Source organism: Listeria tempestatis (assembly GCF_963575625.1).
Taxonomy (GTDB): Bacteria; Bacillota; Bacilli; order Lactobacillales; family Listeriaceae; genus Listeria; species Listeria tempestatis.
Window position 1 is genome coordinate 1 of sequence record NZ_CAUYTK010000006.1, and the last position, 115,343, is coordinate 115,343.

102 protein-coding genes and 1 tRNA gene (1 of these 103 running past the window's edge) are annotated in these 115,343 nt (G+C 38.4%); 52 read left to right on the top strand and 51 right to left on the bottom strand.

Annotated features, from left to right (window positions below; translation table 11 throughout):
* Both R8923_RS08895 and R8923_RS08900 read right to left on the bottom strand, forming a co-directional pair.
* The coding region (locus R8923_RS08895; RefSeq protein WP_485872433.1) for an Ig-like domain-containing protein at positions 1 to 3,137 on the bottom strand (3,137 nt) is incomplete at its 3' end.
* Between the two features lie 108 nt (positions 3,138 to 3,245).
* The gene (locus tag R8923_RS08900) at positions 3,246 to 3,917 is read right to left on the bottom strand and encodes a Crp/Fnr family transcriptional regulator (RefSeq protein ID WP_485872434.1); all 672 of its coding nucleotides are present in this window, start codon (positions 3,915 to 3,917) and stop codon (positions 3,246 to 3,248) included.
* A 403-nt stretch (positions 3,918 to 4,320) separates the two neighbouring features.
* Between R8923_RS08900 and R8923_RS08905 the strand changes: the two genes are divergently transcribed.
* A complete protein-coding gene (locus tag R8923_RS08905; RefSeq protein ID WP_485872435.1) occupies positions 4,321 to 5,025 on the top strand; it encodes a Crp/Fnr family transcriptional regulator in 705 nt (234 codons plus the stop codon).
* Positions 5,026 to 5,149: 124 nt separating this feature from the next.
* On the opposite strand, the gene pbpD1 is transcribed toward R8923_RS08905, so the two are convergent.
* The 10 genes from pbpD1 to abc-f form a co-directional block, all read right to left on the bottom strand.
* Positions 5,150 to 6,490, bottom strand: coding sequence for a D-alanyl-D-alanine carboxypeptidase PBPD1 (pbpD1, locus tag R8923_RS08910; RefSeq protein WP_485872436.1), 1,341 nt, complete (start codon positions 6,488 to 6,490; stop codon positions 5,150 to 5,152).
* A gap of 116 nt (positions 6,491 to 6,606) precedes the next feature.
* A complete protein-coding gene (locus R8923_RS08915; protein ID WP_485872437.1) occupies positions 6,607 to 8,295 on the bottom strand; it encodes a CocE/NonD family hydrolase in 1,689 nt (562 codons plus the stop codon).
* 148 nt (positions 8,296 to 8,443) lie between these two features.
* Positions 8,444 to 8,719, bottom strand: a complete 276-nt coding sequence (locus R8923_RS08920; RefSeq protein WP_485872438.1) for a YiaA/YiaB family inner membrane protein — start codon at positions 8,717 to 8,719, stop codon at positions 8,444 to 8,446.
* Between the two features lie 121 nt (positions 8,720 to 8,840).
* Positions 8,841 to 9,968 carry a diguanylate cyclase gene (locus R8923_RS08925; RefSeq protein WP_485872439.1) on the bottom strand — a complete coding sequence of 376 codons (1,128 nt, stop codon included), beginning with the start codon at positions 9,966 to 9,968 and terminating at the stop codon, positions 8,841 to 8,843.
* Between the two features lie 123 nt (positions 9,969 to 10,091).
* On the bottom strand, positions 10,092 to 12,251 hold the full coding sequence (locus R8923_RS08930; RefSeq protein ID WP_485872440.1) for a DNA topoisomerase III: 2,160 nt from the start codon (positions 12,249 to 12,251) through the stop codon (positions 10,092 to 10,094).
* A complete protein-coding gene (gene recQ, locus R8923_RS08935) occupies positions 12,248 to 14,032 on the bottom strand; it encodes a DNA helicase RecQ (RefSeq protein ID WP_485872528.1) in 1,785 nt (594 codons plus the stop codon). Before recQ ends, R8923_RS08930 begins: the two co-directional genes overlap by 4 nt.
* 493 nt (positions 14,033 to 14,525) lie before the next feature.
* Positions 14,526 to 15,674, bottom strand: coding sequence for an ArgE/DapE family deacylase (locus R8923_RS08940; RefSeq protein ID WP_485872441.1), 1,149 nt, complete (start codon positions 15,672 to 15,674; stop codon positions 14,526 to 14,528).
* Between the two features lie 243 nt (positions 15,675 to 15,917).
* Positions 15,918 to 16,454 carry an O-acetyl-ADP-ribose deacetylase gene (locus tag R8923_RS08945; protein ID WP_485872442.1) on the bottom strand — a complete coding sequence of 179 codons (537 nt, stop codon included), beginning with the start codon at positions 16,452 to 16,454 and terminating at the stop codon, positions 15,918 to 15,920.
* A 53-nt stretch (positions 16,455 to 16,507) separates the two neighbouring features.
* Positions 16,508 to 17,191, bottom strand: coding sequence for a Crp/Fnr family transcriptional regulator (locus R8923_RS08950; protein WP_485872443.1), 684 nt, complete (start codon positions 17,189 to 17,191; stop codon positions 16,508 to 16,510).
* Positions 17,192 to 17,327: 136 nt separating this feature from the next.
* The gene (gene abc-f, locus R8923_RS08955; protein ID WP_485872444.1) at positions 17,328 to 18,941 is read right to left on the bottom strand and encodes a ribosomal protection-like ABC-F family protein; all 1,614 of its coding nucleotides are present in this window, start codon (positions 18,939 to 18,941) and stop codon (positions 17,328 to 17,330) included.
* 452 nt (positions 18,942 to 19,393) lie between these two features.
* On the opposite strand from abc-f, the gene R8923_RS08960 reads away from it, so the two are divergent.
* From R8923_RS08960 to R8923_RS08970, 3 genes are read left to right on the top strand one after another with little or no spacing between them, the layout of a single operon-like run.
* Positions 19,394 to 20,848, top strand: coding sequence for a glycoside hydrolase family 1 protein (locus R8923_RS08960; protein WP_485872445.1), 1,455 nt, complete (start codon positions 19,394 to 19,396; stop codon positions 20,846 to 20,848).
* A 54-nt stretch (positions 20,849 to 20,902) separates the two neighbouring features.
* Positions 20,903 to 21,211, top strand: coding sequence for a PTS sugar transporter subunit IIB (locus R8923_RS08965; RefSeq protein ID WP_485872446.1), 309 nt, complete (start codon positions 20,903 to 20,905; stop codon positions 21,209 to 21,211).
* A gap of 21 nt (positions 21,212 to 21,232) precedes the next feature.
* Positions 21,233 to 22,606 carry a PTS sugar transporter subunit IIC gene (locus R8923_RS08970; protein WP_485872447.1) on the top strand — a complete coding sequence of 458 codons (1,374 nt, stop codon included), beginning with the start codon at positions 21,233 to 21,235 and terminating at the stop codon, positions 22,604 to 22,606.
* Positions 22,607 to 22,675: 69 nt separating this feature from the next.
* Here R8923_RS08970 and R8923_RS08975 read toward each other — a convergent pair whose 3' ends face one another.
* From R8923_RS08975 to R8923_RS08990, 4 genes are all read right to left on the bottom strand, one after another.
* Positions 22,676 to 23,404: a MurR/RpiR family transcriptional regulator gene (locus R8923_RS08975; protein ID WP_485872448.1), complete on the bottom strand. Its 729-nt coding sequence runs from the start codon at positions 23,402 to 23,404 to the stop codon at positions 22,676 to 22,678.
* A gap of 85 nt (positions 23,405 to 23,489) precedes the next feature.
* A complete protein-coding gene (locus tag R8923_RS08980) occupies positions 23,490 to 24,146 on the bottom strand; it encodes a DUF1129 domain-containing protein (protein ID WP_485872449.1) in 657 nt (218 codons plus the stop codon).
* Between the two features lie 85 nt (positions 24,147 to 24,231).
* Positions 24,232 to 25,365 carry a hypothetical protein gene (locus R8923_RS08985; protein WP_485872450.1) on the bottom strand — a complete coding sequence of 378 codons (1,134 nt, stop codon included), beginning with the start codon at positions 25,363 to 25,365 and terminating at the stop codon, positions 24,232 to 24,234.
* A gap of 14 nt (positions 25,366 to 25,379) precedes the next feature.
* Positions 25,380 to 26,267, bottom strand: a complete 888-nt coding sequence (locus R8923_RS08990) for an ATP-binding cassette domain-containing protein (RefSeq protein ID WP_485872451.1) — start codon at positions 26,265 to 26,267, stop codon at positions 25,380 to 25,382.
* A gap of 150 nt (positions 26,268 to 26,417) precedes the next feature.
* Here R8923_RS08990 and gshAB point away from each other — a divergent pair, with 150 nt between their 5' ends.
* On the top strand, positions 26,418 to 28,751 hold the full coding sequence (gene gshAB, locus R8923_RS08995) for a bifunctional glutamate--cysteine ligase GshA/glutathione synthetase GshB (protein ID WP_485872452.1): 2,334 nt from the start codon (positions 26,418 to 26,420) through the stop codon (positions 28,749 to 28,751).
* Positions 28,752 to 28,995: 244 nt separating this feature from the next.
* On the opposite strand, the gene ychF is transcribed toward gshAB, so the two are convergent.
* From ychF to mnmE, 10 genes are all read right to left on the bottom strand, one after another.
* Complete coding sequence (gene ychF / locus R8923_RS09000) at positions 28,996 to 30,096, bottom strand: redox-regulated ATPase YchF (RefSeq protein ID WP_485872453.1); 1,101 nt, start codon at positions 30,094 to 30,096, stop codon at positions 28,996 to 28,998.
* Positions 30,097 to 30,219: 123 nt separating this feature from the next.
* On the bottom strand, positions 30,220 to 30,426 hold the full coding sequence (locus R8923_RS09005) for a DUF951 domain-containing protein (RefSeq protein ID WP_485872454.1): 207 nt from the start codon (positions 30,424 to 30,426) through the stop codon (positions 30,220 to 30,222).
* Positions 30,427 to 30,451: 25 nt separating this feature from the next.
* Positions 30,452 to 31,297, bottom strand: coding sequence for a ParB/RepB/Spo0J family partition protein (locus tag R8923_RS09010; RefSeq protein WP_485872455.1), 846 nt, complete (start codon positions 31,295 to 31,297; stop codon positions 30,452 to 30,454).
* Positions 31,290 to 32,051, bottom strand: coding sequence for a ParA family protein (locus tag R8923_RS09015; RefSeq protein WP_485872456.1), 762 nt, complete (start codon positions 32,049 to 32,051; stop codon positions 31,290 to 31,292). The genes R8923_RS09010 and R8923_RS09015 overlap by 8 nt, the downstream gene beginning before the upstream one ends.
* 188 nt (positions 32,052 to 32,239) lie before the next feature.
* A complete protein-coding gene (locus R8923_RS09020) occupies positions 32,240 to 32,977 on the bottom strand; it encodes a helix-turn-helix domain-containing protein (protein ID WP_485872457.1) in 738 nt (245 codons plus the stop codon).
* 97 nt (positions 32,978 to 33,074) lie between these two features.
* Positions 33,075 to 33,380 (bottom strand): hypothetical protein, encoded by a 306-nt coding sequence (locus R8923_RS09025; RefSeq protein WP_485872458.1) that lies wholly within the window; start codon positions 33,378 to 33,380, stop codon positions 33,075 to 33,077.
* A 14-nt stretch (positions 33,381 to 33,394) separates the two neighbouring features.
* Entirely contained in the window at positions 33,395 to 34,249 is an 855-nt protein-coding gene (gene noc / locus R8923_RS09030; protein ID WP_485872459.1) for a nucleoid occlusion protein, read from the bottom strand.
* A gap of 71 nt (positions 34,250 to 34,320) precedes the next feature.
* Positions 34,321 to 35,037, bottom strand: coding sequence for a 16S rRNA (guanine(527)-N(7))-methyltransferase RsmG (gene rsmG, locus R8923_RS09035; RefSeq protein ID WP_485872460.1), 717 nt, complete (start codon positions 35,035 to 35,037; stop codon positions 34,321 to 34,323).
* 131 nt (positions 35,038 to 35,168) lie between these two features.
* Positions 35,169 to 37,055 carry a tRNA uridine-5-carboxymethylaminomethyl(34) synthesis enzyme MnmG gene (gene mnmG, locus R8923_RS09040; RefSeq protein ID WP_485872461.1) on the bottom strand — a complete coding sequence of 629 codons (1,887 nt, stop codon included), beginning with the start codon at positions 37,053 to 37,055 and terminating at the stop codon, positions 35,169 to 35,171.
* 12 nt (positions 37,056 to 37,067) lie between these two features.
* Positions 37,068 to 38,441 (bottom strand): tRNA uridine-5-carboxymethylaminomethyl(34) synthesis GTPase MnmE, encoded by a 1,374-nt coding sequence (mnmE, locus tag R8923_RS09045; protein ID WP_485872462.1) that lies wholly within the window; start codon positions 38,439 to 38,441, stop codon positions 37,068 to 37,070.
* A gap of 282 nt (positions 38,442 to 38,723) precedes the next feature.
* On the opposite strand from mnmE, the gene R8923_RS09050 reads away from it, so the two are divergent.
* Together R8923_RS09050 and R8923_RS09055 are read left to right on the top strand one after the other, a co-directional pair.
* Positions 38,724 to 40,184, top strand: a complete 1,461-nt coding sequence (locus R8923_RS09050) for a T7SS effector LXG polymorphic toxin (protein WP_485872463.1) — start codon at positions 38,724 to 38,726, stop codon at positions 40,182 to 40,184.
* A gap of 22 nt (positions 40,185 to 40,206) precedes the next feature.
* Positions 40,207 to 40,728: a hypothetical protein gene (locus R8923_RS09055; RefSeq protein WP_485872464.1), complete on the top strand. Its 522-nt coding sequence runs from the start codon at positions 40,207 to 40,209 to the stop codon at positions 40,726 to 40,728.
* Positions 40,729 to 40,969: 241 nt separating this feature from the next.
* Here R8923_RS09055 and R8923_RS09060 read toward each other — a convergent pair whose 3' ends face one another.
* From R8923_RS09060 to R8923_RS09075, 4 genes are all read right to left on the bottom strand, one after another.
* Positions 40,970 to 42,211, bottom strand: coding sequence for a DUF1015 domain-containing protein (locus R8923_RS09060; protein WP_485872465.1), 1,242 nt, complete (start codon positions 42,209 to 42,211; stop codon positions 40,970 to 40,972).
* Between the two features lie 69 nt (positions 42,212 to 42,280).
* Entirely contained in the window at positions 42,281 to 43,465 is a 1,185-nt protein-coding gene (locus R8923_RS09065) for a 3-phosphoglycerate dehydrogenase family protein (protein ID WP_485872466.1), read from the bottom strand.
* Positions 43,458 to 44,552, bottom strand: coding sequence for a 3-phosphoserine/phosphohydroxythreonine transaminase (gene serC / locus R8923_RS09070; protein ID WP_485872467.1), 1,095 nt, complete (start codon positions 44,550 to 44,552; stop codon positions 43,458 to 43,460). The genes R8923_RS09065 and serC overlap by 8 nt, the downstream gene beginning before the upstream one ends.
* 270 nt (positions 44,553 to 44,822) lie before the next feature.
* Positions 44,823 to 45,182 carry a hypothetical protein gene (locus tag R8923_RS09075; protein WP_485872468.1) on the bottom strand — a complete coding sequence of 120 codons (360 nt, stop codon included), beginning with the start codon at positions 45,180 to 45,182 and terminating at the stop codon, positions 44,823 to 44,825.
* Positions 45,183 to 45,379: 197 nt separating this feature from the next.
* Between R8923_RS09075 and R8923_RS09080 the strand changes: the two genes are divergently transcribed.
* Positions 45,380 to 45,979 (top strand): nitroreductase family protein, encoded by a 600-nt coding sequence (locus R8923_RS09080; RefSeq protein WP_485872469.1) that lies wholly within the window; start codon positions 45,380 to 45,382, stop codon positions 45,977 to 45,979.
* Positions 45,980 to 46,020: 41 nt separating this feature from the next.
* Here R8923_RS09080 and R8923_RS09085 read toward each other — a convergent pair whose 3' ends face one another.
* Both R8923_RS09085 and R8923_RS09090 read right to left on the bottom strand, forming a co-directional pair.
* On the bottom strand, positions 46,021 to 46,338 hold the full coding sequence (locus tag R8923_RS09085; RefSeq protein ID WP_485872470.1) for a thioredoxin family protein: 318 nt from the start codon (positions 46,336 to 46,338) through the stop codon (positions 46,021 to 46,023).
* A 65-nt stretch (positions 46,339 to 46,403) separates the two neighbouring features.
* Positions 46,404 to 47,753, bottom strand: coding sequence for a hypothetical protein (locus tag R8923_RS09090; protein ID WP_485872471.1), 1,350 nt, complete (start codon positions 47,751 to 47,753; stop codon positions 46,404 to 46,406).
* Between the two features lie 112 nt (positions 47,754 to 47,865).
* Between R8923_RS09090 and R8923_RS09095 the strand changes: the two genes are divergently transcribed.
* Positions 47,866 to 48,249 (top strand): VOC family protein, encoded by a 384-nt coding sequence (locus tag R8923_RS09095; protein ID WP_485872472.1) that lies wholly within the window; start codon positions 47,866 to 47,868, stop codon positions 48,247 to 48,249.
* 189 nt (positions 48,250 to 48,438) lie between these two features.
* Here R8923_RS09095 and R8923_RS09100 read toward each other — a convergent pair whose 3' ends face one another.
* From R8923_RS09100 to R8923_RS09160, 13 genes are all read right to left on the bottom strand, one after another.
* Entirely contained in the window at positions 48,439 to 49,227 is a 789-nt protein-coding gene (locus tag R8923_RS09100) for a class A sortase (RefSeq protein WP_485872473.1), read from the bottom strand.
* A 29-nt stretch (positions 49,228 to 49,256) separates the two neighbouring features.
* The gene (locus R8923_RS09105; RefSeq protein WP_485872474.1) at positions 49,257 to 49,769 is read right to left on the bottom strand and encodes a DUF4352 domain-containing protein; all 513 of its coding nucleotides are present in this window, start codon (positions 49,767 to 49,769) and stop codon (positions 49,257 to 49,259) included.
* Complete coding sequence (locus tag R8923_RS09110; protein ID WP_485872475.1) at positions 49,766 to 49,990, bottom strand: FmdB family zinc ribbon protein; 225 nt, start codon at positions 49,988 to 49,990, stop codon at positions 49,766 to 49,768. Before R8923_RS09110 ends, R8923_RS09105 begins: the two co-directional genes overlap by 4 nt.
* A gap of 59 nt (positions 49,991 to 50,049) precedes the next feature.
* Positions 50,050 to 56,091 (bottom strand): isopeptide-forming domain-containing fimbrial protein, encoded by a 6,042-nt coding sequence (locus tag R8923_RS09115; RefSeq protein ID WP_485872476.1) that lies wholly within the window; start codon positions 56,089 to 56,091, stop codon positions 50,050 to 50,052.
* A 631-nt stretch (positions 56,092 to 56,722) separates the two neighbouring features.
* Positions 56,723 to 57,835, bottom strand: a complete 1,113-nt coding sequence (locus tag R8923_RS09120; protein WP_485872477.1) for a glycerate kinase — start codon at positions 57,833 to 57,835, stop codon at positions 56,723 to 56,725.
* Between the two features lie 11 nt (positions 57,836 to 57,846).
* Positions 57,847 to 59,991, bottom strand: a complete 2,145-nt coding sequence (locus tag R8923_RS09125) for a glycoside hydrolase family 65 protein (RefSeq protein ID WP_485872478.1) — start codon at positions 59,989 to 59,991, stop codon at positions 57,847 to 57,849.
* Positions 59,988 to 61,016: a Gfo/Idh/MocA family protein gene (locus R8923_RS09130; RefSeq protein ID WP_485872479.1), complete on the bottom strand. Its 1,029-nt coding sequence runs from the start codon at positions 61,014 to 61,016 to the stop codon at positions 59,988 to 59,990. Before R8923_RS09130 ends, R8923_RS09125 begins: the two co-directional genes overlap by 4 nt.
* Positions 61,017 to 61,031: 15 nt before the next feature.
* The gene (locus R8923_RS09135; protein ID WP_485872480.1) at positions 61,032 to 61,823 is read right to left on the bottom strand and encodes a sugar phosphate isomerase/epimerase family protein; all 792 of its coding nucleotides are present in this window, start codon (positions 61,821 to 61,823) and stop codon (positions 61,032 to 61,034) included.
* Between the two features lie 12 nt (positions 61,824 to 61,835).
* Positions 61,836 to 62,888, bottom strand: coding sequence for a zinc-dependent alcohol dehydrogenase (locus R8923_RS09140; RefSeq protein WP_485872481.1), 1,053 nt, complete (start codon positions 62,886 to 62,888; stop codon positions 61,836 to 61,838).
* A gap of 97 nt (positions 62,889 to 62,985) precedes the next feature.
* Positions 62,986 to 63,837 (bottom strand): carbohydrate ABC transporter permease, encoded by an 852-nt coding sequence (locus R8923_RS09145; RefSeq protein WP_485872482.1) that lies wholly within the window; start codon positions 63,835 to 63,837, stop codon positions 62,986 to 62,988.
* A complete protein-coding gene (locus R8923_RS09150; RefSeq protein ID WP_485872483.1) occupies positions 63,824 to 64,705 on the bottom strand; it encodes a carbohydrate ABC transporter permease in 882 nt (293 codons plus the stop codon). The genes R8923_RS09145 and R8923_RS09150 overlap by 14 nt, the downstream gene beginning before the upstream one ends.
* 93 nt (positions 64,706 to 64,798) lie before the next feature.
* Positions 64,799 to 66,103: an ABC transporter substrate-binding protein gene (locus R8923_RS09155; protein ID WP_485872484.1), complete on the bottom strand. Its 1,305-nt coding sequence runs from the start codon at positions 66,101 to 66,103 to the stop codon at positions 64,799 to 64,801.
* The gene (locus R8923_RS09160; RefSeq protein ID WP_485872485.1) at positions 66,100 to 67,791 is read right to left on the bottom strand and encodes an alpha-amylase family glycosyl hydrolase; all 1,692 of its coding nucleotides are present in this window, start codon (positions 67,789 to 67,791) and stop codon (positions 66,100 to 66,102) included. The genes R8923_RS09155 and R8923_RS09160 overlap by 4 nt, the downstream gene beginning before the upstream one ends.
* A gap of 209 nt (positions 67,792 to 68,000) precedes the next feature.
* On the opposite strand from R8923_RS09160, the gene R8923_RS09165 reads away from it, so the two are divergent.
* From R8923_RS09165 to R8923_RS09190, 6 genes are all read left to right on the top strand, one after another.
* Entirely contained in the window at positions 68,001 to 69,020 is a 1,020-nt protein-coding gene (locus tag R8923_RS09165; RefSeq protein WP_485872486.1) for a LacI family DNA-binding transcriptional regulator, read from the top strand.
* A gap of 143 nt (positions 69,021 to 69,163) precedes the next feature.
* Positions 69,164 to 69,496: a PadR family transcriptional regulator gene (locus R8923_RS09170; RefSeq protein WP_485872487.1), complete on the top strand. Its 333-nt coding sequence runs from the start codon at positions 69,164 to 69,166 to the stop codon at positions 69,494 to 69,496.
* A complete protein-coding gene (locus tag R8923_RS09175; protein ID WP_485872488.1) occupies positions 69,489 to 70,076 on the top strand; it encodes an HAAS signaling domain-containing protein in 588 nt (195 codons plus the stop codon). Before R8923_RS09170 ends, R8923_RS09175 begins: the two co-directional genes overlap by 8 nt.
* Before the next feature lies 1 nt (position 70,077).
* Entirely contained in the window at positions 70,078 to 71,172 is a 1,095-nt protein-coding gene (locus tag R8923_RS09180) for a DUF4097 family beta strand repeat-containing protein (protein ID WP_485872489.1), read from the top strand.
* A gap of 95 nt (positions 71,173 to 71,267) precedes the next feature.
* Positions 71,268 to 71,340, top strand: a tRNA-Val gene (locus R8923_RS09185).
* 117 nt (positions 71,341 to 71,457) lie between these two features.
* Entirely contained in the window at positions 71,458 to 72,369 is a 912-nt protein-coding gene (locus tag R8923_RS09190; RefSeq protein WP_485872490.1) for a metallophosphoesterase, read from the top strand.
* Between the two features lie 310 nt (positions 72,370 to 72,679).
* Here R8923_RS09190 and jag read toward each other — a convergent pair whose 3' ends face one another.
* The 5 genes from jag to R8923_RS09215 all read right to left on the bottom strand — a co-directional run bounded on the left by jag (position 72,680) and on the right by R8923_RS09215 (position 75,408).
* Positions 72,680 to 73,300, bottom strand: coding sequence for an RNA-binding cell elongation regulator Jag/EloR (gene jag / locus R8923_RS09195; protein ID WP_485872491.1), 621 nt, complete (start codon positions 73,298 to 73,300; stop codon positions 72,680 to 72,682).
* Positions 73,297 to 74,160: a membrane protein insertase YidC gene (gene yidC / locus R8923_RS09200; RefSeq protein WP_485872492.1), complete on the bottom strand. Its 864-nt coding sequence runs from the start codon at positions 74,158 to 74,160 to the stop codon at positions 73,297 to 73,299. Before yidC ends, jag begins: the two co-directional genes overlap by 4 nt.
* 40 nt (positions 74,161 to 74,200) lie before the next feature.
* The gene (rnpA, locus tag R8923_RS09205) at positions 74,201 to 74,563 is read right to left on the bottom strand and encodes a ribonuclease P protein component (RefSeq protein ID WP_485872529.1); all 363 of its coding nucleotides are present in this window, start codon (positions 74,561 to 74,563) and stop codon (positions 74,201 to 74,203) included.
* Positions 74,564 to 74,658: 95 nt separating this feature from the next.
* Positions 74,659 to 74,793 carry a 50S ribosomal protein L34 gene (gene rpmH / locus R8923_RS09210; protein WP_007548627.1) on the bottom strand — a complete coding sequence of 45 codons (135 nt, stop codon included), beginning with the start codon at positions 74,791 to 74,793 and terminating at the stop codon, positions 74,659 to 74,661.
* A 147-nt stretch (positions 74,794 to 74,940) separates the two neighbouring features.
* Complete coding sequence (locus R8923_RS09215; RefSeq protein WP_485872493.1) at positions 74,941 to 75,408, bottom strand: hypothetical protein; 468 nt, start codon at positions 75,406 to 75,408, stop codon at positions 74,941 to 74,943.
* Positions 75,409 to 75,845: 437 nt separating this feature from the next.
* On the opposite strand from R8923_RS09215, the gene dnaA reads away from it, so the two are divergent.
* The 25 genes from dnaA (at position 75,846) to R8923_RS09340 (ending at position 104,541) form a co-directional block, all read left to right on the top strand.
* On the top strand, positions 75,846 to 77,195 hold the full coding sequence (gene dnaA, locus R8923_RS09220) for a chromosomal replication initiator protein DnaA (RefSeq protein WP_485872494.1): 1,350 nt from the start codon (positions 75,846 to 75,848) through the stop codon (positions 77,193 to 77,195).
* A gap of 181 nt (positions 77,196 to 77,376) precedes the next feature.
* Positions 77,377 to 78,522 (top strand): DNA polymerase III subunit beta, encoded by a 1,146-nt coding sequence (gene dnaN, locus R8923_RS09225; RefSeq protein WP_485872495.1) that lies wholly within the window; start codon positions 77,377 to 77,379, stop codon positions 78,520 to 78,522.
* Between the two features lie 52 nt (positions 78,523 to 78,574).
* Positions 78,575 to 79,918 carry an MATE family efflux transporter gene (locus R8923_RS09230; RefSeq protein ID WP_485872496.1) on the top strand — a complete coding sequence of 448 codons (1,344 nt, stop codon included), beginning with the start codon at positions 78,575 to 78,577 and terminating at the stop codon, positions 79,916 to 79,918.
* A gap of 233 nt (positions 79,919 to 80,151) precedes the next feature.
* Positions 80,152 to 80,316, top strand: a complete 165-nt coding sequence (locus tag R8923_RS09235) for an RNA-binding S4 domain-containing protein (protein WP_369821470.1) — start codon at positions 80,152 to 80,154, stop codon at positions 80,314 to 80,316.
* A gap of 12 nt (positions 80,317 to 80,328) precedes the next feature.
* Positions 80,329 to 81,435 carry a DNA replication/repair protein RecF gene (gene recF, locus R8923_RS09240; protein ID WP_485872497.1) on the top strand — a complete coding sequence of 369 codons (1,107 nt, stop codon included), beginning with the start codon at positions 80,329 to 80,331 and terminating at the stop codon, positions 81,433 to 81,435.
* Positions 81,436 to 81,485: 50 nt separating this feature from the next.
* Complete coding sequence (gene gyrB, locus R8923_RS09245) at positions 81,486 to 83,423, top strand: DNA topoisomerase (ATP-hydrolyzing) subunit B (RefSeq protein ID WP_485872498.1); 1,938 nt, start codon at positions 81,486 to 81,488, stop codon at positions 83,421 to 83,423.
* Positions 83,424 to 83,485: 62 nt separating this feature from the next.
* Positions 83,486 to 86,011 carry a DNA gyrase subunit A gene (gyrA, locus tag R8923_RS09250; protein ID WP_485872499.1) on the top strand — a complete coding sequence of 842 codons (2,526 nt, stop codon included), beginning with the start codon at positions 83,486 to 83,488 and terminating at the stop codon, positions 86,009 to 86,011.
* 169 nt (positions 86,012 to 86,180) lie between these two features.
* On the top strand, positions 86,181 to 86,435 hold the full coding sequence (locus R8923_RS09255; RefSeq protein ID WP_485872500.1) for a hypothetical protein: 255 nt from the start codon (positions 86,181 to 86,183) through the stop codon (positions 86,433 to 86,435).
* Complete coding sequence (locus tag R8923_RS09260; RefSeq protein ID WP_485872501.1) at positions 86,432 to 87,784, top strand: tripartite tricarboxylate transporter permease; 1,353 nt, start codon at positions 86,432 to 86,434, stop codon at positions 87,782 to 87,784. Before R8923_RS09255 ends, R8923_RS09260 begins: the two co-directional genes overlap by 4 nt.
* A gap of 21 nt (positions 87,785 to 87,805) precedes the next feature.
* Positions 87,806 to 88,774, top strand: coding sequence for a mevalonate kinase (mvk, locus tag R8923_RS09265; RefSeq protein ID WP_485872502.1), 969 nt, complete (start codon positions 87,806 to 87,808; stop codon positions 88,772 to 88,774).
* Entirely contained in the window at positions 88,731 to 89,699 is a 969-nt protein-coding gene (gene mvaD, locus R8923_RS09270) for a diphosphomevalonate decarboxylase (RefSeq protein WP_485872503.1), read from the top strand. The genes mvk and mvaD overlap by 44 nt, the downstream gene beginning before the upstream one ends.
* Complete coding sequence (locus R8923_RS09275; protein ID WP_485872504.1) at positions 89,692 to 90,765, top strand: phosphomevalonate kinase; 1,074 nt, start codon at positions 89,692 to 89,694, stop codon at positions 90,763 to 90,765. Before mvaD ends, R8923_RS09275 begins: the two co-directional genes overlap by 8 nt.
* A gap of 269 nt (positions 90,766 to 91,034) precedes the next feature.
* The gene (gene qoxA / locus R8923_RS09280; protein ID WP_485872505.1) at positions 91,035 to 92,138 is read left to right on the top strand and encodes a cytochrome aa3 quinol oxidase subunit II; all 1,104 of its coding nucleotides are present in this window, start codon (positions 91,035 to 91,037) and stop codon (positions 92,136 to 92,138) included.
* Positions 92,139 to 92,156: 18 nt separating this feature from the next.
* On the top strand, positions 92,157 to 94,136 hold the full coding sequence (qoxB, locus tag R8923_RS09285; protein ID WP_485872506.1) for a cytochrome aa3 quinol oxidase subunit I: 1,980 nt from the start codon (positions 92,157 to 92,159) through the stop codon (positions 94,134 to 94,136).
* Positions 94,124 to 94,735, top strand: a complete 612-nt coding sequence (gene qoxC / locus R8923_RS09290; RefSeq protein ID WP_485872507.1) for a cytochrome aa3 quinol oxidase subunit III — start codon at positions 94,124 to 94,126, stop codon at positions 94,733 to 94,735. The genes qoxB and qoxC overlap by 13 nt, the downstream gene beginning before the upstream one ends.
* Position 94,736: 1 nt before the next feature.
* Positions 94,737 to 95,069 carry a cytochrome aa3 quinol oxidase subunit IV gene (qoxD, locus tag R8923_RS09295; protein WP_088810124.1) on the top strand — a complete coding sequence of 111 codons (333 nt, stop codon included), beginning with the start codon at positions 94,737 to 94,739 and terminating at the stop codon, positions 95,067 to 95,069.
* Between the two features lie 231 nt (positions 95,070 to 95,300).
* A complete protein-coding gene (locus tag R8923_RS09300) occupies positions 95,301 to 96,092 on the top strand; it encodes a hypothetical protein (RefSeq protein WP_485872508.1) in 792 nt (263 codons plus the stop codon).
* A gap of 243 nt (positions 96,093 to 96,335) precedes the next feature.
* Complete coding sequence (locus R8923_RS09305; RefSeq protein ID WP_485872509.1) at positions 96,336 to 97,235, top strand: tyrosine-protein phosphatase; 900 nt, start codon at positions 96,336 to 96,338, stop codon at positions 97,233 to 97,235.
* Positions 97,236 to 97,329: 94 nt separating this feature from the next.
* The gene (locus R8923_RS09310; RefSeq protein WP_485872510.1) at positions 97,330 to 97,656 is read left to right on the top strand and encodes a hypothetical protein; all 327 of its coding nucleotides are present in this window, start codon (positions 97,330 to 97,332) and stop codon (positions 97,654 to 97,656) included.
* A gap of 129 nt (positions 97,657 to 97,785) precedes the next feature.
* Positions 97,786 to 99,219, top strand: a complete 1,434-nt coding sequence (locus tag R8923_RS09315; protein WP_485872511.1) for a 6-phospho-beta-glucosidase — start codon at positions 97,786 to 97,788, stop codon at positions 99,217 to 99,219.
* 240 nt (positions 99,220 to 99,459) lie between these two features.
* Positions 99,460 to 101,367, top strand: coding sequence for a beta-glucoside-specific PTS transporter subunit IIABC (locus R8923_RS09320; protein ID WP_485872512.1), 1,908 nt, complete (start codon positions 99,460 to 99,462; stop codon positions 101,365 to 101,367).
* A 40-nt stretch (positions 101,368 to 101,407) separates the two neighbouring features.
* The gene (locus R8923_RS09325; RefSeq protein WP_485872513.1) at positions 101,408 to 102,211 is read left to right on the top strand and encodes a histidine phosphatase family protein; all 804 of its coding nucleotides are present in this window, start codon (positions 101,408 to 101,410) and stop codon (positions 102,209 to 102,211) included.
* Between the two features lie 83 nt (positions 102,212 to 102,294).
* Entirely contained in the window at positions 102,295 to 103,134 is an 840-nt protein-coding gene (locus R8923_RS09330) for an LD-carboxypeptidase (RefSeq protein WP_485872514.1), read from the top strand.
* Between the two features lie 70 nt (positions 103,135 to 103,204).
* Positions 103,205 to 103,540, top strand: coding sequence for a DUF4064 domain-containing protein (locus tag R8923_RS09335; RefSeq protein WP_485872515.1), 336 nt, complete (start codon positions 103,205 to 103,207; stop codon positions 103,538 to 103,540).
* A gap of 341 nt (positions 103,541 to 103,881) precedes the next feature.
* The gene (locus tag R8923_RS09340) at positions 103,882 to 104,541 is read left to right on the top strand and encodes a DedA family protein (RefSeq protein ID WP_485872530.1); all 660 of its coding nucleotides are present in this window, start codon (positions 103,882 to 103,884) and stop codon (positions 104,539 to 104,541) included.
* 59 nt (positions 104,542 to 104,600) lie between these two features.
* On the opposite strand, the gene R8923_RS09345 is transcribed toward R8923_RS09340, so the two are convergent.
* The gene (locus R8923_RS09345) at positions 104,601 to 105,116 is read right to left on the bottom strand and encodes a hypothetical protein (RefSeq protein WP_485872516.1); all 516 of its coding nucleotides are present in this window, start codon (positions 105,114 to 105,116) and stop codon (positions 104,601 to 104,603) included.
* A gap of 228 nt (positions 105,117 to 105,344) precedes the next feature.
* On the opposite strand from R8923_RS09345, the gene arcA reads away from it, so the two are divergent.
* The 12 genes from arcA to R8923_RS09405 form a co-directional block, all read left to right on the top strand.
* Complete coding sequence (arcA, locus tag R8923_RS09350; protein WP_485872531.1) at positions 105,345 to 106,562, top strand: arginine deiminase; 1,218 nt, start codon at positions 105,345 to 105,347, stop codon at positions 106,560 to 106,562.
* A gap of 166 nt (positions 106,563 to 106,728) precedes the next feature.
* A complete protein-coding gene (gene rpsF, locus R8923_RS09355) occupies positions 106,729 to 107,022 on the top strand; it encodes a 30S ribosomal protein S6 (RefSeq protein ID WP_007474150.1) in 294 nt (97 codons plus the stop codon).
* A gap of 51 nt (positions 107,023 to 107,073) precedes the next feature.
* Positions 107,074 to 107,598: a single-stranded DNA-binding protein gene (gene ssb, locus R8923_RS09360; protein WP_485872517.1), complete on the top strand. Its 525-nt coding sequence runs from the start codon at positions 107,074 to 107,076 to the stop codon at positions 107,596 to 107,598.
* Between the two features lie 54 nt (positions 107,599 to 107,652).
* Entirely contained in the window at positions 107,653 to 107,892 is a 240-nt protein-coding gene (gene rpsR, locus R8923_RS09365; protein WP_007474152.1) for a 30S ribosomal protein S18, read from the top strand.
* Positions 107,893 to 108,143: 251 nt separating this feature from the next.
* Positions 108,144 to 108,758: an accessory gene regulator ArgB-like protein gene (locus R8923_RS09370; RefSeq protein ID WP_485872518.1), complete on the top strand. Its 615-nt coding sequence runs from the start codon at positions 108,144 to 108,146 to the stop codon at positions 108,756 to 108,758.
* Entirely contained in the window at positions 108,742 to 108,894 is a 153-nt protein-coding gene (locus R8923_RS09375; protein ID WP_485872519.1) for an AgrD family cyclic lactone autoinducer peptide, read from the top strand. The genes R8923_RS09370 and R8923_RS09375 overlap by 17 nt, the downstream gene beginning before the upstream one ends.
* An 83-nt stretch (positions 108,895 to 108,977) precedes the next feature.
* A complete protein-coding gene (locus R8923_RS09380; protein ID WP_485872520.1) occupies positions 108,978 to 110,285 on the top strand; it encodes a sensor histidine kinase in 1,308 nt (435 codons plus the stop codon).
* A gap of 15 nt (positions 110,286 to 110,300) precedes the next feature.
* Positions 110,301 to 111,029, top strand: a complete 729-nt coding sequence (locus R8923_RS09385) for a LytR/AlgR family response regulator transcription factor (protein WP_485872521.1) — start codon at positions 110,301 to 110,303, stop codon at positions 111,027 to 111,029.
* 131 nt (positions 111,030 to 111,160) lie between these two features.
* Positions 111,161 to 113,134 carry a DHH family phosphoesterase gene (locus R8923_RS09390; RefSeq protein WP_485872522.1) on the top strand — a complete coding sequence of 658 codons (1,974 nt, stop codon included), beginning with the start codon at positions 111,161 to 111,163 and terminating at the stop codon, positions 113,132 to 113,134.
* A 1-nt stretch (position 113,135) separates the two neighbouring features.
* Complete coding sequence (gene rplI, locus R8923_RS09395; RefSeq protein ID WP_485872523.1) at positions 113,136 to 113,582, top strand: 50S ribosomal protein L9; 447 nt, start codon at positions 113,136 to 113,138, stop codon at positions 113,580 to 113,582.
* 35 nt (positions 113,583 to 113,617) lie between these two features.
* Positions 113,618 to 114,964, top strand: coding sequence for a replicative DNA helicase (dnaB, locus tag R8923_RS09400; RefSeq protein ID WP_485872524.1), 1,347 nt, complete (start codon positions 113,618 to 113,620; stop codon positions 114,962 to 114,964).
* A 78-nt stretch (positions 114,965 to 115,042) separates the two neighbouring features.
* Positions 115,043 to 115,343, top strand: the 5' portion of a protein-coding gene (locus tag R8923_RS09405; RefSeq protein ID WP_485872525.1) for a universal stress protein. It continues 152 nt past the right edge of the window; 301 of the gene's 453 nt are visible here — the first part of the coding sequence; it begins with the start codon at positions 115,043 to 115,045; its stop codon lies off the right edge, out of view.

Genomic DNA, 115,343 nt, shown 5'->3' on the forward strand with positions numbered 1-115,343 from the left:
TTCCCACTAGCATCTAATCCTTCAATTTTAAAAGTACCTAATTCTGAAATCTTGTCATAAGCATAGAACGAATAGGTGCCTGTTGCAGGATTAATCGCACCGCCTGTATATACATTGCCATTAATCGTCACTCGGAAAGATTTCACGTCTCCAGTGTAAGTTCCTATAATGTTTTTATCTTTTCCTAGTGTGAAATCAGTAGTTGTGATTGTTCCAGTTCCTGGAGGATTTGGCGTATTGTTTGCAACAATCGAGCCTATTTTAGTATCCAGTACTTTCCCACTAGCATCTAATCCTTCAATTTTAAAAGTACCTAATTCTGAAATCTTGTCATAAGCATAGAACGAATAGGTACCTGTTGCAGGATTAATCGTACCACCTTTATATACATTGCCATTAATCGTCACTCGGAAAGATTTCACATCTCCAGTGTAAGTTCCTATAATGTTTTTATCTTTTCCTAGTGTGAAATCAGTAGTTGTAATCGTTCCACTAGTCGCAACGGCTGTAGCTACAGCTGTAGCTGCTGGACTTGGTTTCCCATTAGCTCCAGTTTGTGTCGCTGTATACATATCTCCTGCTTTAGCCGGGTCTACGTTAAAGGTAGCTTTACCTGTTGCGTCCGCTATTTTCGCTGTTTTTTGTCCATCTGGTGTCGTTAATGTGATGGTAGCTCCTGGTACACCTGTTACGGTTACTTTTGTATCGCCTGCTTCAACAGGGGAGATAACAGGTTTTGCCAAGGTTGTATCTTGAACCGTTACTGTAGCTACTGGGCTCACATTACCATTTGTTTTGCTCGTTTGTGTAACCTCAATCACTTTTCCACTTGGTTGTTTCGGAATTGAAATATTGAAGTTACCTGATGCATCTGCTGTGCCTGTATAGGTTGCGCCATCAATTTTAACTGTTACCGTGTTACCAGGAACAGCTTTACCAGTAATTGAAGTATCCGTATCTTTTACAGTATTTGGTGTTGGGGCATCTGGTGTTGAAGTATCCACTACCGTATAAGTTGCCGCTGGACTTGGTTTGCCATTTGCACCTGTTTGTGTAGCGCTGTACACATCATCGATTTTAGCAGGGTCTACTGTAAAGATAGCTTTTCCAGTCGCATCTGCTAGTTTAGAACTGCTTTGTCCGTCTGGTGTCGTTAATGTAATGGAAGCTCCTGGTACACCTGTTACGGTTACTTTTGTATCGCCTGCTTCAACAGGAGAGATAACAGGTTTTGCCAAAGTTGTATCTTGAACCGTTACTGTAGCTACTGGGCTTACATTACCGTTTGTTTGGCTCGTTTGTGTAACCTCAATCACTTTTCCACTTGGTTGCTTCGGAATTAAAATATAGAAGTTACCTGATGCATCTGTTGTACCTGTGTAGCTCACGCCGTCAATTTTAACTGTTACCGTATTACCAGGAACAGCCTTACCAGTAATTGAAGTATCTGTATCTTTTACAGTATTTGGTGTCGGGGCAGCCGGTGTTGAAGTATCGACTACTGTATACGTTGCCGCTGGACTTGGCTTGCCATTTGCACCTGTTTGTGTCGCTGTATACACATCATTGATTTTGGCAGGGTCTACTGTAAAGACAGCTTTTCCAGTCGCATCTGCTAGTTTAGAACCGCTTTGTCCGTCTGGTGTTGTTAATGTGATGGTAGCTCCTGGTGCACCTGTTACGGTTACTGTTGTATCACCCGCTTCAACAGGAGAGATGACAGGTTTTGCCAAAGTTGTATCTTGAACCGTTACAGTCGCTGCTGGGCTTTTATTTCCATTATTTGGATTTACTTGATACACATCAATAATAGTTCCAGCTGCTTGTTTAGGAATTGTAATGGTATAATTCCCATTGGCATCTACCGTACCAGAATAAGTTGTGCCTCCAAGTGTGAATTCAATTTTATTTCCTGGAACTCCTTTTCCAGAAATGGTTGTATCTAGGTCAGTAACCGGGTTCACTATTGGTCTGCTTGGCGTAGTATTATCTTTTACTTTTGTGCTAGCCGCAGATGATTGGGTACCAATTGTCGCTGTCGCGGTAAGTGTATCATTATATTTTTGTGGTGTAATAGTGAAGTTGTAAGCACCAGTTGCACTTGCTTTTCCAGAAGCAATCGTAGTTCCTGCACTGTTTTTCACAACAACATTAGAGTTAGGTTCAGCTGTACCACTAACAACTGTGCTAGTCGTGTATACATCTGTTATAGTTGTCGGTTGCAACGGAGCTTGTGTAACCGTTGTGGTAGCAGATAATCCAGTTGCATTATCAGTTGCTTTGACAATAGTTCCACTTGTTTGTGCAGGGATACTAATATTGTAAACTCCACTTGAATTTGCTGTACCTGTTCCAAGTTTAGTGCTACCAGCATAAATATCTACGCTCGCATTAGGCGTTGCTGTACCAGTTGCTGTTGTGCTTTTCGTATTTAAAGGGTTAATCGTTATGCCAACCGCATCGATATCAACCAAGCTTAAATTAGAGAAACGAACAGTTCCTGAATTTGCTGTTCTAAAAGCGTTAAGATCAACTGTAGTCTGCGTGGTTTGCGCTGTAAAACTCAATGTATACGCTCCAAAAGTAGAAGACCATCCTGCGCCAGATGATGCAAGAGGAGATTCTGTCGCTAGGCTCGTACCTTTAAAAATCATTACGTTATATAACCCATTTGACATATTAGTTGTTGTATATTTGAATTCATAACGATGTCCTGGAATAGTAGTAACTGTTTGTACCACTGATCCTGCTGGTCCATTATCCATGGTTCTATTCAACCAAACATCGATAGAACCGTTGTTATTCGGTTTAACCGCCATAGAATTTTCTTTATATCCATTGATATAGTACCATTGATCAGCTGTGCTGTAGTCATATGTTCTACTCGTGTTGATACCCACATAGGCATCCGTATAAATTCTATAATCCCAGTTTCCAATTCCATTAAACTCTGGATTCTTTAATAGATTTGTTGAGGTTGCTCCTAATAAAGAACTGTTTAAACTTGTTTTTTGAGCATCGCCCTCCGCAGCTTTTGCGGTTAAAACATTAAATGGCATACTCGTTGCAAATGTCGAAGCAATGACAGTTGCTGTAATAGCACCAATCGCTACCCTTTTAAATTTTGATTTTGTCACAATTGTATCTCCTTTTAATTTAATTTGATAAGCTAGAAATTCCTAGAATAGATTTTAAAATTTCATTTCTAAGGAGGCTCTAGACGGCTCTTTAGGCTTATCATTCATTTACCCCCTTTCATCAGAAATTGCAATTCCAAATGAGCCCTTCCTTTTTTTATGAATTAAAAATTCTTCATGCTTTAGCTCCCTACAAATTTTTTTAAAAGTAACATAACTAATGCCCATGTAATTTATTAAAAGGCCATGGTTAAGTGCTTTAGGTAAAAAAACGTAGTCTTCTGAAGTATATTTAATTTCAGTCGCCAAACTTCTGAGCATGGCTTCTACTCTATGTTTAGCTTTTTTTTGATAAAAATGAAGGTGTTCAACTATTATTTTTTCAATATTCCGATTAATGAGATACAAAAACATCCATCCTTCTTGCAAGCTCATTAGTGCTTCAATGACTTTATTTTTATTAAATTCGATGACATTTACCTTTCCAACGGAAGTAAACGTAAAAGAAGTAGTGTCTTGAAATACAATATTTTCTAATCCAATAAAATGACCTGGGCCCAAAAAAAATAAAATTTGTTCTTCGCTAGTAACCGAAACCAAACCATCTTTTATAAAATAAATTTTTTCATCGCTTTTATCTGAAACTAAAATTTGACGATTAGCAAACTCGACTGCTTCACTTTTGATAAACGAGTCTTTAATTAAAAATTCTAAAAGAGCTGTTTCATTAAAAAGTTGAGTCACTTCCTCTTTGGAATATAAATTTGCAAGTATATCCATGTTTTCCTCCTTTCCGTAACTTCTGTACCCATTTTAGAGTTATTCTCTCTATTTTGAAAGATAGGTTACAGATATGATTTTAAAAAATATATTGTTTTTCATGAACATTTTGTTACGTTTTAGAATAATACCTAGTTTACCACTAAAAAATAGCGTTCATATTTAGCTTAATTTCAAAATTAGCGCTAAATATATCGTTTTTTTTATTTTTGAAAGTAATTTAAAAAATAAAGCGCTTAAATAGCTAAATGTGAACATTTTATGAAAGTTTCAAAATGCCGCTTTGTCATAATTAAGATATATTTTTAGAATTAAAACATCCGTTTACTACCAAATTTGAAAGATTACGCCACTCTATATTAGGGTAAATAAACTTAGATGAGTCATTAAAGGAGGAGCAATTATGTATTCAAAAAATTTTCTAAACGACTTCAGTAATTTTGAATATACTATGAACTTATTAAAGCGTCATAAATTATTTAGCCAAAAATGTCACCAGATAGAGCTTTTGGAAGGTCGACAGATTGAATTTGATATATATACACCTAAACTATATTTTATTCAAGAAGGGTATACAAAATTAGCTATACAATATGGTGGTGTTCCTGTTTTCATATTTTTATCTAAGCGGGGAGAATTCCCCTTCTTACGAGTTAGAAAAGAGGTAATGACAGATACAAAGTTTACACTCCAAGCATTATCCAAATGTATTCTATGGGAAATTGACCGCGAATTCTTTTACAAAGTTATTCAAATCGAAGACCCTAGAAATATTATTTTAATGAACTACCAAAACCGCGTTGCCAGAACATCTATCTTACAAATTATCATGAATTCTCTTTCCGCACATCAAAGAATCTATTATATGTTGCGTTTTTTAGGAGAAAAATTTGGTATTCAGCAGGAAAATGGAGAAATTGAATTACCTGGATTTCTAACATATGAAAAATTAGGAGAGTTAACAGCCGCATCTAATTCCAGCGTTTCAGGAGTGCTAACTGAATTAGTTAAAAAGGATATTATATCTGTTAAAAGAAAACGATGGGTTTTAAAAAAGCCAACTGCTCTTGTGACCGACATACCTTATGGCTTCTCTCTTTTAGTTTAAATGTATGATATTTATTTCCAACCGAATGATAGATTACATTTTTTATGAGTATTGTCTTTAAATAAAAAATAGACCGTAAGCAAAAGTAAATAAATACTTTGTTTACGGTCTTTATACTATATTTTTAGTTAAACCAACCTTTAACTCCGTCGCTCACATACGTTCCTACACCTTGGAAGAAGTCGCCAACTGAACGCATGCTTTGCGTGAACCAGCCTGCTTCTTCTACGCTTGTGGCTGTTACGACTGGTATTGTTAGGGCTTTGTTTCCATCAACATAGCCTAGGCTATCACCGTTTTTGAGAGCAATTGACATTGTCCCTACGTCTGCTCCTTTTTTGACAGGAGCATCAATCGACTTTTCTTTGAGAATCGTTTTGGTGTCTAATTTGACGTCGGGAATAGAAACGGGCACGACTAGCTTGGCCTCCGTTCCGGTTACAAGTCCAACTGTATCTTCCTTACCTTTAGACACGGGAATAGTTTTAGGATCCTTTACTTTGGTTCCAGCTTTTTGCACTTCTTGTACTTTAAAATTGTTGAATGCGTAGTCGAGCATTTTGTTTGTTTCGTCAAAGCGTGCGCTATTATGTTGGCCCGCCCCGTTTCCACCGTTTGCGTGAAGGACTACGGTAATGACGCGCATATCATTTTGGACGGCTGTAGCGGTTAAGCACATGCCTGCGTAATCAGTTGTCCCTGTTTTAAGGCCGTCAACACCTGCACGACCATAAATTAGGCCTGGTAAAAGCCAGTTCCAGTTTGTCATCGCAATACGGTCGGAAGTCCCTGGGCGGAAATCCTTTTTCGTAATGCTTGCGGTTTTTAGGACTTCTGGATAATCTTCGACGAGATGCTTCGCGAGTTTCGCCATACCACGCGCGGTCATCTGATTTTCATCTTTGTTTGTTCCAACTTGTTCCATACCTTTTAAATCTTCATTGTTTAAACCAGTGGAATTAACGAACTTGTGCTCGCCAAGTTTTAATTCATTCGCTTTTTTGTTCATCATATCAACAAACTTACCTTCGGAACCGGCGATTTTTTCAGAGAGTGCAATAGCCGCACCGTTTGCGGAATAGATGGCCATCGCTTCATATAATTCTTGGACGGTGTACTCTTCACCTAGACGGAGGGGTACGTTTGAAAGAGATGTATCTTGCGAAATTTTATGTGCATATTCAGAAATCGTAACTTTATCGTCCCATTTTAATTTTCCATCATGGATTTGTTCAAGGAGAATGTATTCATCCACCATTTTCGTCATGGACGCAATTCCTAGTAATTTATCGGCATCTTTCGAATATAAAATTTTTCCCGTGCTTTCCTCAATCGCAATTGCTGCACTTGCATTTACGTTTGGGGCATCTGCCGCCTGCACTAAATTTGGACTCATAAATAATCCACTAATGGCTACTGTTCCAGCCATTAAAATTGCGCCCAGTTTTTTTGTAAAATTCTTCACTCTACCTTCTCCTTTATAAAACCACTGGTAAGCACCAGTTTTTTCTAAAATTAAAAACATACCATTTTATTTTATCATGAATCCCCCGTAGCGTACACCAACTATAGACTTATCTATTATTTTATTATCGGCAAAATGACACAGGACGGATGTTTGGCATCGTGAAAAATAATTTGATTGGCAGAAGTGCTTGTCACTGTATCAATAAAGCTAGCGCCTGTGTTCGGGTTTGGATCAAAACGCGGGAAGTTGCTTGAAGATATCTCAAGACGAATCTGGTGTCCTGGAAGAAATACATTACTAACCGCCCATAAATCAATTGTATATTTTAAAATATGGTGCTGGACATCCTCCTCATAGACGCTAGACGCACGAATAATTCCATCTGCCAAATTGAACGCCGTTCCGTCCGGTGCAACATCCACCAGTTTGGCTGTAAAATCTGTATTCACTGCATCCGTTTTCGCATATAATTCCACAACAATCGGCCCCGTCACTTCGAGCGCCTCTTCCATAGGGCTTGACGTATAACACAAAATATCCCGGCGCTCTTCAAGCGCTGACTGATCTTTTGGCCCGTCAACCTGAAGCCCTTTGTGGAGCGTACCGCCGCCATTTGATGGCACTGGATTTTCAGGATTATACGTATAAAAATCTTGCGTTTTATCCTCCACTGGCAACCGAATAGAAAGCCTGCCGTCACCATTTCGCGTGTTTGCCGACCCGCCGCTTGTCAAATAAAACGGCGTAAAATGTGTATTCTCAAGCGGCCAATTTTTTGCAGACCGCCATTCATTCGCCCCCATCGCAAAATATTCAACCGCAGGACGCGGCGACTCATTTTCACCCTTCAAATGATGATCAAACCATGCTAGATGTAATTTATGCATACTTGGTCCGCTAAATTTATTTGCTGCCGACCCAAAATCCCGATTTCCAATATACTGTGTGAAATTTGCATGCGTCCACGGCCCAATAATCAGTTTATCTCCCAAACCACGTTCATGCCCGTTTTTAAAATTTGCAATGGTTTTATCTAAAAAGCAGTCGTACCAACCTGCAATATGTAGCCCCGGTACATTGACACGTGCATAATGATCGCGTACCGTAATTTCGTTCCAGTGCGTATCATCTGCGCGAAGCGAGAGCAATTCCGAAAAATAATTCATCGCTCCTGTTTGAACAATCGGCGGCCACTTTTTATAAGGCTTAAAATGGTACCAAGAATTAATATTGTCTAAATTACACATTACTTCTTTCAAAAGTTCAGTTTGTTTTGGTGATTTTCCTCGCACAATCATATTCGGCAGCATTGACTCTAAATTCCATGTTTCCCACATACCAAGTTCAAGCGTCCCGTTATGGTCATTAAATACATCCGTCATACTATTTTGTGCCATGACTGGTGCGATAGCCTTTAGCTCAGGGGCTCCGCTAATCGCAGCAAGCATTTGCGTGTAACCATAATAAGAAAGACCGAACATGCCCACTTCGCCGTTTGCATATGGTAGGCTTGCCGCCCACTTAATCGTATCAAACCCGTCTGAAACCTCAGCAACATAAGGTACAAATTTCCCCCCAGAAGAATAGCGACCACGCACATCCTGCACAATGACAACATAGCCCGCCTCCGCCAAAATTTCTGCTCGCATAAAGTTCAATCCGTATTCCTTGCTGTAAGGCAGCCTAGTAAGTAAAACTGGATAAACCCCTTCTTCTGGGCGGTAAATATCTGCCATAAGTGTAACCCCGTCACGCGTTTCCATAGCAACATTTCGTTCTAAAACAATCCGTTTTGATTCCATTTTAAAACCACCTCTCCTTCTTATTTTTTCGTAAATTGGAAAAGAAGTCAAAAAAGAGGCTTTTAGTTTGCTAAAAACCCCTGTAAAAACATTGTAATTTTAAAAAAACAAATTGGAGGCTGAAAACTTTCCAATTTGTTTTTACATTTTAAACGGTTTCTTGTTCTTTTCGTTCAGATGCTTGATCAATGGCGCGGAACATTTGGTTGTAACGTTCCTCGTCCTCTTGATTATCACGTACTACTTTCGCTACTGTGAAAGCAGAAGAAATAAGTCCTACAGCTCCCATTAGATAATACCCTTTTACCATCAACGGCTCTTTTAGTGTCACTAAACCGATTATCATGAGTGCCAAAAATGTCACAAAAGACCCCCATGCTAACAAGACAAAAGCCGGTGAATTTCGATAAGCTTTTCTTTTCATATCTCTATTCTCCTTTTTTATAAATTCCCTTCTACAACACTATAACACAGAAACCACTGTATATATGTGACAACTTTTCTACATTTTTAGGCATAAAGACACGGATTACCTTGCAAAATATTTAATCAGCAATAAATGTCTTTGTTTCTTCACTTTCATATACAACCACTTTGTTCCGTCCAGTATGTTTGGCATCATAAAGCGCTTTGTCAGCGTATTGGTAGAGCTTGTTTAGTTGCTTTCTGCTTTTTCCGCCTGTTGCGATACCGATAGAGATAGTTGTTTGAATAATTTCACTTGAGCTAAGCGTTATTGGATGTTCTTGGATAGCCAACCGAATTTCTTCACCAACTTGGCGAGCTACTTCACTAGGCGCATTGGGTAGTAGGTAGCAAAACTCTTCGCCGCCAACCCGAAAGAGATTACTAGGCTCTTCTACCTTTACTTTCATCGTCTGCGCAATAGATTGGAGTACGCGGTCACCTGATGCGTGCCCATACGTATCGTTTACTTTCTTAAAAAAATCAATATCCATAATAAAAATTGCGAGCGTCTCAACTTTTGGATTTTTCGCGAGTTCTTTTGTGCGGTTGCTAAATGCCCGAACATTATAGAGTCCGGTCAAAAAATCACGATACGCATACTCAACTTCTTCGCGAAGCAGGCGACGCGTTGTTAGCATATCATTGATAAGGAACTTGATGCTAAAGAGTGCAACGAAGGAAACGACAAAAATACTCCCCCCGATTAAAAATACAAATGACTGAAATCCGTAATAAAGGAAAAGTGTGGTGGTGTAAATTGTTACGCCTATCGTATTTAAAATTAAAAATGATTGAATTTGATGCCACTTACTTTTTCTAAGTTTTACAGCTATAAAAATAAGTGGGAGTGCAACGACTATTGTGCAAAAAACGCCAAATAACGATGCTTCGTTTAGTCCGCCTCCAATAAAAATTCGGATACCACAAGCGACAAGCGCGGTTAGAAGCGCTGGCGAAGCACCGACATAGTAAGCAAGTAACATAAAAACAATAAAGCGTAAATCCACTTGAATCCCACTTGGCAACTTAACGGCAAAAAACATCAGCGCAAAATTTGTAATAGAAGCAACTAGAACGATATAGCCTCGCGTCTTCCAAGTCAGACTCAGTTTTTTTTCGTTTGGGATTACTTTATTGATAATATAACAACCCGTAATTACAATAAAAACATTGGTCAGTGACGCCATCACAATTTCAATTAACATACTTTTTCCTTCCCATAATGGATTTCTACTTTTATTTTACCAATTCGTTATTTTTTTGTAAAATTTATCACAAATAAATCTAAAGAAATAAGAGAGAATGTTTCACATGAAACATTCTCTCTCTTATTTATCCAATTTTAGTTTAGCTAAAGCTTCAGCCATCGGATTATTAAATGGTTCGTCATCTTGTTTATTTTGTTGTTTCATATACTTTGCTACATCTTTTTTAGAAACATTTTTATTTTTCTCTTTGCCACGACGATCATTGAATGCGCTTAGTTTCTCGCGATATCCACAGGTACCACAAACAAAAATTTGTTTATCTCCTTGCCCTTTTAATTCAAGTTTTTTATGACAATTTGGGCAGCGGGCATTAGTCGCACGCGACAGTGATTCGCGGTGCCCGCATTCTCGGTCTTGGCATACTAGCATGGTGCCACGCTTACCTTTAACCTTCAGCATTAACTTGCCGCAGTCTGGACATTTTTGTGATGTGACATTATCGTGCTTAAACTTGCGGTCGTTTTGCTTGATTTCCAAAACAGCTTTCTTAGCGTAGTCACGCATTTCACTTGTGAATTTTTGTTCATTCAATTTTCCAGATGCAATTTGCGATAGCTTTTGCTCCCAAATAGCCGTTAATTCTGGAGATTTTAAATCAGACGGAACTAAGTCCAATAATTGGCGTCCTTTTGATGTAATTTGAATTTCTTTTCCATGTTTTTCCAAAGAGAAGCTGTTGAAAAGTTTTTCGATAATATCTGCACGTGTTGCTACTGTGCCAAGTCCGCCTGTTTCACCGAGTGTTTTTGCTAAACTCTTGTCGGAAGTCGCCATATATTTACTTGGGTTTTCCATTGCTGAAAGTAGTGTCGCTTCATTGAATCTTGCTGGTGGTTTGGTTTTTCCAGAACGAATTTGAACTTGTCTGACAGAGATTTTGTCACCGACTTTCATTTTTGTTACTGTGTCCGCCTCGTCATGACGTCCAGCTACCGCTTTCCAACCAAGTGACTTCACTACTTTTCCTTTTAAAGAAAAAGCAACTTTTTCTATTTCCGCTTCGACACTCGTTTCCTCATATACATAAGGTTCAGAAAGCACTGCTAGAAAGCGTGTGACGACAAGGTCATAAATTTTTCGTTCTTTATCCGATAAATCGCCAAGTGACACGGTTTCCTCAGTTGGAATAATTGCGTGGTGATCACTAACTTTGCGGTTATCAACAAAAGACTTATTCGCTTTTATGCCTTTCCCGATAATGCTTCGGGCAAATTTCGCATATTCGCCCACCCCACAACCTTCAAGGCGCTCTTTTAAAGTAGGAACGATATCATCCGAAAGATAGCGCGAATCTGTACGTGGGTAGGTCAACACTTTATGACGCTCATATAAATTTTGCATTAAATTTAGCGTTTCTTTCGCTGAGAAATCATAGCGCTGGTTCGCGTCGCGTTGAAGTTCAGTTAAATCATACAATCCAGGTGAAAAGCTTTTTTTCTCTTTCACTTCAACACTTGTCACATTTAAGTCAGCACCACGTAAATTTTTTAAAAGCGTTTCGACTCGCTCCTTATCAAAAACTTGTCCCTCTTTCCAAGCAAAAGTACCATTTTCCGTGACAGCTTCAAGCGTATAATGCTCCCTCGGCTTAAATTTTTGAATTTCTTCCTCGCGAGCTGCAATCATGGCAAGCGTCGGCGTTTGAACCCGCCCACAAGAAAGTTGTGCATTAAATTTTGTTGTCAAAGCTCGTGTTGCATTAATCCCAACAACCCAGTCCGCAACCGAACGAGCAACTGCTGAGTGGTAAAGATTTTCATAGTTTTTTCCAGGCTTTAAATTTTTAAAGCCTGCTCGGATTGCCTTATCTGTCACAGATGAAATCCACAAGCGCTTAACGGGTTTACGAACTTTCGCATAATCAAGCACCCACCTGGCAACAAGTTCGCCCTCGCGCCCCGCATCAGTCGCAATCACAACCTCCGAGACATCCTTTCTAAGCAAAAGTTTCTTCACCGTCTCATATTGCCGACGAGTCTCCTTAATCGGCACTAACTTCATTTTTTCGGGTAAAATGGGGAGATCTGCCATATCCCAGCTCTTAAATTTTGCGTCATACATCTCAGGATCTGCCAGCGTAATGAGATGCCCAAGAGCCCACGTCACAATATACTTATCGCCTTCCAAAAAACCGCTCTTACTATTTCCACGCGCATGTAAAACGCGTCCAATATCCTTACCAACAGAGGGCTTTTCAGCAAGCACTACCGTTTTTGTCATTCTACATTCACTCCATTTTGTTCATTTTGTAAAAGTGTTAAAAATTCAAAGCCGTATTTTTCCATCTTAACCGCCCCAACACCTTTAATTTTCAACATGTCCGCTTCATTTTGCGGTAAAAATTGGCACATCTCACGTAGCGTTTCATCAGAAAAAATGATATACGGTGGCACCTTATCGCGCACAGCAAGCTCTCGCCTTCTCTCGCGCAACGACTCAAATAACGTCTCATCCACATCGAGAATAACACGCGTCGCCTGTTTGGCCTCTTTTCGCATAACAATTAGTTCCGATTTCAATACCCGAATGGCTTTTTCCGTCAAATAAAGTGATGGAAATTGTCCATCAGCCGGCTGCAAATATTTTTCCGCCGTTAAATAGTCGATGAGTTGCAAAACATCTTTTTGTGACATGCCCTTCATTAAGCCATGCGTACTAAGCTTGTCAAAATGCCATTGCTTCACTTTTTGGTCTTTCGAGCCAGTTAAAACTTTAGCTACGAGTACTTTTCCAAAGCGCTCACCCATACGTTTCACACAAGAAAATACTTGTTGCGCTTGAACCGTAATATCTTTTTCCTCACGAGTATCCAAACAATTACTACATTTCCCGCAGTTTTCCTCGTCCTCACCGAAGTACTGAACGATATATTTTTGCAAACAAATCTCTGTATACCCGTACCCCGACATTTGCCGCAGCTTGCGATATTCATTTTCCTTTCGCTCATCTTTGAGCTCTGACTGTTCAATCAAAAACTGCTGAATATGCGTATCTTGCGGCGAAAAAAGCAAAATGCAGTCACTTGGCACTCCGTCGCGTCCCGCACGCCCTGCTTCTTGATAGTAGGCCTCCATGTTGCGCGGAATGTTATAATGCAAAACAAAGCGTACATTCGATTTATTAATCCCCATGCCAAATGCATTTGTTGCTACAATCACTCTTTTTTCGTCAAAAAGGAAAGCATTTTGTGTCTCATCACGCTCCAAATCACTCATGCCCCCGTGATACATCCCAGACGAAACGCCATTTTTATTTAAAAAACCTGCAATTCGTTCAACTTCTTTGCGTGTGGCAGCATACACAATGCCCGATTCACTACGATTTTCTGCCAAATAATCTAACAAATATTTATCCTTATCTTGGCCTTTTACGACTTGAAAAGCTAAATTGTCCCTAGAAAACCCTGTTTTGATCACATTTCCATTTTGAATGCCGAGCAAATTGCAAATATCCTCAGAAACGTCTGGCGTTGCGGTAGCTGTCAAAGCGATAATGAGTGGTCTTTCGTTCATATCATTTAAATAGTCACACAATTTTAAATAGCTTGGCCTAAAATCATGTCCCCACTGTGAGATACAGTGTGCCTCATCAATTGCAAAAAGGGAAATCTCCATTTCATTTAAAAGATTTTGAAATTGTGGTGTATCTAATCGCTCAGGTGCAATATAAAGCATTTTAAGGTTTCCAGTCCGTGCCAAGTTTAACCTTTCATTTACTTCCCGAACAGATAATGTACTATTTATAAACGTCGCCGAGATCCCCGCCGCACGGAGCGCATCGACCTGATCTTTCATTAGGGAGATAAGCGGTGACACAACAATTGTTAGCCCATCAAACACTAGTGCTGGAATTTGATAGCATAGTGACTTTCCGCCTCCTGTTGGCATAATCGCAAGTGTATCTTGCCGATTTAAAAGCTGTTCAATCGCTTCTTTTTGTCCCGAGCGAAATGACGTATAGCCAAAGCTCTTTTGTAAAACTTCTTCTGCCTGTTTGAGCAACACATACGCCTCCTTTTTCGTATCTAGTCTATTTAAAAGTGTAACATAAAATAGGCAAAATGGATAATCGCGAAAAAGTTATAAAACCTTGTTTTGACCTGTAAAAAGGCATGAAAAAACCAACGTGGAAAAAGGGAGGAAACCACGTTGGTCAAAAAAGGGAGTTTTGGGATTTTCATTTAAAAGGGGAAAAATGAAAATGTTTTGTTGTTAGCTTATGACTATATATTACCGAGTCTTCCCTAAATTCTGCTGTGAAAAAAATGAAAATTCATTAAGAAAATGAACTTTTAAATATATTTTCGGTTTTTAATAAGGCATGAAAAAACCAGTGTGGAAAAGGGAGGAACCACACTGGTCAAAAAAGGGAGTTTTGGGATTTTCATTTAAAAGGGGAAAATGAAAATGTTTTGTTGTTAGCTTATGACTATATATTACCGAGTCTTCCCTAAATTCTACTGTGAAAAAAATGAAAATTTACTAAGAAAATGATTTATTTCTTTTCATTCAAAAAGCGAATCGCGATTTGTTTATATACATCAATCATTTCTAGGTAGTTGGCGATACTAACATATTCGTTCACTTGGTGCGGCGTATCATTACCCGGTCCAAAAATAATCGTTGAAAATTCTTTTTTTGATTTTGTAAATTCTGCTGCATCTGTTGTCCCTGAAACTCCAAGAAGTGGCATTTCTTCTCCAATAAGTTCTTTGGCCACGTTTTGAGCGATTTTAACAAGTTTAGAGTCCGCCTCACTAAACACTGGTTGCTTATCATAATCCCAAGTTAGCTCTAAATGAACTTGCTCTTGCGCGTTTAACTGCTCCAAGATTTCAGCAAACCTTTGTTTCACTTCTTCATTGTTCACTTCTGGAATTGTTCGAATATTCCCTTGCATATAGGCTTTCTCAGGAATGCTGTTTACTTGATTTCCACCTTCAATGATGGTGACATTATGAATGAATTTTCCTAAAATGGTATTTTCCTTTTGTATTGTTTGAACATAACTTTCTAGTGCATTATAACAAAGTCTTAAATTATCAATTGCATTAATCCCAAGTTCAGGCATCGAACTATGGGCATTCTTTCCAAAAGAGGTAATCGTGTAATTCATCGATCCCTTGTGCGCATAGACAATATTATGCCCGCTCGGTTCTCCGATAATTAGACCATCTAAATTATCGGCATATCCTTCCTCAGTTAACTGTTTAGCACCTAACTCTCCTACTTCCTCACCGACAGTTGCAAGTAACTTAATTTCTCCATCCAAAGAAATATTTTCTTCCTCAAGTTCAATCATTGCGATAATAAGAGCCGCTAGCCCGGATTTCATATCCGTTGCTCCGCGACCATATAAATTTCCGTCCCGTTCAGTTCCTTCAAATGGAGGTGTGTCCCAATCTGCTAAATTTCCGGCATCAACTACATCCATATGTCCTGAAAACCCCAAAACACGACCATTTGGGTCCCCAATTTGACTAATTAAGTTTGCCCGTTTTTCAGCAAACATTAGTTTTTGAGATGGAATGTTATGACGCTCTAAAACTTTAGCTAAATAATCCGCTACTGCTTCTTCATTTCCATTTGTTGAATCAATTCCTACAATGTCTTTCAAAATTTGTATTTTCTCTTGTCGTTCCATGATTCTTCCTTCTTTCATTCAAATTTATTCTCACTTCTAAGTATTCCCTAAATCAATCATTTTATGCACAAAAAAACCAACGTGGAGAAAGGGAGGAAACCACGTTGGTCAAAAAAGGGAGTTTTGGGATTTTCATTTTGGGGAAATGAAAATGTTTTGTTGTTAGCTTATGACTATATATTAACCATGTTTCCCTAAAATTTACTGTGAATAATATGAAGGTTTCCTAAGAATTTCACTTTTTTATTTTAATAAACCTTTTTCTCGTAACTTCACATCATATAATTGATAATTTTCCACATCAAAACATACAAAACAAATTTCCTCTAAGGAAGTTTCTGGCTCTGCAGATAACCATTCGGAAACTGTTTCTATAGCAACCTCAGCCGCTAGTTCCTTTGGAAATTGATAAATACCCGTTGAAATATTAGGAAATGCAATACTTTTTAGCTCCTTATAAGCTGCAAGGTCAAGCGATTTCCAGTAGCAAGAAGCGAGTAAATTGGGTTCGCGCTTATCCCCACCTTGCCAAATTGGTCCGACTGTATGAATAACATATTTTGCCGGCAATTGGAATCCTTCGGTGATAACGGCCTCACCAGTTGCAGAGCTTCCAATTTTTTGCACAATCTTTTTACAAGCCAAAAGCAATTCGGGACCAGCTGCTTGGTGTATGGCACCATCTACACCGCCACCGCCAAGGAGTGTTTTGTTTGCGGCATTTACGATCGCATCGGTCGTCTGTTTTGTAATATCACCTTGTACTAAACGTATCTTCATAGAAAAGCACCTCCTCCCTCTATTTTAAATCATAGAAGGAAAAAGTGCATTTTTTAAAGACGATGAATATCTTTTATGACCCACGGCTTTGGTCTGACATGTAAAATATCCTCTTGTACAAGTCGTGCAAGTGTTAGCGCAACAAATTCACGCGTCGCCGTTGAATACTTGGCTAAAATCGGCTGAGTAATTTCTGAGGGCAAGATAAATTGACCTTGTTCATCTTCTCTACCAAGTTCTAGTCCAATTTGAGCAATACAAGCTCGAATTCTTTCTTCCTTAGATAGCGTATTTTTAACTAAATGCTCCATCGTCATTTGCAAAAATCGTTCCGTCTGATTGGAAAAAAAGCTCAAATCTAAACCTGTGCGTGTTAAAATACGATTTAAAAAAGAACGACTAATTTCCCAACATGCCCCGTTTGTCAAAGACTTAATATCTACACGGATAGTTGGATTAAATTGTACAAGTGCCTCTGGAACAAAAAAAGCACTATCAGTTAAAAATTTTAAAGTTAACTCTTGTCGCGATTTCTCTTCAAAGCTAAGGTTTAACATCATTGTTCCAGCAACTAGAAAATATACTTTTTCTTCTAAGTTTGATTCAGCAAAAATAGTTTGATTCTTCTTAAAAAGAATCATTTTAGCATGTTTATTAAAGTCCTTTTCACGCTTGCAAAAGGTTAATATTTCATCTTCTGAAATCTGAGTGGCTTGATTCTCTCTAGTATACATCATAAAAAACTCCTCTTTGTAGTTTCTTTCAACTAAAATCATAATCCACTTCTGCCAATTTTGTTAAACTTTTTTTTGCAAAATTAACTTATAAATTAACGATTTTCACAAAAAAGTCACAAAAAACAGCTTATTTTTGTTATAATATAACTTTTTCTATAAATCTTGAAAAACTTCCTTCATAGCTGTTTAATATTTTATTATGCAAGTAAAGTGTCCGCGAACAAGTTTCATCAATAAAATAACGATCATGTGATATGACAATTAATGTCCCTTTAAATTGCCGAATCGCTTCTTCAAGCACCTCACGCGAAACTATATCCAAATGATTGGTTGGTTCATCTAAAATAAGCGTATTGACTGGTTGATTAATAAACTTGGCTAATCGAAGACGCATGCGCTCGCCCCCGCTTAGTTGTTCAACTCTTTGAAAAACCATCTCCTGATAGAACATAAAACTCGCCAGCATATTTCGTGCTTCACCTTCTGGCACATGTACATCTTTGCGGAAAGCTTCAAGCACAGTCTCATCACCAGAAATTTCAGCCATTTGTTGCGACAAATAAGCGATTTTTACGTTGCTTCCAACTTTTACAGACCCCCTACTTGGTAGCTCCTCGCCTAAAATCATGCGAAGAAGCGTCGACTTCCCAACACCATTATCACCAATAATTGCAACACGTTCTCCCTCACGAATATGCAAATTAACATTTTCAAACAAAACCTTATCATGAAACGATTTCGTCACCTCGTCAAACAAGACAACATCTTCCCCGCTTCGCTTTGCCTCCTCAAACTGCAACTGCATTTCTTTTTGACTTAAAACAGGACGTTTTAGTCTCTCCATTCGCTCAAGCGCTCGTTCCATACTTTTGGCTCGCCTAAAGAAGCTATCATTTGGCGGATTGGCTTGTATCGCCCATTCTCTAAGCTGCTTAATCGCCTGTTTCATTTTCTTAATCTTTTTCTGTTGGTCTTTATACGCTTGAAACTCTCTTAAAATCCGCTCTTCACGTTCCTTTAAATAACCTGAAAAATTGGTGTGGTACGTGATTAATTCTTGATTTTCTAGTTCAATCATTTTTGAAACAATTTCATCTAAAAAATATCGGTCATGAGATACAACTAAAATCGCGCCTTTATAGCGCTGTAGATATTGTGTCAACCACATCACTGCTTTTAAATCCAAGTGATTGGTTGGTTCATCTAGTAAAATTAAATCGTTTTTTTGTAATAAAAGAACGCCTAATGCCGTTTTGGTTTTTTCACCTCCGCTTAAATCTTTGAATTTTTTAGTTTGTAAAGAAGCGATGCCTAGACCATTCATTACCTTTGCAATTTCGGATTCAATTTCATACCCCCCTTGTTCGGCAAATGCTGCAAGCAAAGCCCCATATCGGTCCATTATTTTAGCCGATGTATCCGTTGCCATTTGGTTTTCCAGATATGCCATTTGAGAACTCATTTCAAGCAAATCAGAAAAGCTACTTTTTAAAACATCATAAACTGTAGCATCATCTTGTTTCTCTTGAAATTGATGAAGCATTCCTATTTGCAATCCTTTCTTTCGCGTCACATCCCCACGGTTAACATTCTCTATACCCGCAATAATTTTCAATATAGTACTTTTCCCTTCCCCATTTCGTCCAATGAGGCCAACATGTTCGCCTTCCATGATTTGCATAGAAATATTCGTTAAAATATTATCTCCTGCAAAGCTCTTACTTACTTGATTTAAATCAATAATTTTCATATTTGTTCCTCCTTCATACACTTAAAAGAGGCATGAATGTTTCACGTGAAACATTTTTATACGCAAAAAAAAGCACCAGACAAGCGCCTGGTGCTTTCCCATTTATTCAAAACGAGATCCATGCTTCTCTTCAAATTCCATCTATGCATTTACTAAAAATTGGGCAGACTTGTCCCCAGTAAACGCGAAAATGGAAAAAAGCGCACGAACAATATATAAAAACTCAACTAAACTTGCTTGTGCCTTTGAAAGAAACATTAATCTCACCTCACTTTAACTTTATTTCCTAAAGAATAACTTAGTCTAAGTCAATTGTCAATGAAACACTTTGTTTCACCACTGAAAATTTTACCAGTTGAGTGAAACAATGACCAGAAAAGCTTGAAAGTATTTACGTTTTGAAATTAATCGCTTACATTGAATATAACAAGTTTAATGATGGAGGTTTCAATATGGAGCATAAAAAGCTAAAACCCTTTCCAGAAGATTTCTTATGGGGGTCTGCAGCAGCAGCCTATCAAGTTGAAGGGGCTTGGGATACGGACGGGAAAGGACCATCCGTATGGGATAAATTTGTAAGAATACCTGGTAAAACGTACAAAGGAACAAATGGAGATGTCGCTGTTGATCATTATCATCGTTACAAAGAAGATGTTAAATTGATGGCAGAACAAGGTCTTCAGGCATATCGTTTCTCAGTAGCTTGGAGCCGCGTTATTCCCCGTGGCAATGGTGCGGTAAATGAAGCAGGCTTGCAGTTTTATGACCACCTCATTGATGAGCTCATTTCTTACGGGATAGAGCCTGTTGTAACACTCTATCATTGGGATATTCCGCAAGGCATACAAGATGAATACGGCGGTTTTGAATCTCGGCGTATTATTCAAGACTTTACTGATTATGCGGAAGTGCTGTTTAAACGCTTCGGGGACCGGGTGAAGCACTGGGTGACGTTAAATGAACAAAATGTATTTATTACGCATGGTTATCAATTGGAGTATCACCCACCTGGGGTTTCGGACTTAAAACGCATGTATGAAGCAAATCATATCGCAAACTTGGCGAACGCCTCCGCGATTAATAAGTACCGCGAACTTGGTCTAGACGGGAAAATTGGACCTAGTTTCGCTTATGGTCCAAGCTATTCAATTGACGCCAATCCAAAAAATGTTTTAGCAGCTCTCGATAACGAAGAGCTAAATGCATATTTCTGGATGGATGTTTATACATTTGGTGAATATCCTATTGCCGCTTGGAACTGGCTCGTTGAAAATGATCTTGCACCTACTATTCACCCTGGCGATATGGAGCTTTTAAAACGCGGTCGTCCAGACTTTATGGGTGTTAACTACTACCGCACGATGACCAATGCTTTCAACCCAAGAGACGGGGTTGGGGCTGGGAAAATGAATACGACTGGTAAAAAAGGGACTACGGAGGAAAGCGGAATCCCGGGGGTTTCAAAACATGTGAACAATCCGTATTTGGAAAAGACAAATTGGGACTGGGATATTGATCCGACTGGGCTCCGAATTGGGCTTAGGCGTATCACAAGCCGCTACCGCTTGCCAATTATGATTACGGAAAATGGACTCGGTGAATACGATTCTCTTACTGAAAATAAGGAAATCCATGACGACTATCGCATTGATTATATTCGTAGTCATGTATATGCCATTCAGGAAGCTATTACTGATGGCGTCGAAATGATTGGTTACTGTACATGGAGCTTTACAGATTTACTTAGCTGGCTAAATGGCTATCAAAAACGCTATGGTTTTGTGTATGTGGACCGCGATGAAACAAATGAAAAAGAGCTCGCGCGTTACAAAAAGGATAGTTATTTTTGGTATAAAAGGACGATTCAAGAAAACGGACGAAATATTGAACGCGAAATGAAGAATTAAGTGTTATTAACTCCGCCCTCTTCGCTTGGGCGGAGAAAAAATAGGAGGTTTAAAATGAAACAAATTTTACTTGTCTGTGCGGCAGGAATGTCCACAAGTCTACTTGTCGAGAAAATGAAAGCGCACGCAAAGGAAATTGGGGAGGAAGTTGCAATTGAAGCACTTTCGATTTCTGAGGCAAGCAATAAGATAAATGATGTCGATATTGTCATGCTCGGTCCTCAAGTTCGCTATCAGGAGAAACAAATAAAAGAAATGGCTGCTGGGCGCATACCTGTAACCGTTATTGATATGCTAGATTATGGTAAAATGAACGGTGCTGCGGTCTTAACGAAGGCGCTTGCTGCAATTCAAAAGAATTAAAAAAAATGGGAGGTTTTTTAAATGAGTATGATGACTAAATTTGAACATGGTATGGAGCGTTTTTTGGTTCCCGTTGCAAACAAGTTAAATTCGCAACGTCATATTGCAGCCATTCGTGATGCTTTTATTTTAGTTTTTCCTTTAATTATGGCTGGTTCCATCATTATTCTACTTAACTTTGCAGTTTTATCTCCAGATGGGTTCATCGCTAAAATTTTATTTCTTGGAAAGATTTTTCCCAATTTAGCGGAGGCGCAAGCTATTTTTGCTCCGATTTTGCAGGGCTCCACCAATATAATGGCCATTTTGATTGTTTTTTTAGTGGCACGAAACTTGGCGATTTTCTTTAAGCAGGATGAGCTTTTATGTGGTCTTACTGCTATTGGGGCTTTTTTCATCATCTACACACCGTATACGTTGGTTGAGGAACAAGCTTACTTAACAATCAAATTTTTAGGTGCTCAGGGGCTTTTTGTTGCCTTAATCGTTGGTCTTATTACGGGGGAAGTTTTCAGTCGTTTGGCACGTAACGAGCGATTAGCTATTAAAATGCCGCCACAAGTGCCACCAGCGGTTTCTCGCTCTTTTAGAGTACTTGTACCTGTTATTATTGTTATGATTCTTTTTTCTGTATTAAATTACCTCATTTCATTGATTGCTCCAGCGGGACTTCATGATTTGGTGTACAAAGTAATCCAGTCCCCTCTTAAGGATATGGGGACAAACGTCTACTCCGTCCTAATTCTTGGTTTTATTTCAAACTTACTTTGGATTCTTGGTATTCATGGTCCAAATACGGTAGCTGCGATTCGTGACACTATTTTTACTGAGCCTAATCTTGCAAACTTATCTTATGTTTCTGAACATGGATCGGCTTGGGGGGCTCCGTATCCAGCAACTTGGGCTGGCTTAAACGATGCTTTCTCAAACTACGGTGGTTCTGGAATGACTCTTGGGCTTTTGATTGCTATCTTTATCGCTTCTCGCCGAGCTGATCATCGCGATATTGCCAAACTTTCCATTGCACCAGGGCTATTCAATATTAACGAACCTGTTATTTTTGGTTTACCTATTGTATTAAATCCGATTATGTTCATTCCATTCATTGTCGTACCAGCAGTTACTACACTAGTTGGCTATTTCTTTGTTGCAACGAAAATTATTCCGCCGATTGCCTATCAGGTACCTTGGACTACTCCAGGTCCACTAATTCCATTCCTTGGAACGGGTGGAAATTGGCTAGCACTACTTGTTGGCCTGCTCTGTCTAGCCATTGCGACCGTCATTTACTTGCCATTTGTTATTATTTCGAATAAAGTAGCAGCTTCTGATGCCGCGATGGACGCTAAAGCAACAGAATCGGCTGAAAAAACAAAGCCAGAGATCGCAAATTGATCGCTAAACTTGTATAAAAAGACGTAACACTAAAAAATCAGACTGCTAACAAACAGCAGTCTGATTTTTTTATGCGTGTTCTCGATTATATGTACGTTTCGCCATTGATTCTAACAAAAACAACACTGGAATTTGAGTTGTAATATTCGTTCGATCGACCATTTCCGGTGTCACAAAGTAAGGGATATTTACATCCGAAAGTCCTGCTAGTGTGTTCTTTGTTGTATTCGTAATGCTAATAATTTTACTGCCGTATTCACGCATATTCTGTGCTTGCAAAAGAACTTGGTCTGTTTCACCAGAAACCGATAAAATAATCATAACCGCATTCTCAAATTGTTCCCCGGGGTTCGGATAAAACGGGTCTTTAATATAAAAAGTCCTTTTTTTCAAGTTGGAGAAATAGCGAGAACCATATTCCGCGAGAATTCCTGATGTTCCTATGCCAAAAAATACAACTAGGCTAGCTTGCTGAATCATATGAACAGCAGCATCCAATTGCTTGTCATAGTCTCGATTCAATGTTCGTTCAAAAAATTCTTCCAAAATCTCAACTGTATCTGCTGTCTTTCGTTTACTATTCAACTTAGCTTCTTGTTTTAATTGAACTTTAAACTCTGAAAAACCATCAAATCCAAGCTTGCGTGTAAAACGAACAATGGAAGCTGGTGAAACGTGTGTTGCTTCTGAAAGTTCTCTTACTCGCATAAACATAACTTTATCCCGGTTTTCCATAATAAAACGGTATAAATGTTGTTCTGTTTCTGTAAACTGCTTAATGATTTCATAGGAAAACATCTTATCTCCCCCTTAATCGACAATAATTATTTCCCGGGAAATAATTATAGAAAGCAGGCTGAAATCAACCTGCTTAGCTTGTACTTTATAATGATGGAATGTTTTTCTTTCTCTTAATGTACCATCTAAGTGCTAAAATAGCAGCGCCTGCGATGACCATAACAGTTGGATCTAGCGCGACGTTAATTGCTGGCGGAACTGTAATTTGAACAATCGTCATAATAAACATCCAAAGTGCGATAACTAGGACGGCCATTAATATGTAGCGAAGTGTCCCGCCCTTTCTTCCTGCACGCATTTCCGTTGCATAACGACGCAAGATAATCATGGCAAAACCACCAATGATACCCGTTATAAGTAAAACGGCTAATCCTAAAGTTTGGCCTTGGAAGAAAGCACTTAATCCAGAAATAAGCATCATTGCTCCTAGAACGAGAAGTCCCCCGTCCAAGCCAAGCCACCATTTACTTGTATTCGGCGCCTCTTCAGCACGTGCTGCTTTAACCGTCAAAGAAGTGACATATTCTGTAGGTGTTAAATCAAACAATTTGCGGGCGGTTACACCTTGTTTTTGTTCCGCTAAAATTTTTTCTGTCATTTCGATAAGGATGCTCTCTTGTTGCGCTTCTGGATAGTCTGTTTGACGTAAATGTTTTTCAACTTCCTGTACATATTGCAAGTTCTTTTTTGTGAGCTTTTCTTTTTGCTCGGCTAAAGAAATGTTTGTCGTTTCAGTAGTCACTAAATTAATTCCTCCTAATTTCAAGCTGTTTTCTTTTCCTACAAACTCTATTATACCTAAACTTTTTCTAAAACGCGATATTATTTCAACTTGATTTTGCCATTTGAAAATAAGCATTGTAGCGCCGAACAATAAAGATTGCCATGAAAAATGCGATGAAAAGAACGATAATCGCAATACTGAAATAAAGAGACAAGGAGATGCCGCTTTCTGTATTGCCATCAACAGCATTGGCAACAAATAGACCCGAACTTAGCGCAAAAAAGAAATAGACGAGCCATTTCACCCAGCCAAACGCAAATAATTGCCCATTGCGCTCTAATTTTTGCTTATTAAATAGCCAAATAGCAAATATAATGAAGGCAATGATGAGTGCGAAAAAGAACCAAAGAGGCCCAGTTGATTTTAACTGCGTATCAAATGGGGAAAAAATTTTCAAATAATCCTCATGTAAAATGAGCGATGACATATTTAAGTCGCCCGCATTCCGATGTAAAATCATATAAACTTTATCTAGGCTGGAAACAAGTAAGACTGGGAAAAGAAGCGCCCCAACGCCAATTAAAACGCTCGCGACAGGCGAAGCTATACATAAGCCGATAATGACGGCTACGAGAAAGATTAAAATAAAACATAGGTAGGCTCCCAAAATGTCGTAAAATAATTTCGTTTTTTCCCAGTCAAGATACTCGGCCGGTATTTTAACTTGAAAGTAAAGTATTCCCGCTCCCAGAGAACCAAGAAGCCCTACCGTAATCGCGCTGATTCCAAGTAATATTTTTACTGATATAACATGTCCTCTTTTGTAAGGTAGCATGGCGGTAAAGCGATTTTTTCGTGTAAAGCGCTCAAAGGCAACAATGAACAAACCTAGAGCAAAAACAGCGATTTTAATAATGTCGAAAAAAATCGATCCTGTAAAAGATATGTAATAAGGGCTTATATCTTCATATTTCGAATTAACTAGCTCTGGAAATAGTGGGTTTAAATAAACAATTGTTAAATTTGTTTTTATTTCTTCTTTAGAAAGCTGCAAATCAGGATCACTTTCCTGTTCCTTTTGAAAGCTCTCAGAATGATAGTAATCACGCGTATCAGCCCACGTATTCGCATCTGTCATCATTCCACCAAAAATTCCGATAAAAAACACTGCGACAAGAAGGCACAAAATCCATCTAGCACTTTGCCACTCCTTGTACCATAATCCCTTTGAAAACATATTTTTCCCCCTCCTCATAACTCTAAGTATGAAATCTTTTCTTCTGCTAAATAAAAGGTAAAAATGTCCTCCATCGTCATGGTCATTTCCTCCAGTAAAAGGACTTGTTCTCGTTTTAATTGCTCTAAAAAACCCTCTTTATCTTGTGTGACGTAAATCGTATAAATTCGTCCATTCCGGTAAAGCAGTTTTGCTTCCCGCTTCACAAAATCTGGTACTCCTTTTGTCTTGAATGCGACTTGAACTTTCATTGTCTGCTGTCTAAATTCTTCCAAATATAAATCAAGCTCAAGCGATGCCCCTTTTAATAGTAAAACGCGGTCAGCAATTTCATCTAGCTCGTCTAGGCGATGCGAAGCGACCATGACACTCGTATTCTTCTCCTTTGCCTGTTCTAAAATAAAATTCAAAATTTCGCGTTTAATCATCACATCAAGCCCTTCCATCGGCTCATCTAAAAGTAAATATTTCACATTCAAGGAAAACGCTAAAATCATAAAAAATAATGCTTTTCTACCTTTTGAAAAAGAAATGATTTTTGTGTCCATCTTCATATCAAATCGTTCCATTAATTCTTGAAAATAAAATTCATCGAAGTCTGTATAAATGGCGCGATATAACTTCACAATCGTCTTTACATTATGAGAATTAAAATAATTCATACTATCTTCTAAAAAGAAAATTTCTCGCTTTAAGGCTGGTTTATTTAAAATGTTTTCACCAGCAATTGTGACTTTCCCTTCATCTGGCAAAAAAATTCCAACTATCGTACTAAATAACGTAGTTTTCCCAACACCATTTCGTCCGATAAGCGCTGTAATTTCACCTGGCTTTAGTTCAAAAGAAATATTTTGTAATACAATGTTGTCATCAATAACTTTTTTGATGTTCTCTACGCGCATGTCATCCCATTCCTCCCCCAAATATACTCACCCAATTATTATACATGAAATTAGTACAACTATTAAAGTATTTCACAAACCAATTGTTATACTATTCACTCGCTTTGTTGTAATATTGAGTATGAAAATAAACGCGCCTGAGGTGAAAGCATGATTAATTTAGATTCAGAATATATTTCTTTTATTAAAAAAAATCCTCGTTTAGTTAAACAACTTTTTTCGGGACATTTTGGATTGGAGAAGGAAAACTTACGCGTGACGCCTAGCGGGCATCTAGCGCTAACAAACCACCCTCCCGTTTTTGGACCAAAAGAAGAGAATCCATATATTAAAACCGATTTTTCAGAAAGCCAGGTTGAGATGATTACGCCTGTCTGTGATTCAGTGGATGATGTGTACAATGCGATTACAAATTTGCATAATATTGTTTCACTCGAGCTCTCTGAAAATGAACAACTTTGGCCAAGCAGCAACCCTGCCCTTATTCCGCCTGAGGAAGACATTCCAATTGCCGAGTATCAGACGGAAAATCACCCAAATCGCCTTTACCGCGAGCATTTAGCGGTGGAATATGGTAAGAAAATCCAGCTCTTATCTGGCATTCATTACAATTTTTCATTTTCAGATGAGCTTTTAAAAGAGCTTTTTCAAGCGTTTCGCGAGGAAAATGAGACGCTCCAAGCATTTAAAAATCGGATTTATTTAAAAGTGGCCAAATATTTTATGAAAAATCGCTGGTTGTTAATATATTTAACGGGCGGCGGCCCTGCCTATATGGACGGCTTTACAACGGCTTCTAATGCGGAAAAAACTGCGGATAATGCGTGGATTATAAAAGACGGCATCTCCTTACGAAACAGCTCTATTGGCTATAAAAACAAGGAATCCTTGCATGTCGATTACGACTCTTTTGACGGGTATATTTCCTCTATCGCTCGCCACATTGAAAATGGTCAAATTAATAGTATGCGTGAATTTTACAACCCCATTCGGTTAAAAAATAGTCATACCGACCAAACGCTTGAAAGTCTGGCTGAACAGGGTGTGGAATATATTGAAATCCGTGCAATCGATTTAAATCCACTTGAAAAAAATGGGATTTCTAAAGAAACATTACATTTTATTCATCTCTTTTTAATTACTGGCTTGCTTTCTGAAAATAATCGGCTTTGTCCAGACAATCAACAAGTATCTGATGAAAACGAAGAGAAGATAGCACTTTCTGGTCTTTCTAGGCCACCCATCATGGATTGTAACCATAAGGAAATCCCGTTTTCAGAAGCAGGTCTTCTTGAATTGAACAAAATGTCGGCTTTTCTCTCTGAGCTAATACCTAATAATAAAGAGCTTGAAAATGTGATTTTACTTCAGAAAGAACGCTTAATGGATCCTTCAAAAACGATTGCCGCTCAAATCATAGCAAAGATTAAAGAATTTGGTTTCTTAAACTTCCACTTAGATGTCGCTAAGGAATCACTGAAAGAAGCAGATGCGGAAGCTTACCGTTTTATTGGTGCGGAAGATATGGAGCTTTCAACGCAAATTTTATGGAAGTCTGCTTGGAAAAAAGGCGTAAAGGTCGATGTTTTAGACCGGTCGGAAAACTTTTTACGTTTGTCGCTTGGTGGTAAGAGTGAAATTGTAAAGCAAGCAACTAAAACGTCTAAAGATAATTATGTGACGGTACTTGTGATGGAAAATAAAGTGGTCACAAAACGTATTTTGGCTGAAAATAACATTCACGTTCCTTTTGGAGAAAATCATACGAAGCTAGAAGAGGCTCTTCTTAGCTATTCAAATTTCGAAGGAAAACAAATTGTGATTAAGCCTAAATCGACGAACTACGGTGTAGGCATCAGCATTTTTAAAAATTTTTTCACAAAAGAAGCGTTTGAAGAAGCTATTAAAATTGCATTCAGTCACGACTCTGCGATTATGATTGAGGAATTCATTCCGGGTGATGAATATCGTTTCCTTGTAATGGGTGACGAGGTTGTTGCTGTGCTCAAACGTATTCCAGCCAATGTGGTTGGTGACGGAATCCACTCGGTTCGTGAACTTGTGGTAGAAAAAAATACTGATCCTCTTCGTGGAACTGATCATTTAAAACCGCTTGAAAAAATTCAACAGGGACCTGAGGAAACGTTAATGCTTTCACAACAACAATTAACTTGGGAGGATATCCCAAACTTGAATCAGACTGTCTATCTCCGTGAAAACTCAAATATTAGTACTGGCGGAGATAGTATTAATGTGACCGACGAGATGGATTCTTACTATAAAGATTTAGCTGTTCGTGCAACAAAAGTTGTTGATGCAAGCATTTGCGGCGTTGATATAATCGTACCACCTAACCCAACTAATTATCAAAATGCGGCCATTATTGAACTAAATTTCAATCCTGCCACCCATATGCATGCATTTCCGTTTAAAGGCGAACGAGTCGCGACTGGTGATAAAATTATTGATTATCTGTTTAAATGAAAAAAGCTCCCTGTGATGGGGAGCTTTTTCATTGTGATAAGATATTTTGGTGGTTAAAATTGGTATTTCATACTTTTGAGAGAAGTTCTGGGATACTTTTCATTTATTTAACATATTAAGACCGTGAAGTGAAAAGCTTTTACGGTCTTTTGCTTACCTAGCAAGTCCCCATAGAAAAACACACCTTTCTCCATTCGAAAAGTGTGTTTTTTTAGTTAAAGAAATTTGTTTCACGTGAAACATTTTATACATTAAATCGGAAATGAACGACATCCCCATCTTGCATGAGGTATTCTTTTCCTTCTAAACGAACCTTTCCAGCTTCTTTAGCTGCTTGCTCTGAGCCAAACTCGAGGAGCGCGTCGTACGCAACTACTTCAGCACGAATAAAGCCACGTTCAAAATCCGTATGAATAATCCCCGCACATTGCGGTGCCTTCATCCCTTTTCGGAAAGTCCATGCGCGTACTTCTTGCACGCCAGCAGTGAAATACGTTGCTAAACCTAGCAATGAATATGCAGAGCGGATCAATTTGTCAAGGCCAGATTCCGCAATACCAAGCGCTTCTAAAAACTCACGCTTATCTTCGTCTTCAAGCTCCGCAATTTCTTCTTCTGCGCGTGCACATACTGCAATAACCTCTGAACCTTCGCTAGCCGCGAATTCCTGAACTTTTTGTACATAAGGATTACTAGACGGATCAGCCACATCTTCTTCACTTACATTCGCAACATAAAGAACTGGTTTTTTTGTTAAAAGGAAAAGATTCTTGACGATTTTGTCTTCCTCTTCATTGAACTCAATTGCACGTGCTGGTTTATCGTTCTCAAAAGCATCTTTCAGCTTAGAAAGCACGTTAAATTCAGCGACAGCGTCTTTATCTTTTTGTTTTGCAAGTTTTTCCACCCGACCGATTCGTTTATCAACCGTTTCAAGATCTGCAAGAATTAACTCTAAATTGATTGTTGAAATATCGTCTAATGGGTCAACTCGGCCTTCAACGTGCGTAATATTTTCATCCTCAAAACAACGTGTCACATGACAAATTGCATCCACTTGTCGAATGTGAGATAAAAATTTATTTCCAAGGCCCTCACCTTTACTTGCCCCTTTTACAATACCTGCAATATCTGTAAATTCAAAAGTAGTAGGCACCGTTTTTTTAGGTTTGACAAGTTCAGTCAATTTATTTAAACGTTCATCAGGAACTTCTACAATTCCTACATTTGGATCAATTGTTGCGAAAGGATAATTGGCTGCTTCCGCCCCAGCTTTCGTAATTGCGTTAAAAAGTGTTGACTTCCCAACATTTGGAAGACCAACAATACCAGCTGTTAATGCCATATTTAAATTACTCCTTTATTAGTTATTGACGTTCAAAACAGTTTACTCCCGTTTGTTTTCACTAAGAAACATTATAAAGGTTTTTCATCTAAAAAACCAGCCCCTCAAAAAAAGAACCTAAACTTAAAGCTTAGATTCCTCTGCTTTTCTTATTATTCTTTTCACTTTACGTTCAAACTCTCTTCGCGGCAACATTACGCTATGTCCGCAACCTTCACATTTTATTCGAATATCCATTCCCATTCGAATAACTTGAAATTGATTTACCCCACAAGGGTGAGGCTTCTTCATTTCAACAATATCATTTAAATCAAAATTTAATCTATCCAAATCCGCTCACCCTTCCAAGAATTTTTTAATCTAAATCTACATCTAAAATATCCAAAATCCGATTTAAATCATCGTCCGACAAAAACTCAATTTCAATCTTTCCTTTTCTATCTCGGCGCTTAATATTAACCGCTGTCCCAAATTTACTACGCAATTGATCTTCACTTTCACGAATATATGCTGGAATCTTCTTAGGTTTCGCTGTTTCACGTGAAACATTTTCGTTCGTTTCAGTTACTAGCTTCTCCAATTGTCTGACAGTCAAGCCGTCCTTCACCGTCTTCTTGGCCAGTGGCAAAATATTTTTTTTCGCTTTTAAGCCTAGTAGCGCCCGACTATGACCAACTGATAAGGAGTCATCTCGTAACATATCTTGAACTTCATTTGGTAAAGTTAATAACCGAATAATATTGGCGATATATGGACGACTTTTCCCAACACGCTCCGCTAATTTCGCCTGTGTTAGCTTTAAATTTTCCATTAAGAATGCATAGGATTCTGCTTCTTCTAATGGCGATAAATCTTCACGTTGCAAATTTTCTATAACGGAAAGTTCCATTAGTTCAACGTCACTAAGTTGGCGAACAACAGCTGGTATTTCAGCTATTCCGGCTGCTTTAGAGGCTCTGAAACGTCGTTCACCTACTACAATTTGATATTTATCATCAACTTGTCTTAAAATAATTGGTTGCAAAACACCATGCATTTTAATTGAGTCTCGCAGCTCATTAATAGCTTTCTTGTCAAAATGCTTTCGCGGTTGAAATGGATTTGCTTCGATTTTCTCAATTGCGACAAAAACAACTGTCTCTTCATTCGTGTCCACTGTATTAAAAAGTGCATTTATACCTTTACCAAGGCCTTTAGCCATGCGAAATCACTTCCTTCGCTAGTTCTAAATAAACTTCCGCCCCTTTTGATTTTGCATCATAAAGAAGAATCGGTTTTCCGTGGCTTGGTGCCTCACTAAGACGGATATTTCTCGGAATGATTATATCAAATACTTTATTTTGGAAATATTTTTTAACTTCCTCAATAACTTGAATACCTAAGTTGGTTCGTGCATCTAACATTGTTAGAAGTACACCTTCAATTTGCAAATCTGCATTTAAATGCTTCTGCACAATTCGAATTGTGTTTAACAACTGACTGAGTCCTTCAAGCGCATAATATTCACATTGAACCGGAATAAGTACCGAATCCGATGCGGTAAGTGCATTTAAAGTTAGTAGCCCTAACGAAGGTGGGCAATCAATAATAATGTAATCATACTCGTCTTTCAGCGTATCAATCGCTTTTTTTAGACGAATTTCCCTAGAGATAGCTGGTACCAATTCCACTTCTGCCCCAGCAAGTTGAATAGTAGCTGGAACAACATCTAGATTATCCAAATCCGTCTTCTGTCTAACCTCTTGAATTGGAACATCATCAACAAGAACATTATAAACACAATTTGTAATCTCGCCTTTATTAATGCCCACTCCACTTGAAGCATTCCCTTGCGGATCAATGTCCACAAGCAATACCTTCTTCCCTAAGAAAGCCAGGCTTGAACTCAAATTAACTGAAGATGTAGTCTTTCCTACACCACCCTTTTGATTCGCTAATGCAATAACTTTGGTCACTTTTTTCTCACCAACCCTTATCTACTTGCTGAAATATATATCTTCTTTTCTATTTTACCAAAACTTTTTGATTTCGTCCTATATTTCTTCAAAAAAATGTTTCACGTGAAACATTTTAATTAGATTTCATTCATTTGTTACACATAAAAAAACGCCAAAAACGGCGTCTTTAAAAGGTTTTCGAGCAATTATTTCGCTGAGATTTCATTTAAATTAAATGTTGCTTTAACTTCAAGCACTTGCCAAGCTTTTTGATACATACGCAAAGTCAAATCAGGGTCACCTGCTTCAATGCGCTCAATAATTGTTGGCGATAAGCCGGATTTTAGAGCCAAATCAAGTTGTGACCATTTTTTCGCAATTCGTTTTGCGAAAACAAATTGACCTATTCTTGCAGAAAAACTATCTAAATAATGAACGATTCCCTCATTTTTATAGGCAAGATCTTTTAATGTACTAAAGTCATAGTCACTCATACCAATGCTTAACTCAGCTTTTACGCGACTTAGGAAAATACGTTTGGCTTCCTCGCGGTAAGAACCCATTTTATCTGTAAATGGATTTTTATCCTTGAAATAGCCTTTAGCAAAACAGTAGTAGGTTTCAGATTCTGAGAAAGCAGTAAAATAAATAAGGCGGCAATTTTTATCTTTAAAATGAATTTTCATTTCTTGAATTGGTTGATCAATGGACGTTTCAATACGCGTGCTCTGCAAGGAATATGCTTGACTTTTCCCTATTGTAAGATGGATATCAGGCAAAATTTGCTTGCCAGAGCTCATTTTTCTTGTTTCCGCTTGTTCTAATTGTAATAACCCTTGAAGAAGTAATGTAGCCATTAGTGGTTCTTCAAGAATTAAATTTTGTACAAAATCATATGCTTGAAATTCACCTTGTTCATCTTTTACAAAAACAATTTTAGCCATACACCTGCGCGGTTAACCCGCTCCCTCCTTTATCTCTTATCTGTTTTCTTTTTTCTATACCCTAAAAATTGAAAAACAATCTCTAGTAAAACTGCTTCTAGTTATTTGCCGCATCAAACTTTTTCGCTTTTTTATACCAGCCATAGATGCTACGCACTAAGAGAATAATATAGACGAATGCAACAATGTACATTAAATAACCTAACCCCATATTTAAAAATGCTCTTGCCGTGCTTATTTCAGACGCCGCACGACTCGTCATCATCGGGTACATGAAGAAAATAACAATGCGTTGCGGCTGCAAACTTAAAATAGCTGTCGTAATTGAAGATACAAATGATGGTAGAATCATTGCAGCACAGCTGATTCCAATGATGTGCCAAATAATATTAACAATTTTCATTTCAGATTCCTCCCTTATGATTTGTTTTTTGGAATCTGAATCGTAATCTCAAAAAATTCCTCGGATTCCTGCTCTTTGACCTCTAAATCTAAACCACTTTTTTGAACGAGTTGAACAGACTCTTTAATCGTGTTAAGCGCAATTCGGACATCCTTACTGACAGCCCGAATTTGTGGTTTTTTAGACTTAGGTGCTTCTTCTTTTTTTGTTAAAATTTCTTGAATAAGTTGGTCGGTTTGTTTCACATTAAAATTTTGCTTGATAATTTCGTTTAAAACCAGTATTTGTTGCGCCTCTGTTTCAAGAGCGAGAAGCGCACGCGCATGCCTCTCAGAAATATCTTTCGCCAAAACCGCGTCCTGAACTTCCTTTGGCAACTTCAAAAGTCGGAGTTTATTCGCAATTGCTGATTGACTCTTTCCGACTTGCCTTGCTAAATCACCTTGCGTCACACTTTGCATATCAAGGAGTGCATCATATGCTTTTGCTTCCTCAATTGGCGTTAACTGCTCGCGTTGCAAGTTTTCAATTAAAGCAATAGCTGCTGTATCATCATCATTAAACTCTTGAATAATGGCAGGAATTTTTTCTAAATTTAAATGGCGTGCCGCGCGATACCGTCTTTCCCCGGCTATAATTTCATAGCCACCTTCTCTTGTTTCGCGCACAACAATGGGTTGAATCAAACCATGAATTTGAATGGTTTCTGCCAGTTCTTCAATTTTGTCTTGGTTAAACACCGTTCGCGGTTGAAATTGGTTAGGCAAAATTGAATCAAGTGGCAATTCTTCAACACGTTTTTGCAAACTCATTTCTTCGGCTTCGTTGTTCTCATTTTTATCCTTTTTTCCAAATAGTGAAAAAGCCATGCAGTTTCGTCCTTTCCAAGCTTCGTTCGCTCATTTTAAATCCTACTTCTATTTTAGCAGAATGAAAAACATTACTCAATTGGTTGTTTATTTGGCGTTCCAGCCTTACGCGGATACTTATTTGGCGTTTCTTTTGCTTTTTCAATGACGTATATATTTCGTTCGCTGCTCTCGACAGGAAGTAAAAACGCAAAATGATTCGTCACTTTTCCCCCAAAAAGAGAAATAGCCTTAGCCGCTATTTCAAGTTCCTGCTCCGCCTGCTGTGCCTTCATTGCAAGGAAAATCCCGCCTTTTTTCACAAGTGGAATGCATAATTCTGATAGCACACTCATTCTGGCAACAGCACGTGCGGTTACAAGGTCAAACTGCGCCCGGTGTTCCTTATTCTGGCCAAATATTTCCGCACGATCATGATAAAAATTCACATTTTCAAGTTGCATTTGTTCCGCCAAATGGGTCAAAAATGTAATTCGTTTAGCTAGAGAATCAACAATGCTAACTTCAAGATGCGGGAAGCAAATTTTAATTGGAATGCTCGGAAAACCTGCACCCGCCCCCACGTCACAGACAGACTTAATTTTTGTAAAGTCTACAAAAAAAGCAGCCGAAATCGAATCATAAAAATGTTTCAAATATACCTCTTGTTTTTCGGTTATCGCCGTCAAATTCATCTTCTCATTCCATTCAACTAGCGTTTTATAATAACAATCAAATTGATTCATTTGGTTTTCATTTAAAAGAATACCTTTTTCAGCAAGAGCGGCTTTAAATTGTTCTGGATTCATTTTCTTCCCCTTTTCCAATCATTTTCCATTTTATTTTATCATAACTCGAGCAGAGATGTTATACTATTCCAGACAAAAAAGCATTTAGATAGGAGACCGTTTAACTGGTACCTATCTAAATGCTCTCTTCTTTATTTCAGCTTCGCGATTTTCCCTTGCTCGATATACACGAGTAAAATGGAAATGTCCGCTGGGTTAACTCCACTAATACGGCTAGCTTGTGCAATGGAAAGCGGGCGAATTTTTTTGAGCTTTTCGACCGCTTCTGTAGCAAGTCCAAAAATAGCATCGTAGTCAATGTTTTCAGGGATTTTTTTATCTTCCATACGCTTCATTTTTTCAACTTGTTGATAGGACTTTTCAATGTAACCTTCATATTTAATTTGAATCTCCACTTGTTCTGCAACGTCCGCAGAGAGAATTGTTTCACGTGGAACAATTTGTATGATTTTTTCATAAGTTAGTTCTGGGCGACGTAAGAAATCTGCGGCTAAAATACCATCTTTAAGCTCAGCGCTTCCTAAATTGCGTAGCATCGTTTGAACTTCCTCAGTCGGCTTAATTCGCGTTTTTTGAAGACGTTTGATTTCCGCTTCAATTTCGGCTTTCTTTTCTAGGAAACGAGCGTAGCGGTCATCTGAAATCAAACCAATTTCATGTCCGATTTCCGTTAGGCGCAAATCCGCATTATCATGGCGCAGCAGTAAACGGTATTCTGCGCGAGAGGTCAATAGACGGTACGGTTCCTCCGTCCCTTTTGTAACTAAATCATCAATTAAAACACCAATATACGCCTCGTCACGCCCTAAAATAATGGCATCTTTGCCTTGGACCTTGCGGCAAGCATTAATCCCCGCCATCAAACCTTGACCAGCCGCTTCCTCATAACCACTTGTGCCGTTCAATTGACCAGCTGTAAACAAGCCTGGAATTAGTTTCGTTTCAAGCGATGGCCAGAGCTGATCTGGCATCACCGCATCATATTCAATCGCATAGCCAACACGCATCATTTCAACGTTTTCAAGCCCAGGAATCGTGCGTAGCATCTTTTCTTGCACATCTTCAGGCAAACTCGTTGAAAGCCCTTGGACGTAAACTTCTTCAGTGTTGCGTCCTTCTGGTTCAAGAAAGATTTGATGGCGCGGCTTATCACTAAAACGCACAATTTTATCTTCAATGGACGGGCAATAACGCGCACCCGTTCCTTTTTTTGTGGCTGTAAACATTGGCGAGCGACTTAAATTTTCATTAATAATGCTATGTGTCTCTTCATTCGTGTACGTGAGCCAACACGGCAATTGGTCTAGCACCATATTAGTTGTTTCAAAGCTAAATGAACGCGGGTTTTCGCCTCCTGGTTGAATTTCTGCTTGTGAATAATCGATGGAACTCGATTTTACGCGCGGTGGCGTACCAGTTTTAAAACGTCTTAAAACAAAACCCAACTCCTCCAAGTGTTCGGATAGTTTGACGGACGGTTGTTGGTTGTTTGGACCACTTGAATATCTTAGTTCGCCAACAATTATTTCACCGCGCGAAAAAGTACCCGTCGTCAAAATGACAGCATCAGCCGTATATTTCGCTCCGCCATTTGTAATGACTCCTTTGCAAACCCCGTCTTCGATTACTAGGCGGTCAACGAGACCTTGCTTTAACGTAATATTAGCCTCTTTTTCAATTGTGTGTTTCATTTCATGCTGGTAATCCCATTTATCCGATTGTGCACGTAGCGCGCGCACTGCTGGACCTTTTCCAGTATTTAGCATACGCATTTGCACATAAGTTTTATCTGTGTTGCGTCCCATCTCACCGCCGAGCGCATCGATTTCACGCACGACAACACCTTTTGCGGGTCCGCCAACAGATGGATTACAAGGCATGAAAGCCACCATATCCAAATTAATTGTGAGCATAAGCGTTTTAGCACCCATTCGACCGCTAGCTAACCCCGCTTCAACACCAGCATGCCCAGCTCCAACGACAATAACGTCATATTCTCCTGCATCATAAACTTGCATCTATTCCACTCCTTATTTTCCAAGGCAAAATTGATTAAATAATTGATCTAGTAATTCGTCCTGTACCGAGTCACCTGTAATTTCGCCTAGTAAGTCCCAGGCGCGAGTCATGTCAATTTGTACGATGTCGACTGGCATGCCAGTTTCAACGCCTAAAATGACATCGTCTAGGGCGTCTAGCGCTTGATGTAGCAACGCAATATGGCGCACGTTTGATACATACGTTGCATCTCCAGCGTCAATTTCACCAGTGAAAAATAGTGTTTGGATGGCTTCTTCAAGCTCACCCATACCACCATCTGTTAACATCGATGTTTGAACGACTGGTTGCCCATCTGCTAGACGCGTAACGTCAGTTAAATCAATCTTACATTCTAAATCCGTCTTATTTAACACGACGACAAAACGGGTTCCACGTGCGGCTTCAAAAAGCGCCTCATCTTCTTTTGTTAGCGGTTCATTTTGGTTCAAAACGAGTAGCAGAAAATCAGCTTCTGCGAGAGCTTTTCGTGATCGTTCTACCCCAATTTTTTCTACAATATCTTCGGTTTCGCGAATACCAGCCGTATCAATTAGGCGAAGCGGCACACCACGTACGTTTACATACTCTTCAATGATGTCACGCGTCGTTCCCGCGATGTCCGTGACAATCGCCTTCTCTTCCTGAATGAGCTGATTTAAAAGCGATGATTTCCCCACATTCGGTCGGCCGATGATGGCCGTCGCAAGTCCCTCGCGTAGAATTTTCCCCTGACTAGCAGTTTGAAGCAACTGATTCACCGATGCTTTCACGACCTGCGTCTTCTCAAGTAGCATTTTCATGGTCATTTCTTCCACATCATCGTATTCCGGGTAGTCAATGTTCACTTCAACCTGTGCTAGTGCATCTAAAATTTCCTGTCTAAGACTCCGGATTAAGCGTGACAAATTGCCACCCATTTGCTTAAGCGCAACGCCCATCGCTCTATCCGTCTTCGCTCGAATCAAGTCCATCACGGCTTCCGCTTGCGATAAATCAATTCTTCCGTTTAAAAAAGCGCGTTTTGTGAACTCTCCTGGTTCAGCTAGCCGAGCGCCACTTCTTAGTAGAAGCTGCAACACCTGGTTCACAGATACAATGCCACCATGGCAATTGATTTCCACAACATCCTCACGTGTAAACGTCCGTGGTGCGCGCATGACCGAGACCATCACTTCCTCAATTGTTTCACCGTCTTCTTTTATATGACCATAATGAATGGTATGACTTTCTGCTTCAATTAGCCGTTTTTTGGCATAAAAAATACGATCCGCTACTGGAATCGCCTCATCACCGCTTAATCGAATAATTGCAATGGCACCTTCGCCTGGCGGTGTTGAGATCGCAGCAATAGTATCAAAATCCATTCTACCCCACCTTTCTCCGTAAAAACGAATAAATTTAGTTTGAATAAATTTTTATTTGCACTCAACAGTTCGCTCTGCTTTCACCAAAGCTTGCTATTCACAAGTTATAAAATTTAATATCTACTATTTTAACTTATCCACGTGTGTTTAACAACCGTTTTTTTAATCTTAGTATGTTTTTGATGCGTGAAGGTCAAAAAAATTCACAAAGTAGTCACAATTTTAAAATCGTTTGAATGGTATATTGATATTATAGATAAACAGTTAGAAGGGATGGGGATAATGAGTCGAATTGCGAGTTTCGAAGTACAACACTTTTTAGATACGCTCCGAACTTCCAATGCGGAGGCGCGTGCATGGCTGAAGGCGTTCCAAAAGGCGGTTATCGCCTATACGAAGGAAACGCGTGTTTCGGGGAAAGCGGTCGAGGCGTCGAAAGCATATTTTGAAGCGAGTTATGTGCCACTGGTGGACACCATCCTGCAAGCGATGGAGATGAGTGAAAATTTACTCGCGCAGTACATACAAGATTTTTATAGCCAAGTCGATAACACGCCAGATGCCTATATTGATGCCGAGCTTTTGCAGGATGTGATGGCGGACGTGCGGCGACTGAAGCGGGAAAAAGAACGAATCGCACAATCGATGGGCGGTGGCATGGGAACAACCTTACAAGGTCAGCAACAAGCCTATTCGATGCGGCTTTATGAAGTGATGGAGGAAGAAAAAATACTCGAGAAATACATCGCCTTTGAACAAAGCCATACGCATTTTTTCGCCCCGTTGCGTGAGCTTGTGTGCGCTGTGCAACGGGCGATGGATGCGCTCCAAAATCAAGTGCACTTTAACGCAGAAACAGGCATGTACGGTGTCGCGAAAACCTTTATGCCGGCGATGCAGCGCTTGCAGCAGTCGCTGAATGAAGCGCGCGGGATAGATCCAAAACGCGAAGCTCAGTTGGAAGGCTATCTCTTATTCAAGGTACCTTATACCGATTCAAACGGAAAAGAACAAGCGATGTGGATTTTGGAGAAAGACGGCGTCCGTGTCCCGAACCGTGAACTTGAAGCCTATTTAAAACGAACAGGCGACTACCAAGACAAGGCTAAATATACTATACTAACATTAGACGAGCTAAACGAAAAAATCATGAAATCGTGGCAAAATAAGACGTATTACATGGACGGAAAAGTATATTCAGGCGCGGCAGGGAGCATTTTGAAAGCTTCAGCTTATGTGGAAGACTGGGAAGGCCAACTGTCTGACGCAGGCGTGATGGATGCGCTCACAGGTGTAGGTTTAAGTTTGGCGGCAATTAGTGGGAGTATGGTGTATAAGGGAGGTAGTGCAGCAAATGTTCCAAATCCAAATGTTGGAGTGGTTCAATCAAGAATTAACGTTTCAAATGGGCAAACTCGATTTACTCCGCTTAGAAAATCAGGAGAACCTGTTTCTGCTGGGTTCGATCATGTTTTTGAAGGTCATTTTGATAGACCTTTAGCAAATAGTCGATCTATTTTTTCTACTTCTGCTGATAATTTGAAACAGATTTTGCAATCGCAAAACGTTGTAAAATCAACTGTTATGGAAATACATGGTGGACAATATAAAAGAATTGTTGATACAGGAGAGGTCATTGGAAATACTGCTTTAAAACATGGCGGGAGTCCAACTAGTTGGATTGAGATATATACTGATAAAGCAGGAAATTTAATTACCACATATCCAATTCCTAAACCTTAAAATTGTGAGGAGGAAATTTGAAATGACAAAAAATATATTAGATAGAGAGCTAGTCAAAGAATTTCGCGAAATTTCTAGATGTGACAGTAATTTAGAAAGCTATGAGGATTACTATCAAGCTTATGTAATGTTTATAAGTGAACATAGAGATTATTTCACAGATTCAATTTTAGAAAAATGGGGGTTAGATGTTTTAATTTCTATTGATACTAAAGAATATATTGTTCCAACTCCAGATTTGTCTTTGGATATGGAAAAGGCTAGATTAAGTAAAGGTGAATATAAAAACATTGATACATTGGCAATGTCAATTCGAGATACTCTATGGGATATGGTCACCATATATTCTGGTAAAGATTGTCCTATAACACCAAATGATGAATTAAGATATATAAAAGTCGTTTATACAGATAAGCCAAATGAGATTCTTTTAGAATGCACAGGATGTGGTTGGACAGAAGATACTGAGGGAAAAGAATATACAGGAGATTTCGGAAAAGTATTTCCTGTAAAAGAAAAAGAAATTCGAAAATATATTAAATAAAATAAGGCTCTCCATCATAAGCCTCGTAATCAAGTTGCCAATAACTAACAAAAGCTGGCTGTATTTGTTGTACGGTTATCCAGATAGAACATGCGAAGTTATTGAAGAGTCTAACATAAATAAAAAATAAGCATAAATCTTGTAAAATCCATTTTTTAAGATGGCGTGATTACTGGATTCATGCTTTTTTATTTTTCCTCTTGTAGGACAAAATCTAATTATGTCCCAAGTCTATCTTACCTTATTCACTTTCTAGTTCATGAACAAACAAGCCACTTAATAATTTTGGTTCAAACCATGTTGATTTTGGCGGCATAATTTCATTTGCGTCTGCCACACTTAATAGGTCGTTCATTGTTGGCGGATACATGGCGAAAGCTATGGAAAACTCGCCGCTATCGACGCGCTTTTCTAGCTCAGAAAGCCCGCGTATGCCGCCCACAAAATCGATGCGGTCGTCACGTCTAATATCGCGGATGTCGAAAATGGGTGTAAGCACTTCATTTTGCAATAGTGAAACATCAAGTCGTCCGATTACATCATTTGGAATGCGGGTTTTTTTGACTGTCAAGCCGTACCAATTGCCGTCCATGTAGAGCCCTATTTGGTTCGGCGCGCTTGGTTTAAACGGCGTCGCTTGCTTTTCCGTGATGTCAAAACGCGAATTTAGTTGGGTAAAGAAATCAGTTGGGATGGGCACACGTAAAACGCGATTATAATCAAGGATTTCGAGTTCTTCAGCTGGGAACAAAACGGATAAGAAGAAATTGAATTCTGCGTCTGGACCTTCATTTGGGTGCGCCTCCCTCCGCTTTAATCCTACTTTAACAGCTGATTCCGTACGATGATGCCCGTCCGCTATGTAAAGCGCTGGAACGGACGAAAAAGCCGCTGAAAGACGCGTTACAATATCAGCATCTTCAATATGCCAAACTTTGTGCGTAACATCATGAAAGCTTGAAAAATCATAAATAGGCGCGTTTTGAGCCTTAAATTGCTGGACTACCAAATTAATTTCCGATTTACCGCGGTAAGTCAAAAAAATGGGACTCGTATTTGCATCACAAGTGTCAACGTGACGAATACGGTCGAGCTCCTTTTCCTCCCGTGTGAACTCATGTTTTTTAATCTTCCCAGAAATGTAATCATCTATCGCAGTCGTAGCCACAATCCCCGTCTGCGTGCGGCCACCCATCTCCAAATCATAAATATAAAAACCCGAATGAACATCTTTTTTCAACCACTCTTTTTGTAAAAACGCTCGTAAATTTTCTTTTGCCTTTGAGTAAACTAAGTCATCATACGGCGATAATGATTTCTCAAGATCAATTTCCGCTTTATCAATATGTAAAAATGAATATTCATTCGCATCGCCTAGCTCCCTTGCTTCCACACTGCTCAAAACATCATACGGCAAGGACGCTATTTTATTCACCAGTTTTCCATTCGGTCTTACTGCCTGAAATGGCCGTACATTCACCATAATTTTTCCTCCTAAATTTGAAGAGCCTCAAGAAATTCCTTAAGGCTCCATTATTTCCCGGGAAATAATTTATACCGTAACACCTAAAGGTTCGATAATTCGTACGCGTAAAATACCGCCAACACCCTCTAACTCGCGCTTAATCGCCTCTAAACTGTTAGAATCATTTTGGTCCATATCGACTAGCGTATACGCATAATCACCGCGGCTACGGTTCGTTAAATCCATAATATTCATCGCATGATTGGCAACAATTGTTGTGACTTGCCCAACCATATTCGGGATATTACGGTGACACACACCAATTCGCGGATGCCCATTATACGGCATATCCACTGACGGATAGTTCACCGAATTTTTAATGCTTCCCGTTTCTAAAAAATATTGCAATTCGCGAGATGCCATAAGCGCACAATTGGTTTCTGCTTCCTCTGTTGAAGCTCCGAGGTGCGGCAAAACGCGGACTTTTTCTGTCTGAAGCAGTTTTTTAGTCGCAAAGTCCGTTATATACATGCGCAATTGATTAGCCTCTAGCGCTTCACAAATTGCGTCTTGTTGCACGAGTTCCCCACGAGAGAAATTAAGCAACACGGCATTTTGTTTTAACAAAAGTAAGGTTTCTGCATTGAACATTTCGCGCGTGTTGTCACGCAGTGGAACATGAACTGTAATATAATCGCATGTTGCCAAAACTTCCTCAAGCGTAATGGCACGTTTGACGTCTTTTGAAATCTTCCATGCCGTGTCAACCGAAACATACGGGTCAAAACCAACAACTTCCATGCCGAGTGCCACCGCATCATTTGCAACGAGTGCACCAATCGCGCCAAGTCCGATAATACCTAATTTTTTCCCATAAAGCTCTGTTCCCGCAAAAGCTTTTTTGCCAGCCTCTACTTTCGTTTCCACATCATCATCATCGATTCCTTGAACCCAAGTGTTGCCTTCAATAATCGGCCGAGCTGCCATAAATAAACTCGCAAGAACGAGCTCCTTCACTGCATTCGCATTGGCACCAGGCGTGTTAAACACAACGATGCCACGCTCTGAACACACGTCAAGCGGAATGTTATTCACACCAGCACCAGCTCGCGCAATCGCTTTTAATGATTCTGGAAAATCGTAGTCATGCAAACCATAACTTCTAAGTAAAATACCATCAGGGGACGCATTCGCATCAAGCACATATTTCTCTAAATCAAAAGTTCTTAACCCCTCATCGGCAATCGCATTTAACGTTTCAATATTAAACATGAACCTTTCCCCCTTCATGGCTATGCGCAAAATCCTTCATAAAAGCGATGAGCGCCTCCACACCTTCAATCGGAAACGCATTATACACGCTCGCCCGCATCCCACCAACCGAACGATGCCCTTTCAAATTCACAAAACCTTTTTTTAGAGCCTCTTGAATAAACGCTTGATCCAGTTTTGCGTCACCGGTCGTAAAAGGAATATTTGTTAGCGACCGAACAGACGGCTCAACAGGCGAGCTGAATAGATTTGATTCATCGATATACGAATAAAGCAGACCAGCTTTTCGGCGATTCAAAGCCTCCATGCTACTCACACCACCCTGCGCCTTAATCCATTCGAAGACAAGCTTCGCCACATATATCGCAAACGTAGGCGGCGTATTATGCATGGAACCATCATCTGCCATAACCTGATAATCAAGCATAGAAGACAAGTTCTCCGCCCCCCCAATTAAATCCTCGCGAACAATGACAATCGTAAGCCCAGCCGGACCAATATTTTTTTGCGCGCCTGCATAAATAAGTCCAAAATCACGCACATCATAGTGGCTTGCTAAAATATTAGATGACATATCGGCAACTAACGGCACATCGCCCGTCTTAGGCACATCAAATATGGCTGTCCCTTCAATCGTATTGTTTGCTGTAATATGCAAATAAGCTGCATCTTTAGACGGTGCAGGAATATTTGGGATATAGCTGAAATTTCTATCTTCAGATGATGCAATAACAGAAGTCGTAACATTTGGCAGCTTTTTAGCCTCTAAAATTGCCTTTTTTGACCAACTTCCTGTATTCACAAATTCTATTTTTTTGCCTTGCGCTAAATTTAAGGGAACCATCGCAAATTGTAAACTTGCGCCACCTTGCAAAAAAAGCACTTTATAATTGTCTGGAATATCCATTAGCTCACGAAGCAACTGTTCGGCTGAATCAATAATTTCTTGAAAAAGCGCGGATCTATGACTTAGCTCCATGACAGACATACCAGACCCCTTATACGACAACAATTCTTCCTGAACTTGCTTTAGTACTGGAACGGGCAAAGTTGCCGGTCCCGCTGAAAAATTATAGACACGTTCCACTCATCATCTCTCCTGTTCACAATCATTTTACTAAAAACGAATCACCAGTATTTCTTCTCAAAAGGTTACCAATCATTTGCGCCAACCGGTGAGACATGAGCCTATTTGTTTTTTTGACAGAACACCTACTTTCAAAATTGTGAAGTTAGCCACAATTTTTTAAATTGCTTAAAAAAACTGTCTTTTTATACTTTTGTATATTATAGCAGAAGCTCTGCCGAATTTAAACAAAAAAATAGCAAACGCCCAAGATGGTCGCTTGCTATTTTTCTACATTAATTCAATATTCACTATATCGCTAAATTGAACGGCATAAATAGTTCCTAGAACATCTTTTAGTAGAATCTCCTGCGTTACATCATCTAATTCAAGAGGTACAAGCTCTAACGTACGCATCCAACCCAAACCCCGAAAAGCTTCTGGGTCTTCAAATGGAGCCAAATTTAAATGGGCTACGTCAGCCTCTTCAAAATATTGTAAACGCACCAGCCATTCTCGTTTTATGGCATCTTGAAGTGTAATAAGAAAACTAACTTGTTCTACAACATCACACACCGGGCGCATCTTTAGAGATGCTAGACTGGCATCAAATTCAATTTCTTTTAGTGGCAAAGCATAAACCATCATCATCACCTCTTCCTATTCTTATTATACGAACAAACGTTCCTTTTTGCAAGTTTTTTGTTCTTTATTTAAAAATTTTTTTATCTAGAACCACAACATAGATAGCGTTTACATAAATTTTTCTTGAAATTTTATAGTTGAAATTAAAAATATAGTTGCTATACTTATGTAAGTAGATAACATTTAAAAAGGAGTTTTAATCAATGACAAATACATTTTTAGATTCAATTAAAGTTCGCCGTTCCATTTATGCTTTAGACAAAAACGTTTCTTTATCACAAAACGAAATCGAGGACATTATTAAGGAAGCCATTAAATTAAGTCCTTCTTCTTTTAACTCCCAAAGCTCTCGTGCCGTTATTCTTTTTGGAGAAAGCCATGATAAGCTTTGGAATATGACAGAGGAGACGCTTCGCGGCATCGTTCCTGCTGAAAGCTTTGCATCCACTGAAGAAAAAATCGCTTCTTTCCGCGCTGGCTACGGCACCGTTTTATTTTTCGAAGATACAGAAGTTATCGAAGGCTTACAAGAAAACTTCGCTTTATACGCAGACAACTTCCCAATCTGGTCAGAACAATCCACTGGCATCGCCCAACACTCTGTATGGGTAGCACTTGCAAACGCCGGAATTGGTGCATCGCTTCAACATTACAACCCACTAATTGATGATGCTGTGCAAGCTGAGTTTAACCTTCCCGCAAGTTGGAACTTGCGTGCGCAAATGCCATTTGGTAACATCGTCGCAGAAGCAGGCGAAAAAGAATTCATCGATGACGAAAAACGTTTCCGTACATTTAAATAAAAAAATGAAGCCACACGTCGCTTTTAATGACATGTGGCTTTTTAAATGAAACTTTTGACACGATTACGAAGTTCCTCACAACTTACAATTCCCGCAATACTCCCTTTTATTTCACCATTCACAATTACGATGGAATTCGGAATTCCTTTCACTTGAAATCGTTCCGCAAGAGCTCTTTCTTTATCTATATTCACTTTTACAACTTGAATAAATTCGCCTTCCATCTCAGAAAACAGATCAAGCGTTGGCCAAAAACATCGGCACGGTGCGCACCATTCCGCCCAAAAATTCAACAATATTCTCGGATGATTGGAAATTAATTCGTCAAGCTCACCTTGTTTCGCGTGTATAATTGCCATTTCCCTCACCTCTCGTTCAGATTATGCCAAAGTCCATTATGCGTCAAGCAAACGAGCTTAGGTGTTTACTTTTTAACACTTTTTACATATTTTTTTACCCCAATAAACCAGTACAAAATAATCACAAGCGCAATGCTACTAGCAGCAAAAAGCAAATCTGGGAGAAAAACACTCTTAAAATCTCCTTTACCGCCAAGCGCGTAGACAACATTTGTAATAGTCAATTCTTGAGAAAAAAGACTGCCAAAAAAGAGCAAGAACACGAGTATAATTTGATGCGCGATGCTACCTAATTTATTCCAGCGATTTCGGAGCAATAAGCTCGCATCTTTCATCGCATCTGCCGAATAATCATACGCTTGCCGATTTAAAAACCGCCCTGTCATCGAAGAAAACATGCCGATAATAAAAACGCCAATTGAAATCGTCCACGGAAAAACCATACAAACCACTCCAATTGTTACACCTACCCCGTAAAGTTCCAAAATCGGACGCGTCTTCCAAAACTTCTTACACAATGGCTCAAAAAGCAATGAAAAAATAATTCCAAAGAAATACACTAAATAAATTCTATATAGCATATAATTAAAATTTTGTTCCGCCAAGGAGTAAAACGTTCCGTATAAAAGCGCGAAACTAACCGCCATTCCTTGTCCAATTGAAAAATAGTGAACTAGTATGGGTAATTTTAAAACCGGACGAAAGCGGATGAGCGTCACTACTAAGATAATGATTCCGGATATGCAACTAAAAACGGCAAGGGTTACTAGGCTCGCTAAATCTGTTGTTCGTACACCTTTTATAATAAAAATAATTACCGAAAATACTAGAAAAACTATAAAAGGGCGTATTAAAAAGTTCGTTTTTTCAATTCGTCCTACTTCGTAATTTGGCAATTTATAAACAAAATAGAAAGTCACCGCTAAAAGTAAGGCATAAAATAAGAACGCCATCCACGGAAAAGTAAACTGCACCAGGAAAATTGCGGTACAAGTTGCGACAAGGAGAACAGAAAGCGCAGCTAAGTAGTTTTTATTACTCATTTTTCTCCCATAAAAAAAGCGCTCATGGTATTGTAACGTAATGTAAAGCGGCAAAATCATACTGCTTGAAATGCCGATAAAAATCGCGCCGATTTCGATCCAAAGTGTTGAAAATGGTGCAAGCGCAGCAATTAAAGAACCAAACATGCCAATACATAGGAGTAACAATAAATGGTGTTTGGTGTTCATTCTTCTCCCAAATGCGTTAAATAAAAATGTCCCTGTGTAATTAAACACATAAAAAATAATGAGCGCGGCATAGCCATTTAGCCAGCCCTCATATTCATTCCCGACTAAAATAAATAGTAAATACGGTAAAAATGGCGCTGCATTCACAACGGCATACATATAAAATTTCCCTTTAGGGTTCATCCATTATAACCTCCCTATTTCTTTTCCATCATACACTTTTTCTAGCAACTTTTCACACAATATTTGTCATGTTATAATGCAAAAAAAGACGTTTTTAAAAGGAGGCATTCCATTGAAAGAAATAAACTCGTTCTTGATGTTTCAAAACAAAGCCGCTGAGCAAGCTATACAACTTTATTTAGAGACTTTTCGCGGGGCAGAGGTGGTTTTCATAAACAAACACCCGAATGAAGATGATGGCATTATGCTTGGAAAAATCAAAATCCATAATTTAGAAATTTTCATAAGCGATAGTAGCATTAAACACGATTTCGATTTCACCCCATCTACTTCTTTTTTCATTAACTGTGAAAATTTGGAAGAGCTTGAATCCTATCTTGCCCTACTTTCTGCAGATGGTAAAGTCCTAATGCCACTAAACAACTACGGATTCAGCCAAAAATTCGCGTGGGTAGCAGACCGCTTCGGCATTTCATGGCAACTAAATCTACCGTAATGTTTCACGTGAAACAATTTAAAAAACATTCTCACAGCGGATTTAGTTCTATAAGCAATACGATTATGTCTTTATCTGTCCGTCCCTATCATTTAGTTTCAGCACACAACTTCTGTTTGCTTTCTAAACAACGAAAAAAGGAGCCTCATATATTAGAGACTCCTTTTAATTATTTAATCTATACCTAGGTTATTTCTTCTCTGGTCTTCTCCACATAATTACAAGTAGAAGCCCAAGAATAAAAATGACGCTTGCTCCAATAATGATGTTCCAAAAATTAAATGTCGGTATTGTTTTCGTTGAGAAAGCCACTTCATTTTTATTTATTTGATTTAATGGGACTTTTTGTTCTAATTCTGCCGTTACAATTTGCCGATTTGTTGTTGCTGTTGGTTTGTCACAAGTAATAAGTGTGAGCGTAGGCTTTTCTGTTTGTTTTAGTACACTCGTATTAGTTTCTGGAACTATTTTTACATTTGTAATCTTGTAGCTGTATTGAAATGTTCCATCTTGGAGATAAACTTTTTCGCCTTTTTTGGCATCCATAAGAGGACCAAAGAAAGCATTTTCTCGGTGAATATGATGTGCAGCTAAAACATAGTTTCCCGCACCCATTTCCCGGTCGCTAGTAACAGGTGCTGCGCCAACATATAAATTTTCATTTGTCATTTCTTGCAGTATAGGTAGCTGAACATTGAGAGATGGTATGCTAATTCCGCCAACAATTTCCTTTGAATAGTCATGCATCACTGATTTTGGTATATCTTTTACGGATGGCGGCTGTATAGTTATAAGGGTGTTGCTCTCAGGCGTTGCTGAATTTGCTTTTTCTTCATTTTCTATAAGTTCTCGACTTGTATACTGTGTTACATCATATTTAGTCGTCTGGTAAGTTAGGTATTCATTTTTTAGAAAAGGCATGCTAAAAAGAAGGATGCCAAGCCATATTAATAAATAACAAGTAATTCGGAATTTCATAACTTAGTGACTCCCTTATTTAAAACAGATTAATTCTGTATTTTTATCGTTTTTTGTTGAGCTGTTTTTGTACTTGAAATAACAAGTTCTAGACTGTCCGCCTTTACTGCTTTTTCGGGCATTTCAAAAACTAATTGTCCTTCCTTACTTTCTCCCTTAGCTAGAGTACTTAAGAAAAAGACATCTTTCATTTTCCCGTTTTTATTTAAACTATTTGAAATCGTTGCACTTTCGGATAAAGGGTATTCTATTTTTGTGTTTGTATCTTTTATTTTAAATTTCAATAGGCTAGCAGATTGCTCTTTATTAGATTGATTGGTCATCTTAGTATCTAGGATGAGGAATGTTTCGTTTGTTTTCTTTTTCCAATCAGAAGTTCCAACTTGGTCTGAAGTTTTTTGACTTAATACTTGAACTTTCATATTGTCTACAACGGCACTCGTAGCTTCTTCTTTAAAGTTAAATGCCCAGTATCCTCCAAATCCAATTAAACCTACCATAACAATGACAAAGAATAAATACCATTTATTACGCTTCTTCATTTTTGAATCTCTACTTTCTTTTTAAAATTACGCTGAAAAGTTGTCCGACATTTTGGACAGCTTACTTTTTGCATTTTTTGCTGAATTGGAAAATGATAACCACACTTCTTACAATGGAAACTTATCTCTTTATTTTTCAAATGGGCCAGGATAATCGCTTCTTGTTCCTTCAGTGACTTCTTTTGAATCTTTGGATATGTTTCAGGTTCATTATTTTTCAAATTCTGACTTCCTTTCAAAAAATAGCTAGGCAAGAACATCTTGCCTAGCTATCGTTGTGTTAAGCGTTGTTACGTCTTCTGCGGGCCACGAGTGTTAGTGTACCTAATAGCACAAGTGCGCCGGCAAGCATCCAAATCATGTTATCCGTATCACCTGTGTGAGGTAAATGACCTGTTGGATAATCAAGTGGTGGTGTTACTGTTGGTTTTTCCGAATAGATCGTTTTAGCTGTGTCACCAAATGTAAGGCTCGCTCTATTTGGAATACCACCATTTTTAACGAATGGCGCTAATTCTGCGTTTGTTGCACTAGCTTTGATTTTAGTTGTAATTGTCATCGTGTACGTATGACCTGCTAAATAACTAAAATCGCCATCTTGTTTCGCTAAATCAAACGAAATGTTGTTACCATCAATATTTACTTGACCATTAGCTGTTACATCATTTCCGTTTTCATCTACGACTGTTACATTTTGAATGTCTAATAAATCATTAATGCTGTCTGTAATGTTTGCTTGTGTCCATGATGCTGTTGTGTTTCCAAAGCTTGCTTTCACATGCCAGTCAAAGCTGTCATCGCGGTTCGCTAAGTCTACATGTTGTTTATTTTCCACATCTTTATGAATGACAGGTTCCTCTGGTGGAGGCGTCACAGTTGGAATTTCAGAGTGAATCACATCTCCTGCATTACCGAAGTGTAAATCCGCTTGGTTTGGAATTCCTCCTGATGCGATATATGGTGCTAATTCTTCGTCTGTCGCAGTATCTTTGATTTTAGTTGTAATCGTCATCGTGTACGTATGACCTGCTAAATACGTGAAAGCATCATCTTGTTTCGCTAAATCAAACGAAATGTTGTTGCCATCAATATTTACTTGACCATTAGCTGTTACATCATTTCCGTTTTCATCTACGACTGTTACATTTTGAATGTCTAGTAAGTCATTGATTGTATCCGTAATACTTGCCTGTGTCCATGATGTTGTTGTGTTTCCAAATTTTGTTTGGACATGCCAGTCAAAGCTGTCATCGCGGTTCGTTAAGTCTACATGTTGCGTGTTCTCCACATCTTTATGAATGACAGGTTCCTCTGGTGGAGGCGTCACAGTTGGAATTTCAGAGTGAATCACATCTCCTGCATTACCGAAATGTAGATCCGCTTGGTTTGGAATTCCTCCCGATGCGATATATGGTGCTAATTCTTCGTCTGTCACAGTATCTTTGATTTTAGTTGTAATCGTCATCGTGTACGTATGACCTGCTAAATACGTGAAGTCACCATTTTTCATTGCTAAATCAAACGAAATGTTGTTGCCATCAATGTTTACTTGACCATTAGCTGTTACATCATTTCCGTTTTCATCTACGACTGTTACATTTTGAATGTCTAGTAAGTCATTGATTGTATCGGTAATACTTGCTTGTGTCCATGTTGTTGTTGTATTTCCAAACTCTGCGTTTACATGCCAGTCAAAGCTGTCATCACGGTTTGTTAAGTCTACATGTTGTTTATTTTCCACATCTTTATGAATGACAGGTTCCTCTGGTGGAGGCGTTACAGTTGGAATTTCAGAGTGAATCACATCTCCCGCATTACCGAAGTGTAGATCCGCTTGGTTTGGAATTCCTCCCGATGCGATATATGGTGCTAATTCTTCGTCTGTCACAGTATCTTTGATTTTAGTTGTAATTGTCATCGTGTACGTATGACCTGCTAAATACGTGAAGTCACCATTTTTCATTGCCAAGTCAAACGAAATGTTGTTGCCGTCAATGTTTACTTGACCATTAGCTGTTACATCATTTCCGTTTTCATCTACGACTGTTACATTTTGAATGTCTAGTAAGTCATTGATTGTATCGGTAATACTTGCTTGTGTCCATGTTGTTGTTGTATTTCCAAACTCTGCGTTTACATGCCAGTCAAAGCTGTCATCGCGGTTTGTTAAGTCTACATGTTGCGTATTCTCCACATCTTTATGAATCACTGGTTCCTCTGGTGGAGGCGTTACAGTTGGAATTTCAGAGTGAATCACATCTCCTGCATTACCGAAGTGTAGATCCGCTTGGTTTGGAATTCCTCCTGATGCGATATATGGTGCTAATTCTTCGTCTGTCGCAGTATCTTTGATTTTAGTTGTAATCGTCATCGTGTACGTATGACCTGCTAAATACGTGAAGTCACCATTTTTCATTGCCAAGTCAAACGAAATGTTGTTGCCATCAATGTTTACTTGACCATTAGCTGTTACATCATTTCCGTTTTCATCTACGACTGTTACATTTTGAATGTCTAGTAAGTCATTGATTGTATCGGTAATACTTGCTTCTGTCCATGATGTTGTTGTGTTTCCAAATTCTGCGTTCACATGCCAGTCAAAGCTGTCATTACGGTTTGTTAAGTCTACATGTTGTGTATTCTCCACATCTTTATGAATGACAGGTTCCTCTGGTGGAGGCGTCACAGTTGGAATTTCAGAGTGGATTACTTCTCCTGCATTACCGAAGTGTAGATCCGCTTGGTTTGGAATTCCTCCTGATGCGATATATGGTGCTAATTCTTCGTCTGTCGCAGTATCTTTGATTTTGGTTGTAATTGTCATCGTGTACGTATGATAAGCTAAATAATTAAAATTACCATCTTGTTCAGCTAAGTCAAACGAAATGTTGTTGCCGTCAATGTTTACTTGACCATTGGCTGTCACATCATTTCCGTTTTCATCTACGACTGTTACATTTTGAATGTCTAGTAAGTCATTGATTGTATCGGTAATACTTGCTTCTGTCCATGTTGTTGTTGTGTTTCCAAACTCTGCATTCACATGCCAATCAAAGCTGTCATTACGGTTTGTTAAGTCTACATGTTGTGTGTTCTCCACATCTTTATGAATGACAGGTTCTTCTGGCGCATCATTCACCACGACACCAACACGTTCAGGCTCAACGGCTTGTAAATTGTTGGAAGCAAAAGCAAATGAATTCCATGCTGCACGAGTTTGTTCATCAATTGTTGGATTTGTTAAATTGGCATCTAGTTCCGTTGGTGCTTGCATAGAGAAGTTTAACATGATGTTGTCACCAGTGTTGAAACTTGCATTATCAAGTAAAGTAATCTTAAAGCTGTGAATTTGACTCCAGTCCATTACAGATGTTGCATCCATCCAATTTGGTTCTTGTGCATCTGCTGGGTTAGTAATTGGTGTTGTTGTTTCTGGATATAGAACGTTTTGTGTTAAATCATCTCTAGTTGGGTTAGTAGCTGTACTATACGTGATAGCTACTTTTCCAGCCCATGCATCTGGGACTGTAATAGGACCCGTCATAATCGGTGTGAACTGACTTCCTCGTTGCGTATTATCTGTGATGCCTAGATCACCAACAGAAGGAAGTACATCCATTAATACCATCTGGTTAATTTGGGTTTCTCCGTCATTTGTAAGATTAAGTTGATAATCGATTGTTCCACCTAATGAAGTATGACCAAATTTAGAAAACTCCGTATCTTGGTCGCCTTTAACAAGTTTAGAAGTCGTAATCTTATCTTCACGAAGAATATAGTATTTATTACCTGAAACTACTAAGTTTTCATCTACGTTGCCATTACCATTAATATCATTTGTATCTTGTTCTTTAACAGAATTAGTAATTGCATCTCCAGTTTGTGTTGGAACATCAAAATTAGCGTCTCCAACCGAACCATAGACCATTGGTGTTAAAGTAGATGGTGCATCTTCGGCAATATTAACAGCGAAGAAATAAGAAATGGATTTTCCAGGATATAAACTATCTTCATTCCATTTAACGTGAATTAGTTGTTGCCCCGTTCCATTGTAGTTGGAATCAACTATTTTAATAGTTCCCTCTTCGTTATTTCCATCAGTGGTAGCTGATCCCCACGCAAGCTGATCAGCCATTTGATACATAGGATTCGCTTCATCCACGGTAACCCCTTTTGGAAGCAACAACATCTCTTCTAATGGACTTCCTGCTTTTTCTACAGAAGAAGTGTCATTAGCTAATTGACCTTGAACAAAATTTCTTCCTGGTTGAACAATCCCGTTTTCTTGATTTACTATTTTGATAGAGCTACTAAGAATCGGAATCGAACCTGCTGGTTTTGGAACAATGGTTGCCGTTCTCTCGCCTGTCAGCGTCGAACTATCATTCATATCAGCATCATTATTCCAAGAAACTTGATTTCCTTCTGCATTGTAACCTGTCACATCATAAGAAACCGTGTTAGTAACTCCACCAGTGTATCCAGGTGTCACACTATAATACATATAAATCCAATTATTATATCCTGCTGGTCGATATTGATAGGAATACCGAATCTTACTAACATGCGTCCCATCAGCAATTCCATAATCATGTAATTTATATGTTCCTGGTCCAACACCTTGTGCTAGTAATTGTTCTTGCCCATTAATCGTGACATAGATATCCACTTTCGATTCTTTTGAAGGGTCAACAGAAACCGCATCAGGGGGAGCAAAATCCGGGTCATAATCACTTGGATTAATCACGAACTCACTTAAATTTAATGCATTATCAATATTATAATTCACTTCGTATTTATCATAATCCATTGTAGGACTATTTGTTAAATAGTTTGTTAAAGCAAGAGAAAATCCTAAACGAGCACTATCATATACACTTGGATTAGGATTCGCACTATCCCCACCAACATCACCTTGCCCATTTTTAGGACCATAATGCACTGGAGAAATAAGCGTTCCAGACGGCGCTGGAACATCCCCGCCCGATGGACCTGCATACGTTTTAGCTGATGCATCCTTAGTAATCTCTTGATTGCTATAATCAACAGCCGAAACTGTTACGGCATTTGTATATGATGTTACTTCTGTGATTCCAGCATCATATGTTGTGCGGACTTCAATCGTTTTATTAAACAATGAATCCCCACTTGCTACTGCTTTTTGTGCATCAATTGTAGGTGCATCAAATTCCCATGTTACCGTACGTGCTGCGCTATCATAGACTCCGCCCGAATCATCGCTAACATATGTTAGACCCGCTGGAATCGTATCTACTACTTTAATTTTACTTCCTTCTTTAAAGTAGAGTAGACCAGTGTCTTTAGCATCTGCATTGACATTGATAGACCAAACACCTGTATCTCCATCTACTGCCGGATCGCTACTTACGGTACCATTTTTCAATGTTTCTTTGTATTGTTTCGAAATCGAAACGCTCGAAGAAGCTTTTACAGTAACAGTGGCATCATCTGTTGCATTCCCAGTAAAATTGTCAGCTGTAAAGCTAGCATTTGCAACAAACTGGGTTCCATCTGCTGTAACACCATTTTCAGCATGCACTTTGATAAGCACTTGCTCTGCCTGCCCAGCGCTTAATGTATCAAAATGATACGTTAAACGATGCGCATTAGCATCATAACTTGGAACAACGTTGAAAATTGCTAATTCATTTAAATCTTGTGTAAATGAACCATTTGCAGGAAGATCTACATAAATATTTGCATTTTGATACGTTGTTTGGCTTCCTGTTACTTTGAAGTTTAGAGCAAAAACAGCGTCTTGCCCTGCTTGAACGGAAGCGTTCACTGGTGCAATATCAATATCAGCATTGACCGTACCAGATTGAAGTGAAGGCGTTCCTAACGGATTTTCTGCAGTAATTAGCAATGTATTTGAAGTGTGTTCCACCCCGTCTACTGTTGTTTTACCGATAAGACCATAATTGCCCGCTTTTTCAGCCTTCAATGTTAAATCAGCGGCGTTATCTTTTTTATCCTCATTCCAAGTAATCGTGATTTCTGATTTATCTTGGTTAAAAGTTGCAGTTTTAATGTTGGCTTTTAAGTTGTTGTCGGCAACTTTATCAAAGGAAATATTATTTGGGATTGCAATTGTTGCTGTATCACCACTTGTTTGGGAAATATGAACATCAAAACTAGAGCCCGTTTTAACGTTTTGATTTTCCGCTGATAAATTAAGCACTTGATCTTCTGTACCTGAGTTAGTGTTTGTTGCAGCTAAACTAACAATAGGAGATACAAGCGTTTGAATGATCAACAGCAAAATTGCAATGCCAGCAAATCCTTTTTTGAAATTGGGCATCTTTCTTCCCTTCCTTTGTAATCTATTAATTTGATAAACATCCTTTCTCTTACGAAATGTGGTTGCATAATATCGTATGCCATTTGATTTTAGCATTACTAACTTCAAAACCTATGCGTAATTTATACATTAAAAGTTTTTTATTGTGACTATTTTTAAAACATTAGCCACCCTCCGTTATCACCACCTTAAAACAACTCTTTAACAAACGTTTTTTATTGTCACCACATGATTAACTAAATAACTTTTCCAGGATTAAAATAAAACCACGGACAACGCAAAAAATTACAGGAAATATTTGGCTTTATTTATACCGCTGAAAAGAAAATCGTTATAAAGTTTTAAATGCAATAAAAATACTTAAACTTTCGTTTCAATCATGCCCTATCATATTATCATTGATAGCTTTGAAACGTTTGTGTATTTTACGCATTTCAAATCTTGTTTGTGGCAATTCTTTAAACATTAATCAGAAAGCAAATTCTTTAGAGTTCTACCTTATACCCAACTTCTGCATCTTGATAAACAAAAATAAGCATAAAACTAGCAACCACCACTCTCAAAATGGTTTTATTACTAGATTTATGCTTTTAAATATACTTATTTTGAAATGACCTCAAAAAGTCAACTTTTAGAAGCCGCCTCTCACTAGCGCTGCCACATTCCGCGCTGTTCGTTCAATATTTTTCGCCGCGTCACGCAATATCTCGGAAAGCGGAGCTACGTGACCAATGGAAGGGAAAATAGCTGTGATTCCTTTTGAATAAAGCTCCGCCACGTCTTCCGTCACACTGCCGCAAATCGCGATGACGGGCACGTTTTTGGGGGCGCATTTTGCTACACCTAGCGGCGCTTTTCCTTGCGCGGTTTGACCGTCCATGCGCCCCTCGCCAACAATGATAATATCAGCGTCTTGGCAGACTTCTTCCATCCTCAAACGGGCTAAGACAAATTCAATTCCGCCGTTTAGTTCCGCAGAAAGAAATGTTTTAAGACCAGCACCCATTCCGCCACCCGCACCAGTACCTGGTTCAGTTGGAACGCGTCCAAAATGACGGGAGTAAAAATCGGCCATTGCGGCATCAACACGAGCAATTTCAGCTTGCGGTAAACCTTTTTGTGGCCCAAAAATGGCTGTCGCACCGTTCTCCCCACAAAGCGGGCTAGCGACATCACTTATGACGCGAATTTTAACGTTTCTAAGTGCCTCCAGAACGTCTGAGGCATCCAATTGTGTGATGAGCGGTAAATTTTCGCCAATTGGCTCCACCTCGTTTCCTGCGGTGTCTAGAAAGCGATAGCCCACACCTGCCGCCATTCCAATTCCACCATCATTTGAGGCGCTGCCGCCAACGCCGATTAAAATTTCTGTGGCGCCTAAATTTGCCACATGACAAATGAGTTCCCCGACGCCAACTGTGCTGATTTTTAGGGGGTTTCGCTTTTCAAGCGGGATTAAATCGAGCCCGCAAACTTCGGCCATTTCAATGAATGCAGTTTGCTCTTTCATAGCGTACGACACGCTCCGTTTTCCTCCCAAAGGACCTGTCACTTCGAGTGTGTGCACCTCCGCCTGATACGCGTCAGAAAGCACCGCAAGCGTCCCCTCGCCCCCGTCAGCTACCGGGAGCAAAACATATTCTGCGTGCGGAAAAATTTGCGCAAAACCTTTATGAATGCTTGTAGCAACTTCTTTCGCGGACAAACTTTCTTTAAATGAATCGGGCGCAATCACTACTTTCATGGCGCTACCTCCTAAAATTTTATCGTTATAGCTTGTTTTAATACATAGGTTTTGTCTAAAACGGAAAGCTGCATCGGCTCATCCGTTTGTTTTTCAATACGAAGCTCGCTTTTCGTTAGCGTAAAAGCCAATTGCTCCCCTAAATAACAAAACGGAAAACGCAGTTCATGCCAACTATCTGGTAAATTCGGATTAACCGTTAGAATACCGTCTCGAATTTGAATCCCCGAAAACCCGTGAAGCACCATGAGCCAAATGGCACCTAGTGAAGCTGCGTGAATCCCATCATCTGATGAGTGCGGATTATCGCCAAAATCAATTAGACAGGCTTCTTTGAAAAAGCGATAACTAAGATCACGGTCAGAGCACCAATTAGCTACGATGGCATGAATGGCTTTACTAAGCGATGAATCATGGATCGTTCGCGCCTCATAAAACGCTAAATTTTTTGCCATAACACTTTTTGAAAACAGTGTTGGGAATAAATAGAGTAGCATGACGACATCGGCTTGTTTTAGAATTTGCATTTCGTTGACTTCTGAACGTGCGTAGTCTAGCAAAATGCTTTGGCTACCTTGTTCCTTCTTATATTTTTCCAAAGAAATAGCGGGTTTTTGTAAAAATGTATCGTCTTGAGGGATGATACCTTCCGCGTTCGGTTTTGGTAAATAAAGCTCTTTTAAGAAGTTTTCCGCCTGTGTTTTAAATGCGTTGTTCCATTTGACAGCTTGCTTGACGTTAAAGTGCGCCATGTAGTTTGTGTAAGCATTATTATCAACATGTTCTGTGTATTCATCTGGACCAATGACGTCAGGGATCACAAGTTTTCCTTCTTCTTTTTTCGCGCGACTTAACCAAAATTCTGCTGTTTCAAGAAGCAGCTCAGCGCCGTAATCTCGCATGAATGTATCGTCTTTTGTCGCCTCATAATATGCCACCACCGCAAACGCAATATCCGCTACAATATGGTGCTCCGCAAGTGCTGAGGCAACCTTCTGCCGTTTCCCCGTTTGAATATTAATCGCCGCAAAAAGAGGCGTCTCCTCATCTCCACTAAAAGCACTTTCCCACGGGAATAAAGCTCCTTTGTAGCCGTTCTTACGCGCCTTTTCACGCGCTTTTTCAAGTCGGTGATAGCGGTAAAGCAGTAGGCTTTTGGCTTCATTTGGATTTTTATGTAGCACAAACGGTAAAATGAAAATTTCTGTATCCCAAAAAACATGTCCCTTGTAGCCCTCTCCGGTCAGCCCTTTCGCGCCGACACTAAGAGGCACCTCACCATCTGGCGTCATAATTTCAAGATGGTACAGCGCAAATGAAACAAGCTTCTCGTCAAGCTCATCATCCGCTTGAATATGAATACCCGCGCCTTGCCAGAATTCCTTCCACTTTAGCGCTGACTCCGCCAAGCAAGCATCATAATTTTCGGTAGGAACAGCATCTACACTCATTTTAACGTTTGTAAAAATATGTGTCATTTTTTGAAGCGTTATCATTTTGTTTTTGACAGCTTGGTATGTTACTTTACCCGTTAATTGGCGATTTTTCGCAAAAAAAACAGCTTTTTCAGAAAGCGTTGAAATCATCGTAATGTTTGCTTGGCTTTCTGTTGTTTCATACGAAGCATACATGCGCGTCTCCCCAGAAACACGAAGTTCTCGCTCGATTAATTGTTGTGTGCCAAAATTCGTTTGCTGGCCATCAATTCCTGTTTCAATTGTAATTAAGGCATCGCTAGAAAGGGCTGTAATCGCAATACGACTTGCAACGAGCGTCTTATTTTGTTTGGATGCAAAACGGCGAAATTCCAATTGGTAGGACTTGTTTTTCGGACTGCACCATTCAAGGCGGCGAACAAGTTCTCCTGTTGCAAAATCTAAGAATAGTTCAAATTGAACGAGCTTTCCTTGCTGCATGGAGAAGACTTCACCGTCTAGCGTAATTTTAAACCGCATCACATCTGGCAAGTTGACCAATTCGGCGCTAGCGCCCCCAGCGGGCTTATTATAGATGCCAGCTACATACATGCCACGTACTTGTTCAAAATAGTCTTCTTCAAACGTACCGCGCACGCCTAGGTTTCCATTTCCAACTGTAAAAAGAGTGCCATATTTATTTAAATTTTCCATTTTAAACTCGCGTTCTATCCATCTCATAAATATACACACTCTTCCTTCTCACTAGACTCATAAAGTGCGGCAACAAGACGCTGGATGACATATCCTTGTTCGCCGGAAGCGACTTCTCCCGTCCCTGTAAGAACTTTTTCAACAAAAGCCGACATGCTAGCTGGATGGCTATCTTTTGAAATAAAATTAGGTTCGCGGAGCATTTCTAGTTTGCCGTCCGTATCGGTGTAAATTTCCGCTGGGTAGAGCGTTCCGCCCGCCTGATCCCCGAAAAATGCTACATCAAAAATTCGATCTTCCTTCATATGCAGAGCAAATGACGTTTCAATCTCCAACACGCTCCCGTTATTAAACTCAATCCACCCGATTAAAGCATCTTCTACTGTGAATTTTTCTGGGTCCCAACTACCAAACGTGCCCATCCGTTTTTTCGTTCCAATTTTTTGGAAACTTTTCGCCATAACACGCTTTACTTCCGGGAAATCAAGCACATACATCGCCGTATCAAGCATGTGAATACCAATATCAATAAGCGGACCTCCGCCCTGAATTTCCTTATTCGTAAACGTTCCCCAACCCGGCACGCCAGAACGCCGAAGCGCCCTAGCACGCGTAATATAAATATCGCCAAAAAGCTTTCTCTCTTGTTTTAAAAACCGCGCTTCATCTGAGAAACGGTGATGAAAATCATATGCGAGTACGAGCCCTCTTGATGCGGCTTCCTCTGCCATTTCCTTCGCCTCTTCAGGCGTCATTGCAGGCGGCTTTTCGCACATGACGTGCGCACCGTTTTGAAGTGCTAACATCACATTTTCAAAATGGAAACGATTTGGCGTACATATGCTAACAATATCCACTTTTTCATTTAAAAACAGCGATTTAGCATCCGAATATGCTGCTAAAAAACCGTTTTGCTCTGCAAATTCCTCTGCACGCTTTAAATTCGGATCACAAACAGCCGCAAGAACAAGTTCTGGTCGTGTCTTATAATAATCTGCATGAACCGTTTCTGCTACTTGCCCAGCCCCAATTATCGCCACTCTTTTTTTCATTTCATTAACTCCTAACTACAAACAACTTTTAATGTGAGCAAGCGCATCTTTATATGCCTGCTCTGGATTTTCACTGCGAATGCGACATTCAAAGGTCATATACCCGTCGTAGCCGAGTTCTTTTAACGTATCAAAATGTTTTTTGAAATCAAGCGCCCCGCTACCCGGTTGGTACCGATGATTATCGGCAAGATGAATGTGTTTAACATCTTTTTGATGCACTGTTAACGCCTCGGAAATACCATCTTCTTCAATATTCATATGGTAAAAATCGGCGATGATTTTCACATTTTTTAGCTCATTTTTATCAATATAGTTTTGCGCATCTTGAAGTGTATTAATCATATGATCCTGATAGCGATTAAGCGGCTCAAGGAAGACGGTTGTACCTGTTTCCCCTGCTACCTTATCAAGCTCAATTAAAGAGGCGCTAACCGCCGCAAAATCGCCCTCAGTCGAACGAGGGGACGTCATTGGTGGGAGGCGATATGTGAACATGCCCCAGGCTGCCGGTACAACAATTCCCTTCCCGCCAACCTCTTTTAAAGCGTGCAAAATAGTTTTAATCTCCTCTAAACCACGCAAGCGTCTTTCTTCGATGAAATCGCCAATCCAGCCATCATAACCGCCACAAGCGGTTGAAACAGGCAGTCCCGTCGTTTTGATAGCGGCTTTTATTTCTTCAAGGTTTTGAACAAGTAGATTGCCATCAATCTCAAAGCCATCGAAGCCTAAATCTTTCACATATTGAAATTTTTCTTGAATATTTTCTGGAAAAAATGCTTGGTTTTGTGTTCCTATTTTCATCCTAATCTCTCCTTAAAAATTAATACCCATTTTGATGCTTTCGTCTGGATGCTGGTCGACATATTTCATGAAACCTTCTGCGCTTTCTTTAAACGGAATGACGGGATCAATAATATCCTCACAGTCCAAATAACCATTCATTAGTAGCTCAAAGCAGGTGTCTTCAATTCGTTTTCTATCCCAGCGCGGATAATCTGGATTTGGCTCACTTGCCGCACGAGAAAAGACAATTTTCGCATTGTTAAAATGTGCCTCACGTCCTAAATTAAAGCCTTCTGGAAATGGTTTGGCGAAAGCCACATAAGAGATTATCCCACCATATGCAATGCCGCGTAATGCGCTTTGTAGCGCCGCTACGTTCCCACTTGTTTCGATAATAGAGTCGGCACCCAATTTGTTTGTCACTTTTTTAATTTCTAAGCCAACATCAACTTTTGTAGGGTCAAAAGTGAAATCCGCACCATGTTTTTTAGCAATTTCAAGGCGATGCCCAATTGGGTCCACTCCGATAACAATGCTTGCCCCCGCTTTTTTGGCAAGTTGAATGGCAATTTGTCCGATGGCGCCTAGACCGACAACGACAACAAAATCACCAGCGCGAACATGTGCGTCGCGAACGCCGCTCATTGCAAATTGGGCAGGATCATAGCAAACCGCATTTTTGTAGCTACCACCAGCTGGAATTTTACGCAACTTGTAATTGTTTACGCCTTTTGCAATGACGGTTTCTCGAATTTGTCCGTAAGTAAGTACTTTATCACCCACGGCATATTCGGTCACAGTTTCCCCAATTTCAATAATTTCACCACAAATCATGTTGCCAAGTGGCAGGTCACCAAATTCAATACCACGTTTTGCCCCCGCATCTCGTTTCACAAACATATTCCATTCTGGTGAAAATTCTTCATCGATAAACGGGCTAATTCCTCTAAAATCAACCACTTCTGTACCGTGTTTTGGCGAAGCGAATTCTACCTTAATTTTTACTTCATCCTTTTGAACCTTTTCTTCCTCATATTCAACAAGCGCCGCTACACGCGGTTTAGTTGCAACTAATTTTTTCATTATAAACTTCCTTTCCAATCAAATTCAAAAACGTACATGATGAACTAACAAACGGCGGGACATCACAGAATTCCAAGCCGTTTGTTGCTCATTTAACTTATCCTTTAACGCCGCCGTCTGTTAGATTTCCTTTAATAAATCGTTCAGATAGTGCGTACATAATCACAACCGGAAGCGCTGTAATAAGTGACGCTGCCATCATTCGACCCCAAATATAATCAGGTGTACTAAATAGTGTGTTTAACCCAATTGGGAGTGTGAATTTTTCAGAACTCGATAGGAAAATCGAGGCGAATAAATAGTCATTCCAAGCGACCATGAAGCAGTATACAAACACCGAAATAATACCAGAAACTGCAAGCGGAATAATAATTCGCAAAATGATTTGGAATCGGTTTAAACCGTCCATCATTGCAGCTTCTTCAATATCGTCTGGTATGGTATCAAAATAGCTTTTTAGCATAAATACTGCTGTCGGCAAGGTTTGCACGACCATTGTAATGATTAGCGACGTTTCAGTATCATACAAGCCTAAACTTGAAATAATTTTAAACAAAGGAACGATTAACAAAATTCCTGAAAACATATATACGGTATAAAAGCTTGCGTTTATAGTGATGCGTCCTTTAAACCGCAGTTTGGATAATGCATACGCGCCTAATATCCCAAGAGCCACAGCAACTGCCGCTGCAACTACCGACACGACAAAACTATTTTTGAAATAGGTTAGAAACGGGAAAATATCTGGGTTAAAAATATCAATGTAATGTTGCCACGTGAAGTCTCGTGGGAAAATGGTTGGACTCGTTGAAATGGCTTCTTTCGTGCCTTTAAACGACGTCATGAGCATAATGAAAAATGGGAAAAGAGAAACTATTAAAAAGGCAATCATGGTGATATAAAATGCAATTTTTTTCGTACGTTTTGCTTTTTTGCTACTTACCGCCATTTAAATCCACCCGCTTTCTCGTAAAGATAATGACCACAAAGATAATAACAAAGAGAATCACGGAAATGGCCGCCGCTTTTCCTAAATCATTGAAGGCAAATGCCGTTTTATACAAGTACACCCCTAAAATATTCACTTTATTCGTTAGAAGATATACATCGGTAAACATATAGAACATCCAAATGGCACGGAGTGTTACAACTGTTGCTAAAACTGGCATTATTGCTGGTAAGGTAACAATTTTAAACTTTTGCCAGAAATTTGCTCCGTCCATATCCGCCGCTTCATAAAGTGAATTATCAATCGTTTGTAAAATAGCAAGAAACGAAATAAAAGCGTACGGAAAATAGCGCCAAATCGCGAATAGCACGACTAGAAAGAAACTCGAAACGGGATTGTCAAACCAGAGCGGTGCCGAATCAAAAATGTGCAGTAAATCAACTGTAAAATAATTGACAATACCATATCCATTGTTGAACATGTATTTCCATGCAAAAATGAGTGAAATCGACGGCGTCACGTATGACAAAATGATGAGTGACCGAGCTGTTTTTCTAAATTTAAACTCACGATTGAAGAAAATTGCAACAGCAAGGCCGAGTACCGTACTTCCTGCCACAACTAAAACCGTATAGCCTACTGTTAGACCTAGTGATTTATAAAACTCTGGGTCCTTTAAAATATCCAAATAATTGGTCAAACCGATAAATGTTGACTTCAAATTCGGATTTAGCGGCATATCAAGAAAACTAATATGAATGTTTGAAAGCATCGGATAAAGCACGAGCGCTGCAAGCAAAACAAAACTTGGCGCAAGTAAAATCATCGCGAGCTTAAAGTCGGATCGTTTATAAATTTTTGTCTTCATAATTCCCTCCTACCGAATAAACGGTTTACGCTTATTCTTGAAGCAGAACGGCACTCTTGGTCAAAATTTCAACCAAAAGAGTGCCCTCCTTTTTTACTTCCCTGATGCATCTGATTCTGCTTTAGCTTGCGCCTCTTTTAAATCTTTCGATGGATCGCCACCGCCAACGGTTACATTGTTTACCATTTGAGCGATGATTCCTGAGCTTGTAATATCTCCCATCTTCGTGAAGTTTTTGCCGTCAACAAGTCCGAAAACTTGAATTTCGTCAAACGAAGCCGCAATTTCATTCGAAAGGTCACCAAATGCTTGAACCACTTCATTATTCTTATACGCATCTTCTTCTAAAACTGCCTTATTAACCGGTTGCGCACCGCCCGGGGACATTAGAACCCAAGATGCCATATTTTTTGGTTTTGATAAGAATTCAACAAACGTACTTGCTGCTTCTTTTTGTGCCTCATCAAGTCCCGCCGAGATCGTCAAACCAGAAACGGTCCCGTAAACAGCTTTTTCTTTTTGTTCTGGAATTGCAAAACCGATGTTCTTTGCATCGCCATCTTCAAACACAGCGGGCAGAATATAAGTTGAGTAAATCGCCATTGGCGCCGTTTTATTCATAAAAGCATCTTTAATTTCTGTAACATCGTTCGAGCCTGGCATCGTGTACTTCGAAAGTTCTTTGTAGTACGAGAGTGCCTCATTCATTGGCTTCGTATCAATAGTAATATCGCCATCAGTATTTAAAACATTAGCTTTATTTGAAAGGGCAAACTGAGAGAAGGCTTGCTCACTCATTGTGCTTTCTGCTGTTGGCATTGCAATTCCGTACTTTTTGTTTTTAGCATCTGTAAAATGTTCAGCAATTTTTAAAACATCATCCCAGCTTTTTGGTTCTTCAAAACCAGCATCACTTAGCGCCTTTTTATCGTACCAAATACCTTGTACCCAGCCACTAATTGGTGCAGCAATATAACTTTTACCGTCTTCGGAGCGAACTAAATTGCGCGCACCCTCGTAGTAATTGTCTTCTCCAACTGTTTCCATCACATTTTTAACGGCATCTTGATCAATTAATTTATCTTTATCCATTACTTTTGCAAAATCTTGACTCACTTCCATAACAGCTGGAAGTTTCCCAGAACGTGCGAGCGTCACAACTTTTGTGTTATATGCATCTTCCTCAACTGGAATTTGCTTCACTTTAATGTTCTTATGTTCTTTTTCAAAATCAGCAATTAACTTGTTGATGACATCTAAACGGTCCTTCTCTACCGAAGAATGCATAAATTCAATTGTAACTTTTTCATCACTCGCTTTAGACCCACCTCCGCAGGCTGTAAGTAATGCACCGAAAACTAATACCACAATAAGTAAAACTAAGCTTTTTCTTTTCATAATTTTTCCTCCTTATTTGGTTTCAACCAGTAAAATGCATATGGTTCTAATTCTAAGGTACCGCTCCCATGGTATGATTGACCCGAAATAATATCGGTGTAACTACCTTCTTCTAAATGAAAATGTACCGTTTTATTTGCTAAATTATGAACTACTATCATTTCATCCGTTTTGTTCACACGTTTTAAAGCAAATAATTCCTCTCCACCGTCTAAAACTTCCATCGCAACATCTGGGTGGAATAAAGATTCATTTTTACGTAGCGCAACGAGTTTTGTTAATGCATCATAAGTTTTATGACGCAAACTTTCAGAATCCTCAAGGTGAGACGTAATTTCATCGTACTCATATTTTTTACGGTTAATCGAACGGTTATGTTTTGTTTTCTTCACACCATCGTAATCATTCCGACTACCAAGCACGCTTTGCACATAAATTGCTGGCACGCCTGGAATTGTAAGCAAAATACTATGCGCCACTAAAAAGCGTTTCAAACGCAAATCGTCCGCATCACTTGCATGATTTAGCGCATCCATATACGTCACATTTACCTCATATGGACTTTTTGATCCATCTGGATTTTCTTTATATGAAACAAGCGCACCCTCATCTTCAAGTAATTTCACAAGCCCCAAAATCTCCTCTTCCGGAACAATACCGCGAATCGGATTTAAACCAATCCCATCATGTGAAGCAAGAAAATTAAAGTACGTCGTTTGTTTAAACGGCGTTTTTAGCTCGCTTGCCCACGCCGAAAGCACCGACGCCTTCCCGCTTTTAACCGCATGGAGCACCAGTGGCGGTAGCGGAAATTGATAAACCATTTGGGCTTCATCATTATTTCCAAAATAACTAATGTTATCACGATGAGGCACGTTTGTTTCTGTAATTAGCACCGTACCAGGTTTTGCCGTATCCGCAATCAAACGGAATAATTTAATGATTTCATGCGTCTTCGGTAAATGAATGGAAGTCGTACCAGGCTCTTTCCACATGAAACCAACCGCATCAAGACGCACATAAGACGCACCTTCCTCCAAGTAAGACAGCAAAACGTCCACCATTTTATATAGCACTTCAGGATTTTCAAAGTTCAAATCAATTTGGTCATCACTAAATGTGGTCCAAATATTCACTTTAGACCCATCTTTTTTCAAAAAAGGTGTTAAAAGTGGAGTTGCTCTCGGCCGAGTCACCTGACTTAAATCTGTATCCGCTGGTAAATCAACAAAGAACGCCTCATACTCCGGATTTCCCGCCAAATACTCCTTAAACCAATTGCTTTCCCGAGAAATATGGTTACAAACAAAGTCGAACATAAGTCGCGTTTCGTCAGCAAGCGCCTGAATTTCCCGCCATTCTCCAAGTTCAGGATTCACCTTTTTATAATCAATAACCGAAAAACCATCATCTGAAGAATAAGGATAAAATGGCAAAATATGCACCAGTTCAAACGAATTTTTCAAATATTTATCAAAAAACGTTTTAAATGTCGAAAGCTTCGCCTCACTCTCCTTGAAAATTTGATCCCCATATGTAATTAAAACAACATCCTTTTCATCCCACTCCGCCTTACTATGAAGCGCTTTCTTTTTCGTTTCTAAAACGCGTGCTTCAATTCTATCCGCAAGCTCTGGGACAACATCAGCATCATAAATTCGCGCTAAAACTTCTTGTAATTCTTTCATGATTACCTCCTTTTTGTGGTACCGCTCCCATAAATTGAATTATAAAATAGAAAGCGCTTTCTGTCAATTCATTTTTGAAATTTTTTACGAAAAGCATTGATATATAATAGTTTGCTTTGCTATGTTGGACAATTCCATTAAAATTGAGTAAGATACATTTAGATGCTTTTTTCATAAAACCGATACCATAAAAAGAAAGGAAGATGGAATTGGCTGCCACGATATACGATATTGCCAAACATGCCGGTGTATCGAAATCAACGGTTTCACGTGTACTCAATAAACAAACGAATATTTCCGAAGAATCGCGTAAAAAAGTGCTTCGTGCCATAAAAGAATTAGATTATCAGCCGAGCAAACTCGCACGTGCACTGACTTCCTCAGGTTTTGACGCAATCATGGTCATTTCAAATCGTTCTACAAAAACAACTTCAGGAAATCCATATTTTTCAGAAATTATTCATTCGATTTCGGTAGAAGCAGAACGGGAAAATTTTGATTTAATTTTGCAAACAGCTAAAAATAGTGACGACGAGCTCCAAAAATGCCTTGCAAAAATCCAAGAAAAGATGATAAAAGGCATTATCATGCTCAGCTCTCCTGCAGATGAAACTTTTTTTGATAAAATCGATGCGTATAATATCCCAATTGTTGTTACTGGAAAAGTTGAAGGCGCTTACCGAAATATTTACTCCGTTGATACTGACAATTTTGGCGACAGCTACGCGCTAACTAAATTTCTTATTCAAAACGGGCATAAAAAAATTGCCTGTATTCATGCCCCTCTCGACTACCATGTTTCCGTTGATCGCCTAGCGGGCTTTAGAAATTGCCTGTTCGACCATCAACTAGATATTCGTACAAGCTGGATTATTGATAGTGGCTACCAAATTGAAGATAGCTATAAAGCCGCCGTGCAATTAATGTCTGGTGACGATAAACCAACCGCCGTTTTTGCAACCGATGATATTAAAGTCATGAGTATTTATAAAATGGCCGCCGACCACGGTTACAAAATTCCAGAAGATTTATCCGTCATCGGCTACAATGATAAAGTTGCGTCAACTTTTTTGTCCCCCCCACTAACATCCATTGATATTCCTATCAATCGTCTGGGACAAAGTGCAACCAAACTTCTCTTTCAAATTTTAAAAGGAGAACAAAACATTCCAAAAGAAACCATCATTTCCACCAATATGATTGTAAGAGACTCCATTAAAAAAATTTAACATCCACTGAACAAAGTTTTTGCTTTGTTCTTTTTATTTTTTTAGTACCTTGCATTGAACAGTAGTTAGTGTTATACTATACTTGAGTAGTGAATAATAATCAGTACTAAAAAAATAATATAGTGCAGAATGGAGGACTTTTAATGGAAGTCAATCCGCAGTTTAAGAAAGGCGTTTTAGAACTTTGTTGTCTCTATTTGATTCGTTCTAAGGACAGATATGGCTACGAGCTCGCACAGCAAGTTTCTATCTATATTGAAGTCGCAGAAGGCGCCATTTATCCAGTATTAAGACGACTTGTAAAAGATGAATATTGCACCACCTATTTAAAGGAGTCTACTGAGGGACCCTCACGAAAATATTATCAATTAACATTAAAGGGTGAAATTTACTTGAATGAATTAATTTTTGAATGGAGCAATTTTACAGAAAGCGTTACAAAATTAATGGAAAAGGAGGGAGTACGTGGTGAATAAAGAACTTTTTTTAACCGAACTAGAAGAGCGCCTAGCCTCGCTTAATCCTGCAGATCGAAAAGAGTTGCTCGAAGACTACCGCGAGCACTTTAGAAGCGGCGAAGCAGAAGGCAAAAGTGAAGAAGAAATCGTACTAAGCCTCGGCACACCTAAATCAATCGCTGAGGACATCTTCACACAGCGCGAAGAATTACTTCAAGACCCTATGACTCCGCCAGAAACATACTATGTTCCAAGAAGACCGACCACAAAAGAACGAACACCAGGCTTAAGAGTCATTTTACTCATTGGACTTATCTTCCTAGATCTACTTCTTTTAATTCCAATCGGCTTTGCGCTTTGGAGTTTGGTTATTTCACTTTGGGTTTTAGTTGGGACACTCGTTTTGACACCCGTCTTATTACTCATCTCCCTCATGTTTGGTCAAACACTTGAAATGTACCAAGGTTTTGCAAGTGTTGCAATGACTGGGCTTGGATTGATGTTACTACCCGTCATTCTTTGGTTTACAAATTTAATTAAAAAACTGACGATTCTAGTCATTTCGTGGCACACTTACACGCTGAAAGGAGGACGTTAAAATGAAAAATAGAAAATGGACTTGGCGTGTCTTCTTTGCCGGCTTAGCATTACTCATCATCGGCGGAATTGGTTTTGCCTTCACATTTAAAAGCGGCAACATGGTCGAAAGAGGCGAAGCTTATAATAAAACGTTCACATTAGCAGATACCGAAATTGAGAATATTACGCTTAATACAACACACGATAGCGCCATTACCTTTAAGGAAAGTCAAAACGGCAAAAACTATGTTGAGGTTTCAGGTCACTATACAAAAAGTGAAATTAATCAAATTAAAACAGCCAAGGTACAAAATGACGGCACAACACTTAACCTTGAAATTAAAAACAAAGAGCCGTTTGTTGATTTCATGCGGATAAATCTTTCCGGCAAACAAGAAATTACAATTTATTTAAACAAAGAAAAAGCACTTAATGAACTTGTTGTTCAAGGAAATTCATCGGATACAATTGTTTCAGATGGAAACGCACAAACAATTAAAACGAGTGCTTCCTCTGGTGAAATTCAAGTTAACCGCACAAACGCTGATAAAATCAGCGTATATAATGAATCTGGCGACGTCCACTTGGCCGACCTCACTGGCAACACGAATGTAGTAGCCTCTTCTGGTGAAATTGAAGCTGTTCGAATTGATGGAGATTTGGCAGTTGAAACGACTTCAGGCGATATTGATGTAGAAAATATGACGAGCGGTGAAATTAAACTTGTAAGCAATTCAGGTGAAATTTCCGCTGATGACCTTAGCGCTAAACAAATTACACTTGAAACAGATTCTGGGGATATTGAAGGAAGTCTATTAGATGGAAAAGTTCATTCAAGCACCTCTTCTGGTACAATTGAACTTGACGGACTTGCCGCAAGCACTTCAGCTAAATCAAGTTCTGGCGATATTGAAATGACGTTCAACCAGGAACCAAAATCAGTTCATGTAACGTCCAATTCGGGCGAAGTTAATGTGACTTTACCGACAGGAACTAAGGCAATTTATAATGTAAGTTCTAAGTCCGGAGATGTTAAAATGCCAAACAACTCTAAAAATGCTTCGACTGAAATAAATGCGAATACTTCTTCTGGTGACATTAAAATAAGCAATTAAATTTAGAAAGCCAACACTTTGTTTTAAACAAAATAAAGGTGTTGGCTTTTATGTTATTGACTTCTTCTATTAAAATCCGTATTATTATTTTATACGGTCCTGTAGCTCAGTTGGGAGAGTATCACCTTGACATGGTGGGGGTCGCTGGTTCGAGACCAGTCGGGACCATTTTTAAGTCCATTTTCTAACACGGAAAATGGGCTTTTATAATTACCTCCCCCTCTTTTAAGTGCTATGCTAAAAAAATAATGATTGTTTCACGTGAAACATTAAGGACGGGTTATTATGGAAATGAAAACATCAATTCATACTTTTTTTCTTTTAGTAGGTTTAAATCGCTTAGAGAAAGAAAAGTTTTTAGAGAAAACTATTTTGCCACAGTTGATTTTGTGTGAGGATACGCCTCCTAAATTTGTGCATTTGGAACAAAACGCGGCTAATTTTGACCAAAAGTTGTTAGAAGCGATTCAATATCCAGCAAATACAGAGTATGTTTTTATTAGCACACCGCACTTGGCGGATGAATTTTTAGATTATTTGAAGCGACATGCACTGAAGAATCAATATTCCATCGAGATTTTTAATTTTGGAGATTCAAAATCATCATTTCACCATTTCAGTGACGCAAAGATTCATCATGTGAATTATGACAAGAATATAATGATTTCAAGCAATTATGCAGCATATGAGTCCTGTCAGCTGCCCAAAAATAAAACGTATCATATCATTGGGGATACGCATGAATGTGTTTCGGAATTAAAAATTATGCTTGAAGATTTTGGATTTCAGTTTGATACATTTGGTAAAGCTATAGCTTTACCGCCCGATGATCAGGCGTTTGTTTTTCTAGGAGATTTTGTTGATAAAGGCAAACAAACACGCCAAATGGTCGAATTTCTATTTAAAAATCAAAACTTTTTTTATTTCGTTCTCGGAAATCATGAAAGTTTTGTCTACAAATATATTCGCGGGGAAATTAAAGGAGCCAATCAAACTATTGTAGACACTTATTTTGATTCAATTCCCATTTTAAAGGCTGATACAAAATTACTTGCAAAATTTAATACACTTGTAGAAAATGCCAAACCATTTTACGAATTAAAAGGGCATTTTATTGCCACACACGCACCTTGTAAAAATAAGTATTTGGGAAAATGGACGATAAGTCGCGGCGTAAAATGCGAAATTTCCATTTAAATCGCGACATGCCCATCCAAAATCAGCTGCTATTTTTGAAAAAAGAAGCTTCTAAAGACCTCCCATTTCATTTTTTCGGGCATGTTGCTTCCACAAATGCGTTTCAAATCCATAATAAAGTGCATCTCGATACTGGTTGTGTTCATGCAAATTTACTTACGGCCGCAATTACTGACGGCACTACCGTACAAATAAAGTCCATCCCCTCACACCATGAAACAACTTTAGATAAAAAACTTCCATATTTATTCTAAATAAAAAAAGACTGATGACAAATAATCATCAGTCTTTTAGCATGAAAAGTCATCTTTTAAGCTTTTGCAGGTTTAATTACAATATAGCGGTATGGGTCGCGCCCTTCCGAATGCGTTTCAATTTTTGTATTTTCACTTAAAATGGCATGGATGATTTTACGCTCGAACGAAGGCATTGGTTCCAAATGTACCGCACGCCGCGTTCTAATTGCCTTATCACCCATCTTTTTAGCAAGTCCAGAAAGTGTTTCATAACGTCTTTCACGATAATCGCCAACATTCACGATAATATTTTTAAATTGTTCGGTCTGTTTATTAGCAATTAGTTGTGTTAAGTATTGAAGCGAGTTTAAAGTTTGACCATGTTTTCCAATTAAAACGCCTAGGTTTTCTCCAGAAATTTGGATTTTAATATCTTTTCCTTCTTCTTCAACGTCAATTGAGATTTTTGCACCCATTTTTTCAGCAATATCCAAAATATAGTCGGTCGCAATTTGCGTGCCGTTTTCTTTTTCAATTACTTTAACCATAGCTAGACGTGAACCTAATCCGAAAATACCTTTTTTTCCTTCGTCCATGATTTCGACTTCAACTTGGTTTCTTTCAAGTTTGAGTTCTTTAAGTGCATTTTGAACAGCTTCTTCTACAGTTTGTCCTTGCGCAGTGATATCTCTCACTTTCTTTTCTTACCTCCTTTTTTAGAAGCTTTCATGTTTGCAGCTTTCTTTTGAAGTCTTGCTTCTTCTGCTTCTGCCGCTTCACGTGCTTCTAACTCACGTTTGTTTTTAAAAGGATTATTGATTAAAAGTGTTTGGAATACGGTGAATACGTTACCGATAATCCAGTAAAGAGCTAGTGCTGATGGTAACGTGATCCCCATGAATAAAATCATAACTGGCATAATATATACAATCATCGCCATTGATTTATTTTGTTGTGTTTGTCCCATCATTGAAATTTTAGATGATGCAAACGTTGTTAGAGCCGCAATAATTGGCAAAATGTAATAAGGATCAGGGTTTCCAAGTGTCATCCATAAGAACGTATCTGTTTTAATCTCAGCAGTTCGACTGATTGCTTGATAAAATCCAATTAAAATTGGCATTTGAATTAAGAGTGGCAAACAACCCATCATTGGATTGATGTTATGCTCTTGGTATAAACGCATAGTTTCTTGTTGTAGTTTTTGTTTTGTTTCATTGTCTTTTGATGCATATTTTGCTTGAAGTTCTTTTAATTTTGGTTGAACATTCATCATTTCTTTTTGACTCTTAATTTGTTTAATCATTAGTGGCATAATGAGCAAACGAATTAAAATTGTAACTACGATAATTCCCATTGCATAATTGCCACCAAATAAATCTGCAAACCAAGTAATCACCCAAGATAGTGGAAAAACGATATAATGACTCCAAAATCCAGTAGAGTCTTTTGTAATTGGGTCAGTTGAATACCCACACCCCGAAAGAACTGCCATAAGTAAGACTACTAAACTTGTGATAAACAGTTTTTTCTTTAGGTTTCTTTTCTTTTTCAAAAAGTATTACCTCCCATTCCGCCTTTTTTAAAATTTCCACTCATTTTGAATAGTTTGTTTTAGAACGTTTCATCACCTTAGCAATTTTTAAAACATGTTCTAAGCTACCCTTTACTTCGTGAAAATCCATGTTGGCCGCCGGTTTTCTGGCGATAATAATATAATCATTTTGCGAATCAATTTCGTTTTCAAATTCATGAAAAGCTTGTCGTATGTAACGTTTAATACGGTTTCGACAGACAGCATTTCCAATTTTTTTACTAACAGATAAACCAATTCGAAAATGTTGTAAATCTTCTCTCTTTAATTTATACACGACAAATTGCCGGTTAGCAAATGACTTTCCTTTCTTAAAAACAAGCTGGAAATCATCATTTTTTTTGATGCGATATTCTTTTTTCATACTGACTCCTTTTGGAATACCCGGAAAAATACTTTTTGTGATTTGTTTGATCATCAAACCTTCCAATAAAAAAACCACTGAGCCTTTTCAGTGGTCTACGCAGATAAAACTTTTCTTCCTTTACGACGACGTGCTGCTAAAACTCTACGTCCATTTTTAGAACTCATACGTGTACGGAAACCATGTACTTTTTTTCTTTTACGTTTACTTGGTTGATATGTTCTTTTCATTTTGTTACACCTCCCATAAATGGGTCCAATCGAATTAAATCTATTAGACAGTCTTAAATATTGTACGTAAATTAACTTTATTTGTCAATAGAGCTAGATAAACTCCGCACATAATCATACCATATTTTAAGCATCAAAAAAACCCCTTTACTGTGATAAATTCAGATATTTTTTTCTTTCTGTTTTAAAATAGGGAATTTTTCGTTCGGAGACTTCCTTTAAATATTGAAGAAACTCACCAATTTTTTCATATTCAAGTGGACATTCAAAATATAAATTTTTTTGAATCAAATAATTATCCATATAATAACTAGACTCATTAAATTTCAATAAATCTTCTATAAAATGAATAACTTTCGCAAATTTTGGCATCTCCTCAACTTCTTCTATATCTGTAAAATGGAAAAAAAGAACGTAGATGTGATTCTTTTTAAGACTTTCTTCAAATATTTTTGGTTCAATACTACTTTTATAAAAAACAGTAAAATCTTTTAACACAGCTGGTCCCCTTTTATCATAAATGACGAGGTATCCAAATGCCTCTTCTCTATTATTTTGTTCAGCAACTCGGTAAAATTCTAAATCTTTACTATTGATTAATCTCTGAAAATGCATGCTTGAACACAACCTTTTTGTCATTTTTACACTGTACTACCATTCTACCATAGCTCCATAATTTTTGTTTAGTAAGTGGATAAACTTACACTTTCTTTTAAAATTATCCACATATTATGATTTTGATTGTGGATAATTTGAATTGATTTCAAATTTTATTCAGATGCCTATTCACAAGTTATACACAATAACACATACTGTGGACAACTTTTTTTCACAGGTGTATAAGTTTGGGGACAAAATTTGAAAGTCCTTGCTATTCAAGCATTTTTTTGATAATATATCAGGTGTTGAAATATAAAATAATTGGGGAAAACTAAACTTATCCACAGTATTGTTTTACGTTGTGGATATTTTTTAAACAGTCCCGGGATATCTTTATCCACTGTTTTTTTAACTTGTGGATAAATAACTAAAAATGAAGAGGGGGGAGTTTTTTGCAACCTATTGAAGATATTTGGTCTGATGTGCTACAAATCGTCCAAAAAAATATGAGTAAGCCAAGTTATGATACATGGATGAAATCGACAACTGCACATTCATTAGAAGATAATACCTTCATCATTTCAGCTCCTAATAATTTTGTACGGGATTGGCTAGAAAAAAGTTATACACAATTTATCGCAAATATTTTGCAAGAAGTAACTGGAACATTATTCGAAGTTCGTTTTATCGATGGTGAACAGGATGAAAACTTTGATTATAAGCCCATTCAACCTAATCAAATTATGTTAGACGAAAATGATCCAGATAATGCCAAACATATGCTAAATCCTAGATATGTTTTTGACACGTTTGTTATCGGCTCTGGAAATCGATTTGCTCATGCCGCTTCACTTGCTGTGGCTGAAGCACCAGCAAAAGCCTATAATCCGTTATTTATTTATGGAGGCGTGGGGCTTGGGAAAACGCATTTAATGCACGCAGTAGGTCATTATGTGCAACAACATAAAGAAAATGCCAAAGTTATGTATTTATCGAGTGAAAAATTTACAAATGAGTTTATTAGCTCTATTCGAGACAATAAAACCGAAGAATTTCGAACAAAATATCGTAATGTTGATGTTTTATTGATTGATGATATTCAATTTTTAGCTGGTAAAGAAGGAACACAAGAAGAGTTTTTCCATACTTTCAACACACTTTATGATGAGCAAAAACAAATTATTATTTCGAGTGACCGACCTCCAAAGGAAATTCCAACGTTAGAAGATAGGCTTCGTTCTCGCTTTGAATGGGGGCTTATAACTGATATAACTCCGCCAGACCTTGAAACACGGATTGCCATTTTAAGGAAAAAAGCCAAAGCAGACGGTCTTGATATACCAAATGAGGTTATGCTTTATATTGCCAATCAAATTGATTCCAATATTCGAGAGCTTGAAGGGGCACTCATTCGTGTTGTCGCCTACTCCTCTTTAGTCAATAAAGATATTACAGCTGGTCTTGCTGCGGAAGCTTTAAAAGACATTATTCCGAACTCAAAATCGACCGTTATAACGATTAGTAGTATTCAAGAGGTTGTTGGTGAGTATTTTCATGTGAAACTAGAAGATTTTAAAGCAAAAAAACGGACGAAAAGTATTGCTTTTCCTAGACAAATTGCCATGTATTTATCTCGTGAACTTACAGATGCCTCTCTTCCAAAGATTGGTGATGAATTTGGTGGACGTGATCATACGACTGTCATTCATGCTCACGAAAAAATTACACAGCTCTTAAAAAGTGATACTACTTTAAAAAATGATATCGCTGAAATTGAAAAAAACTTGCGTAAAAATGTTTAATTGGATTGTGGACATGTGGAAAACTAATACCGACTTATACACAACTTATTAACATGTGGAAAACTTTTCACACGAAGTCATTTTCTCACTTATCCACAAATCCACAGTGCCTATTACTATTACTACGATTTTTTATTAATTAATTAAAAGGTTTTACAAAAAATGATAATGGGGGATTTTTATGAAATTTGTTATTCAACGTGACCGCCTAGTTCTTGCTGTAAATGAAGTCACACGTGCTATCTCATCCCGAACAACAATTCCAATTTTGACAGGGATAAAAATGATGGTGAATGATGAAGGTGTTACTTTAACAGGTAGCGATTCTGATATTTCAATCGAGGCATTTATCCCATTAATTGAAAATGATGAAGTCGTTGTTGAAGTTGAATCATTCGGAGGAATTGTTTTACAATCTAAATATTTTGGAGATATTGTTCGTCGTTTACCTGATGAAAATGTTGAAATAGAAGTGACAACAAATAATCAAACGACAATTCGTTCTGGACAAGCATTTTTCACCTTAAATGGACTAGATGTTTATGAGTATCCTAAGTTACCAGAAGTTTCAGATGGTAAAAAAATTAGGATTCCAATTAATGTACTTAAAAATATTATTCGTCAAACGGTTTTTGCAGTTTCTGCAATTGAAGTTCGACCTGTACTTACGGGTGTCAATTGGATTATTAAAAACAATATGTTAACGGCTGTTGCAACGGATAGCCACCGACTTGCGTTACGCGAAATTCCACTTGAAGCTGAAATAAACGAAGAATACAACATTGTTATTCCAGGAAAAAGTTTAGCTGAATTAAATAAAATTTTAGACGATGCAACAGAATCTATTGAAATGGTTCTTGCAAACAATCAAATTCTATTTAAATTAAAAGATTTACTTTTCTATTCACGCCTTTTAGAAGGTAGTTATCCAGATACATCACGCTTAATTCCAACTGATACAAAATCAGAGTTAGTTATTAATGCAAAAGCATTCTTGCAAGCAATTGACCGAGCATCTTTACTTGCACGCGAAAATCGAAATAATGTTATTAAACTAACGACACTTGAAAATGGACAAGTAGAAATATCTTCTAATTCTCCGGAAGTCGGAAATGTTTCTGAAAAATTATTTAGCCAAAGCTTCACAGGTGAAGACTTGAAAATTTCGTTTAATGGAAAATATATGATGGATGCGCTTCGTGCTTTTGAAGGTGACGATATTCAAATTTCCTTCGCTGGAACAATGCGACCATTTGTTCTTCGTCCTCGCGATGCAGAAAATCCAAATGAAATTTTGCAATTAATTACACCTGTTCGTACGTATTAATTGAGAGCCCGCCTAACTCGGTGGGTTTTCTTTTTAATGAGGTGCTTACGTTTTGATGAAAGATATGACAAAAGGAAATCCAACAAAATTAATTTTTTATTTTGCTATGCCAATGCTACTTGGTAATTTAGTTCAGCAACTTTATATTATGATTGATGCTGTAATTGTAGGGAAATTTGTTAGCGTTGACGCCCTCGCAGCAGTTGGTGCAACTGGCGCTATCAATTTTTTTATGATTTCCCTTATTATTGGTTTAATGAGTGGGATTGCTGTAGTTGTTGCACAATATTTTGGATTTCAAGATTACAATAAATTAAAAGATGTGATTGCAACGGCTTCTATTGCTGTCATTTGGGCAGGAATTTTTTTCACTATAATTGGAGTGCTCCTTGCAAAACCGTTACTACTTCTACTGCGTACCCCAGAAAATATACTAAATGATGCTAATATTTTTCTAACAACACTCTTCATCGGCATTTTGCCAATGAGTTTGTATAACGGGGTTTCGTCAATTTTACGGGCGCTTGGAAATTCCATTACTCCCCTACTCTTTCTTATTTTTTCCTCACTCATGAATATCTTTCTCGACTTTGTTTTTGTTGTCTGGATGGATTACGGAGTGCAAGGTGCAGCGTGGGCTACTGTTTTATCACAAGTTATCGCAGCAGTACTTTGCGTATATTACGCTTATAAACATGTGCCATATATGCGCATTCAGCGAGATCGTTTTAAAATACATAAACCACTTTTGCGGGAAATGATTCGTATAGGTTTACCTTCAGGGCTTCAAGGGGCTTTCATCTCCATCGGAAATATGGCAATTCAAAGTCTAATAAACGGCTTTGGAGCGACTGTTGTTGCCGCCTACACTGCTGCCAGCCGAATTGACTCCCTCACCTACCAACCAGGAATTGCGTTCGGCGCAGCCTCCTCCACATTTGCTGCACAAAACGTTGGAGCCGGCAAATTAGACCGCGTGAAAAAAGGTTTTTGGTCGGGTATTAAAGTTGTCACTATAACAAGTTTAGCTATCACACTCATTGTGCAGCTTTTCGCAAAACAGTTTTTACTTCTTTTTGTAGACGGAAAAGAAAAAGAAGTGATTGAGATTGGTATGGGATATTTACTAATCGTGTCCTTATTTTATGTTGTTGTGGGGATATTATTTGTTGTACGCGAAACGCTTCGTGGTACTGGTGATGCACTTGTACCACTAATGATGGGCATTTTCGAACTTGTATCAAGACTAATCATCGGCTTTGCCCTTTCTAAAGTTATGGGATATGAAGGTTTATGGTGGGCGACTCCAGTTGCGTGGGTCACTGCAACAACACTTGGACTTTGGCGTTATAAGTCAGGTGCTTGGCAAAAAAAGGCTGTGATTCGAAAAAAATAGAAAAACTAAAAAAAACGTCACAGAAGGCGTTTTTTTTAGTTTTTAAGAAAATAATATCCCCCCACTAGAAATAATAAAAAAAGCTATAATTGTGTTATATGAAAATAAACTTTGTAATTATGGCTAAAGTTTAGTAAAATAGAAAGGTAGAGATAAAAAAGATTGGGTGTGAAAATTTGGCTAATATAATAACAATCGATCGTGAATTTGTGACACTCGGGCAGCTACTACAAATGCTTGATGTTGTAAGTACAGGTGGTATGGCAAAAGCTTTTTTAAGTGAACATCCGATTTATATCAATGGTGAGCAGGATAATAGACGTGGCAGAAAGCTTAGAAATGGCGATGTTGTACTTATTCCGGGAACTGGAAAAGTAAAAATTGAACAGGCGCTGTAATGGTGTGAAAAGATGCATTTAGAAAATATAGTCTTACGAAATTTTCGAAATTATGATGAGCTAATGCTTGATTTTGATTCATCTGTCAATGTTTTTCTTGGCGAAAATGCACAAGGAAAAACAAATTTACTTGAAGCCATTTTAATTTTAGCCCTAGCAAAATCGCATCGAACAACGAATGATAAAGATTTTATTAAATGGGATTCTGATGCGGCAAAAATTGAAGGTCGAATCATGAAGCATGGTCAAAGCGTGCCTCTTGAACTTACTATTTCTCAAAAAGGAAAGAAAGCAAAAGTTAATCATTTGGAACAAAAAAAATTGAGCCAATATGTAGGCAATTTAAACGTGGTCATGTTTGCGCCCGAAGATTTATCGCTTGTAAAAGGTGCACCAGGCGTTAGACGTCGATTTTTAAATATGGAAATTGGTCAGATGCAGCCTGTTTATTTGCACGATTTAAGTGTGTATCAGCGAATTTTACAGCAACGTAACCAATTTTTAAAACTCGCCCAAATGAAGAAAAAATACGATGCTGTCATGCTAGATATTTTAACGGAGCAATTTGCAGAAGTGGCAGTTCGCCTGACTGAACGGCGTGATGCGTTTATTCAAAAACTAGAAAGTTATGCCGCACCCATTCATCATGATATTTCTAGGGGAATTGAAACGCTTAAAATCAGTTATGAACCTTCAGTGTCGCTTGTTGAAAATGGAGATTCCATCTCAGCTTTACTCGAAAAAATGAAAACGATTCGGCAGAGAGAAATCGACCGAGGTGTAACGCTTATTGGACCACATCGGGATGATTCTCTATTTTATGTTAATGGGCAAAATGTTCAAGTTTTTGGTTCCCAGGGACAGCAAAGAACGACAGCGTTATCTATTAAACTTGCTGAAATTGATTTAATTCATGAAGAAACAAACGAGTATCCTTTGCTTTTACTAGATGATGTTTTGAGTGAACTTGATGATTTTAGACAATCTCACTTATTAAATGCGATTGCTGGTAAGGTTCAAACTTTTGTTACAACAACTAGTGTTAGTGGGATTAATCATGAAACACTCACGAAAGCAACAACATATATGGTTGAAAATGGGCACATTAAAAAATCCTGATTAGTAGGTTGATATAATTTTAGAAATAAAGAAAGTGCGGTGGAACTTAAATGTCAGAAGAAAATATTTCAAATGTACAAGAAAATGCATCTGATTATAGCGATGATCAAATTCAAGTATTAGAAGGCTTAGAGGCAGTTCGAAAACGTCCAGGTATGTATATTGGTTCAACAAGTCAACGCGGTTTACATCATCTTGTTTGGGAGATTGTTGATAATTCAATTGATGAGGCTCTTGCTGGATTTTGTACAGAAATTGAAGTCACGATTGAAAGCGATAATAGTATTACGGTAAAAGATAATGGTCGTGGTATGCCAACTGGTATTAATGAAAAAGTCGGCCGTCCTACTGTAGAAGTCATTTTCACTGTTCTTCATGCGGGAGGTAAATTTGGCGGTGGTGGATATAAAGTTTCTGGTGGTTTACATGGTGTTGGTGCATCTGTTGTAAATGCCCTATCCACAAGCTTAGAAGTTTTCGTTCATCGTGACGGTAAAAAATTCTATCAACGTTTTGAACGCGGTAATGTTGCAATGGATATGGAAAATCAGGGGGAAACAGATTATCGTGGAACAATTGTTCATTTCACGCCTGATCCTGAAATTTTCACTGAAACAGTAGAGTTTGATTATGAAACACTGCGTACACGTATACGTGAATTAGCCTTTTTAAATCGAGGTTTGAAAATCTCAATTGAAGATAAACGTTCAGAACATGAAATAAAAAATGAATATCATTATGAAGGCGGAATTAAATCCTATGTAGAGCATTTAAATCGTGCAAAAGAAGTTATCCATGAAGAACCTATTTACATTGAAGGTGAACGTGATGGCATTATGGTTGAAGTTTCCATGCAGTACAATACAGGCTTCTCAAGCTCGATTATTTCATTTGCAAACAATATTCATACCTACGAAGGTGGAACGCACGAATCCGGCTTTAAAACCGCATTAACACGTGTTATTAATGATTATGCAAGACGAAATAAATTGTTTAAAGAGAGCGACGAAAACCTGTCTGGTGAGGATGTCCGCGAGGGTCTTACTGCAATTATTTCCGTTAAACACCCAGATCCACAATTTGAAGGACAAACGAAAACCAAATTAGGTAATTCAGAAGCACGTTCGATTACTGATAAATTATTTTCGGAAGCACTTAATAAATTTATGATGGAAAACCCTGATGTAAGTAAGAAAATGGTTGAAAAAGGTGTTATGGCCGCTCGGGCTCGCCTTGCTGCTAAACGCGCACGTGAAGTAGCACGCAAGAAAAGTGGGCTTGAAATTTCAAGTTTACCAGGTAAACTTGCGGATTGTTCTTCTAGAAACCCTGAAATTAGCGAACTTTATATCGTTGAGGGTGATTCTGCTGGTGGCTCAGCAAAACAAGGTCGCGACCGATTATTCCAAGCTATTCTACCAATTCGTGGAAAAATCTTAAACGTTGAAAAAGCGCGTTTAGATAAAATTTTAGCTAACGAGGAAATTAGAACAATTTTTACAGCAATGGGAACTGGTTTTGGTGGAGATTTTGATGTATCCAAATCGAGATATCACAAACTTATTATTATGACCGATGCCGATGTGGATGGTGCACACATTCGTACCCTTCTGCTTACACTGTTCTATCGTTATATGCGCCCGCTTGTTGATGCTGGTTACATTTATATCGCTCAACCCCCTCTTTTCCAAATAAAGCACGGTAAACAAGTGGAATATGTTTATTCTGATAAACAACTAGAAGACTACTTGGCTGATTTAGATGGCGAAAAATATAGCATTCAACGTTATAAAGGTCTTGGAGAAATGAATCCTGAACAATTATGGGAAACAACGATGAATCCAGAAAACCGGACGTTATTACAAGTAAGTATTAACGATGCGATCGATGCAGATGAAACGTTTGAAATGTTGATGGGTGATCGTGTTGAGCCAAGACGTAAATTTATTGAAGAGAATGCACAATACGTTAAAAATCTAGATATTTAAATTATTTCCCGGGAAATAATTTAAAATGAGCTTGATAAACGGAAAGGGAGGTTTCGCTTAAAATGGCAGAAACACCGAATCAAAGAATAACTGAAGTGAATCTAAATAAAGAAATGCGAACATCGTTTCTCGACTATGCGATGAGTGTTATTGTGGCACGTGCACTTCCTGATGTTCGTGACGGATTGAAACCCGTTCATCGTCGTATTTTATATGCGATGAATGATTTAGGAATGACTTCTGACAAAGCATATAAAAAATCGGCGCGTATCGTCGGTGAAGTAATTGGTAAGTACCATCCACACGGTGATACAGCTGTGTATTTTACAATGGTTCGTATGGCACAAGATTTTAGTTATCGTAACATGCTTGTAGATGGGCATGGAAACTTTGGATCTGTCGATGGTGATATGGCAGCAGCAATGCGTTATACAGAAGCTAGAATGTCTAAAATTTCAATGGAATTATTAAGAGATATTAATAAAGACACAATTGACTATGTTGATAATTATGATGGTTCGGAAAAGGAACCGGTTATTTTGCCGGCTCGTTTCCCTAACTTACTTGTGAATGGTTCTTCTGGTATTGCAGTTGGGATGGCTACAAATATTCCAACCCATCATCTTGGCGAAGTTATTGATGGTGTATTAGCGCTTAGTCATGATCCAGAAATAACAATTCGTGATTTAATGGAACATATTCCAGGGCCTGACTTCCCTACTGCTGGTATGATTATGGGGCGCAGTGGCATTCGTCGTGCTTATGAAACTGGTCGTGGTTCTATCACTGTTCGTGCCCGCGTTGATATTGAAACAAAAACGAATGGAAAAGAAACCATTGTTATTACTGAACTTCCGTATCAAGTAAATAAAGCTCGCTTAATTGAACGGATTGCAGAATTAGCACGCGAAAAGAAAATTGACGGGATTACAGATTTAAATGATGAGTCTGACCGTTCTGGTATGCGCATTGTGATTGAAGTTCGTCGCGATATTAGCGCAAGTGTTATTGTTAATAATCTATATAAGATGACGGCTTTACAAACAACATTTGGTATCAATATGTTAGCCCTTGTTGATAATCATCCTAAAGTTTTAAACTTAAAAGAAATTTTATATTACTATTTAGAACATCAAAAAGTTGTTATTCGCCGTCGCACGGAATTTGAACTCCGTAAAGCAGAAGCACGTGCCCACATTTTAGAAGGTTTGCGAATTGCGCTTGATAATATTGATGCAGTTATTCAGCTCATTCGTAGTTCTAAAACGACTGAAGCGGCAAAAGAAGGTTTGATGACGCAATTTAGCCTTTCAGATAAACAAGCACAAGCCATTTTAGATATGCGTTTACAACGTTTGACTGGTTTAGAACGCGAAAAAATTGAAGAAGAATATCAAAATTTAATTGCTCTAATTACAGATTTAAAAGCGATTTTAGCGGATGAAGAACGTATTTTAGAAATTATTCGTGAGGAATTAGAAGAAATTAAATTGAAATATGCGGATAAACGTCGTACGGAAATTCTAACGGGTGACTTAGTTAGCATTGAAGATGAGGATTTAATCCCAGAGGAAGAAGTTGCTGTGACACTAACAAAACGCGGTTATATTAAGCGTCTACCGCTTTCTACGTATCGCAGTCAACGTCGTGGTGGTCGTGGTGTCCAAGGAATGTCTACACACGAAGATGATTTTGTAGAACATCTTGTGGCAACGAGCACGCATGATACGTTACTTTTCTTTACAAACACAGGGAAAGTTTACCGGGCGAAAGGTTATGAAATTCCAGAATATGGTCGTACAGCAAAAGGTATTCCAATTATCAACTTACTTGGAATTGAAAGCCAAGAGCAAGTAAATGCAGTTATTAATTTAAGTGAGTTTACAGATGATAGCTATTTGTTCTTTACAACAAAACACGGTGTAGTAAAACGAACAACACTTTCGCAATTTGCTAAAATTCGTCAAAGTGGTCTTCGTGCAGTTGAGCTTCGTGAAAATGATGAACTTATTTCTGTTCAAATGACAAATGGTCAAAAAAATATGATTATCGCAACAAAAGATGGTCAATCAATTTATTTCCCAGAAAATAACATTCGTGTAATGGGCCGTACTGCTGCCGGAGTTCGTGGCATTCGTCTTCGTTCTGGTGATGAAGTTATTGGTATGGAAATTTTAGAAGATGATGAAAAAGTTCTTGTTGTCACAGAAAATGGTTACGGGAAGCAAACAGCAGCGGAACAATACCCACTACGTAATCGCGGTGGTATGGGTGTTAAAACGGTTTCTATCACTGAGAAAAATGGTCGATTAGTAGCGATGAAAACTGTAACAGGTGAAGAAGATATTATGCTTATGACCGTAAGCGGCGTATTGATTCGTTTCGAAGTTGATACCGTTTCTCAAACAGGACGGAGTGCTATGGGGGTTAAATTAATTCGTTTAGATGAGGACGAAAAAGTTGCCACAGTTGCAAAAGTTCCAAAAGAAGATGAAACTGAGGAAGAATTAGATGAGGACGACTCGCAAGTTTTAAAAACAGAAGTCCCAGATGAAAGTTTTGAAGAAGGTCCAAGCGATGACTTATAAAAAAGCTGATATGTTCTTAATTGTCTAGCGTAAGTTTATAGTTTTTTTTAAGCTAAGTTCCAAGTAAGTTCAACTTACTTGGAACTTTTTTTGTACAGATATTGAAAAAAAATTAATAAATGCTTATGATATTCAAGTAGAAAATTTATTTGGAAAGCAGGAAAAAAATATGCCGAAAAAGAAAGATGAAGCTCAAAATATTGAAATTTGGGCGGATCTTGTTCATATAAAAGATTTAGTATTAGCGACATTCATTTGTGTTGTTTTGACAATGGGCGGTTATTTTATTGCGCCTAATGAAGCACCACTACCCCTATTTTTCGGCCTAGGAGGAGCGATTGTAGGTTTTGTTATTTCGAGTTTGATTATTAAACCGAAGCGTACGCTGAAAGAAGTCGATGAAACGGAGGATGATGAAAAATGACCATTCAACTAGTCGTCGAAATGATTTTAGCGTCTATTTTAGCAGCTGGTATTTATACGATTATTGGTATCGCACCTGGAACTGACGAAACTGCTGTTTTAGCACCAGTTACACTTGCACTCGTTCTTTTAGGCGTTTCGCCGATGGTTGTGCTTGCTTTTTTTGTTTCAGCAGTTGTCACACTCAATTTGACCGATGCGGTTCCTGTAGCTGTTGCAGGGACTCCAGGCGGCGTAATGGCTTCTCCCATGGTTTCGTACGGTTTGACGCTTAAAAAAGCAGGACAATCTGTCGTAGGGATTCGTAAAATGGCTTCTGGCGCCGCTATTGGAACAATTATTGCGGTTCCTGTTAGCTTAGGTTTAGCCACACTACTCGCCCCACTTTCCGAAGTTATTACCAAATACGCCGCACCCGTCTTTTTTGTCGGAGCAATTTTCTTAGCACTTATGAGTAAAAATAAAATACTCTCGATTTTGGCTATCTTACCCTTCGGTTTATTAATTGAAGGACTACGCTATTTGTACTGGGGAATTGGTGCCATTCCAGAAGAAAAAACCGTTACAATTTCTTTCTTCCTCGGAATTACCATTGGTCCAATGATTTTCAGTATCATTTCGTTACTTAATAAAGAATATCGCGATTCCCTTCCCAAGCATTCAAAACGGGAAATTACGATTGCAAATGTGGAAAAGCAAAAAGGTTTTCCCAACCCGTTTAAAGTTCTAACAAAACAAGAATCATGGGCAACAATTGGGACGTCGCTTGCTGGGTGCTTTACGTTTTTCATGAGTCCTGTCGGGATGACCGTTTTATTCGGAGAAGGTGTTGTAAGTCGCGTAAAAGACCCAATTAAAAAAGCTAAAATTGCGTTAGCAAGCATGGAAGGTTTGGCGCATTCCACCTATTTGGCTGGTCTTTTGATTCCATTAATTGCGCTCGGAGTACCATTATCTCCAGTTGCGATTGGACCAGCAAACCCATTGTTTAATGCACCACCTGTCTTTACATTAGATCATAATATGTATCATATTTTGTCAATGTCAGAATTTACAATTGCGACGATTATCGGTTCTGTAGTAGGACTTGGACTAACATATTATGTTATCATGAAGTATTCCCAACAAATTTGTCGTTTTGTATTTAAATACATTCCACACGAAGCTATTTTAGGACTATTTATTGCGCTTGTGATGATGTTAAGTTATATGGACGGCGGTTTTATTAATATGGCGGGAGTTTTACTTGTAGCAATTGTATCAGGAGCGTTAAGCCGACTTGGTATTAATTTTGGTGTGCTCTTTATGACACTTTATGCAGCACCATGGATTGTTACAACGTTATTTTAATGTAGGAAGGAATGGAGCCGATTGGCGACTGAAAGTGCTACAGCAAAATTAATTTTATGTGGTGAACATGCTGTTGTTTACGGGGAACCAGCAATTTCAATTCCCTTCACGCAAGCTGTCATTCAAACCGAAGTAATAAAAACTGAAGAAGAGACTAAATTTTCATCTGCTTTTTACACAGGTGATTTAAAAAATATGCCTGATTTTTTAGAGGGAATTAAACAAATGGTAGTTACGATTTTAAAAAAATTAGAGGCTACCCCTGTTTTAATTCGTGTTTTAAGTGAAGTGCCAATTGGTCGCGGACTCGGCTCTAGTGCTGCAGTATCGACTAGTATCGCGCGCGCATTATATGCCTATTTCGGAAAAAAAATCTCTGATAGCGAATTGCTTCAGCTTGTCAATCAATCAGAAAAAATTGCCCATGGTAATCCGAGTGGTGTGGACGCGGTCACAGTCGTAACAGGTAAGCCAATTTGGTTTGAAAAAAATAAGACACTGGAGCCACTTCATTTTAAAAAGAAAATTCATTTAGTAGTCGCAGATACTGGTATTCCAAGTGAAACGCGCTCTGCTGTAAGTGATGTAGGCCAATTATTACAAGAAAATCCAAAAAAATATCGTTCATTTATTTCTAAACTTGGTAATATTTCCCGGGAAATAAGAGAACAACTTGAAAATAATCCTGATTTGAAAATCATTGGAGCGGAGATGAACAAGGCGCAAAACTTACTAGAGCAGCTGACAGTGAGTGATTCGAGTCTGGAAAAATTAATCCGTGTCGCCCTAAAAAACGGAGCTTTAGGCGCGAAACTAACGGGCGGTGGTCGCGGTGGCTGCATGATTTCTTTAGTTACAGATGCTAAGCAGGCAAAAAAAGTGGAACAAGCCCTGAAAAATGCAGGGGCAGCACAAGTTTGGATTTTTACGATTGGAGAAGGTAGTCATGAAAGCAACAGCGATAGCTCACACGAATATAGCGCTCATTAAATATTGGGGTAAACGCGATGAAAAACTGATTTTACCCGCAAATAGTAGCTTATCGATTACTTTGGATAAATTTTATACCGAGACGACAGTGGAATGGATGGAAGACGCAAAAAACGATTCATTTAGCTTAAACGGTCAAGTCAAACAAGACGCAAAAGTGGAGCAATTTTTAAATGTACTTCGTGCTGAATTTGATGTGCCTTACTTTGCGAAAATTGATTCGGTTAATCATGTTCCAACCGCCGCAGGACTCGCCTCATCCGCATCTGCATTTGCCGCACTTGCTGTAGCAAGTTCAAAAGCACTTGGTCGTCAAGATGACATGGCAAATTTATCTCGGCTTGCTAGGCGTGGTTCAGGTTCAGCGAGTCGCTCACTGTTCGGTGGTCTTGCAATTTGGCAAAAAGGTACGCGTTCTGATGGCCGCGATTCATTCGCAGTCCCGTTCCGTAGCGGCTTAACTAAAAAAATCGCTGTTGTGGTGGCCGTTGTATCTGATGAGGAAAAAGCTATTTCAAGTCGCGACGGAATGAAATCCACCGTTTTAACCTCACCATTTTTTAAAGAGTGGGTTCAGACGGCGGAAGAAGATTTACGCAACATTAAAAACGCGTTTTTATCCGAAAATTTTGTAGAAGTTGGCGAAACGCTCGAGCACAATGCTATGAAAATGCATGCAACAACTTTAGGTGCCAAGCCACCTTTTACGTATTTCAGTCCTGTTTCGATTTCCGTTATGGAGGAAGTTCGAAAACTCCGTGCTGATGGCATCCCAGCTTACTTTACAATGGATGCTGGACCAAATGTAAAAGTAATTTGTTTGCAAGAAAATGAAAACTTGGTGGCAGAGCGAGTGCAAAAATTCGTTAAGGATGTTCATATTTGTCATGCTGGTGAAGGAGCAAAGGTGATTCAAGTTGACTAAAATTCAAGTGAAAATTCCAGGTAAACTTTATATTGCGGGTGAATATGCAGTTGTAGAATCAGGTCACACCGCAGTTTTAACGGCAGTTGATAAATATATCACGCTAACCATTAAAGATGCCACAAAAAATCAACTGATTATTCCGCACTACAACGATGCAGTTTCGTGGCCACTCGGCGGAGAACTTAGGGCAGAAGGCGATCATTTTGCATTTACTGCACTGGCGATTAATACGGCTACGGCCTATTTAAAAATCAGAAAAATTGCTCTTTCGCCGATTAAAATTACAATTGAAACGGAACTTGTCAGTGATGACGGCATTAAATTCGGTTTAGGTTCCAGTGCTGCTGTTACAACGGCGATAATAACTGCCTTGATGGAAAAATTTGCGCCTGAAACAGAAATGTTAACCAAGTTTAAAATGGCTGCCTTATCTCACCTTGTTGTTCAAGGAAACGGTTCTTGTGGTGACATTGCATCGTGTTTATACGGCGGATTAATTGCGTATACAACTTTTGATCAGGAGTGGGTCAAAATGCATTTACCGTACAAATCACTTGCTTGGTTTTTGGCTAATCCGTGGCCGAAATTAAAAATTGAAAGACTCCCTAACTTTGAAATGCCATTTTTGGTAGGTTGGACGGGCAACCCCGTTAGCACTGGCCGTTTAGTTGCGGAAATCCAACTTTTCAAAGAAGAGCAACCCGAAAAATATGCTAATTTTCTAATTCAATCCGAAAAAGTGGTTCAAAAATTTTTAGTAGGTACCAAAGAACAAAATGAGAAAATAATGTTTCTTGCCCTTAAGGAAAATCGCGAAATTTTGCAGCAACTTGGTAATAATGCGGGTGTGAGTATTGAAACAAAATTACTTTCTGAGCTTGCTGATGTTGCGGAAAGTTTTTCGGGAGTGGGAAAATCTTCTGGTTCTGGTGGTGGTGATTGCGGGATTGCGTTAATTTCGAGTCAAGAATTAGCAGCTAAAGTGGCTTTAAAATGGACAAAAATAGGTATAAAGCCTCTGCCATTCCAAGTCGGTGAAGTTCAAGTTAAAAATATGGAGTAAGTAGACTTGTTTTAGGGAATAACCTATTAACAAGTCTTTTTTTTGTAGTTTGTGAAAAAAATCATATGCCAAGTTTTTGAACAATCTAGAAAAATCAGCTATAATGTAAAGCGGGTATGGATTTATTGTTTTTTAATTGCTTTAAAAGTTTGTGATAAATTTCGAATGTGAAACTTAAAAAGGGATTTGAAAACAAGTTTTTAGAAGTTGTATTTTTGCGCAAAAATACACATAAACCACACACATCAAATAGAAAAGAGGGGATTCGGGTGTCGAAGCTACTAAAATCATTCCTACTAACCACGATAGTTGCCACTGTTGGCATATTAGGCGGTTGTGGTGATTTAACAGTACTAGATCCAAAAGGGCCTGTAGCAAAAGGTCAAAGCGATTTGATTTTGTATTCTATTATTTTTATGCTTGTTATCGTTTTGACAATTTTTGTGTTGTTTACGATTATTCTTTTCAAATATCGTGAACGCAAAAACCCAAAAAATTATGAACCGGATATGCACGGGAGCAAAAAACTGGAAATTTTATGGACGTTAATCCCAGTTGTGATTGTTATTGCGCTTGCTATTCCGACTGTAAAAACAATTTATGCTGGTGAAGAAGCACCAAAAGTTACTTCTCATAAAGACCCTGTTGTCATTTATGCAACGAGTGTTAATTGGAAATGGCTATTTAGTTACCCAGATGAAAGTATTGAAACTGTAAACTATGTACATATTCCAACTGATCGTCCGGTTTTATTTAAACTGACGTCTGTTGATACGATGACGAGTTTCTGGGTGCCGCAACTTGGTGGTCAGAAGTACGCAATGACAGGGATGACGATGAATCTTTATCTGCAAGCGGATGAAGCAGGAACATTTAAAGGGCGAAATTCTAACTTTAATGGTGAAGGATTCCATGAGCAACGATTTAATGTTATTGCTCAATCAGAGGAAGACTTTGCAGCTTGGGCTAAAGAAGCTAAAAAATCACCAAAGTTAACACAAGATATTTATGATAAACTTCTTATTCCAGGCGGTTCAAAAGAAAAAACTTTCTCTGGAACACATTACGATTTTGTTGATCCAGCGGCAGATCCAGAATACGTTTTTTATGCGTATAAACGTTATGGTTTTGAGCTAACAAATCCGCATAATCCAAATGTAAAAGTAACGGTTTCAGATACGCCACTATTACCGGCGCGTCCTGTAACGATTACAAATCCTCAATTTGAACGGCACAATATGGAACCGATGATTATTAAAAATGGTTCAGGTTATCATAAAGATAAGCATTATGATGACGAAATGAAGAAAATGGAAGACGATATTCAAACAAATGAATTTAATAAAAAAGAATCGGATGACGCGGGCGAATAAAAAAGGGGGCTTTTGAACATGGAATGGAATGAGTTTATCATCACTGGCGACCCTCTGATTTTAGGTGCACAGGTTTCAATTGCACTCGTCAGCATCGGGATTGTCGTGTTACTTACGTATACAAAAAAATGGAAATGGCTCTTTAAAGAGTGGATTTCATCGGTAGATCATAAACGAATCGGAATTATGTATCTACTAGCAGCTGTTTTAATGTTTTTCCGGGGCGGTGTCGATGCGCTTATGATGCGTACGCAACTTGCCTTACCAGGTATGGAATTTTTAGATGCGCAGCACTATAATGAAGTTTTCACAACGCACGGAACAATCATGATTTTATTCATGGCGATGCCGTTCGTTATTGGGCTTATGAATATTGCAGTGCCACTTCAAATTGGCGCACGCGATGTGGCCTTTCCGTTCTTAAACAATTTGAGTTTTTGGACGTTCTTTATGGGGGCAATGCTTTTCAATTTATCTTTCGTTATTGGTGGCTCACCAGACGCTGGTTGGACAAACTATGCGCCGCTTGCTGAAGAATTTAGTGCCGGTTACGGGATTAATTTCTATTTACTCGGGGTACAAATCGCGGGTATTGGTACGCTAATGACAGGGATTAATTTCTTTGTCACAATTATGCGAATGCGAACAAAAGGCATGACGCTAATGAAAATGCCAATGTTCACTTGGACAATTTTAATCACAAGTTTGATTATTATCTTTGCTTTCCCTGTTTTAACGGTGGCTTTAGCACTAATGTCCTTTGACCGTCTATTTGGCACAGCCTTTTTCACACTGGCGAACGGCGGACTTCCAATGATGTGGGCGAACTTGTTCTGGGTTTGGGGACATCCAGAAGTTTATATCGTAATTTTGCCAGCCTTCGGAATATTTTCAGAAGTTATTTCAACATTTTCTCGCAAAAAACTATTTGGTTACCCAGCAATGGTTGCGGCAGTTGTTGTTATATCCGTATTAAGTTTTCTCGTTTGGGTCCATCACTTCTTTACAATGGGATCAGGCGCACTCGTTAACTCGTTCTTCTCGATTACAACGATGATGATTGCCATTCCAACGGGGATTAAAATCTTTAACTGGCTCTTTACGATGTATAAAGGTCAAATTCGTTTTGACACGCCAATGCTTTGGTCGCTCGCGTTTATTCCAAACTTTGTTATTGGAGGCGTAACTGGGGTTATGCTCGCGATGGCAGCGGCCGATTATCAATATCACAATACGTATTTCCTAGTTTCTCACTTCCACTATGTACTAATCGCGGGTACGGTATTCTCTTGTTTTGCTGGTTTGATTTATTGGTATCCAAAAATGGTCGGGTACAGACTAAACGAGAAAATCGGGAAATGGTTCTTCTGGGTTTTCGTAGTAGGATTTAACGTTTGTTTCTTCCCACAATATTTCTTAGGTCTTGACGGTATGCCGCGTCGTCTTTACACGTATGTGCAAGGTGACGGCTGGACGACTTTAAACTTTATTTCCACAATCGGGGCATTCCTAATGGGGGCTGCGTTTCTTATCCTTTGCTGGAATATTGTTTATAGCTACAAACACTCTAAGCGTGAAGTTACTGGTGATCCGTGGGACGCTCGTACTCTTGAATGGGCGACAAGCTCTTCAGTTCCACCAAAATACAATTTCGCGATTTTACCAGAATGGAATGATTTAGACGATTTCTACAACATGAAGCAAAAAGGAAAATCATACTTAGATGATAAAAATTATAAGCCAATTCATATGCCAAGTAATACAATGCTAGGCTTTATCATGTCCGTCTTCTTCTTTATAGCGGCATTCGGTCTCGTATTTTACTGGTACTGGATAGGAATTCTCGGTGGCTTAGGAGTTCTCGGTTGTATGGTTTATCGCTCGTTCCAAAAAGACGACGGCTATCATGTTGAAGTAGATGAAATTATAGCAACGGAAGAACATAATGCGCGCGAACGTGAAACGGGCATAAAGGAGGGTAACCCATGGAATCTGTAAAAACGAATTCTTCGCTTCCATTAGAATATCAATCGGAGCAAGGTAGACTGAACATTTTAGGTTTCTGGATTTTCCTTGGTGCCGAAATTGCACTTTTTGCAACGCTCTTTGCAACTTACTTTGTTATGATGAAAGCGGGATCTAATGCCGGACATCCACCGTCCGAAATGTTTGAGCTACACCTTGTTTTAATCATGACATTCTTGCTTCTTACAAGTAGTTTTACGTGTGGTCTTGCAATTGGCGAGATGCGTAAAGGTAATACGAAGATGTTGATGGTCTACTCGATTATTACACTTCTTCTTGGTGCTGGCTTTGTCGGCTTTGAAATTTACGAGTTTGCGCATTATGTGATGGAAGGTGTGACAATGAAAGTCGGCTCTTACTGGTCTGCTTTCTTCGTCCTACTTGGTACTCACGGACTTCACGTAACAATTGGTTTATTTTGGATTTCCTTTATTTTAATTCAAATAAAAATGCGCGGTTTGACGCCACGTGCAGCATCAAAAGTGTTTATTTCAAGCCTTTATTGGCATTTCCTTGATGTTGTCTGGATTTTCATCTTCACGGGTGTCTACTTGTTAGGGATGGTGAACTAAAATGGCGGAAAATAAAAATACAAATAGCGCACATGTGGAAACGGGAGTTCCGTGGAAACATATCATTGGCTTTATTTTATCCATTGTTCTTACGCTTGTAGCGGTTTGGGTAGCACTTTACTCGACACTTGACTACAGCGTAAAAGTGGTTATCATCTTTATCTTTGCCTTTATCCAAGCAGCGTTGCAACTCCTCATGTTCATGCATATGACAGAAGGACGCGACGGCAAAATTCAAGTCGGCAACATCCTCTTTGCGGCTTTCATTGCAATTGTTGTTGTCTTAGGCTCCTATTGGGTCATGGAAATTGGCCATATGAATCATTTAATGTGAAAAATAAAGAACCATATATTCCAAATTTTAAATTGGAAAAATATGGTTCTTTTTTTGTTGGAAAAATTAATATTGTTAAATTAAAAATGATTTTTACTTAGTTAAAAACGTTTACAAATGATATAAAAACTACTTTTTTTCTATAAAAATGAAAATTTGTCGAAATTGACAAAAAATTACCAAAATGATATAATTTCATTGTGAAAACACTAACAATATGGAGATGACAGAATGAAAAAGACACAGCTCAAAATAATTGTTTTTATGGGATTAATTTTGGTATATTCTTTATCTGTACCTAATAATGCTTCAGCAGAGAAAACTACAGAAAAATATGAAATTAATACTGTTTCAGAATTAAAATCTCAAATTAAAGATTTTAAAGATGATGGGTCTTTGTTGAATGAAGAAAAACGAGAAGAAATAATAGAAAATACAAAACCAGAGATACTAGAAGAATATACTGAGGATTTATCTGAAAAAGTAAATGAAGCCACAAATGAATTATCAAGTAGCACTCAATTAGAAGTTGATATAAGTGATAATGAAGTATATAAAAATCATGATATGAAAATACTTGATGATGGTACAATAGTTGAAGCAATTACAGTAGATTCACCTGTATTGGAAAAACGTCCTTTACTGAAAGCAACTCAAAATTATGGTTCCAGAAGTTATTCGGTTAAAACTAGAGTTTACCATGTTTTATATCCTGATGGTTGGACGGGATTAGTAACGTATTATAATGTTGGAAAAAGCGGGTTGACAGCTACTAGTACATCAGCAGCAGGAACATTATCTTTTTTTCCATTACAAATTTCAAAAACAACAAAAATTACAGATAGAAGGGCTGAAAAAGTAGGGACAGATATTAATGGACAAGGAGATTATATGTTGACTTATATTGGTTATAAAGGTATTGGTTTAATGACTAAGGAGCGAGTTATAGTTAGTACTGTTAAACTAACAAAATTAACAAGTAAGACTGCTACAGTTAGCACATCTTATTCTCAAAGGGAGTGATATTATGCATGACATAACAGCTTATATTCCTATTACAATGGTAGTCACAACAGTCATTATTATCATAGGATTAGTGTGGTTCATAAGAAAAAATAGCAAGCGATAAAAGCCTGGAAAATTTTTCAGGCTTTTTACTTTTTCTCACAACATATAAAATTTATATTCATTAACACGAACTTTACCCCTCCTTTATCAAAGCCTAAAAAAAGCACTTTATAATAGGCGTAAGGAGGAGATTTACATATGAAAAAATGGATGAAAGTGACTGGGATTTCAGTTGTTTCAGCAAGTCTACTGCTCGCAGGATGTCAGGCGGAGGAAAATGCAAAAGCGGATAGTAAAAACGCAATTTTGGAGGAAAAAGTAGTACCCGGTAAGCAAATTGCACTAGAAGGCGCTATTAATGTGCGTGACCTCGGGGGATACAAGACGGAGGACGGAAAAACCATAAAACCACACCGCCTTATTCGTTCAGCAGAACTTTATACCGTGACCGGAAATGATATTGATAAGCTGAAAAAAACGTACGACTTAAAACAAATTGTTGATTTTAGAACAAATAGTGAAGTAGAGAAAAAGCCAGATCCGCCCATTCAAAACGTGAAAAATACACACGATTCTGTCATGAAAGATAACGGTGCATCTACAAGCACGGAAGACTTAATTAAAAGCCTAAGCACGATGGACAATCCAGAAAGCTTTTTAATCGAGGCAAATAAAAGTTTTGTAACAGACGAAAATTCGCGGAAAGCGTATAAACAATTCTTTGATATTTTGCTCGAAAATGAAAAAGGCGCCGTTTTGTGGCACTGTACCGCTGGAAAAGACAGAGCAGGATTTGGAACCGCACTCGTTTTATCCGCCCTCGGTGTCCCGGAAGATACGGTGATGGATGACTACCTATTATCCAACAAATATCGTGCGGACGAAAATGAAAAAGCCGTTCAAGCTGTCCTTACAGAAACTAAAAACCAGCAAGCCGCAAACGGAATGAAGGCCGTCATGGAAGTACGCGAAAGCTACTTAAACGCTGCGTTTGATGAAATCGACAAAACCTACGGCTCCGTGGACGCGTTTTTAAAAGATGGCCTCGGGCTAACTAAAGAAGACATCACAAAATTGAAAAGTATGTATCTTAATTAAGATAATAATGCCGATTTACAAATTTAGTTATACATGGTAAAATCCTAAAAAGTCTGAATTATTTTGCAGGTGTAGGAGGTGTGACATTAGGTAGATGATTGAAATAACCTATTTTTGTCTTATGAATGAATCAAATGAAAATGTTGAAGTAATGAAAAGTTTCATGAATACAGATTTTCAAGAAATGTATTTGAATTTTCATGGAAAGAAAGTACATATGAAACTATGTGCTATGGAAGATTCTATCGAGCCTTTTGTAGAAAATAAAAATGTATTTACCGAATTGAAATTGCATGGCATTAAAAGCTTACCCATACTAATGATTAACAATGAACTTGTTGCTAAAGAACATGTAGATTTAGTAAAAATATTGCCAAAGTATCTAGAAATGGGATTATCCATACAATATGAGGAAGAATAAAATAAGGCTACCACACAATTACGTGGTAGTCTTTTATCCGTAAAAAATTTTTTATAAAAAAAGCTTGCTCTGTAATGCATTACATATTTTATAGTGAAGATGCAAATGAATTTTGAGAGGAGCTTCAACATGACAAATTTTAAATTTCCAGATAACTTTTTATGGGGCGGGGCAGTTGCTGCGAATCAATGTGAAGGCGCTTACTTAGAAGACGGGAAAGGATTATCGCTTGTCGATTTACTTCCTTCCGTTGAAGAAGGTCGTTGGGACGCGCTTGTTGACCCACAAAAAACACTCGCTACAAAGTACAATTATTATCCGAGCCATGAATCAATTGATTTTTATCATCGCTACAAAGAAGATATTAAATTATTTGCAGAAATGGGCTTTAAATGTTTCCGACTTTCCATTAGCTGGCCGAGAATTTTCCCAAACGGGGACGAAACAGTGCCAAATGAAAAAGGACTCGAATTTTATGATAAAGTTTTCGCCGAGTGTCATAAATACGGCATCGAACCAGTTGTGACAATTAATCACTTTGACACGCCAGTTGGTCTTATGAAAGACTATAACGGCTGGGCAAACCGCAAAACAATCGATTTCTATTTGAATTTCTGTGAAACGATTTTCAAACGCTATAAAGATCAAGTGAAATATTGGATGACGTTTAATGAAATCAATATGATTCTGCACATTCCAATGTTTGGCGGCGGTATGGATATTACAAATGTTGAAAACCCTGAAGAAGTGAAATATCAAGCGATTCATCACCAACTTGTTGCTTCTGCTATGGCAACAAAATTGGGTCACGAAATTAATCCTGAAAACATGATTGGCTGTATGCTTGCAGCAGGTACGACTTACCCGAACACACCAAATCCAAACGATATTTGGAAAGCAATGGAAGCTGACCGTGAAGGCTACTTCTTTGTTGACGTGCAGGCACGTGGCTATTATCCGAGCTACAGCAAGCGATTATTTAAAGAAAAAAATATTCAGTTGAAAATGGAAGATGGCGATTTGGAAGTAATGCGCGACCATACAGTTGACTACGTGGCGTTTAGCTACTACTCTTCTCGCCTAACAAGCGCTGACCCAGAAGTAAATAAGGAAACTGAAGGCAACGTATTTGCTACACTCAAAAACCCGTATTTGAAAGCAAGTGAATGGGGCTGGCAAATTGATCCGCTAGGACTTCGCATTACCATGAACGCAATTTATGACCGCTATCAAAAACCATTATTCATTGTTGAAAATGGCCTCGGGGCTGTCGATAAAGTGGAAGCGGATGGTTCAATTAATGACGATTATCGGATTGATTATTTGCGTGAGCATGTACGTGAAATGGGTGAAGCGATGGAAGACGGCGTAGAACTTCTCGGTTATACACCTTGGGGTTGCATCGACTTAGTGAGTGCAGGTTCTGGCGAAATGAAAAAACGCTACGGCTTCATTTACGTTGACCGCGACAATGAAGGAAAAGGAACTTTAAATCGCTCGAAGAAAAAATCTTTTGATTGGTATAAAAAAGTGATTGAAACAAACGGAACTGATTTAGCATAAATCTATTTTTGACAGGGCCTAACGCGTTTTGTGAAGCTCTGTCAAAAATTTTTTAAAAAAAGTATTGCAAACGCTTTCTGGATATGCTATATTTAACTCATCACAAAGGATTGTTACCAATTTATGGGCAAAACCTAAGCTGATTTGTAGGATACGTGTAAACATTGCACAAAATCCTCGAATGAGTTTAGGTTTTTCTTTTTGCCCAAAATCAATTTTAAGAAAGAAGGGGTCTCGGCTATGAAATATGAACAGTTAGCCAAAGATATTCTCGAAAATGTCGGGGGTACAGAAAATATTAATAGCGTATTCCATTGTATTACGCGTCTAAGATTTAAATTGAAAGATGAGAAAATTGCCAATACTGACAAAATTAAATCATTAGATGGTGTCGTTTCCGTTATTCAAAGTGGTGGACAATATCAAGTGGTTATCGGAAACCACGTACCAGATGTTTATAAAGCAGTACTTGAAGTTGGTGGTATTAACCCAGAAGGAACTGGTGATGCTGATTCTGGTGGCGGAGGTAATGTTTTTAACCGCTTCATTGATATGATTTCTGGAGTGTTTACACCTGTTCTAGGCGTATTAGCTGCAACAGGTATGATTAAAGGTTTTGCCGCTGCATTTCTAGCGTTCGGCTGGTTAACGGCTGATTCTGGAACATATCAAATTTTATACGCTATTGGAGATTGTCTATTCTACTTCTTCCCAATCTTCCTTGGTTACACAGCTAGTAAGAAGTTTGGCGGGAATATATTCATCGGTATGGCCATTGGGGCATCCCTTGTTTATCCAACGCTTACGGGTATTTTAGCTGGAAAGCCAGAGTATGTGTTATTTGCGGGAACAATTTTTGAGTCCCCTATTCATGTAACATTCTTAGGTATCCCAGTTATCTTGATGAGTTATGCATCGTCTGTTATTCCAATTATTATCGCGACATGGTTCGCTTCCAAAGTTGAAAAGGTAGCGAAGAAAATTATTCCAGATGTTATTAAAACTTTCATCGTCCCATTTGTTACCCTACTAATTGTTGTCCCACTTACATTCATGGTAATCGGACCAGTTGCTACATGGGCAGGTCAATTGCTAGGTGCAGGTACAATTTGGGTTTATGACTTAAGTCCAGTAGTTGCAGGACTTATCCTAGGCGGTTTCTGGCAAGTGTTTGTTATTTTTGGACTTCACTGGGGTCTTATTCCAATCGCAATCAACAACTTAACGCAATTACATTATGATCCAATTTTAGCAATGTCATTTGGCGCTTCTTTCGCTCAAATTGGTGCCGTACTTGCGGTTATGCTTAAAACTAAAAATCAAAAACTTAAATCACTAAGTGTACCAGCGTTCATTTCAGGAATTTTCGGTGTAACAGAGCCTGCAATTTACGGGGTTACACTTCCGCTTAAAAAACCTTTCATCATGAGCTGTATCGGTGGTGCCGTTGCTGGTGGAATTATCGGCTTTGCTGAAGTTAAAACATACATTATGGGTGGACTTGGAATTTTCGGATTCCCGAACTTTATTAAACCAGGATCCCCAGTTGATAGCACAATGCTTGCTGTAGTTATTGCAGTTGTTGTCGCGTTTATTTTAGGATTTATCCTCACATATGTATTTGGTTTCAAAGATCCTGCAAATGCAGAAGCAACAACTGAAAATGCTTCACGTGAAACAGAAACATTGATTGAACGTGAAGTTCTAGCTAGTCCAATTGAAGGCGATGTTATTACGCTTGCTGAAGTTAAAGATGAAGCATTCTCATCAGGTGCACTTGGAAAAGGCGCAGCAGTTATTCCTATAGAAGGTAAATTATATGCACCTGCCAGTGGAACAATCACAACCATTTTCCCTACCGGTCATGCAGTTGGAATCACAACAGATGATGGCGGTGAAGTATTAATTCATGTTGGTATGGATACAGTACAACTAAATGGTAAACATTTTACAACACATGTAAAACAAGGTGATCGAGTTGAAAAAGGTCAACTTCTAACAGAATTTGATATTGCTGAAATTGTAGCAGAAGGCTATGATATTACAACACCTATTATTATTACAAATTCAGACAAATATTTAGACATTCTTGTTGTCGATGATAAAACAGTCAAAGTGGGAGATCGTTTAATTACTTTAGTTATCTAAAACTTGCTATTTAATCCAAAACAAAAGGGAGTAATGTGGAATGAAAAAGCATATTTGGAAACTGTTGTTAGTAGTTTTAACTGTATTTTTGCTCGCAAGTTGTGGTGCAAACAATGATGAAGCTTCAACAAAGGAAAGTTCTAAAAAGGCAGATGGTCCAGTTACACTTTATGTTACTCGTCATGGTAAAACAATGTTTAATACCGTTCACCGTGCGCAAGGTTGGTCGGATACCCCACTCACAAAACCAGGCGTAAACGTGGCTCAAGATTTAGGTGACGGTCTTACAGATGTGGATTTTAAAGCAGCCTACTCAAGTGATTCTGGTAGAGCAAGAGAAACAGCAAGAATTGTTCTTGATTCAAAAGGACAGAAGAAGCTAAAGGCTTTAGAAAGTACCCAATTACGAGAAGTTTGTTTTGGAAGTTATGAAGGCGATTTAGATGAAAATATGTGGGGAGCTGTTGCAAAAAATCTTGGCTATCCCTCTCAAGAAGCTATGATGGAAGATTATGCAGCAGGAAAAGTAACATTAGAAATGTGCTTAGCAGAACTTGTAAAATTAGATCAGTCTGGTAGCGCGGAAAATTATGATACAGTCAAAAAACGAATGCAAACTAAACTTAAAAGTATTGCAGAAGAAAACGCCAAAAATGGCGGAGGAAATGTTTTAATTGTCAGCCACGGCATGTCAATTGGCGCTATGATTTCGGATATGACAGATAAATATAAAGGTCAGCAACTCGAAAACGCAAGCGTGACCAAAATCATATATGATGACGGTAAATTTACCGTTGATTCAATCGGCGATATGAGTTACGTTTGGGCCGGCAAGAAAAAATAATTCAACTAAAAGTAGAAACGTGCAAATAAAACGTGCGTTTCTACTTTTTTTTGGATAAAATAGCTCGTATAGGAGGCGTTTCAATGATTTTAAAACGCGGAAGTAAAATTGGTGTGATTGCCTGTTCAAACGGACGGGCGTCTAGTGGCCGGCTGGAATGGGAAGAGTTGTACAAAAAATTAGCAAGAAAATATGGTTTAGAAGTGGTGCAAGCAAGTACAATTTACGCTTTGGAAAATTCGATTTATAGTGGGTATGCGGAGGAACGTGCGCGGGAGCTTCATAAACTCTATTTAAACAAGGAAATTGAGATGATTTTTGATATTTCAGGCGGTGACGTTGCCAATCAAATCCTTCCTTTTTTGGATTTTAAGTTGATATCAGAAAACCAAAAGCCATTCGTTGGCTACAGTGACTTAACGACAATTTTAAATAGCATCTATGCCTTAACGGGGAAGCGTGGTGTATTATTTCATTTGAACCAGGACCTGCGCCAATTTGAGCGTTGTTTTATCCAAGGAGAGCACCCTAGTTTAACGGGGGATTTCATTACGGGTGCGCCAAATCTTTCAGGAACTTTGATTGGCGGCAATATCCGCTGCTTTTTGAAGCTTGCTGGCACCAAATTTATGCCCGATTTTAAGCAAAAAATTATTCTGTTTGAAGCCCTTAGTGGCGATGAGGCGAAAATGGCCACTTATATAGCGCAGTATGAGCAACTGGGCGCTTTTTCTGAGTGTAAAGGTCTTTTGCTAGGGCAGTTCACAGAAGCTGAAGAACGAGGCCTCCGTCCGCAAATTGACCGCCTATTTATTGAAGTGGGCGAAAAATATGGTATCCCCGTTTTCAAAACAAATCAAATTGGTCATTCAAATGATGCCGTGCCGATTTCAATTGGCGATGAAATTTTTATTGGAAAATAAAGATGTTTTATTGCGAACTGCCTAGGAAGGTGGTAACATTAAGGAAAAGCAAAAAAAGGAGAGTGGCATAATGAAAGTAGAAGGATTGCTTGGCTTTTTGGGGGCAGCTCTTGGTATCGCTTTTAGTTTAATGGTTTTAACCATTCCAGGGATTTCACAAGCGCTAGAAGAAGAATCTGTAGCCTTTTATTTACTGACTAGCGGGGCATTAATATTGTCTGCTATCGGTTTAGTCGGTTCATTCGTTGTTGCACATAAACCACGCATGGGCGGCGTTATGATGATTGCGGCGGCAATTGGTGGAACAATGTCCGTTTCAATGATGTTCCTAGTACCCATCATGCTTTTGGCACTTGGCGGTTTAATTGCACTTATTAATTATGAGGAAGCATCAGCTGAAGCATAAGATAGACTGATGACAAATGATTTTTTTCAGAGTTTTTACCTGAATCTTATCATTTATCATCAGTCTATTTTTGTGCAAAAAAATAACGTCTTGTGCCTGAAGACGTTATTTTAAAATTATGAGAAATTTTTACAGTGACCAGTTTCCGCTGGTACACATATAACATAACATAGTTCGTTTACGAAAGATGTAGCTATTTTTTGACAATTTAGCGAAATAAATGACATTTTTGTGAGAATTTATTTGTTAAAGTTTTGTTAAATCAATCGGAAGTTGGATAAATGGGTCTTGAATCTGTGATACAATGAATAAGATATTCTTATAAAGGAAGTGAATGCTTGGTGGATTTTATCTCGTGGTTATTTGATTTTATTCTACATATTGATGAACACTTAGTTGAAATTATTAATACATTTGGAATTTGGACGTATGTTATCTTATTCCTCATCGTATTTATTGAAACCGGACTAGTTGTTTTTCCGTTCTTACCAGGAGACTCTCTCTTATTTGCTAGCGGCGCGCTGGCAGTTTTAGACGGATCGATTTTAAAGATTGTGCCACTTATTATCGTTCTATGGGTTGCAGCAGTACTTGGGGATACCGTGAATTACCATATTGGTAGAAAAATTGGAACGAGTATACCAGAAGATAGTTGGTTTGGAAAAATCAGTAACCGGGAGAAAATGGAAAAAGCTGAAGCATTTTTTAATAAACATGGCGGAAAAACAATTTTCATTGCTCGTTTTATGCCATTTATCCGCACCTTCGCACCATTTGTAGCAGGTGCTAGCCGAATGAATTACCGTTATTTCTTAAATTATAACCTACTAGGCGCAACAGTTTGGGTGCTGCTATGTACGCTTGCTGGCTATTTCTTTGGGAACATCCCAATTGTAAAAGATAACTTCTCTATCGTTGTCTTAGGCATTATTTTTGTATCAGTTATCCCAATGTTCGTATCATTTTTTCAAGCAAAATTTAGTAAGAAAAAAAGTAATTAAAAAAGCGAAAACAATGGAAGTCTTTACGAAAGAGACTTTTCTTGTTTTCGTTTTTTTATTCAAGTATTTAAATGGATTTTTAGTGGAATATCTGTAAGCAAAGCGACTGTTTCGTCATTTTTATTTTTAAAAAGAAGTTCCAAGGAAGGGTGCTCATTTTCCAAAAGTCGGGAAATATCTGTAGTATGCACGTCAGCTGGAACCGTAAATGCAATTTCAAATGAGTATAAATCTGTATAAGCGACTTGATTGTTCGCAATTGGAATAATATTTGTTGGTAAATGTATCGCATCGCGGAGTTTGTCGTCAAATGCGACTGATAAACTAAAATTTTCAACATTTTTAAGCTGTCTGTTTAAAATCGGGCTGAGCGACATGGGCAAACGAACTTGCAATTTAGACCGTTTGAATTCAGCTTGAGCCGAATGAATATCAATATGATCTTTTGAAAGCAATTGTGCAATTTTATCAATGGGGAAGGTTTGTTTTTTGGTTGTTGTTGATGGGATTAAAATAACGGCGATGCATAAAATATAAATACATACTAAAAGAGTGATTAAATACTTATTTTTCAATATACGGCCTCCTAAAAAGGTCTCTGCTAAATTTTAGCATAAAATAACAAAAGCGACACTTTCTTTTTAAAAAAATAAATAAAATAATGCATATTTAAAAAACGATTATATCAACTGTTTAATTTGAAATTCATACATTTATCTTATAAAATGATAAAATTTTATGCATAAAATTGACATAAAGTGTTCACAATTTAGTGGAGAGGGTATGAATAAAAAGAGGATGTGATAAAGATGAAGTTAGGGATTAATTCGGAAATTGGGAACCTTAAACAAGTTGTGGTCAAACGGCCAGGTCGAGAACTGGAAAATTTGACACCACAATTTTTACACGAATTGCTATTTGACGATATTCCATTTTTACCAGCGATACAAAAAGAGCATGACTTTTTTGTTAACATGTTGCGTGAAAATGGCGCGGAAGTTTTTTATTTAGAAAAGTTGTTAGAAGAAGCCATCACAGCGAGTGATACGCGCGCTGTTTTTATTCGCGAAATTCTTAAAGAGGCTGGGCAATTTGGCGAAAATGCGCAATATCTTGAAGCCTTTTTAAGTGATTTTGAGACGGAAGAACTTATTCAAAAGGTGATGACGGGTCTTAGGAAAACGGAGGTTCCAAAACGGCGTTTAGCGAGGCTTGACGAAATGCTTGAGCACCGCGAACCTTTTTATTTGGCGCCCCTTCCGAACCTTTATTTTACGCGCGATCCGGCAGCTGTGATTGGAAATGGTCTTTCCATAAACCAAATGAGTCAGCCCGCAAGAAGGCGGGAATCCTACTTTATGAAGTTTATCGCGACACATCACCCCGCTTTTTTAAAAGAAAACGCCCCTATTTGGTTTAACCGTGAGAGCCCATATGCGCTTGAGGGCGGCGATGAACTTGTGCTTTCCGAAAAAGTGCTGGCGGTAGGTATCTCCGAGCGAACTGATCCGCGAGCGATACAAATGCTTGCAACAAATTTATTTCAGAAACATCAGGGAATCGCGAAAATTATTGCGCTTGAACTCCCTAAAGAACGTGCATTCATGCATTTAGACACTGTATTTACGATGGTCGATACAAACCAATTTATTGTCCATCCAAGTGTCATACTTAGCGGACTAACGTTGTACATTATGGAATGGGATGAGCATTTAGCAGACATTAAAATTACACCATCAAACCATATAGAAGCCGTTTTAAGTGAAGTCTTAAATGAACCCGAAATTGGCTTGATCCCTTGCGGCGGAATTGACCCCATCAACTCTGACCGCGAGCAGTGGAACGATGGTGCTAATACGCTTGCGATAAAACCGGGGGAAGTCGTGACATATAACCGTAACCAAGTCTCCAATGAACTTTTAAAATACCACGGAATTAAAGTCCATGAAATTATCAGTTCCGAACTTTCACGTGGTCGCGGTGGGCCGAGGTGTATGACGATGCCGCTTTACCGAACTTAAAAAACGATTTTGCATAAATTTATTGATGCAAGTTTCGCACTGTGGTATAATACTTTATTGTGAGTAATTATAAATTATTCCTTGCTCGTTTCTAAATACATTTGCTATTTAGAGGTAGGACATTCGTCTTATTAGAGCCGCTAAGACCACAAGGAGGTGTAAAAAGATGGCTAGAAAATACGAAATTAACTACATCATTCGTCCGAACATTGAAGAAGATGAAAAGAAAGCGTTAGTAGAACGTTTTGACGGAATCTTAACAAGCAATGGTGCGGAGATCATCGAATCAAAAGAATGGGGTAAACGTCGCTTGGCTTATGAAATCCAAGACTTCCGTGATGGATTTTACCACATCGTTAAAATTTCTACTGAAAACGCAGATTCTATCAATGAATTTGATCGTTTAGTAAAAATTTCTGATGATATCATTCGTCATATTATCGTTAAAGAAGAAGAATAAAACAAATTCAAGAATTTCTTGATTTATTAAATGAGAGGAGGCTTTTTCTAGATGATGAACCGAGTCATTTTAGTAGGACGTTTAACTAAAGATCCTGAACTTCGCTACACTCCTTCTGGTGTTGCTGTTACGACCTTTACACTCGCTGTAAACCGTACATTTACAAACCAACAAGGGGAACGCGAAGCAGATTTCATTAATTGTGTCGTTTGGAGAAAACCCGCTGAAAACGTAGCAAATTTCCTGAAAAAAGGAAGTCTTGCTGGTGTTGACGGTCGTGTTCAAACACGTAATTATGAAGGCCAAGATGGAAAACGTGTCTATGTAACCGAAGTCGTTGCCGAAAGTGTCCAATTCTTAGAGCCACGTAATGCAAATGGTGGTAATGGAAATGGATACCAAAGTAATAACGGTGGTGGTTATAACAATAATAACAGCTATAATCAGGAACCTGCTAGCGGTGGTTACAATCAGAATCAGCAATCTCAATCTCAAGGTTATCAGCAAACAAACAATGATCCTTTCGCTAGTGACGGGAAACCAATCGACATTTCGGATGACGATTTGCCGTTCTAAACCGGATTTGCTTGCTTAACCAAAATATTCAGATAGAGAATAGGAGGAGAAATTATGGCTGGAGGACGCAGAGGCGGACGTCGTCGTAAAAAAGTATGTTACTTTACGGCTAACGGCATTACGCACATTGACTATAAAGATGTAGAATTACTAAAAAAATTCATCTCTGAACGTGGTAAAATTTTACCTCGTCGTGTAACTGGAACAAGCGCTAAATATCAACGTAAATTAACTGTTGCTATCAAACGTGCTCGTCAAATGGCATTACTACCATTTGTTGCAGATGAAAAATAAATTATAAATGGAAAGCTCCTTCTGAATTAAAAGGAGCTTTTTATTTAAAGTCAAACTTTCATTTTTCAGTTTAATAATGCCTAACGACTTATGAATTATGCCATAATAACCATTTTAAAATTCTGTAAATTACACAAAAAACGGATAAAAAAACTTGATTTTGGTTATTTAGGACTAATAACGGACATTTCAGGGTATTTTTCGTTTTGACTATGAAATTCGAGGTAAAATAATAAGCGGAGGTGAAATTATTGAGTAGCGCAACTGAACAAATTACATTGACAGAAAAATTAGCGGATAAACTAATTTCAAAAGAGCGTTTTCAAAACGATGAAGAAACGTATTTGAAAGTGAAGTACGGCGTAGAAGTCATTTTAATCAATGTGTTTAAAATTGCTTTTGTCTACATACTTGCTTTACTGGTTGGAGTGTTTTGGGAAACCTTAGTTGTGCATTTAACCTTTGTAGTTTTAAGAAGGTATTCTTTTGGATTGCATGCAATTAAAAGTTTGAATTGTACAATTACAAGCTTACTAATGTTTGTTTTAGGACCATTTATATTTCAAGCAGTGCCATCAAGTAATCTTTTTGTTATTATTGTATTTGCTTTTGTCCTATTCAATATGTTTCGTTATGCTCCATCTGACACTGAAAGTCTGCCTCTTATTGGGTTGAAAGAAAGAAAAGCATTAAAAAGAAAAGCACTGGTATGCACAGTAATACTTTTTCTAGTAACATTACTTGTACCTTTTGCTGAGATGAAAACTCTAATCATGTTGGGGTCAGTCTATCAAGTCATATCGATTCATCCATTAATGTATAAACTATTAAACAGGAGGTACAAAAATTATGAAAACTATGAGTAAAAAAATGGGTAATTTTATCGGACGTAAACTAGAGGATCAAGGATTGAAAATCGCAAATACTTCAATGAAAAAGTCTTGTTTTGGAGTTACTTATGAGCCAAAAAACCCTATGTTAAAAACATTAGAAAAAAAATAAAAAATTAGTTGTATCGTTATAGTATTTCAATAAAAAAATATGATAGAATTGATACGAAAGTAAAACAACTTTGGGGGCTAATCATGAATCCACAAATCATAATGTTTATTGGTATATCAATTCAAAATATAGGTTTTTTTATCGTGATACAAATATTAACGGGTCGATTATTAAAATGGAAAGAGGGGTTAATCACCTTAGCTTGCGCTATAGCGGTTATCCCTCTTTTTCCAATGATAGCTTATTGGTTAAATCTAGTTACAATAGGAATTTTCACATTAGCTTTATTGTATAAAAAACAATCTATATATTTTGCAGTAACTATCCCATCCATTACATTTATTATATCGATAATGTGCGATTATATATTAAATCCAATATTATGGTCAGTTTTCAAATTAAAAGTTGGAAATGATTCAAGAGAATTAAGTCATGTTGTATTTTATACAATAGCAATGATGTTATTCGCCTGTTTAATTGCATTTCTTCTGAAAAAAGCAATTGATAAATGGGGAGTGTATACATATTTAAATCAACGTAAATATGGATTCATGATTCTTGCAGTTGTAATTCTTACTTTACTTATTTACCATTTGAATATACTTTTCAGTGCAGCAGATGGGTTTATTCAAGAGATTGTACGTCTAAATACAGTTATATTTGTAGTTTACTTTATCGCATTAATTGGTATCTTGAATGTAGTTCTTCAATCGGCTATACAAGAGATAAAGATGAAAACACAACAAGAGCAATTTGGGCAGTTGCAAGAATATACAACAACATTAGAAAGTTTACATAAAGAAATGCGTGTTTTTCGCCACGACTATATTAACATTCTTTCTAGTATGGCAGGCTACATGGAAAAAGATGATATGGAAGGATTGAAAAAATTCTTTTCGGAAAATATCATCCCCATCAATCAAACGATGGAATCGAATAATCATAAAATATCTTTGCTACAAAACATTCATGTGATGGAGCTAAAGGGACTTATCGCCATTAAGTTAATAAGAGCGCAGGAACTTAAGATTGATGCAATTGTGGAAGTAGTGGAAGAAATTGATGAAATAAATATGCCGAGTATCGATCTATGTAAAATTGTTGGGATTTTGTTAGACAATGCGGTTGAAGCGGCTAGTGAAAGCATAGATCCATTTATTCGTTTGGCTGTTGTAAAGCGAGAGGATTCTGTATTAATTGTTTTTGCGAATAGCATACCGGATAATATGCCACCAGTGTATAAAATGTTTGAAGAAGGTTTTTCAACAAAAGGTGATGCTAGAGGATTAGGGTTAGCTAGTTTGAGAGAAACTATTCAAAAATATTCCAATGTCACGTTAGCTACAAAATTGATGGATAGAGAGTTTATCCAAGAGTTAGAAATTGTGTAGGAAAAGGGGATGTATATGCTACCAATCTTTATATGTGAAGATAATAGAATTCAACGGGAACGACTGACGAAGTATATTGAAGATTTTATTATGCTCGAGCATTTTGATATGGAAATCGTTTTTTCTTCCGATAATCCCTATGAAGTTTTAGAAGAAATTGAGAAATTCGCTGGGATGGGCGTTTACTTTTTAGATATTGATTTGCAACAACCGGACTTAAACGGTTTTGAATTGGCTAAGAAAATCAGAGAAAAAGATGCTCGAGGATTTATTATTTTTATCACAACGCATGCTGAACTAACTTACTTAACATTTACCTATAAAGTAGAGGCGTTAGACTATATTATTAAAGACAATCTGAACGAAGTGCAAGAGCGTGTTCATGACTGTTTAAGAAGCGTGCAGCAGCGTATGCTCGATGAACGAGAACCAGATAAATACTTTACTTTTCGATTAACTGATAAAAAAGTAATTCATGAGAAACAGGATGATATTTTGTTTTTTGAAACGTCTACGAAAAGCCATAAAATTGTTTTGCATGGTAAAAATCGTCAAATTGAGTTTTATGCTAAAATGAAAGATGTTGAGAAGGCATTAGATGAACCATTTTATCGTTGTCATCGCTCATTTTTAGTTAATAAAAATAATATTAATGAAGTGGATAAAGCTACAGGCGAGCTGACAATGACGAATGGCGAAATCTGTATGGCATCGAGTAAGTTAATAAGAGGAATAAAATTATAGAGGTCAGATCCGTATGAAAAGTCGGATTGACCTTTTTTAATTTGAAAGTCTGTTCGATAAAAGGTAAAATATAGAGTGGACGACTATATTTTACTAGGGAGTATTATTTTTAGTTTAGGAGCTGAATGGAAATGCAAGGCTTTTTTGAGAAAAGAATGCTTAAATATCCATTATATGGCTTAGTTGCGGCGACGATAATTTTGTGCATCATTACTTTTTTCTATGAGTGGTGGCTTGCGGTTATTATTTTTGTTGCAGGTGTTGCACTTATCACGGCGATGTTTTATTTTGAGCATCGTTTAAATCAAGAAGTGCAAGAATATGTTTCTAATTTAACGTATCGTATAAAGCGCAGCGAAGAGGATGCACTTGTTGAGATGCCTATGGGAATTATGCTGTATGATGACGATTATAAAATTCAGTGGTTAAATCCATTCATGGCAAAGTATTTTGATAATCACAAGCTAATTGGAGAGTCACTAGCTGATGTTGGACCAGAATTTTTGACTGCTATTAAAGGTGAGGAACAAGAGGGTGTACAGTCCATTAGATGGCGTGAATACCGCTTTGATACCATTATTAAACGTGAAGAGCGGATTTTATATCTGTATGATCGTACGGAATATTATGAACTACATGAAAAATATCAGGCAGAGAAATCTGTTTTCGCAATTATTTTTCTTGATAATTACGATGAATGGGCGCAGGGTATGGATGATAGACGCCGGAGTGCGCTAAACAATTTGGTGACGTCAATGCTCACGAACTGGGCGCGGGAGCACCGAATTTATTTGAAGCGAATTAGTTCGGACCGGTTCATGGCGTTTTTAAATGAGGCCATGTTAGAACGGTTGGAAGAGGAAAAATTTTCGTTGTTAGATCGCATTCGCGAGCGTACGTCTAAACAAAATATTCCTTTAACCCTAAGTATTGGGATTGGTTATAATGAAGATGATTTGATTAGTCTCGCAGATCTCGCGCAGTCTGGGCTTGACCTTGCGCTTGGGCGCGGCGGTGATCAGGTTGTCATTAAACAGCCGGAGGGGCAAGTGCGCTTTTACGGGGGAAAAACCAATCCGATGGAAAAGCGGACGCGTGTGCGTGCCAGGGTAATTTCTCAGGCGCTTCAAGAGCTCATCACTCAAAGCGACCAAGTTTTTGTTATGGGACATCGCTATCCGGATATGGATGTTATCGGCTCAAGCCTTGGCGTGATGCGGATTGCAGAAATGAACAATCGAGATGCGTTTGTTGTGGTTGAGCCGGGTAAAATGAGTCCGGACGTTGAACGTTTGATGACTGAAATTGAAGAATTTCCAAATGTCATTAAAAATATTGTGACGCCGCAAGTAGCGAATGAAAATATTACGAATAAAAGTTTACTCGTTGTTGTGGATACTCATAAGCCTTCGATGGTGATGAATCGCGAGTTATTAGAATCGGCGGAGCACGTTGTTGTGATTGACCATCATCGTCGCTCGGAGGAATTTGTGGAAAATCCGGTGCTGGTTTATATTGAACCGTATGCATCTTCAACGGCGGAGCTTGTGACAGAGTTATTTGAATACCAACCTGATTTAGAGCAAGTGGGCAAAATTGAAGCGACGGCGCTACTTTCAGGGATTGTAGTGGATACGAAAAACTTCACGTTACGTACGGGTTCTCGCACATTTGACGCAGCAAGTTATTTGCGGTCGCTTGGGGCGGACACCGTCTTGGTACAAAATTTCCTTAAAGAAGATTTAGCGACTTTTACGCAGCGTAGCAAACTTGTGGAATCGCTTGAGATTTATCACGACGGAATGGCGGTTGCGAAAGGTCATGAAAATGAAGTTTTCGGGACGGTGATTGCGGCTCAGGCGGCGGATACGATGCTATCGATGGAAAATGTTCAGGCGTCATTTGTCATCACGCTTCGTCCTGACAAGATGATTGGGATTAGCGCTCGTTCGCTAGGTGAAATAAATGTTCAGGTCATTATGGAGAAACTAGGCGGAGGCGGCCACTTGTCCAATGCGGCGACGCAACTTAAAGGTGTGTCGGTTGCTGAGGCGGAAAAAGCTTTATTAGACGCGATAGACGCGTACTGGAAGGGAGAAACTTAATATGAAAGTCATTTTTCTAAAAGATGTAAAAGGTTCTGGTAAAAAAGGTGAAGTAAAAGATGTTGCAGATGGCTATGCGAAAAACTTTTTAATAAAGAATGGGAACGCGGTCGAAGCGAATACGAAAAATATGAGTGCGCTTCGCGGGCAAGAAAAGCGTGCGGAAAAAGATGCGCAGGAAGAGCTTGCTGAAGCGAAGGCGCTAAAGGAAAAATTGGAGAGTTTGACGGTTGAACTGAAGGCGAAGTCGGGTGAAGGTGGACGTTTGTTTGGCTCGATTACGACAAAACAAATTGCTCAAGCTTTGCAAAAGGATTTTGGGATTAAAATTGATAAGCGAAAAATGGACCTGCCAGATGCGATTCGTTCACTTGGTTATACGAATGTCCCAATCAAGCTACACCATGAGGTTAATGCTACGCTAAAAGTGCATGTAACAGAAGAATAAGGAAAAACCATTTTTTTTTAAAGGAGCTAAGGGCAGTGGATACTTTTCAAGATAGAACGCCACCACAAAATATTGAAGCTGAGCAGGCCGTTTTAGGTGCTGTATTTCTTGAACCGAATGCGCTGATTACGGCTTCTGAAATACTTATGCCGGATGATTTCTACCGGCAAGCGCATCAGATTATTTTTGAAACGATGCTTGATTTGAATGACCACGGGAAAGCGGTTGATGTGTTAACAGTTTATGAAGCTCTTGCTTCTAGTGGTCGAATTGAAGATGCGGGTGGACTTCCGTATTTAACGGAGCTCTCAGGGGCTGTTCCGACGGCCGCTAACCTGGAATATTATGCGCATATTATTGAAGATAAGGCGCTTTTGCGACGCTTAATCCGAACAGCGACACAAATTGCGACAGACAGCTATTCGCGTGAAGATGAACTGGATGCGCTTATGGATGAGGCTGAAAAAAGCATTTTAGAAGTTTCTGGTCGTAAAAATGTTGGTGCATTTAAAAATATTAAAGATGTTTTAGTTAAAACATATGATGATATTGAAATTTTACACAACCGAAAAGGTGATATAACTGGTATTCCGACTGGTTTTAAGGAGCTTGATAAGATGACGGCAGGTTTTCAGCGCAATGATTTAATTATTGTTGCAGCCCGCCCATCAGTTGGTAAAACGGCATTTGCGCTTAATATTGCGCAAAACGTGGCGACAAAAACGGATGAAAATGTGGCGATATTTAGTCTTGAAATGGGTGCTGAGCAACTTGTCATGCGGATGCTTTGTGCGGAAGGTAATATCAATGCGCAAAACTTACGTACGGGTTCACTCACGTCAGACGATTGGCAGAAGCTTACGATTGCGATGGGAACACTATCCAATTCGGGGATTTTCATTGATGATACGCCAGGTGTTCGCGTGAATGAAATTCGTTCAAAGTGTCGCCGTTTAAAACAAGAGTCGGGGCTTGGCATGATTGTCATTGACTATTTGCAACTCATCCAAGGAAGCGGTCGAGGCGGCGAAAACCGTCAACAAGAAGTATCTGAAATTTCACGTTCCCTTAAAGCTCTTGCACGTGAACTTGAAGTGCCAGTCATTGCACTTTCGCAGTTGTCTCGTAGTGTAGAGCAACGTCAAGATAAGCGTCCAATGATGTCTGATATTCGTGAATCTGGTTCAATTGAGCAAGATGCGGATATTGTGGCTTTCTTGTATCGTGAGGATTACTATGACCGTGAAGGCGAAAATGATGGAACGATTGAAATTCTCATTGCTAAGCAGCGTAATGGTCCGGTTGGGGACGTTAAACTTGCTTTTGTTAAGGAATACAATAAATTTGTTAACCTTGAAGTCAGATATGATGAGATGGCATAAAACAGGGCAGGGCGAATAAATCGCTCTGTTTTTTTTGCTAAAAAAAGGGGTAAGGTTTTGGGGAAAGGGGTGGCTAGCGTGGAAAATTACAAACGGATTTTAGTTGCGATTGACGGATCAATTTCTGCGGAAGCGGCATTTTTAAAGGCGGTAGGAACAGCAGTGCGTAGCGGCTCGCATCTTGGAATAGTTACAATTATCGATACACTCTACTTCGCGAATTTGACAGCTCTTGATGGTGGTCAAATGGTTAATCAATTTACAGAGAACGCAGAAAAGTTGCTGGCCGATTATGAACAACGTGCGAAAGACCTAGGTGTGGTAAGTGTAGAAACAATTTTAGATTACGGACCTCCAAAAGCGGCTATTGTAGAAATCG

Coding starts and splice junctions, on each gene's coding strand:
- R8923_RS09325 (WP_485872513.1), top strand. CDS start 101,408: ATGAAAAAGCATATTTGGAAACTGTTGTTAGTAGTTTTAACTGTATTT.
- R8923_RS08990 (WP_485872451.1), bottom strand. CDS start 26,267: ATGCGCGTAGAGAACATCAAAAAAGTTATTGATGACAACATTGTATTA.
- R8923_RS09150 (WP_485872483.1), bottom strand. CDS start 64,705: ATGAAGACAAAAATTTATAAACGATCCGACTTTAAGCTCGCGATGATT.
- R8923_RS08965 (WP_485872446.1), top strand. CDS start 20,903: ATGAAACAAATTTTACTTGTCTGTGCGGCAGGAATGTCCACAAGTCTA.
- recF (WP_485872497.1), top strand. CDS start 80,329: ATGCATTTAGAAAATATAGTCTTACGAAATTTTCGAAATTATGATGAG.
- R8923_RS08920 (WP_485872438.1), bottom strand. CDS start 8,719: ATGAAAAGAAAAGCTTATCGAAATTCACCGGCTTTTGTCTTGTTAGCA.
- qoxD (WP_088810124.1), top strand. CDS start 94,737: ATGGCGGAAAATAAAAATACAAATAGCGCACATGTGGAAACGGGAGTT.
- R8923_RS09380 (WP_485872520.1), top strand. CDS start 108,978: ATGAATCCACAAATCATAATGTTTATTGGTATATCAATTCAAAATATA.
- R8923_RS09100 (WP_485872473.1), bottom strand. CDS start 49,227: ATGAAATTCCGAATTACTTGTTATTTATTAATATGGCTTGGCATCCTT.
- R8923_RS08960 (WP_485872445.1), top strand. CDS start 19,394: ATGGAGCATAAAAAGCTAAAACCCTTTCCAGAAGATTTCTTATGGGGG.
- rplI (WP_485872523.1), top strand. CDS start 113,136: ATGAAAGTCATTTTTCTAAAAGATGTAAAAGGTTCTGGTAAAAAAGGT.
- R8923_RS08950 (WP_485872443.1), bottom strand. CDS start 17,191: ATGATGTATACTAGAGAGAATCAAGCCACTCAGATTTCAGAAGATGAA.
- R8923_RS09235 (WP_369821470.1), top strand. CDS start 80,152: ATGCTTGATGTTGTAAGTACAGGTGGTATGGCAAAAGCTTTTTTAAGT.
- rpmH (WP_007548627.1), bottom strand. CDS start 74,793: ATGAAAAGAACATATCAACCAAGTAAACGTAAAAGAAAAAAAGTACAT.
- R8923_RS09375 (WP_485872519.1), top strand. CDS start 108,742: ATGAAAACTATGAGTAAAAAAATGGGTAATTTTATCGGACGTAAACTA.
- gshAB (WP_485872452.1), top strand. CDS start 26,418: ATGATTAATTTAGATTCAGAATATATTTCTTTTATTAAAAAAAATCCT.
- R8923_RS09315 (WP_485872511.1), top strand. CDS start 97,786: ATGACAAATTTTAAATTTCCAGATAACTTTTTATGGGGCGGGGCAGTT.
- R8923_RS09385 (WP_485872521.1), top strand. CDS start 110,301: ATGCTACCAATCTTTATATGTGAAGATAATAGAATTCAACGGGAACGA.
- R8923_RS08930 (WP_485872440.1), bottom strand. CDS start 12,251: ATGACAAAAACGGTAGTGCTTGCTGAAAAGCCCTCTGTTGGTAAGGAT.
- ychF (WP_485872453.1), bottom strand. CDS start 30,096: ATGGCATTAACAGCTGGTATTGTTGGTCTTCCAAATGTTGGGAAGTCA.
- R8923_RS09300 (WP_485872508.1), top strand. CDS start 95,301: ATGAAAAAGACACAGCTCAAAATAATTGTTTTTATGGGATTAATTTTG.
- R8923_RS09330 (WP_485872514.1), top strand. CDS start 102,295: ATGATTTTAAAACGCGGAAGTAAAATTGGTGTGATTGCCTGTTCAAAC.
- R8923_RS09055 (WP_485872464.1), top strand. CDS start 40,207: ATGACAAAAAATATATTAGATAGAGAGCTAGTCAAAGAATTTCGCGAA.
- R8923_RS09145 (WP_485872482.1), bottom strand. CDS start 63,837: ATGGCGGTAAGTAGCAAAAAAGCAAAACGTACGAAAAAAATTGCATTT.
- R8923_RS09060 (WP_485872465.1), bottom strand. CDS start 42,211: ATGGTGAATGTACGGCCATTTCAGGCAGTAAGACCGAATGGAAAACTG.
- R8923_RS09140 (WP_485872481.1), bottom strand. CDS start 62,888: ATGAAAAAATTAGTTGCAACTAAACCGCGTGTAGCGGCGCTTGTTGAA.
- abc-f (WP_485872444.1), bottom strand. CDS start 18,941: ATGAAAATTATTGATTTAAATCAAGTAAGTAAGAGCTTTGCAGGAGAT.
- R8923_RS09130 (WP_485872479.1), bottom strand. CDS start 61,016: ATGAAAAAAAGAGTGGCGATAATTGGGGCTGGGCAAGTAGCAGAAACG.
- R8923_RS09135 (WP_485872480.1), bottom strand. CDS start 61,823: ATGAAAATAGGAACACAAAACCAAGCATTTTTTCCAGAAAATATTCAA.
- R8923_RS09155 (WP_485872484.1), bottom strand. CDS start 66,103: ATGAAAAGAAAAAGCTTAGTTTTACTTATTGTGGTATTAGTTTTCGGT.
- mnmE (WP_485872462.1), bottom strand. CDS start 38,441: ATGGATTTTGATACTATTGCTGCGATCTCAACACCGCCAGGCGAAGGT.
- R8923_RS09215 (WP_485872493.1), bottom strand. CDS start 75,408: ATGCATTTTCAGAGATTAATCAATAGTAAAGATTTAGAATTTTACCGA.
- R8923_RS09335 (WP_485872515.1), top strand. CDS start 103,205: ATGAAAGTAGAAGGATTGCTTGGCTTTTTGGGGGCAGCTCTTGGTATC.
- R8923_RS09305 (WP_485872509.1), top strand. CDS start 96,336: ATGAAAAAATGGATGAAAGTGACTGGGATTTCAGTTGTTTCAGCAAGT.
- mnmG (WP_485872461.1), bottom strand. CDS start 37,055: ATGCAAGTTTATGATGCAGGAGAATATGACGTTATTGTCGTTGGAGCT.
- R8923_RS08905 (WP_485872435.1), top strand. CDS start 4,321: ATGTATTCAAAAAATTTTCTAAACGACTTCAGTAATTTTGAATATACT.
- ssb (WP_485872517.1), top strand. CDS start 107,074: ATGATGAACCGAGTCATTTTAGTAGGACGTTTAACTAAAGATCCTGAA.
- R8923_RS09170 (WP_485872487.1), top strand. CDS start 69,164: ATGGAAGTCAATCCGCAGTTTAAGAAAGGCGTTTTAGAACTTTGTTGT.
- mvaD (WP_485872503.1), top strand. CDS start 88,731: ATGAAAGCAACAGCGATAGCTCACACGAATATAGCGCTCATTAAATAT.
- R8923_RS09255 (WP_485872500.1), top strand. CDS start 86,181: ATGCCGAAAAAGAAAGATGAAGCTCAAAATATTGAAATTTGGGCGGAT.
- R8923_RS09115 (WP_485872476.1), bottom strand. CDS start 56,091: ATGCCCAATTTCAAAAAAGGATTTGCTGGCATTGCAATTTTGCTGTTG.
- R8923_RS09190 (WP_485872490.1), top strand. CDS start 71,458: ATGGAAATGAAAACATCAATTCATACTTTTTTTCTTTTAGTAGGTTTA.
- gyrA (WP_485872499.1), top strand. CDS start 83,486: ATGGCAGAAACACCGAATCAAAGAATAACTGAAGTGAATCTAAATAAA.
- R8923_RS08940 (WP_485872441.1), bottom strand. CDS start 15,674: ATGGAACGACAAGAGAAAATACAAATTTTGAAAGACATTGTAGGAATT.
- R8923_RS09085 (WP_485872470.1), bottom strand. CDS start 46,338: ATGGCAATTATACACGCGAAACAAGGTGAGCTTGACGAATTAATTTCC.
- R8923_RS08975 (WP_485872448.1), bottom strand. CDS start 23,404: ATGTTTTCCTATGAAATCATTAAGCAGTTTACAGAAACAGAACAACAT.
- qoxC (WP_485872507.1), top strand. CDS start 94,124: ATGGAATCTGTAAAAACGAATTCTTCGCTTCCATTAGAATATCAATCG.
- R8923_RS09260 (WP_485872501.1), top strand. CDS start 86,432: ATGACCATTCAACTAGTCGTCGAAATGATTTTAGCGTCTATTTTAGCA.
- R8923_RS09090 (WP_485872471.1), bottom strand. CDS start 47,753: ATGAACCCTAAAGGGAAATTTTATATGTATGCCGTTGTGAATGCAGCG.
- R8923_RS09310 (WP_485872510.1), top strand. CDS start 97,330: ATGATTGAAATAACCTATTTTTGTCTTATGAATGAATCAAATGAAAAT.
- R8923_RS09105 (WP_485872474.1), bottom strand. CDS start 49,769: ATGAAGAAGCGTAATAAATGGTATTTATTCTTTGTCATTGTTATGGTA.
- qoxB (WP_485872506.1), top strand. CDS start 92,157: ATGGAATGGAATGAGTTTATCATCACTGGCGACCCTCTGATTTTAGGT.
- R8923_RS09065 (WP_485872466.1), bottom strand. CDS start 43,465: ATGTTTAATATTGAAACGTTAAATGCGATTGCCGATGAGGGGTTAAGA.
- R8923_RS08925 (WP_485872439.1), bottom strand. CDS start 9,968: ATGTTAATTGAAATTGTGATGGCGTCACTGACCAATGTTTTTATTGTA.
- R8923_RS09125 (WP_485872478.1), bottom strand. CDS start 59,991: ATGAGATGGATAGAACGCGAGTTTAAAATGGAAAATTTAAATAAATAT.
- R8923_RS09120 (WP_485872477.1), bottom strand. CDS start 57,835: ATGAAAGTAGTGATTGCGCCCGATTCATTTAAAGAAAGTTTGTCCGCG.
- rpsR (WP_007474152.1), top strand. CDS start 107,653: ATGGCTGGAGGACGCAGAGGCGGACGTCGTCGTAAAAAAGTATGTTAC.
- R8923_RS08945 (WP_485872442.1), bottom strand. CDS start 16,454: ATGAAGATACGTTTAGTACAAGGTGATATTACAAAACAGACGACCGAT.
- noc (WP_485872459.1), bottom strand. CDS start 34,249: ATGGCTTTTTCACTATTTGGAAAAAAGGATAAAAATGAGAACAACGAA.
- R8923_RS09010 (WP_485872455.1), bottom strand. CDS start 31,297: ATGGCTAAAGGCCTTGGTAAAGGTATAAATGCACTTTTTAATACAGTG.
- dnaN (WP_485872495.1), top strand. CDS start 77,377: ATGAAATTTGTTATTCAACGTGACCGCCTAGTTCTTGCTGTAAATGAA.
- R8923_RS08985 (WP_485872450.1), bottom strand. CDS start 25,365: ATGTTTTCAAAGGGATTATGGTACAAGGAGTGGCAAAGTGCTAGATGG.
- R8923_RS09080 (WP_485872469.1), top strand. CDS start 45,380: ATGACAAATACATTTTTAGATTCAATTAAAGTTCGCCGTTCCATTTAT.
- R8923_RS09160 (WP_485872485.1), bottom strand. CDS start 67,791: ATGAAAGAATTACAAGAAGTTTTAGCGCGAATTTATGATGCTGATGTT.
- R8923_RS09180 (WP_485872489.1), top strand. CDS start 70,078: ATGAAAAATAGAAAATGGACTTGGCGTGTCTTCTTTGCCGGCTTAGCA.
- R8923_RS09050 (WP_485872463.1), top strand. CDS start 38,724: ATGAGTCGAATTGCGAGTTTCGAAGTACAACACTTTTTAGATACGCTC.
- R8923_RS09020 (WP_485872457.1), bottom strand. CDS start 32,977: ATGGCTAAAATTGTTTTTGTAAAAGATGAACAAGGTGAATTTCAAGCA.
- rpsF (WP_007474150.1), top strand. CDS start 106,729: ATGGCTAGAAAATACGAAATTAACTACATCATTCGTCCGAACATTGAA.
- R8923_RS08900 (WP_485872434.1), bottom strand. CDS start 3,917: ATGGATATACTTGCAAATTTATATTCCAAAGAGGAAGTGACTCAACTT.
- gyrB (WP_485872498.1), top strand. CDS start 81,486: ATGTCAGAAGAAAATATTTCAAATGTACAAGAAAATGCATCTGATTAT.
- R8923_RS08915 (WP_485872437.1), bottom strand. CDS start 8,295: ATGGAATCAAAACGGATTGTTTTAGAACGAAATGTTGCTATGGAAACG.
- R8923_RS09025 (WP_485872458.1), bottom strand. CDS start 33,380: ATGAAAATTGTTAATATTATTTGGCACATCATTGGAATCAGCTGTGCT.
- R8923_RS08970 (WP_485872447.1), top strand. CDS start 21,233: ATGAGTATGATGACTAAATTTGAACATGGTATGGAGCGTTTTTTGGTT.
- rsmG (WP_485872460.1), bottom strand. CDS start 35,037: ATGAATCCAGAACAATTTAAAGCCGCTCTTGCTGAAAAAGGTATTCTT.
- rnpA (WP_485872529.1), bottom strand. CDS start 74,563: ATGAAAAAAGAATATCGCATCAAAAAAAATGATGATTTCCAGCTTGTT.
- R8923_RS09075 (WP_485872468.1), bottom strand. CDS start 45,182: ATGATGATGGTTTATGCTTTGCCACTAAAAGAAATTGAATTTGATGCC.
- R8923_RS09390 (WP_485872522.1), top strand. CDS start 111,161: ATGCAAGGCTTTTTTGAGAAAAGAATGCTTAAATATCCATTATATGGC.
- R8923_RS09320 (WP_485872512.1), top strand. CDS start 99,460: ATGAAATATGAACAGTTAGCCAAAGATATTCTCGAAAATGTCGGGGGT.